Raw genomic sequence first — 115,343 nt, forward strand, 5'->3', positions numbered from 1 at the left:
GTTCGTCCTGAGCCAGGATCAAACTCTCCATAAAAGAAATTTGATTAGCTCAAATTGTTTTGCTGGCATCAATTTTGATGTCCAAAATTTTGTTTCTTTCACTAGCAAGGCTAGCTACTAAAAACTATATTGATTACGTTTTGCTTGTTCAGTTTTCAAGGTTCACACATTGTCCAATCAGACAACTATTTCATCTTATCAAACAACCAAATGGTTGTCAACACTTTTTTTGGAGCGGGTGATGAGAATCGAACTCACGACATCAGCTTGGAAGGCTGAGGTTTTACCATTAAACTACACCCGCATTTTATAAAATTTGGCGCGCCCGGCAGGAGTCGAACCCACAACCTTCTGATCCGTAGTCAGACGCTCTATCCAATTGAGCTACGGGCGCATATATATAATTGACTTTGGTGCGGCCGAGAGGACTTGAACCTCCACGGGGTTGCCCCCACTAGGCCCTCAACCTAGCGCGTCTGCCGTTCCGCCACGACCGCATTCGATTAGTAACTTTCTCATTATACTATAACGATATAGAAAGTCAACCTTTTTCCTTAAGAAAAGATGAGCCATGAAGGACTCGAACCTTCGACCCTCTGATTAAAAGTCAGATGCTCTACCAACTGAGCTAATGGCTCAAATTAAGAAATGAATGGCTGGGGTACTAGGATTCGAACCTAGGCATGACGGAATCAAAATCCGTTGCCTTACCGCTTGGCTATACCCCAATAAGTGGCGGTCCCGACCGGGATCGAACCGGCGATCTCCTGCGTGACAGGCAGGCATGTTAACCGCTACACCACGGGACCATTATTATTGTATTTAAAATTATGAAAATGACCCCTACGGGATTCGAACCCGTGTTACCGCCGTGAAAGGGCGGTGTCTTAACCGCTTGACCAAGGGGCCATGGCTCCGAAGGCAGGACTCGAACCTGCGACAACCTGATTAACAGTCAGGTGCTACTACCAACTGAGCTACTTCGGAATAATTAATGTTATGTTGTCGTTGTTATCTTGTCGACTTTTACTATTATAGGGATAACTCAACAATACGTCAATCTTTTTTTGTTTTTTTTTACTCCAATAATTTAAGCCCCCCTAAACACTTGCTACAACAATACTTTTCAACATTCATTTTTATTTTCCTTACATATAGTCGCTGGCAATTAACACAAGTATATGTGTAGCGTCGCTGTTTTTTAGTAGATGATTTAGAAGTATGTAATGTTGAACAAAAACGTGGTGCATTTACATTTCTTAATAGTTCCCTGAAATCTTTATCTCGATGCTGATATCCCTTACCTTCGATATGTAAATGGTAATGACACAATTCATGAAGTACAATGCCTTGGATTTCTTTAAGACCGTATAACTCATAGGCTTTGGGATTGATCTCGATATTGTGAGATTGTAAAAGATACCGACCGCCAGTTGAACGTAATCTCCCATTAAAATAAGCTTGATGCATAAATGGCTTTTGAAAACTTTCCAAAGAAATTTGACACACAAGCTGTTGTAGCTCCTCATTGTCCATCTTGATCACCTCCAACAACAAGAATACCACACTGTGTAGTATGCACAGTGTGGTAATTATTTATTACTCAATCTATTGTTTGATTTTTAGGCGGAAGCATTGTTAAAGAAATGCGTCCTTTATTTACATCAATCTGTTCTACCCAAACGGTTACAATATCACCTAATGCAACAACTTCTAATGGATGTTTAATACGTCTATTTTGAAGTTTTGATATATGCACAAGTCCATCTTGTTTAACGCCAATATCAACAAAAGCCCCGAAGTCTACTACATTTCGAACAGTTCCCTGTAGCTCCATACCCACTTTTAAATCTTCCATTTTTAATACATCGGTTTTAAGCAATGGCTGAGGAAAGGCATCACGCGGGTCACGACTTGGCTTCATTAAAGTATCTACAATATCTCGAATCGTTACAACACCGATTTCTAGCACATCACTTAATGTTTGGATATTTAAAGCTGCAATAGCTTCTTCTGCTTTCTGCGTCCCAAGCTCTTTTTTATCGATTTTCGCCTCTGCTAAAATTTGTTCAGCAAGATTATAGCTTTCCGGGTGGATACCCGTAGCGTCAAATGGATTTTTCGCCTCAGAGATACGTAAGAAACCAATTGCTTGTTCGTAGGTTTTCGCACCTAGCCTTGGGATTTTTTTTAACTGCACACGCGTAGTAAATTGACCATTTTCTTCGCGAACCTTTACGATATTCTCTGCAACAGTTTTTGATAAACCAGAAACATATTGTAAGAGTGATGAAGAGGCCGTGTTTACATCAACCCCCACTTGGTTAACAGCTGTTTCTACTATAAATGTTAGTGATTCATTTAATTTTTTTTGAGAAACATCATGCTGATACTGACCAACGCCAACAGCTTTTGGTTCAATTTTCACTAACTCTGATAATGGATCTTGTAAACGACGAGCAATGGACACCGCGCTTCGTTGCTCAACCTGTAAATCCGGGAATTCTGTACGGGCAATGTCAGATGCTGAGTAAACAGACGCCCCCGCTTCATTGACAATAACGTAGGCTACGTCAGTAGTTAGCTCGTTCAATACATCCACTATAAATTGTTCTGTTTCACGAGAAGCTGTACCGTTTCCGATTGCAATAATACTTATTGGATATTTAGCTAAAATTGCTTTTACAACAGCTTTTGATTTTGCCACATCTGGTTTAGGTGGATGTGGATAGATAGCAGTAACCTCTAGCATCTTCCCTGTTTCATCTACAATAGCTAATTTACAACCTGTACGATAAGCTGGGTCGACTCCCAAGACATATTTACCTTTCATAGGAGGCTGTAGTAATAGATTACGTAAATTCTCAGAGAAAATATGAATAGCTTGTGTTTCTGCTTTTTCTGTAAGCTCATTACGTATTTCTCTTTCAATAGATGGTTGAATTAAACGCTTGTACGAATCCTCTATAGCCAGCTTCACTTCAACAATAGCAGGAGACGATCCCGTTGCTGGTATCCATTCCTTCCACATGATCATCAATACTCGGTCCACTGGTACACGGATCGAAACTTTCAAAACGTCTTCCTTTTCTCCACGATTTATCGCTAAAATACGATGAGGAACAATACGATTAACAGGTTCCTCATAATCGTAATACATTTCAAATACATTTTTTTCGTCCGTTTCTGCATTTTTTACATTCGTTACAAGTACACCATCTTTCAACGAATAGGAACGAATTTTCTCACGGATAGCAGCATCATCAGCAAAGCGTTCTGCTAAAATATCTCTTGCTCCTGCAAGCGCGTCTTCAGCATTGGCTACCTGATCATTATCCACAAATTTAACAGCTAATTGTTCTAATGTGTCATTACTAAAACCTAATAAAAGTTCTGCAAGAGGTTCTAATCCCTTTTCTTTTGCAATAGTTGCCTTAGTACGTCGTTTTTGCTTATAGGGTCTATATAAATCCTCCACACGCTGTAAGACTGTTGCTGATAAAATGGATTTTTCTAATTCTGGTGTAAGCTTTTCTTGCTCTTGGATTAATCGGATAACCTCTTCTTTACGTTGTTCGAGCTGCTGTATGTAGTGATAACGATCCTCTACAGCTTTAATTTGCACCTCATCAAGGGATCCCGTTACTTCTTTTCGATAACGAGCAATAAATGGTACGGTATTTCCCTCTTCTAATAATTTAATTACAGCATCTACTTGCCCTGGTTTGACCGCTACATCTTTTGCAATGAGCTGTAACATTTGTTTTTGTTCCACATCATCACTACCTTTTTCTTTTCATTTTACCATTACACTTAACTAAAAATGCAAAAAAATAGTCTACCCAGACGAATATGAGTAGACTATTTTCAGTCATTTTAAGGGTGTTAAGTATGATTAACAACACACCATGGATGGATTAGAGCGAAACACCGCCACTTGCTAGAATAGCCTCTTGTAATTTCTTTATTGCTTTTCTTTGTATTCTAGATACATGCATTTGAGAAATTCCTAATCGTTCTCCAGCTTCTTTTTGACTAAGTTGCTCTAAATATGTAAGCTGAATAATTTGTCTTTCTCTTTCATTTAAAACAACCATTGCTTCTGAAACAATCATTCGTTTATCAGTTATTTCATAGCCATCGTCTTCCCTACCTAAAATATCGAACAGCGTAACTGTACTACCATCTGAATCTGACTCTATTGAATGATCCATAGAAAGAGCTTGATAACTACGGCTCATTTCCATAGCCTCTAATACCTCTTCCTCCGCTACCTCTAAACGCTCGGCAATTTCTTTAATGGATGGAGAACGCTGCAATTCAATTGTCAGCGCCTCCACTGTTGTTTTGATTCTCGGGCCTATTTCTTTTATTCGTCTAGGTACATGAACATCCCATGTTTTATCACGTAAAAAGCGTTTGATTTCCCCTACAATTGTTGGCACAGCAAATGCTTCAAAACTACGACCAAAATTTGGATCAAAACGTCTAATTGCACCTAGTAATCCCAGCATCCCTACTTGAACAATATCATCATAATAAGATTTACCATTCGAATATTTCCGTGCTATTGACTCAACTAGATATCGATAATGAATCACTAAGTTCGTTTGTGCTTCATCATCCTCCGTTGACTGGTACAATTCAATCCACTTTAATACATCTTCCTTGGATGAAGATTTATGTAGTGATTCTTTCGACATTTTTTTCCACCTGCTCCCTAGTGACATACTTTGTCATAAAGACAGTTACGCCACCATCGTTATTGATCATCACCTCATCCATCAAAGTTTCCATTAAATATAGTCCTAACCCACCTTCTCTTAGCCCTGCAATGTTTTCCTCAGGATGGTACGGTCCAATCTTAGACTTGATCTCTTCAAAATTAAAACTATTGCCATAATCAGCAATCATCATTTCCATTTTATGGTCATACAACGCACACCCGATGACGATTTCACCTTCTTCATCTTCTTTATAAGCATGGTGTACAACATTAGTCACAGCCTCACTTGCAGCAATTTTTAAGTCTTCGATATCATCATAATTAAAGCCAATCCTACTTGCTAAGCCCGAGACAGTTAACCGAATAACACTGACAAATTGCGGTTTAGCAGGAACTCTAATTTCAATATAGTCAAATTCCTTCATTATCTTAATTCCACCTTTTTATCAGTTTCAATATCCATCAAATCACTTAGACCAGTAATTTCAAACAATCTTTGTAATCTACTCGATAAACCAACGAGCTTCACTTTGCCATTTTCACGTAATGCTCTTTTGTAAAAAGCAACAAAAATCCCTAGTCCCGTACTATCCATGTAATTAACCTTTGATAAATCAAGTTCAACTTCTAATCCTTCTGTAATCTTTACAGCTTCTAATTCCTCTCGTAATCCAGATGCCGTAAACGTATCAATTTCACCCTCAACAAAGCCAAATAATTTATGATCAATTTCTTTAAAATGTATTGTAACGTCCATATAGCACACCTCCACCATATTTGTTAGACTATTTTCTGTTCCCTGTTTCATTAAAACGTAAACCTATTTTTTTAAAATAACTACAGTAAAATCATCAGAAAGTTTAAAATTCTGTACTTTCTCTATCTCTCTATAAAGAAGCTGACACAATTGCTGGGCTGTTAAATACTTATTTTCTTTTATGAGTGCTGTAATAATCTCTCGTGAATTTAAGTCATCCAGTGCTCTAAACTCTGTTACTCCATCGGTCATCATGATGATCAAATCATCTTCCTCTAAAACAATTTCATGAAACGTATATTTTGTTTCAGGCAATACACCTAATAATAAGCCTTTAGCTTCTAAAGAAACAAACTCATCATGCTTTGCCATATAATGTAAAGCCGGTTCATGCCCTGCCGAAGCATAGGAAAATATGTTTTGGCGAATATCTAAGCAACCATAGAACATAGAAACAAACATGCTATCATCAACACCTTTTTCAATTACCCTGTTGATGACTTCTAAAACATATGAAGGATCTTTATAGGCATAACCCAATGTCTCAAGTCCATATTTCACCATCGACATGCATAGGGCGGCAGGTACTCCCTTCCCCACTACATCTGTCACAGCCATACTTAAATACTCTTCTCGATCATGAAAAAAATGTACATAATCACCATTCATTTTACGAATAGGAACAGAGATCATTCCTATATCAATACTGTGCAGCTGGGGTACATGTGATTTTAATAAAGTCTTTTGAATATTAGTTGCGATTTTCATTTCCATCTCGTACTCCGCTTGTTTTTGAAGTAAGCTTTGATGCTCTCGATGTGCCATGCCATAATGTACCATTACTTCAATGAGAAAATCATATGCTGGCTGCGATTCACTCATTCGATCAGGAAATATTTGTTCAACAGCATTTTTATGAATACTCACGACATCCTCTGGAGCTATATTTTTTTGAATTAATTGACGTGTGAAATTTTGAGCAATATATAAGTTTCTTTCCGTTTGATTAACCATATAATCTGACAATATCTTTTTATACTGGGCTTCTAATTGTTTCAATTTCTTCACGTCCTAACGCAGCCATTTTTCTGTCCGTATTATTGTACCCTCTCCAACGACAGATTGAATGTCTAAGTTGTCCATCAATCGCTTAACACCCGGAAGGCCAGCACCTAGTCCCCCAGAAGTAGAATAACCATCCTCCATTACCTTGCGAACATCCTTAATTCCAGGTCCTCGATCAGTTGCAACAACTACGATTTTCTTTTCAGTTTCTGACTCGACCCTTTCAATTTCAATCACACCTATACTCGCATATAAATAGATATTCCTTGCTAATTCACTAATAGCAGTGGTTATACGAGCTTGATCAACAGTGCCAAATCCAAGTGCCTTTGCCTCATTGCGCCCCAGTTGTCTTGCTGCAACAATATCCCACTCTGTAATAATTTCAACCGAAGACTTACTTGTCACTGCTGTCCCTCCATTTCCTTACGGAGTATTACTCTTACACGTTAATTCGACATGCTAAACGTAATTTAAACTTTATAGAATTTATAAATGGAATATTCTATGTATATTTTCATATACCTTTTAGAATTTTTTTAATAATCTATTATTATTAAAAATCTTGTGTATATCTTAAATCTTTTTCTATTATTTATCAAATATGTCTTAACATAATTACGACTAGATTATTTTCCATCCATACAATATCTACCCTCGAAATTAAGCAAAATAAGTAAATGAATAGACGAGACAAAAAAAACATCGAGATATCAATTATCTCGATGCTTCTATACACATATGTATATCAAAATTTAACTAGACCTAAACTGATCATCAGCGCACCATCAACTTTTTCCATCACAGCATGATCAAGTTGCGTAATGCGATCTGTCAATCTTGACTTATCAATTGTCCGCACTTGTTCTAGCAAAATAACCGAATCACGTTCAAAACCATACTTTTCAGCATTGATTTCAACGTGTGTCGGTAACTTTGCCTTTTGAATCTGTGCAGTGATAGCCGCGATGATGACAGTCGGACTAAATCGATTGCCAATATCATTTTGAATAATCAGCACCGGCCTAGTACCCCCTTGTTCAGAGCCTACTACCGGTGATAAATCTGCAAAAAAAACGTCACCACGTTTTACATTCAAAGTGTCATCCCCCGCTAACGAGACGCTCCACCATATGTTGTGCTTCATATTCTGCATGCAAGCATTCACTCGCGATCATTAAATTAATATGAGACATTTCAACATATCCTTTAATCATAGCTTCCCGTATTTGATTTGGTTGCTCCTGCATTAAATTTTTGCGCGCCAAAATACGCACAAAAGATTCACCTTCAATTACTTCCTTTGTTTGTAGAAATAGTCTGTCTTGAACAGCAATTGTAGCTTCTCTTAACTTTTTCTCGTACACAGCAAGCACCTCCAACGGAACCATACACTTTTCATTACTTCCCATTCTATCATTGAAAGATATTGTTGAAAAGACATGAAATGACAAAATATCTGACAATTTGAAGTACAAATTGTAAAAATATGTTGGCTGTCGAAGGTATATGCCGAATAATTATTATTGCAATACATTACCAGTTATGAATCATCTAACATTTGGAAAAGAAATAAGATCTCCAGTGCTAATTAATTTACCAAATTCAACATTACACTCTGGCATGAATGCACATTACATTACACTAAATATTGAACGTTAAAATATATTGGCATAAGGGTGTACATTAAAAGTATATTCTAGGAACTCTTGCTGTTATAATGCATGGTATTTCATAATTAATGGTTTCAAGCCTTGCTGCCCATTCATCCATAGAGATCCTATTCTGTCCTTGATGGCCAATAAGTGTTACCTTCTCACCTATAGCATATGCTTTTGGTAGAGCAACCATACATTGGTCCATACAAATTCGTCCAACAATCGGCATTCTCTGTCCATCAATTAATACCTCTTGTCCACCTAACTTTCGAATAACACCATCTGCATAGCCTATTGGAATAGTTCCAATCCACATATCTGTAGGTGCAACATACGTAGCGCCATAGCCGACCGATTCGCCTGTTTTTATTTGCTTCACATGAACAAGTTCACTTTCAAGCGAAAACGCAGGTTTTAGGGCAAAGGGTAATATATTTTCCACATAGGTGGACGGTGACAAACCATACATTGAAATTCCATATCTAACAGCATCATATTGTAAGTAAGAATTCTTTACTAATGAAGCTGCAGTATTTGATGCATGCACAAGCGGTGGCTTCATAGGTATTACAGCTAAACAGTTCTCAAAAAATTGAACTTGTTGATCGAAATGAGTCGTATCTTTCTCATCTGCTGTTGCAAAGTGCGTAAATATTCCATTCAGCTCTACATTGTCAGTAGACTCTATTGTTTGATACAGCTCTAACAATTCTTGATCAGAACGGATGCCAATTCTACCCATACCACTATCTACTTTAATATGTAGTTGCAAAGATAGCGCTTCATTCGCTATAAGCGGAGCTGCTTGCTGTACCCAATCACTATCAAACACGGTAAGCATTATACGCTGTTGAGCTGCAAAAGGGGCAAAGGAAACTGGAGATGCACCTAATATTAGTATGTCTGGTTCTTTAAAATGTGCTCGAATATGTAATGCTTCATCGGGTGTTGCCACTGCTAGTATTGTGGCACCAGCCTCAAGAGCTGCCTGTGCTACGGCTACATCTCCATGACCATATGCATTCGCCTTTACTACAGCAATTATTTGAACATTAGGTCGTAAAAAACTTTTTAAATTTTTGACGTTTTGTTGGATTGCTTGTAAGTCTATCGTTGCTTTGGTTGGTCGAAAATACTGCTGTGTCTTCATAAGAATACCCTCTTTATTTTTAATTAAAACATTATGTATTATATACATATTTTTTATATAGCTTGTACAATTAAACGTTTTTTAGTCCTGAACTTTCACTTTAAAGGAAATCACTTAACATTTTCTAAACAGCAGGCTTTCTTTTAAATTGTCAATAAGCTACAGCTTTCGTAAACTAGAAAGCTGTAGCTAGATAAGTTACTTCATACTACTTATCGTCATAGATGTAGCAACTTCAATCATTTCATCTCGCGTTAGTTTACTTGAAGCTACAAAGAATTCAACACCATCTTTTTCCCAACTAATCGAAGTATCTGTAATAGCACCTATTGTAAAGCCTAAGTCTACTGGATCACCAGGTGATGATACTGGTAGCATAGAGTTTTCCTTTGACACTGGTTGCTGCATAACTGTAAATGCTTTATCTCCCTCAAATGTTAAGATAACGCGTTCCATTCCACTTTCTTGAACGACTTTTTCATTCGCCAATTGTGCCCAGTTCACTACAGGATAATGTGTTTGGAATTCCTGATACTCTACATCTGCGCCAACTGCTTCTTGGTCTTCTTTTTCTTCTTTACCATCTTTATCAGCAGGTGTAGCTTGTTCACCTTTAGTGTTATCTTTATCTGTAAATTGTTCAACTGCGTACTCTTTTGCAGCATGCTGTACGCCTAATTTAATTTTCTTAAATGTAATGCGAATTTGCTCTTCTTTCACATCATTCATAATGACAACAGAAGTTGGCAATAATGTTTTCTTATCTACCGTAATTACCTGATGAGGCATACTATTTTTATAGCTATTTCTAGTAGCCGCTTCAAATATATATGCTTTTTCTTCCTCTTTCATGACAAGATTTTTATCTTCAGCTAAATCTTCTGCTAGAGCGCCTATCAAATAGGCTTGACTATTTTTCTTAGGCCAATCACTTTGGAATTTATACATTTTGTTTAATGTTGGTGTGACAACAAAAACGCCATCCGCATTACGCACAATCATTTGTGAAACATCTTTTCCACTTTCCATTACTTCTACTCGATAGAAATCAGGCTTTGTATGCCATACTGTCACATTATAATTTCTAGGCTCCCCACCTGATTTAATCTCCATCGTTGCGTTTAACTCATAGCCATTTGTCTCTGCCCATTTCCCATTCACTTTCTTCAACACTTTTTCCTGTGAGGCTGTACCACATGCCGACAGAAGTAATATCGTACAAAGTAAGACGAGCCATTTAACTATTCGGTTGCCCACGTTTTCACCCTTTCTTCTTTCAAATCCACTACGACAATATATGAACCGTATTTGTCAGTTATGTCATTTGAAGAAAAGGCAATATAGTTAAATTTGCTGGCCAACCTTTTAGACAAGTTCATCCTTATTCTAATAAGATTACTTGAGCAGCTGCATATTGCTTGGAATGAGTAATACTAACAAAACCATTGACAAGCTCTTCCTTAAAATATAAAACAGGATTCCCAGCCTCTCCTCTTAATATTTCCATATCATGAAGTTTACATTGTTCCCCTATGCCAGTACCCATTGCTTTCGAAAATGCTTCTTTAGCAGCAAATCTTCCTGCTAAAAACTCTATTTTACGAGTTTCTGAATATCCATCAAATAAAATTTTTTCCCTTGCTGTTAAAATGCGTTCTTTAAATTTATCTGTACGCTTCATCGCTTTTTCAATACGGTCTATTTCTACAATATCAAGACCAATTCCCTTAATCATGTGACCTTCTCCTTTACCTATTTCCAACAAGGCATGTATAATAATTGTAAATTGAGGTGGAGCCATGTTTAGTAGAACAGAAAATTTTAAGCAATATACAAAGTATTACCCTATTGTATCAACGTTAATAGCAATCAATTTAATTCTTTATGTATTGTCTCTTTTACCCGGCGTAGGAACTCTTTTGTGGAATTACGGAATCCAGGCGAATTTCCTGATTCAAAATGGTGAGTGGTGGCGTGTATTCTCTGCTATGTTTTTACATGCTGGATTTATGCATATGTTTTTTAATATGTTTTCCTTATATCTTTTTGGACCAGAGCTTGAAAAAATCGCAGGCAAAGCACGTTTCATTACAATTTATTTAGTATCTGGTATTGTAGGCAACATGGCAACCTATATATTCTATAATAGTAATTATACGAGTCTTGGTGCAAGTGGGGCTATTTTTGGAATTTTTGGTGCTTTTGGGGCATTAGTTTATTATACTCGTAGAACAATGCCAATGCTTCGTAAGCTCATTTTACCAATCATCGTTATCAGTGTCATCATGACTTTTCTTCAACCCAATGTAAACGTCAATGCACATTTAGGTGGTTTAGTAACTGGATTTATACTCGGGCTTATCTATTTACATCCAAAAAGAATTTTAAGCTGGCGTAAACAAAAAATGGCGGGTAAATCGTAATGTAAGAGAGGAGCAGCTCCATGAGTCATAATTAGATCCCATGGCACTGCTCCCCTTTCTATTTATAGCCTTTTACAAAGCTACGGTAGCCTCATTGGCCATCTTAATTTTTTTCCATTCTGCTGCTGTTAATCCATAAACAACTTGGTCTACATGATGATCATACAGCCACTCAGCATCCCTTAACCGTCCTTCTTCATGAAAACCCAAAACTTTTGGAATCGTACGGCTGCGAATATTTCCAACCGCTACCCTCACTTCAATACGATTTAGCTTTAAATAATTAAAGGCGTAATCAATTAATGTTTTCATTGAATTTGTTACGAGTCCCTTACCAACAAACTCATTCCCTAACCAATAGCCAATGCTTGTCCATTTATGTTGCCAGTTGATTTGATGATACCCTATCACACCAGCGAGCTGTCCTTCATAGTAGATGCCGGCCTGTATGCCATTGTTATCTGCATATTGTTGCATGGCCTTTTTTACAAATACCTCTGTATCCTTAACTGTCTGAACACCATCTACAAAAGGCAGCCATTCACGTAATGTCCCCCTTGAACGATCCGTCAATGCAAATAATTCATGAACATCACTTAAATCCAATAACTTCAAATAAGCGCTTTCATTAATATCATATTTAAACAAAGTCCCCACCCCTTTTGTTCTATTTATTTTATTATAAACAGCATGACCCGATTTTTATAGATAAAAAAAGCTAATCCTTCCATAAAATTGAAAGGTTTAGCTTTATGTTTAATGTTCATACCAAGATAATATGGTTTCAGCATCATGTTGCTCCAGGCTTGAGACACTCCCCGTTGTACCAGATGCACCCGACATGACTGTCGCTTTTATAGACATAACATTCTTTCTTTTTTGAAAGTACGATTGTGTACTTCCCATAGATTGTATTCGTTTTTTCTCCATTATCAATGTTACTCGACTAAATACTCGATATTGCAAAGCCAGTTGCTTTCCATCGATTTGATAGCCTGCTGTTTTATGCTGCCAAATACCAAGTAGTATCGTTAATGGAATTAACAATAATGATAATAGACCATATGGGTAGAAGAAATAACTGCATGCGCCAATAATAGGGACAAGCCAGATAAAATCTATGCGATAGAAGAACGATCTTGCCTTTTTTGGTGAGCGAGTAAATGAAGGGTACCAATTCATTTCTGGGAAAAGATGCTCTAACGACTCCATACAATCTTGTTTCTTAATGAGTGGAAACAAGGTAATTTTTTTATCCATCCCGTCTTCACCGTTACCACCAGCACTTTCTACAACGACCGTAGCAAAGCCTGTTAATTGACGTAATGGATTTTCAACAATCCGAATCGCTTGAATTCGATTTAAAGGTAAAGTTATACGCTTTTTTTCTAAAAGTCCTTTAGTAAGAATAAGCTTATCTTCTTCAATACGGACTGTATAATCATAATAATTAATCAGGGTGATAAGGACGGAAACAACCCAGGCTACAATTAAAATGAACATTACGGTTAGCGCCACTAAAAATGCCCCGATTTTTACAAAATCAGCTAACTCATGAAAAACAGTCTCATAAGGAATAATATCTGAAAACTGAGAGGCAATAGCGGCAAGCCCCGATAGCACAACGCCAATCCCGCCCGAAGTTGTGGCTAATACAAGTAAATCACGCATGGACATATGGTAAATAGCTGGTGTGGAAACTGACTCTTCTACAACTTCCTCCTGCTCTGCATGCAGTGGATTCACACCTTCATTTTTTGCACGCCGCATTTCTAATTCGATAACATCTGCAGCTGCTTTTCGAATTGCGGTAAGCTCTACTTCAGGTTTACCTCCTTTACTGCCAGCTGTTTCTACCTGAACTTTGACTAATCCAAAAATACGATGAAAAATTCCCTCATTGTAGTTCAAGCTTTGAATACGTTCAAAAGGAATATAACGCTTCTTTTTAACAAACAATCCATACTTTATGCGTAGTTCCCCATCCTCAAACCAATAAACAAATGTCCGCCATTTTATAATGCCTCCCATCAATGCAAGGAGTGCGGCTACTCCCCATACACCGAAAAGTAAAATGGTATCAAAAAAATGATCACTACGAAAATTTAGTGAGAAATTAAAGCCGTTACTTATGATAATTATCGCAATTGGTAATATCATACTTTTCAATGCTTTAACGCTCGTAATCACTGCTGATATTGGATGTAAACGATTAATTTCCTTAGACATCATCTTCCGCCACCCTTGCTAATTCAGAGATACGAGCACGAAGTAAATCTGCTTCATCCATGACAAGTGCAGGAATTGTATGTACGGTTGCTGCTGTTGATATGGAAATGTTACCCAAGTCATGCTTTTTTAATATCGGTCCCTGTGTCGTATCAACATGTTGGACACGTACCATTGGTATGAGCGTACGTTTCACTACAAATAAGCCATGTTGAACTTCAATTTCATGTTCACGGACCTCATACCGCCATCGTTCCCATCTAATTTTCGGAAAAATAAAAACTGAAAGTACGGCACTTAGTACTACAATTGCCCCAGCTATGTAGTAAATAAATAAAGGCCATTCAAAATAATAAGTCCCATAGCTTACTAACACGGCTACAATTAATAGCACCAATGTTTGTATGACTCCATATAAGCGCCATACAGTTAACCCTTTACGGGAAATTTGATGAATTGGTTGAGCTCTCAATGTCATTCCCCCTCTTTTCTATATTATGTTATACGGAATCAGTTACCGTTTCGTTTCAACTATATACGAAAAAAAACCTTACAGCCAGTACGACTGCAAGGTTTAAATATCCACATATAAAATTAATCTTCGTGGCGTCGAGGAGAACGAGAACGACCTTGTCCACCTTCACGACGGCCTCCTTCACGGCGACCCCCGTCTCGACGGCTATTGCCATTGCTATTGCCATTGCCATTGCTATTACGGCGATCTCCACTGCGAGAGTCACGACGTCCGCCAAAGTTACGATTACCACCACGACCACGATCTCCGCCACGATTACTGCTAGAACGCTCACGACGCATTGGTAATGGACGTTCTTCTGAAATTGCAACCGGTGTATCGTCTGGCTCTTTCGTTAATGAGCGAAGAGCTGCTGCTACAACGTCAACGGCTTCATGATTATCAAGTATTTCTGCCGCAAGTATACGGTAATCACCTAAGTTGTTATTAGCAATAAGCCCTTCAAGTGTATCAACAGCTAATCGTTGTTGACCCACTAATGCTTCATCAGTTGTTGGTGGACGAAGAGGTGTCATGCGTTTCTTCGTAGTTTCTTCTACGATACGTAAGTAACCCATTTCGCGTGGTGTTACAAATGTTACAGCAAGACCTGATTTACCTGCACGACCTGTACGACCGATACGGTGAACATAAGATTCAGGATCTTGTGGAATATCGAAATTGTATACATGTGTGACACCAGAAATATCAAGACCACGTGCCGCTACATCTGTCGCAACAAGGATGTCAATTTTATTTTCTTTAAATTGACGCAATACAGAGATTCGCTTAGCTTGACTTAAATCACCATGAATACCTTCAGCTAGGTAACCACGAATTGATAAAGCTTGTGCTAGTTCATCTACACGACGTTTTGTACGACCAAAAATAATAGCAAGTTCTGGTTGATGCACATTTAATAAACGAGATAAAACATCGAATTTTTCACGTTCAGCAGACTTCACGAAATATTGTTCAATATTATCAACTGTTAATTCTTTCGCTTTAATTTTTACGATTTCTGGATCACGCATAAATGTTTCCGCAATTTTACGGATTGCTGGTGGCATTGTTGCTGAGAACAGTAATGTTTGACGCTCAGTTGGTACGTTTTCTAAAATGGCATTAATATCATCGATAAAGCCCATGTTTAACATTTCATCTGCTTCATCCAGTACTAATGTTTGCACATCTTCTAATTTTAACGTACGACGATTAATATGATCAATAATACGTCCTGGCGTACCAACAATGATTTGAGGTCTATTTTTCAGTGCACGGATTTGACGGCCAATTTCTTGCCCACCGTAAACTGATAATAATTTCACACGTTTATCATAACCAATCTTGTAAAGCTCTTCAGATACTTGAATGGCTAATTCACGAGTTGGAGCAATAACTAATGCTTGGATATTAGGGTTTTTTGGGTCAATTTTTTCAATTAGTGGAATCCCGAAAGCGGCAGTTTTACCAGTACCAGTTTGTGCTTGACCTAACACATCACGGCCTTCGATAGCAAAACGAATAGTACCTTCTTGGATTGGTGTTGCTTCTTCAAATCCCATACGCTTTACTGAGCGTAATGTAGATTCGCTAATATTTAATTCTGAAAAATTTGTCAAACTTCTCAATCTCCTTTTTTTCCTTTTAAGTTGACAAATGGTTACATTTTCAGATGAAGTTGTCGGCAAATTCGAGCCTGTGTAGTGGAACGTTTCCGTTACTTAAAAATTCTCTCTACATGATCGTAGAGCTCTCTTATATGAAAAGGAAAGCCCGGTCTTTACCGAGCGGTTCGATTCTGTCGTAATTATTCACTTTAGAATAAAACCGTTGTGTTCAAAAAAAAGTACTCTTCAACCAAATATGAAGAGTCTTCGCACAAAATGTATCCATTGCTTACACTAGTCTAACATGGCTTTAAAACGTATGCAACGATAACGCATGAGTCGTAATAATCTGACTACTTCATATCTCCTTCAAAAACAGCAAAACCTTTGGAAACCAATCGGAGCAATCTTCCTCAAGACATATATGATGCTTGCTATTATCAGAAAAATACAAAATTTTATTTCTTGAAGCCAATTCGTCAAAAAGAAATTGCGCTGTATGATAAGGTACTATTCCATCCAGTTTCCCCTGCACTATAAAAGCAGGAGTTTTGATATGTCGATAATATGGCTCCACTATTCTAACCAATTTCATAAATTCGATGGTTGAAGCTAATGGCACATTATTAAACTTATGTCGATAACGTAAAAACAGCTCATTACTTGGTAAATTATGATGATAAGCATCTGAAGCAAGCATTTTGAAATCTTTGATCAATTGTTTAGGACTTACATATTTGGCAGCGGCACTCAATAATACTAGCTTTTTTACTTTATAACGTTTTGCTAAATATAAGGCTATGATGCCTCCCATTGAAAATCCAACAACGATTACCTCATCTACTTTTTTAGCTAATGTCCGAAAGGCAAGCTCTGCATCCATTAACCAATGCTTTGCAGTAAATCCACTCATATGCAATGCATCACCATGCCCTGACAATGTTGGTTCTACAATGAGCCAATCTGTATGTGTCCGTAAGTATGCTGAAAACGGTTCGATCTCATAGGGACCACCCGAAAACCCATGAATGCATAGTACACCTATTGACAAATCCTTCACCTCGTTTAACAAAAAAAACCCTCTTAATTGAATGAATCGGTGAGCGTTTTGTCCCACCGATTCATTGTAAACTATGCTGTAAATGCTTTTAAAATTATCTCTAATTTCATACCACGCGAACCTTTAAGTAAAACAATAGATGACTTATTAGCAAGTTCTAGCTTTTCTATAATAGCTGTATAATCCTCTTCTTCATACAATAGCCGTCCTGCTTCAAAGCGCTCTTTTAATATTTCATTAAGGTAAGTCATTCGAGGACCAAATAGACAGATATAATCGATTTCATGCTCGTTTATATGCTCCGCCAGCTCTTCATGAAAACTTTGCTCATTCGGTCCAAGCTCCAGCATATCCCCTAATACAAGCCATTTTTCAGGCCGAATAGTTGAAGTAGCCATAAATTGAATGGCAGCTTTAACGGAGGTTGGAGCAGCATTATAGGCATCGTTAATAAATAATGCACCATTCGTACCTTGTACTTGTTGCATCCTCATATCTGTTAATACTACATGTTCTAAGGATGTACGAATTTGCTCATTATTTAAACCCAGCTTCTGGGAAATTAACATCGCAACTAGTGTATTCTTTACTTGATGCTTTCCAAGTACAGAAATCGAAAAGTCACCCTCTATAATACCGTGCGTAGTAAAGGTACTACCTTCAGCATTAGCGTAAATATTATCAGCATATAAAAGGTTATCTGACTCTAATCCAAACGCTACTGCATTAAGATGCTGTTCCTTTGCCACTAGTTCCTGTAGCAATGGTTCATCCCCATCATAGAATAATAGACCCTCTGGCTGCATTCCTCGAATAATTTCAAACTTTGCCTGTGCGATACCTGCACGGGACCCTAAGTCCTGCATATGGGCTTCCCCTATGTTTGTAATAACCGTCATGTGTGGACGTGCAAGCTTTGTTAAAAATTCAATTTCGCCAAATCCACTCATACCCATTTCAAGGACAGCAACATCGGTATCTTCATCAAGTTGTAAAAGGGTAATTGGTAAACCTAATTGATTATTAAAATTCCCAATTGTCTTTTGTACCTTAAAAAATGGTGCGAGTGTACCCGCTAAAATATCTTTTGTTGATGTTTTACCGTTAGAACCAGTAATGCCAATAAATTTAGCTTTATGTTCATTGCGATAAGCTCGTGCCATTTCCTGCAAAGCTGTTTCTGGATCATCTACAAACAATAAAGGTACACCTTCTGGAGGATTCGGTTCATCTTTTTGCCAGAGAGAAGCACCTGCACCTTTCTCGAACGCTTGAGCTACGAATCGATGTCCATTTGTATGTTCACCACGAAATGGCACAAATAAGTCACCGTGTTGAATGGATCTTGTATCAATGGAGATCCCTGATACAACCGTATCATCGTAAGCCGACATATCTTCATTTAACCATGCAGCTAATTGTTTTAATGTTTTTTTCACAATAATCCCACTCAGTCTTTTTTATAGTGAAGCTGTTGTTTTTCTTTATAACGTTCAATAGCTAACGTAATCAAACGATTAATCAGCTCTGGATAGCTTACATTTGTATGTTGCCACAGTAGTGGATACATACTTACTGGCGTGAAACCAGGCAGGGTATTCACTTCATTAATGTAAACGCTGTTATCAGCTGTTACAAAAAAGTCTGCACGCACTAAACCGCTACCATCAATCGCCTTAAATGCACGTTTTGCCAATTCTTTTAAGCTTGATTCTGTTTCCTCCGGTAGTTCAGCTGGAATGATAAGTGCTGTGGAACCGTCCTTATACTTAGAATCGTAATCATAAAAATCTGTAACAGGTTTAATTTCACCAGGTACCGAAACTTCAGGATAATCATTTCCTAACACGGCAAGTTCAATTTCTCGAGCGATAATGCCTTGCTCGACAACAATTTTGCGATCGTACTGTAAGGCAACCTCAATGGCTTTTATTAATTCATCTCGGTTTGTAGCTTTGCTAATCCCAACACTAGATCCTAAGTTTGCAGGTTTCACAAACATTGGCCACTTCAATCTTTCTTCACAGCGTTCAATGATTACCTGTTGTTCATTCTTCCACTCACTGCGAATAAAGTACGTATAGGGCACTTGTGGTAAGCCAGCAATCTCGAATAATTGCTTCATGACTACCTTATCCATTCCCGCAGAAGAAGCTAAAACCCCATTTCCTACATAGGGTAGATTTAAAACCTCTAGTAAACCTTGCACCGTTCCATCCTCACCATTGGTACCATGTAACAATGGAAAAATAACATCGAACTGCACCGAATTGCCATGATTATCGATTAAAAAATCAGTAATATTATTTTCTAAAATCGTAGTATTATCACCAAATTGCAGTTCTTCGATCGTGCTTACAGGCTTTTCCAAACGATCTCCGCGTCGCCATTCTCCTTCAGATGTTATGAAAATCGGATATACTTCATACTCCTCGAAATTCAAAGCACCAGTGACTGCACGAGCTGTTGATAATGACACCTCATGCTCCGCTGACTTTCCGCCGTATAATAAACCGATTCTTTTTTTCATTTTTGTGCCCTCCACATACTTCTTGAGTACTATTAGTTTATCACGAAACGTCTTGACAAATGACATAAAAATCCCACCGTAATTTTCGACGGTGAGATTTGAGTGTATATTTCGTTAAATAATATAAATCAATTCATCGTGCTCAGTTTTCAAAATGGTATTTAAATCATCCCAAACTTCATCGGGAAAAGAATATTCCGATAGGTTACGAACTTCTATTCCGTAAGCCACTTTTGGTTTTTCAATACGGTATAACGATAATAGCGCACCGTCTTTAGCAAAGGAGCGATAAGAACGCAAGAAATCAGGTGATATGGCAGGAATACTCGATTTTGCTTTCCGACGCCAAAAACCAGAGCTACGTTCCTTTTCACGAATTAAACTATTAAAAACATTTGCAACCAATAAATCCGAATCACTTAAATGACGGAAATAAATTTTTGTCATTTTCTCTAAATCTGAAGAATAATAGACGAATCTATTTTGCAATTTGTTAAAAAATGCAGATGTAATTGGTTCTTTTTTATGACTTATGTAGAGCAATTCTCCCTGTTCCATTGGTGTTAAATGGTCTAGCCTCTTCTCATCCATAAAATCAACCCAACATAATTCCTTTGTCTCCGCTGATTTTTTTACAAAATGAGGCACCTCTTCATCCAATACATATTCAAATTGTGTATGCATATTAAAAGAACCGTCTTCATAGGAATGTTTTAATAATAGTAAGTGATGCAGTGGTTCAAGTGCAGCCACAAATTGCGAGAATTTTAACCCGCTAAAAATGACAAATTTATCGACTTCATTCATATGAACATAAATATGATACATAAAATCATCAGCTGACTTTAATTTTTTAGCCACAACCATCACCCCATTCTTCACTACATTATAAGACTAAACTCGATTTTTTTGAAACATTTTATGTTAATTGTCGTCACAACTATATACGCAGGCATAAAAGTGTTTTTTGCGTTATAATAGGAATGTTAAACATGCATTTGCATATAGGTTTTTGATTACTCAATGAGTATAATTATTTGCTTAAAAGTTCCATTGACAATGATCATAGCAAGTTGCAAGCTTATCAGTAGATGTTAGTTCTTCTGATTATGAATTTGCTCTATTCTTTCAACATTATAAACGAAAATGGATGAAATGCATTACATTTACTCATATTGAGATACTATTTTAATTTAGGTGGATTTTATGGAAAATAAACGGAACTTTGCTAATCGTTTTGACTGGACCCTTGCTTTTATTCTTTTCACTTTTCTAGTCATTAGTTTGTTAGCTATTGCGTCTGCCCAAACATCAGGTCAATATGGCATCAATTACGTTCCAAAACAAATGCAATGGTATGTGATTGGTGCAGTTATAATTGGCATAGTGATGTTTTTCGAGCCAGATCAATATAAAAAAATGTCATGGTATATGTATGGAGCAGGGATTGCCTTATTGGTACTGCTTATTTTTATGCCTGAGGGAGAAGGACAAATTGGTGCACCAGTTAATGGTGCCAAAAGCTGGTATCATACACCGCTTGGAAATATTCAGCCTTCTGAGTTTATGAAAACTTTTTACATCTTAGCACTGGCACGATTAATTAGTAAGCATCATGAAGTCTATTCCTTAAGATCGTTAAAAACAGACTTTTTATTATTAGGAAAAATCGGTATAACCCTATTTGTTCCATTGGCAATTATTATGAAACAGCCCGACCTTGGTTCAGCACTTGTATTCTTCGCCATTACTGCTGCCCTGATCATTGTAGCGGGGATATCCTGGAAAATAATTTTACCAACATTTTTAGGTGGCGTAGTAGCAGGTGGCTCATTACTATGGATGGCTCTTTATATGCAAGATTTCTTAGAGAAAACATTCGGTTTTAAAACCTATCAGTTTGCTCGTATCTATTCTTGGCTAGATCCCTACTCCTATTCTTCTAGTGATGGTTATCATTTAATAACATCGTTAAACGCCATTGGCTCAGGTGAAATTTTCGGTAAGGGATTTCGAAATCGAGAAGTTTATGTAGCAGAGAACCATACCGATTTCATTTTTACTGTAATCGGTGAAGAATGGGGTTTTATTGGTGCCAGTATTGTTATTTGTATTTTCTTCTTACTAATTTATCATTTAACAAAAACAACACTCTTATTAAAGGATCCATTCTCGACATATGTCTGTGCTGGTATTATCGCCATGATTACCTTCCACGTCTTCGAAAATATAGGAATGACGATTCAACTATTACCGATCACAGGTATTCCACTTCCGTTCATCAGCTATGGAGGAAGTTCATTAATGGGAAATGCTTTAGCTATCGGTCTTGTCTTTAGTATGCGGTTCCACTATAGGACGTATATGTTTACAACACAAGATGAAGATGAATAAATATAGAAAAAGGGAAGCCTCTATTACTGAGACTTCCCTTTTTCTATTGTAAACGAGTTAAGCTTGAACTTGCGGTGTCTGCGTTGGTGGTGTTAGCACTTTTAAAAGTTCTAGTCGAGACTTTGTTACAGTGGCTGTTACACCCAACTTAGATAAATTCGAAACAATCTTTTTCAAATCTACTTCTTTCGTCATACATTCCACCTCAATCTTTCCTCGATTTTATATAACGTTTAATTGGCAAAAAAGTTTCATTTTTCTATGAGTATGATGTCTGACAAGTTTATCATACCACTTAACTTTGCTTTAAAATTTTTCATTTTTGTGACATTGTAAATTATTATACCCATCACTATTCACCACCAAACATTTATAAACTAACCTAAATCGCTACATTTTATTCATTTACTTTATCTCTCAACAAAAAATAAGTTGTCTATCCATGTTTCTCCTGCCGTATTCTTGTAATAGCAAGAACAACAAGGGTAGAATATACATATTGAAATATTGTATGAAAGCAGGGAACTGTATGAAAAAGGCAATTCTATTATTAATGTCTGTTCAATTCCTCGTTTACCTAGGTTTTGGCATTATTATTCCTGTCTTACCAGAGGTTATTGTGCAGCAAAACTGGGATGACCTCCATGTCGGTGGGTTACTAACAGTTTATTCACTAGCAAGCTTTTTCACTGCGCCACTTTGGGGCATGCTATCAGATAAGGTAGGACGTAAACAGCTCATCTTAACAGGACTAATCGGTTTTAGCCTGAGCTTTGTTATTTTTTCATTATTTATCGATAACCTAGCTATTTTGTATGTTTCCCGCATTGTTGGAGGATTATTTTCAGGAGCTCTATATACAGCTGTAACAGGATTTATTGCAGATATGTCTAGTGAGGAAACACGTAATAAATATATGGGCTTTATGGGCATGTCCATTGGTCTAGGATTTATTTTTGGTCCAGCAATCGGTGGGGTGTTAGGGCATTATAGCCTGCAATTACCGTTTATCGCCTCAGCTATATTAATTGCACTATTATTTATTTATGCAAGTTTCGTCTTAAAAGAACCTGAAAAACGAAAAGATTCAAATAAACGTGCTATTGTGCCAAAAGGTGCTGGGAAGATGCTACAATATCGTGTGCGTTACTTATTTATGTTTTCGTTTTTAGTAACTTTTATGTTGGCAGGTGTAGAAGCTACATTCCAATTGTTCCAAATCGAGAAAATTCAAATTACACCATTACAAATCGGTTATTTATTTATGTTTAGTGGCTTCGTTGATGCGGCAATTCAAGGTGGTGTCGTTCGACGTATTAAAAATGGCAGTGAGACAACTTGGTTAATCGGCGCTCAAATTGTAACTGCCATTGGGATGTTATTATTCACATTGACCGCTAATCTATTTATCGCAGGGCTAGCACTATGTGTCTTCACAGCCGGAAATGCACTTGCTAGAACATGTGTTGTTTCACTTTCCTCTAAAGAATCCGGTGGACAATATGGAACAGCTGCAGGACTTTCATATTCTATGGATAACTTAGGACGCATACTTGGACCGCTATTTTTCACATGGTTATTTACAATGCATGCAAGTCTCGGTTACTATACATCGGCAGTTATCGCCATTCTTTCTATCAGCTTCATTTTTATCTTTAAAGCCTCTAAAAAATCTTTACGTTTTGAATAAATATTTAAGAATCCCATGGGACAATGACTGACCAGCAATTCGGATTATCTCTGACAATTTTAAGAGGTAATCCTTTTCTATGCTAACTAGCTATTTCGTATCTTCTTTCCTCTTTTGAAGTAGGCTATACTAAGTATGTTATTATCAATAGTAAAGGCAGGTGTAGGAATGAGCATTTTTACAGATATAGAATATTTAGTTCCTTTAACTTTATTTTTTAATATTTTATTAGCCATGACTATCATTTTTTTAGAACGTAAAGATGCTACATCTACATGGGCATGGATTCTCGTACTATTTTTCATACCATTAGCTGGATTTATTTTGTATCTATTACTTGGAAGACAATTACGAAAAAAACATTTATTCCGTTGGGAAGGGCGTAAAGATATCGGTATTGATACGCTTATCAACTATCAAATGAATGCCATTCGTGATGAAACATTTGAGTTTCGTATTTCAAATGCAGAAAATTATCAAGAGATGATTTACATGCACCTAAGAACAAACAATGCAGTCTTAACACAGGACAACCATCTAGATATTTTTGATGATGGCGCCAATAAATTTGAAGAACTCCTTAAAGATATTGAAGCAGCTAAAGATCATATCCACATTCAATACTATATCTTCCGTCTTGATGATTTAGGAACACGTATCGTTCACGCCCTGATTAAAAAGGCACAACAAGGTGTCAAGGTTCGCCTCCTTTACGACGAGATGGGCTCACGCAATGTGAAGAAACGTCATTTTAAAGAGTTGCTTAATGTTGGGGGCGAAGTAGAAGTATTCTTCCCATCCATCTTCCCACTCCTTAATCCCCGGTTGAATTTTAGAAATCACCGAAAAATTGTAGTCATTGATGGCCGTATTGGCTATATCGGAGGTTTTAATGTTGGGGATGAATATTTAGGTTTACAAAAAAAGTTCGGTTATTGGCGAGATACACACTTACGTATTGAAGGCAGTGCCGTGCATCCACTACAAACACGCTTTCTATTAGATTGGAATCAAGCAAGTTCCCAGCAAAAAATGGGTTATTCTGACCGCTACTTCCCAGCTATACCGAAAAAAGGTGATGTTGGTTTACAAATTGTATCAAGCGGACCAGACTCAGATTGGGAACAAATTAAGATTGGTTACTTAAAGCTAATAAACATGGCCAAAAAGTATATTTACATTCAAACGCCTTATTTTATTCCAGATGTAAGTTTCTTAGATGCCATCAAAATTGCAACATTGTCTGGTATTGATGTACGAATTATGATACCTAACAAGCCTGATCACATGTTCGTTTATTGGGCTACTTATTCCTATGTTGGACAGTTACTTCGTGCAGGAGCGAAAGTATATATATATGAAAAGGGCTTCATTCATGCCAAGGCCATTATTATCGATGATGAAGCCTCCTCAGTTGGTACAGCTAATATCGATGTACGTAGCTTTAGCTTAAATTTCGAAGTCAATGCATTTATCTATGATGCCAACATTTCACATCAACTTGCAGAACTATTTGAAAAGGATATTTTTGATTGTACTGAATTAACGTGGGAGATGTACAAAAACCGTTCAACACTGATCAAATTTAAAGAATCCATTTCTCGTTTATTGACACCGATCTTATAAAACAAAAAAGGAAGAGAGCTTGTTCGTATAGAACTGCTTCTCTTCCTTTTTTTATTTCACGCCTAAATATTCTTCTAGCGTTATGCTTTGCTTAGCAATCTCATTGGCTATATCCTTACCAACATAACGATAATGCCAAGACTCATACATATAGCCTGTAATAGCTTCTTTGTTTTGAGGGAATCGTAGAATAAATCCATACTCTTGAGCGTGTGCAAATAACCACTGCCCTGCTGGTGTTTCTCCAAATTCTTCTGTCAGCCATACATCTTCTTTTCCGCGCTCTCCTATATCAAACGCTAAGCCCGTTTGGTGTTCTGAATAGCCTGGACGTGCACTGTATCGATCTGCTGCCGCTTGCCCATCACGTTTAACGTAATTATTATAAAGTGTTGTTTGATATTCAAAAGAACGGTAACCGCTAAATGCAACTAAATCAAATCCTTGTTGCTTGGCAGCCGTTAGCATTTGATTTAGCGCTTGTCGTGCTTCTGGATTTTCTTCAGGTGCAAAGGTAGAAGGAAGCGGATAAATTTTATTTGCTAGCAGAATGTCTTTTATATAAGTTGGTTCGGTAGGTAATGTTTGATTTGGTAGATAGCCATTTTCGTCCGGTTGCTGCTCTGGCTTTGCAGGTGTTTCAGGTGTAGTGTCTGGCTTCTCTATTGCAGAAGAATCCTTCTCGGTCGATTTGTTTGTTTCTGTAGTTTTTGGTTGCTCATCTGATGCATTATTTACTTGATTATTTTTATAGTTGTAGACTACAAATATAGATACGATTAACGCAATAGAAATCAAAGCACCAACGATGAGCAAAAGACGATTGTTTTTCACTATTTATGCCCCTTTTAAAAATATCAGGTACGAAAAGAGTAAGTTCCCCCTCTGTAGATACCCATCTATTTTATTACTTGATTAATATAATCTCATTTTAGCACTGTTCACATTTTCAGGTGTGAAATTTCCCTGTTATTCTTAAATTATTAGTCTATAAGAATAATGATGAACACGATGATCGAAGCAATTGCAAAAAAGATCGCCATATACTTCATCCATTTCGCTTCTTTTCCATAACCTTGTTCTTCAAAACTTTTTGCTCTAAAGCCATTCGACATGGCAAACATTATCGTCATAGCAAGTACGGCAAAATTAAATTTCCCCACAATAATAAATACAAGTGCTGCAATACTAAAAATAGCGACTAAAATAGATGATAGCCATTTCCTGTTCATCTTGCTGTCCTCCTAAAAAAATCGAGGCAACAGAGGCGCCTCGACATCAATGAATTATTTTGCTTTTTCTGGATGCTGCGAATAGTATTTACGTCCAATATATGTTTGAAGAATCAGCAATGCACCGCTGACAGACCAGTACAAAGGTAGCGCTGCCATAGAGGACATTGAGATAAAGACAATCATAATTGGTGAAATATAAATAAACATTTTCATTTGTGCTTTTTGCTGTTCAGGTACAGTCCATAATGATACACGTGCCTGAACAAGGTACACAATCCCTGCTACAATCGTCATAACGATATCAGGTGACCCCAAGCTAAACCATAAAAACTCATGTGATTTCACATCTGTTGAATATAAAATCGAGAAATAGAGACCCATAATAATAGGCATTTGGATTAACATTGGTAAGCAGCCCATATTTAGTGGATTTATACCATGCTTTTGATAGAGAGCCATCATTTCTTGTTGATGTTGTGTTTGCTCTTCTTTTGTCTTAGCTTCTTTCATTTTTTTCTGAACTGCTTCCATCTCAGGCTTAAACGCATCCATTTTCGTTTTCATCAATTGTTGCTGACGATAGTTTTTCAACATAATCGGCATTAAGACTAAACGAATAAGAACGGTAATCGCAATGATTGCTAAACCATAACTTCCCGAAAAGATATCGTTCCCGAAAAATTCCAGTAAAAATTCCATAGGTTTTACAAAGATACTATAGAAAAAACCTTCTTTGTTTTGCACTGCTTGACAGCCACTAAGTACAAAAACAGCCAGCCCAAGCATTGAAAATAGTTTCAAATTTTTCATTTTTCCACCTACTATAATTTATCAACTACAGTGAAGTATACCTTATAGGGTCTAACTTTATCAAATAGCAAGTGCTACTATTTATCAACGTTCTTTTCGCAAAAAAAGATGCGAGCTTTAGCAGCATTGCTAATACGTCCGCACCTCTTAATTTTCTATGCTCAAAATCTATGCATTTTGTAATTCTGTCTCAGCCATTTCAAATCGATAAAATTCATGGTGAAGCTCGTCTCTAAAATGCTTAGGCGTAACACTCGTATACTTTTTAAAAATACGGGTAAAATAACTTTGGTTACAGAAATGGAATTGATCAGAGATAGAAGTAATACTTTTGTTTGTATGTCGTAAGTAGTATTGTGATTCTTCTACACGTCGAACGTTTAAATATTCAACTAATGTAATACCCACATGTTCTCTAAAAATACGTGATAAGTGGCTAGTACTTATATGGAAGTTATTCGCAATACTTTCCACAGTTAAATCATTCTCTAATTCATCATTTATGTACATAATCACTTTGTTGACAGTCTGATGGCGGAAAGTCGGTTGTTTGCGATCTGCAATAAAATAGACAAAGAAATCAATTAAATCATCAGCAAATTGTAAAAATTCTGCGTCTTTCATTTGGTTTTCGATCATATCATTACAAGCAATATTAAAAGCAAATGCTTTTTTCGAAGGTACTTGATTGTCCAACAATTTTCGAGCAACAATTGACGATAAAACGGAAAAATAACCTCGAACAATTTTAATGACCTGCTTACCAAAACGAATTGAAAGAATATCAATTAATTCATGCAAAGATTTTTTCGCCTTGGCGGATTCTAAATGGTAAATTTCAAAAATTAACTTCGACTCAATATTAAAAAATTCTTCGACACCGATATATTGATTTATATTATCGATTTCTTGGAAGTATCTTTTGGAAATCGTTTCTGACATAGAATGTTGATGTAGTTGCATAATCTTCCCCATCTTTCCTCAGAGTGCACGAATTGCATTACAATATTTGACATCAATCCCAATGAATAAAAATAAGAAAATAGTATTTACTTATTTATCTTAAGAACTGAGTCCTATTACACATTTTTTTAAAAAATAACCTTAAAAATAACCCAACTTAAACACCAGAACACAAAAAAATAGACTATACAGTGAATTTTACCATATTCTGCGATTTCCTTTCAACCACATTTTGATTGCTACTCTAGTTCTAATTTATCACATACGCATAGTAGAAACCTCGTAAACTTAATCTTAACAATTAAATTTTACCATATACCTATCAAAATAAATTAGTCATTATATAAATTTACTTACAAATTATACAAAACAAATCACACCATTCTAATGAGTCAATCAACATTTTTCTATTTTATTCCTAAATCTTCTCTATATAATTTATATGAATATGTAGTAAAATAGATGATAATACTATTTTTAAAAGTTTAGACGAGGTGTTTATAGTGGATCCAAAACAAATAGAAGAAATTATGGAGATAATTAAGGAATTCTTCCCTGAGAATACTTCCATTGCTATCTCTGATACCAATGAGTATCTGTATTACCAGCCAAGCAAAAAAGTTGATTTAAAAATTAAACCTGGCGACCCTATTAAAGAAGGTTCAGCGGCTCACAAAGCCCTAAGCTACGGTCAAAAAATTAGCTCTTACATCGAACCGGATGTTTTCGGTGTAGCTTATTACGGTATGAGTATTCCTTTAATGGAGGAAGGCGAAACTAAAGGAGCTATTACTGCAATCTTCCCGCAAAAACCATCAGCATTCTTAACAAACTACATTACCATCAAAATCGATGACTGCTGGTACCCAATCAAACATGATCAAGTGATTTATTTAGAAACACAACTCCGTAAAACATTTGTTAAAACAATGTCTCGTGAAGGTTATCACCGTTTAAACCTAAGTGATCTAGAGTTATTTTTAGCACCAGATTCATTTATTCGTTGTCACCGCTCATATATCGTTAACATTGACTACATCGATGAAATTCAACCAGATTCACACTCAACGTTTTTATTAATTATGAAAGACGGTACTCGTATCCCTGTTAGCCAACGCTATGCAAGCTACTTCCGTCGCTCTTTAGGTTTCTAATTTTAAGTACAGCGAGCAATTAATGTAGATTGCTCGCTGTATTTTTTATTCTTAAAAAAACTTCCTTCTGTCCTCTATTAACAATTTTTACATAGTTTTTATGCAGAAATCACCTATATTTATACAGCTCTACAATAAAACGTTTTCTCTGTCGAAAAATCATCTTAATGCTCGGTTTTCCTTTTTTTACTCAATTTAATGCTATTCTTAAAGTAATTGTGACAATTTGGTGATAGTATTATTCAAATGGTTGGAGTCATACTACAACTGAATAAACAGAAAATTCTCAAATGTTTTTTCTAGTTTTGTAATCGGTTTCCATCAAAATTATTTAGGGGAGGATTTTTTTATGGATGCAAATGTTCAAAAACGCCTAGGTTTAAAAGAACTTGAAAGTAAAATAGTAACTGCTGAAGAAGCAGCAGCACTTATTTCTAACGGTGATGTAGTCGGGATGAGTGGTTTTACTCGTGCTGGGGACGCAAAAGTTGTGCCAATGGCATTAGTTGAGCGAGCAAAAAATGAAGAATTCAAAATTGATGTATATACAGGTGCATCATTAGGACCAGAAGTAGATAAGTACTTAGCAGAAGCTGGTGCAATTCGTAAACGTGGACCATTCCAAGGAGACGCAGGTATCCGTAATTTAATTAACTCTGGTGATGTTTTATATGTAGACGCTCATCTTTCTCATAATGCTGAGCTAGTACGCCAAGGAATTATTGGACCAATCAAGTATTTAATTCTTGAAGCGGTTGCTATTACTGAAGATGGATTAATCATTCCAACAAACTCTGTAGGTAACTCACCGATCTTTGCAGAATATGCAGAAAATATTATTATCGAGTTAAACATTTCTCATCCAGAAGCTTTAATCGGTATCCATGATATTTATGTACCTGGAGAACAAGGTAAACGTGAAGCCATTCCGATGACAGATGCTATGCAACGTCTTGGTGATATCGGTATCAAAGTGGACCCAGCTAAAATTAAAGCAATTGTTATTTCTGAAGAGCCTGATGCTCCTTCATTAATCGTACCTCCAGATGAAGAAACACAAACTATGGCAAACATTTTGTTAGACTTCTTCCGTGACGAAATTAAAGCGGGCCGTTTAACAAAACAATTAATGCCATTACAATCTGGTGTAGGTTCTGTAGCAAACGCTGTACTTGATGGCTTTGCGGACTCAGAATTTGAAGATTTAGTTGTTGCATCTGAGGTACTACAAGATGCAGTATTTAACTTAATCGATGCAGGTAAAGTTAAATTTGCCGCTGCGACTTCAATTACACTTACTGAAGAATTGCAGCAAAAAGTATACGGCAATTTAGAAAAGTATGCTGATAAAATTTGTTTACGTCCACAAGAAATTTCTAACCACCCAGAGATTATCCGTCGTTTGGGTCTAATCTCAATCAATACTGCTCTTGAGTTAGATATCTATGGTAACGTAAACTCAACACATGTCTCTGGTACTCGTATGATGAACGGTATCGGTGGTTCTGGAGACTTCGCACGTAACGCACGCCTTGGTATTTTTGTCACAAAATCATACGCAAAAGGTGGAGCAATTTCTTCTATCGTGCCTATGGTATCTCACGTTGATCATACTGAGCATGATGTAGATGTTATCATAACTGAGCAAGGTATCGCTGACTTACGAGGTCTTGCCCCACAAGAGCGCGTACCTTTAATTATTGAAAACTGTGCACACCCAGATTATAAAGAGCAATTATGGGACTATTACAACCGTGCTGTAGAAGCAACTGGTGGCCATCAAACACCTCATATTTTAGAGGAAGCACTTTCTTGGCACGTAAACCTTGCTAAAAACAAAACAATGAAAAAAGAAGTTGCGAAAGCTTAATAATCAATTTCCAGGACGCCTACTAAGTGAAAACTTATGAGGCGTTCTTTTTTATTGGAAATGTTATAATAGGAATATATGCAACTAACTTACTAAATTGTTTTAATTCTTTGGGAGGAGCCATGAAAAAATTTATTTATGTTATTATTTTCTTTTCATTTTTCGACCTTTTTACCCAGCTACCTGTTATGAGTACATATGCTGAATCTTTAGGCGCATCAGCGTTCCTAACTGGGCTTGCAGTAGGTATGTATTCGCTATCCAATACTTTTGGTAATATCATTTCAGGCTTTTTAACGGATCGTAAAGGACCTTTTATCATACTCATCATAGGTCTCTTGACAACAGGTTTATCGTTAACACTTTATAACTTAATAGAGGAGCCTATTGCACTTTTAGTCGTACGTTTTATTCACGGACTTGTAGCAGGCTTCATTGTCCCTGCTGCATTTACATTCTTAGCAAACGCTACTGAGCAAGAAAAAAGAGGTAAAGGTAGTGCTATTTCTGGCGCATTTGTGGGTATTGCGGCTATTATCGGTCCTGCCTTCAGTGGAATTCTAGCAAGCCGAACAAGTGTCCCATTTGTTTTCAATATCACTGCAAGCTTTATGCTGCTATTAGGGATTCTCTCCTACTTTGTACTAAAGGCAAACCAAGTAAAAAAAGAAAGAACGGCACCTAGTACATATATTCCGATAAGTGTATTCTTTAATAACACGGGAACATTAAAGGCATTTACAGGAGCCTTCTTCTTAATGTTTTCTCAAGGTGTAATCGCCTATCTCCTACCGCTCAAAGTTCAATCTTTAGGCTTTGATTCCCGTTTAAGTGGCACGTTGATGAGCACATTTGGTATTATTGCTGTACTTGTTTTTCTATTACCAACTAACCGTATTTTTGATAGGGTAAATCCCCTTAAAACATTGTCTCTTGGTATTGGTTTAATGGGACTAAGCCAATTATTAATTAGCCAAGCGGATTCTAGCTCCTTGCTATACCTAGCGATGGCTTGTTATGGTGTCGGTTTTGGATTTCTATTCCCTTCCGTGAACTCACTTCTAATAGATTCTACAACTGCTGAAGTACGAGGAAAAGCATATGGTTATTTCTATGCATTTTTCTCTCTTGGCGTAGTTTTAGGCTCTTCTTTGCTAGGCTGGCTATCCCTTGGTGTTATCAGCGGCTTTATCTTTACGGGAATTGTATTACTAATTTTTGCAGGAGTGATCCTACTCCCACACAAAAGACCTTCTCATGCATAGATGAGAAGGTTTTGTGATTATTTTTCTTTATCTTGAATCTCTTCATTATAGAAATGGACACCAGTATGTCCTCCACCTTCAGCTACCATTTCATTCGAGGCAATCTTGGTTGGAGAAGTACCAGCCTCTGTCGCTACCTCCGTTGATACGCGTTCAGCAATATTATCATGCATTTCAGGACCTGTTGTAAGATACGATTCTAATCTTGTTTTCATACTATTAAACATCGATAGTGCTTTATCACGGTTCTCTTTTTTACTGAAATAAGATGCTGCTAATCCTGCTAATCCTGCAATAACAACACCTGTTCCTTTTCGTTTTGCCATAATTTATTACCTCCTAAAAATATAGAAACTAGCTCTGTAGTATAGTTTTTCCCTATTCTTAGAAGAATAAACATTTATTTTTTTATCTCTAGCTGCATATATATAAGAGTAAGGTTTATATTTGCCTTTTTATCCATATCACTAAACATTCTTCTATTAAAATTCACCGTAATTTTCGTCATTTATCATAATTTTATAACTATTTATGATTATAAAAGGCAAGTAAAGGGAATTAATGAATTATTACTAAAAATAGGAGCGTGATTATGATGAAGGAATTCGATTTAGCTTATGATTGGATAGACATGGCTTCATTAATAGGTGGGGCAGGCTTTTTAACAGTACTAATTTATGGTGTCATTCTTCTGTAAGGAGCTACTTGAATGGTTTACTTTAGCAATTAAAAGGCAATCCGCTTACCACTTAAGCAGATTGCCTTTATTTTTAATGTTTTACATCATTATAAGCATCTGATTTGGCAAAGGCTGCAACTACATAGGAACAAACCGCCTCCATCTTATACCCATGTTCACGCGCATATTGTGCTGCTTGATCGAGTAGTTGTTTGGCTACACCTTGACCTCGGAGCTTATCTGATACATATGTGTGATCCATTACCATTACCTGTCCATTTTGTTGCCAAGTAATTTCTGCTAGTCTTTCACCTGCTTGTTCATTCAAAAATGCAAATTTATTTCCCGCTAGTTGTTGTAATTGGAATTCCATTTCTCACCACTCCTTTTATTCATAGTACCATAGCTTTCTGTATTTTCACAAAACTCGCGTACTCTTCTAAACAAAAAGAATCTGTACACTCATTCTAGTATATGAGTATGACAGATTCTTTTATTATTCATCGTTAGTTAAACCAAGAAGATATAGTATCTTTTAAATTTGTAAAGAAGCTTTTCACGCTTTCCCAGAATCCTTTATCTTCCATAAGAGAACCAAATTTTTCTTGGATCGTGTTACTAATATCATTTAATTGTTCAGACCATTTACTAAAATCAATATCTAGTTTACTGATTTTATCCATTAAGTCTACGAGCAATTGACGGTCTTTATCACTTAAATTAATTTCAAGCTTGTTTAATTGTTCTTGCACAATTTTTTCAACGTCTTCACGTGTTGCAGGCTTTAATTCAGCAATTTGCTTCTTAATTTCTGTTAGTAATTCGGCAACCTTTGCATCTTCAACACCTGCAGATTCAGCAATAGATGTTGCAACTGATAGCTCCTCATTTGCTACATCTGTTCGATTAATATCAAGCGTTTCGCCTGTAGTGACCTCATAAGCTTTGTAAATACCTACTAACGCAGAATGCCCTGTTACCGCTTTGGGTGCAGCCACCTGTACTGTGGCATCTTCAATCCCTGCCGTTAACATCGCATTCGCGTACATTTCTGATGTCACCTGTGTAATATTAGATGGCGTGACAATCTCAATCACTAGGCCTTCCCCTGCATCTCTACGTGTAATTTTAGCAGAAGAATACATACGGGAACTTGAATTACTATCTTTAATGTATTTAACTAGATCCTCACCTGATACTGTTATTTCTTCGATTTCAGGTTCTTCACTTACTTTTAATGATTTCTTTACAGACTCTTTTTCAGCTTCAGATAAATTTGCCCCATATACTACGATTGGTACGCCTAATTTCTCATCAATTGCTTTCGGTGGCGTATTATCAGAAGCAAACCCTGTTGCTGGTGCCATCACACCAAATACCAACATGGTAGCTGTTAGTATTTTAATCCAAGTTTTTTTCAAATCGTGTGACCCCTTTCGCTAAAACCTCATAATTAGCCTGTATAATGTAGACCATTATACAATTATTAGTACGTTAAAAAAAAGAGAAGGTTTCAAGGATGTCTTTTACCGCTTTTCTTTGGTCATTAATCGTCCACTAGACTTCTTCAGTCCAGCCGTCTTGTTGCTTCACTTTACCAGCTTTCATCAATGTTCCCAAAGCACGTTTAAATGCGCCCTTACTCATGTTGAACATTTCTTGAATTTCTTCTGGTGAAGACTTATCCCCAAATGGCATTTTGCCTCCTACATCTTGTAAATAGCTCAAGATTCGCTGTGCATCATCTGAGAGTCGCTCATGTTTTCGTGGTAAAAGAGAGCCATTCATGGAGCCATCTTCTTTTACATCGATAATTCGAACAACTACATCTTGTCCCAAGCGTGGCTCTGCACTGCGCTCTGATTCATGCACAAAAATACGGAAAGGGTTTTCTACGCCAAGTAAAAACGAGCCAACAGGTAACAAACGATATGGACGTGCTTGAATGTTTTTATTATGCAAATCTTCAAATGCACCTTCATATAGCTCCGAAATCTTTTCTTCCGTTGCTAATCGTCCAAATAAATCACCGTTACGATCTGTGCGTAGTGTCATAAATAAATGATCACCTGGAACTGGCCACACCTCTTTTAATGGCGGTAAATCCTCTGCTCTTACTAATACTTCACGGGAGGAGCCAATATCTACATAAGCTCCTTCATGTTCGACTACTTTTAGCACTCTTGCCCAACCATATTCACCTTGTGTAAAAGCTGGGATAGCAGTTGTAGCAGCTAGATCCCCGCGTCGATCTACAAATAAAAATACTTCAAGGCGATCACCTACTGTTAGCGGCTCTGTTACCTCTGAAGCATTTAAAGGTAGTTCTTCAACTCCATTTGTTAAAATCCATTTTGATGTTTGTTGCTCTAATACCGTTAATGTAACGACTTCACCTGATTTTAATGCGTCCATATTGTCTTCCTTTCCTTCACACCATCATTTTATAGATTGTGCTGTGTCTTTGATGCCTCTAATTTTTTCACGATGTCTGGATTCTCTTCCATTACTTGCACAAGATCTGCTATACGATCGATTGAATTCCAACTTAAATGATGTTCAATTCCTTCAACATCATCATATATACGCTCTTCATCCACACCAATCATTCGTAAAAACTGCTCGAGCAATTCATGGCGCTGCACAAGACGCTTTCCTAGCTTTTCACCTTTTGGCGTCAATGTCAGTCCACGGTATTTTTCATAAACTAAATAACCATCTTTATCTAATTTTTGAACCATCTTTGTAACAGAAGAAGGAAGAACAGATAATGCTTCAGCAATGTCAGACACTCGCGCATATCCTTTGTTAGCGATTAATAAATATATTTGTTCGATATGGTCCTCCATACTAGGTGTTGGCATATCTTTTTCCCTCTCTTTCCTTTTCTTACTCTCTAGTTTACTACAAGCTTGGCTTAAAAGTTAACTGAAAATACATATGCCAGAAAATCACTACCTGTACAACTTAAAAAGAGCCTCTTCAATTAAGAAGTAGGCTCCACTTTGTGTCGAGGATACTTATTTACCACATGTAACGCATGAATAATCTCTTTGTTAATGCGCTCAATACTTTCAGGAGTATTCATTTCTTTAAATGCCTCGTCTCTAGCTTCCATAGATGTAACATACTTACTCGGCAATGCATTTAGTGTAAGTGCCACCGTGTCGAGTTCACAGATTTCGCATTTACAAAATGTTTGATATTCCGGTCCTCGTAGTAAAAAGCTTACTAAACCACGCACAATCTCTTCTGTAACATTTACTAAAATAGGATCTGACATATTCAAACTTTCGCCTCATTTATATTGAATGGTTACATTACTCCTGAAACTATAATAGCCTTTAAAAAGTTCTTTTTCAAGAATCACTAGTAGCATCTATTCGCACAAAATTAGTAGTGTCAAAGTAAGATTAATCTCCTACTTTTCCTATCAAATCCCACCTTATATACTACTTTTTTGCTCTTATTAGTCTTAATGAATTAAAAACAACTAATATGGTTGCGCCCATATCTGCAAAAATTGCTATCCATAACGTTAGCCATCCTGGGATTACAAGCAGCAACGCAATTAATTTTAAGGCTAGGGCAAATATAATATTTTCTTTAATAATGCGTAATGTTTTTCTGCTTAAGCCAATTGTGTATGGGAGCTTTGTTAAATCGTCACCCATTAAGGCAATATCAGCTGTCTCAAGAGCTGCATCTGTGCCTGCTCCACCCATTGCAATTCCCACGTTTGCAGTGGCTAATGCTGGTGCATCGTTTACACCATCCCCAACCATTGCTACTGCACCAAACTGTGCACGTAAATCTTTAATCGCCATTAATTTTTCCTCTGGTAATAAACCAGCACGCACATCTGTTACCTGCAATGATGTAGCAATGGCCTTTGCAGTGGGCTCTGCATCACCTGTTAACATCACCATATGTTTTACTTTTAGGGCATTTAATTTATGCAATACATCCTTACTTTCATGACGCAATTGATCAGCAATCCCAATTAATCCAATAAGTTGGTTTTTCGAAACCGCTGCTACTACTGTCTTACCCTGTTCTTGCAGTTTTTTAACTTGATTTTCTATATTTTTATCGATTGAAGCTAAAGTCGCAACCCATTTCATGCTACCCACATAAATAATCTGATCATCAACCGTTGCATAGGCACCTTTGCCTGTGACTGATTGGAAATCTGTAGGCACTAGCTCTGATAAATTTTTATTGTGTAATCTATTTAAAATAGCTTTAGCTAAAGGATGTTGGGATTGCTTTTCTACTGCTGCCACTAGCTGTAACACATAGTCCTCTGACCAACCATCCGTTGTCAATATATCCGTTACTGCAGGCTGTCCTTCTGTTAATGTACCTGTTTTATCAAAGGCTACAGCTTCAATATGTCCTAATTGTTCTAAATGAATTCCGCCTTTAATAAGGACACCCTGTCTTGCAGCATTTCCAATCGCTGTCACAATTGCCACTGGTGTAGAAACAACGAGCGCACAAGGACATCCTACTACTAAAACAGCTAAGCCTTGGTAAATCCAGTGCTGCCAATCACCTACAAATAACGGCGGAATTACAGCTACTAGAAAAGCAACAATCATAATAGCCGGTGTGTAATACTTGGCAAAGCGATCAACAAATTGCTGAGAAGGTGCTTTTTCTGCCTGCGCCTCTTCTACAAGATGAATAATCTTAGCTATTGTTGTGTCTTCTACTCGCTTTGTCACGCGAACTTCCAGTGCGCCTTCTTCGTTTAAAGTACCTGCGAAGACTTCATCATTTACTGTTTTATTCACTGGAATGGACTCACCTGTTATAGCCGCCTGATTCACTGCAGAAAGCCCGCTAATGACAATACCATCCATCGCAATCTTTTGCCCAGGCTTAACAATTAGAATGTCACCTATCTCTATGTCTTCCGTCGGTAGTTCAAGCTCATGGAAATGTTCGCCGTGGGCTCTTTTGATAACGGCCGTTGGCGGAGCAATATCCATTAACCCTCGAATAGATTGTCTTGCCTTATCCATGGAGTAAGCTTCAAGTGCCTCACTTACGGCAAATAGAAATACTACAACTGCCGCTTCTTCCCACTCTCCAATAATCGCAGCTCCAATAATAGCGATTGTCATAAGGGTTTTCATATCAAATTCAAAGCGAGCTAAATTACGGAAGCCCGTTTTGAAAATACCAATCCCCCCAACAAGAATAGCTATGATAAACATGGCTATTGGTATCGGGTTCGTTTCTCCCTGCATTGAAACAAATAGATATCCTAGAATGACAAAGAACAAGGATATTCCCGCTAGAATATTTTCTTTTTTACGGTAGAAGGGTATGGATTTTTCAAGTGTTCTTGCTGCTGATTGGGACACTTTTATCCCATCAAAGGCACCTGCTTCTTCAATTTGATTCACACTAATGTTGCCGATTACTGTTATTTTAGAAGCACCAAAATTGACTTGCGCATTCTCTACCTCTGGTATGGCCTTAACATTTTTCTCAAATTTTGCTGCACAGCTGGCACAGGAAAGATTTTGCAATCTGTATTCTTGTTTAGTTGGCGTCGCTGCCATTCGCAATCCCCTCTTTCGCATGTTCATAGGCAATTGTTACAATTTGAAATACATGCTCATCCGCTAAAGAGTAGTACATTTGCTTTCCTTTGCGGTGTGATTTTGCTAAATTATTATCTTTTAAATAACGTAAATGATGTGATGCTGTTGCGACTGACGAACCAATTATAGATGCTACATCACAAACACATAATTCATCCTCTACCGTTAAGGAAAAAGCGATTTTAAGCCTTGTTTCATCAGATAATGCTTTTAAAAACTTTGCTACACCTGACAAATCAGGCATTTGTTGTTGTACCCTAGTTACTGCTTCTTCATGTACTTGTGTCACTTCACAAATTTCTTTTGGCACTGTCTCTCACCTCATTCAAATATTCGTTTGATTGTATTCAATGTAACATATTATTCCATCTTATTCAAATGAATGTTTGAATGTTAATGGTTTATATCATTGTATTTCTTTTATCAAAAAAAATTAGCGTACTTTGAGAGTACGCTAATCTTTTTTGTTACTGTGCTTTTAATTGTAATGTTTTACCTTTTATATCTTCCTGTTTCACAAAAGTTTGATGATAATCACCATTCGCCCAATCAAGTACCTGATCTTGGTACCAATCAGACTTAACATGACCGCTTTGGCCAGGACCAACGATATGGTAAGCTGAGCTTAAATCACCCGCATCCACAACAAAACGCCAAGATGCACCGTGATCTACATTACCAGAAAGGTCATTATCAGCGGCCTGTACTGTGACTTTCGAGCCTCCAATCGGAACCTTTTTAGCATTAAAATAGGCAGCTAGAATAGGAGACGCACTCCCTAACGTATGATCAAAAGTAAGCTGATGGAAATCACCCCATTGCCATTTCGATGCATTTTTGCCGAATTGATCTTCTAATTGTGTAATTGTGAGCTCTAGTGCCTTGTAAACGGTTGCATCAACACCACCTTGCTCCTCTATCCAAATACTTTTATCCCCTGCATAGGCTGTACGTAAAAGCTGGTCTGTAATATTAAATTTACCATGCATGATGTTGTACATATCTTCAGGCATTTGATCTTTAAACAATACTTCCTGTAATTTGATCATAAGTGTATGGAATACAAGAGGCGCTCCTGATTCCTTAGTATCAATCATATCCCAATTCTCTAGCATGGCTATAATCTCTACATACTTACCATCCTGATCTTGCGCTTTCATAGATGTTAATAAACTAGGGAGGAATTCTCTGGCATAAAGGTTATGCTGATCCATTTGTAATTTCATCATATCCTCTACTATTATTGAATCATTTGCCTCAAGTACTTCTTTAATTCGTTCAAAACGATAAGGTTGAGCCCAGAAGTCTGTAATGTGATATGGATATTCTTCACCTACTACTTGGTTATTGGCAGTAGCAATGAAGCCTTCTTTCGGATTCACTATAGTTGGTAGCTCATCCCATGGAATAAAACCTTCCCAACCATAGTTACTAGAATCACCTGGAACTGGCAATTGACCATCCCCTTGCTTTCGAATAGGAATTTGACCATTTGCTTTATAAGCAATTGTGCCATCCTTAGAAGCAAACACGAAGTTCTGAGCAGGTGCCTTAAAATCTTCTAAAGCTTTTTCAAAGTCATTCCAAGATTTCGACTTATTAAAACCAATTACTGCGCGTAATTCCGCGGTTGGCTGTAGTGCTGTCCACTGCATTGAAAATTGTGCGGTTGGCTCGGTATCTTTGAATGCTAAATCCGTCATAATTGGACCATGGCGTGTAACAACCACTTCAAAGTCTATAGTTTTTCCATCCTTCACCTTGATAGGTTCATCACGCACCTCTGCCTGCTCCCACTTCCCATCGTAACGGAATTGTGTTGGATTATCGGGATTTGGTATTTCAATATATAAATCCTGTACATCTGGGCCCACATTCGTCACGCCCCATGCAATATCATCGTTATGACCTAAAATAATCCCCGGAATCCCCGCAAAAATGACACCACTGACATTTTGTTGTGATGATTGCAGATGCATTTGATACCAAATAGAAGGAGTACTCAACCCTAGGTGCGGATCATCTGCCAAAATAGGTGTGCCAGATTTAGTTTTATCACCAGAAACAACCCAGTTATTACTACCATTAAATTCATTAGGTAATAAATCTGCATTAAATTGTCCTACCACCGCTACAGGGTTTTTTATATTAGCCTCAATAATAGACGACGCATTTTCAGGATATTTAATGAATAATTCTTTAGCTTTTTCCTCATCAAAATTTTGTAAAGCCCAGTGACGGAAGGCAAGTGTATTCCAATTCCCTCCCAAATCATAAGCCATATACTTACCAATCGTTAAAGAATCCACGACTGTCCATTCCTCTGGCTCATAGCCCAATAATGAAAATTCATAGCTTAAAGTATTATTTTCCTTAGCTTGTTCAATAAATGCATTTACCCCTTCTGCATACCACTCTAATACTTGCTTGCTTTCTACATCATAAGCTGCTAGTGATTTCTCAGCTGCATCGCGTAAGCTAAATGTACGAAAATGTTTATCCGTATCAATCGTGGCTTCCCCAATAATTTCTGACAATCGTCCACTCGCCTGTCTTCGTGCTAAATCCATTTGAAATAGTCGATCTTGTGCTTGGACATAACCTTGCGCACGATACAAATCGGCGTCTGTCTTTGCAAAAATATGAGGAACTCCTTTATCATCCCTTGTAACTGTCACATCCTGATCTAGAATATTGACCGTTAACTCACCGTCAATCACTGGCTTGGATTTATTCATAAACCATGTAAATCCGATAAAAGCTACGATAGCTAAAGCCGCTACGATTCCAGCAAAGACAATGAGCCACTTTCTCCATTTATACTTTCTCTTTTCCACCTAATAACCCCCTCTGTGCACTATATTCTTTTACTACCTCTCCAAAACATTAAAACACGGTTCGAAGGATAAAATTTTTAGCGAATTTCCGTTTGTTATGTAAAGAAAATCATCTTTAAACACAGAATTTTATAATCATTCGCTATTAGAATAGTATAAACAATAGGAAATATGAAGGCTACTGAGCAATGTTAAAAAAGTATTTTCATAGATAAATATGTATATTCGTATTGGGTTAGTGGTCTTGGTCATTGAGTGGTATATTCCTCAGATAGAACTCTTTCTCCAGATATTAAGTGAAATATTCTCCACATTGTTCAAATTCCGATTAAATTTCTAATAGGATTGCTCTCTCCCCCACGAAGAGCAATTCTAGAAAATGATACAACAAAAATTTGACACCCCCTTACCTTGAAAAAAAATCCAAATTTCTATAATGATTTCAAAGACATAAAAAATCGTATTTCCAAATAGAAAATACGATTTTTTATGCTAGAAATGTAGTTGTAATTCAATAGGGCAATGATCGCTGCCCATAATGTGTGGGTGAATGGTTGCACTATTAATTTGATCTTTTAGTTGATCAGAAACAATAAAATAATCAATACGCCAACCAATATTACGTTCACGTACTTTATTCATATAGGACCACCATGTATAATGGTCTGTTTCATTTGGATGCTTGTATCTGAAAGAATCAACAAAGCCGCTTGCTAAAAGCTCCGAAAGTTTCGCACGCTCTTCATATGTAAATCCAGAATTCCCTATATTAGATTTAGCATTTTTTAAATCTATTTCAGTGTGTGCGACATTTAAATCACCACAATAGACAACAGGCTTCTTGCTATTTAGTTCTTGTAAATAGCTTGCCAAACGGTCTTCCCAAGTTAGTCGAAGTGGTAATCTCGCTAAATCTCGCTGTGCATTGGGCGTATAAACATTCACCAAATAAAAATCTTGATATTCTAATGTAATAATTCTACCCTCATCCTGTGAATCTTCATCACCAACTCCATATCGAACAGACAGTGGTGTATGCTTTGTAAATATAGCCGTCCCAGAATAGCCTTTCTTCTGAGCATAGTTCCAATATTGCTCATAACCATCTAGAGTAAGCTCCACTTGTCCAGCCTGACATTTAGTTTCTTGAATACAAAAAAAATCTACTTCTACCTGATGAAAGAAATCTAGAAAGCCTTTCCCCAAGCAAGCTCGAATTCCATTGACATTCCATGATATAAATTTCATCTCATCTTCACTCCTTAAAAAAACGCCCTTCGACTCAAGCGAAGAGCGCCACATTATAGATCGTCACCAACAATTTTAACTTCAGTCTCTAATTCAATACCGAATTTTTCCTTCACAATGCGCTGTACCATTTGAATGGTTGCAATATAATCAGAAGCAGTAGCATTTCCTTTATTGACAATAAAACCTGCATGCTTCGTAGAGACTTCTGCACCGCCTACCCCTTTGCCTTGCAAGCCACTGTCTTGAATAAGTTTACCTGCAAAATGACCTGGTGGACGTTTAAAAACACTTCCCGCGGATGGATATTCTAATGGCTGCTTAGATTCTCGTTGGAATGTTAAATCGGCAATCTTCGCATCAATTTCCTTCTGTACGCCAGGTGCTAATTGGAACTCAGAGGACAACACGTAATAGCCTTTCTTCGCAATAACGCTTTTACGATAGCCAAGCTCAAGCTCTTCCTTTGATAGGGTTAAAATTTCTCCCTCTCTTGTTAACACCTTAGATGAAACAATAATATCTTTAATCTCACCGCCATAAGCTCCTGCGTTCATAGCCATTGCACCGCCAATTGACCCAGGGATACCGCAGGCAAATTCAAAACCTGTTAAAGATGATTTTGCTGAAAGTCTCGACACATCTTTAATTAGTGCCCCACTTTGAGCGTAAACGTGTTCACCATTAATACGAATCTCATCTAAACTTGAAAATGTTACAACGATTCCCCTATGACCACCATCACGAACAACCATATTAGAACCGTTCCCTAACATTAATAAAGGAATATTATTTATATATGCATAGCGAATTACAAATGCTGCGTCTTCTTCTGTATCAGGAAGAACAAAAACATCTGCTTTGCCACCTAATTTTGTCATTGTATATTGTTGTAATGATTCATCTAACCTAATATTGGCAGGATTAATGCTCTTCGCTAAATCCATTGCCCATTGTTGTTTTGTCATGAGAGCTATTTCCTTTCTAACGTCCTTCTTACTCTACAACAGTATGGATTTAGAACCCCAATTTGACAAGTAAAATGAAGGGTATTTTTATCTCACATTAAAAGACAGGTAAGTCCTGTGCAGAGATGATGAATATTATAAAGAAAATTGACAGTCATTCCAAGTGTCGTTTTTGGCACAATATTACCTATATGACAAGCCACTTACTTTAGAGCCAGCTACTTGCCCATGTTTCAATATTGCGGATAGCGCCTTCAAGTGCTCGCCCTTTATCTGTTAATGAATATTCAACTCGTACTGGAACCTCAGAATACACTTTTCGCTCAACAAGCCCTTCTTTTTCTAGTTCCTTTAAACGTTCTGATAATAAACGCCCACTAACAGGTAATGCAGACTCAATTTCATTAAAACGCTGTGGTCCATCTAATAATTGATATAATATTAAACCCGTCCATCGTTTCCCGATTAAATCCATTGCTTTAGCTAAACGAGGACATAAAGTTGTCTCATTCATATTTTTTCACCTCAATGTAACTATTGTAACGATTATTGCAGTAAATGTAAATTTGAAGTAACTTATTTACGTAAAATAATTAATTTACTTTTATATATCTAATTACAAAAAGTAACTTAATATTTTAATCTTTTTCAGTTATGGCGAAACTATCCATAGTTGAGCGATCCGTTCTCCTAATAATAAAATGCCCCTGGTTTCAGTAATATGATTAACTATGTATATTGTGTTTTATAAATGTTCACAGTTTACACTTTTATCTCAGGATATCCTTCCCTATTTATGAAAAATCCATTGAATATGCCATTTGTTTACTTTATTATTCGTTGTAGAATGCTGTTTAGGGGGTTTTTAAATGAAAAAATACACTATTGATGTCAGTCATTCAACACTGGGCTTTTCTGTACGACATATGATGATATCCAAAATTCATGGTACATTTGAATCGTACAACGCTGAAATTGTTACAGCCAATATTGAGCAAATGCAGGATGCAAACATCTCTTTTACCATTGCAGTGGCTAGTGTCTCCACAAAAAATCATGATCGTGATGTACACCTTGTGTCTCCTGATTTTTTTGATGCAGACGTCTATCCGAAAATAGTTTTTACTTCTACATATATTGATAAACAAAAAGATAAAACGTTTTTAATACATGGGGATTTAACCATTAAAAACATAACAAGGCCTATCGTATTTACCACAGTATATACAGGAAACGGGGTTAATCCTTGGGCACAAGAAGTATATGGCTTCCAGGCGAAAACACAAATTGATCGTCGTGATTTTAATTTAGTCTATAATACGATTTTAGAAACAGGCGGCGTATTAATTAGTGATGAGATTGACGTTGTGGTAGATGTCGAGTTAAACCCCCTTTAGTTATAGCTTTACCTAAGGGAAAGGAGGAATTTTAGATGCTATGGTTTAATGACGGGGTTACATTTGGATCAACCTTTATCACAATCATCTTTTTGATTGTTTTTGGTGGTATCGCCTTCAGCCTTATTAAAGGTATTGTCACTTGGTCTAACAACAACCATTCACCAATCCTAACTGTACCCGTTAAGGTTGTGACAAAACGTACGAATATACGTGGAGGTTCCAATAATTCTGGGGCATATACATCCTATTACATCACATTTGAAGTACAAAATGGGGAGCGTCAGGAATTAAAAGTGAATGGTCGTGATTTTGGACAGCTAGTAGAGGGTGACATCGGTATTTTAACCTATCAAGGCACAAGGTTTCATACATTCGAAAGATATAAAAAGGAGAGTAGCGATTAAATCGTACTCTCCTTTTTATGTCTTTATTTAATCAAATATTTTGCAAATCCTGCTTCCGTATCTTCTAAATATTCAATTCCACCATCTGCAGAGATAAATTTTTGTGCATCTTTCGCAGATAGATAAACAACTTTTGTATTAGCTGGGAACTGTACAAATGACCAGTTATTATCCGCAGCAGGGTTAATTGTTTTATTCGCCATAATATAATCCACTACAGCTTGACGATTTTCATAAGCATAGTTTGTTATATTAGAGCCATCAGTATTTTTAAATGTCGCTCCATATGATCCACCAACACGATAATTATTTGTAATGATGATGAATTCTTGTTTTAAATCAATCGGTTTACCATCATACTGTACATTCTTAATACGGTTCGCCTTTTCATCAACAAGATTACCGCGACGATCATACTTAGATGGCGATGTCACATCAATTTGATAAGTTAAGCCATCTAACACGTCAAAATTATAAGAACGTGCTTCTGAATCAATGATATTTTGCTCTTCTGTTTTATTCGAATCAATCGTTGCAAAAATACCTGCAGCCATCTCTAACCACTCTATAGCTTGAGCACCTGTTACTTTAATTGTTGCTACAGTATTATCATAATGATAAATGTCCGCCATATTTTTAATGGCAAGTGGACCAACTGGAATGTTTGTATAATCTAGTGGATTATTTCTAGAACCCGCTTTGAAAGGTGCCCCAGCAGAAAGAAGCGGCGTTTTTTCATCAGCAGTTCCCTTTAACTCCTGTTCAATAAACCATTTTTGCGCTTGTGTTACAATTTGAATAGAAGGATCATCTTGCACCATTGAGAAATAACTATGGATTGGTGCAGTTGTTTCACCAACAGGCTGGCGAATATACGTTAAAGTGCCCTCATGTGCTTCTTTAATTGCCTCTAACACCGTAGTGGATGGTTGTAAACCTTCTTGCTTGATCGATTGCAATGAGCCACTTCCATCTACCACAATCCACTCTGATCCTTGCTGTTCCAGTTTTAGATCAATGACACCAAGATGGCTACCATAGCTACCTGCCATAACAGTAGGAACACCATGAATAGTCCCCTTCTCTTGATCTACATCTTTCAAATCCTTGTAGTCACCTGGGAATGTTAAGTGAGAATGCCCTGTGATTAAAGCATCAATGCCTTCGATCTCAGCTAATTGATAGCCAACATTTTCAGTTCCTTTCACGTAAGTGTCCTCCCCAATACCTGAATGGGAAAGAACAACAATTACGTCTGCTCCAGCCTTTTGCATTTCTGGTACTACTTCTTTTACTGCTTCAACTGGTTCTTGCATGTCAACTTTACCAGCTAAATGAATGGCATCCCATTCAACAATTTTCGTTGGTACAATCCCAGTCACACCAACTTTTAGTGTATGTTTCTTACCTGTCTTGTCTACTACTTCTTTTTCAATAATGACATAAGGTGTATACATATGCTCTTTTGTTTTTGCATCGTAAGTATTGGCATTTACAACTGGATATTTTGCATCATTTAATACTTCATCTAAGAAGTCTAGGCCATAGTTGAATTCATGGTTTCCTAAAGTTCCACCATCGTATTTTAACGTGTTAAGTGCTGCAACAGCAGGATGAACTTCCCCTGGCTTTAGTACACTTTCTAATGCTTTGTAAGAACCAAGTGGCGTACCTTGAATTAGGTCTCCATTATCGAATAGTAATGTGTTTGGATTTTTAGCACGCGCTTGTTCAATTAATGTAGCTGTATTGGCTAAACCAACCTCAGATGATTGCGCATCTAAATAGTAATTATAATTTGCTAAATTTGTATGAATATCTGTCGTTCCTAAAATTTGAAGGTCTACTGATACCCCATTTGAAGGTGCTTTGTATTCTGCTACAAAACGCTCCACTATACTTTCCATTTGCTCCTTCGTTACATAGTCACGAGGGCGAATAGTATTATCCTCAAAAGCTTGAAGAATATTTGCTGCAACAGCATTCGCTAAATCTTGTTTATATGCCTCAGCAATTTGATCTGCATCCTTAAATTCGTCTAAAACCGAGAGGGAAGCGTTTTCACTAACTAGTCCACGAGCAGATATTACAAATGCTTGTTGGCGTGTTAATTTATCATTTGGACCAAATGTGTTTGCTGTTTTCCCTTTAATAAGTTTTAATTGTACAGCCTTTTCTACATAAGGTGCTAAATCCTTAGAGACGTCGGTAAAAGTAAGCGAAGAACCATCACCTAATTCTACATCTAAGCTTTCTACTAATTCTTTTACATAATCTGCGCGTGTAACTTCATTGGAAGCAGCATTAGCAGTGAATCCGAATGGTATCAACGCGAATAAAACTAGTAACACAGCTAAGAATTTAGTTATTAATTTCTTGTTCATACAACAACCTCCTTATTCATCTAGTATTTTCCTACAAATACTATTATATTAAACTAACTCTATTTTTTACTGAATAATTAGCCCTAATTATATGTATTTTTAAAAGAATGAATAATTACTTTCCTATAAAATCACATATTTCTATCATTTTTATCTTTCCTCTCCCAATAAGATGTTAGGAAATGTAAATTCCGAATATATAATTAATATCAATATGTCCCGCCTCCATACCACCCCATACCTCTGTTCATAAAATAAAAAAAGCTCTCTCAAATTTGAGAGAACTTTTAGTAAAAAATATTTTTTATGCGTTTACAGCTTGAAGTGATTGAGCTACTTTTTTCACTTCTTCTAGGCCATTTGCAATAATTTCTTGTGCTTTATCAGGTGATGCATTGTGACCTTCAATAATTACTTCTTCGATAATTTCTATACCGAAAACGCCACCTACTACATTTTTAATATAGTTTACTGACATTTCCATTGGCTGTGTTTCTGGTAGTGAGTAATAACCACCACGTGCATTTAAAATAATTGCTTTTTTGTCAGTCATTAAGCTAATTAATTGACCATTTTCACCGTATTTAAACGTGAAACCTGCTTGGTATACGTAGTCAATAAATGTTTGTAATGGTGCTGGAATTGTTAAGTTCCAAAGTGGGAAAGCAAATACTACTAAATCAGCTGCTGTTAAAGCATCCATTGCTTTTTGTTTAGCCGCTAAAATACGTGATTCGATGTCTGTTAACTCGCCACCATTTTGTACTTTACCAAATGCGTTGAAAAGGTCTTGCCCAAAGTATGGCATATCTTCTGCAAATACGTCAAAAGTTGTAACGTTTACACCTTGTACATTTTCCATAAATGTATCGTACATTTTTGTTGAAATACCATCTGGGCGGTTGTTAGCTTTTACTACTAAAACGTTCATTATATAAAATCTCCCTTAAATTTCATAATTTATTATCTCGAATTCAAGATATAAACTTATCTTAAAAAAGTTCTTCTAAAAAGTCAACGTTACTTTTCTAAGACTTTTGACTGAAATATTAAAAAGTTTTTATACTAAAACGAACAGAGGGGCTGAATACTTCAAGCCCCTCTGTAGTTAGAGTAATTATTTCGCTATAATTTACAGTTATCATCCGTACAAACACCAGCATCCCCTGTGCCAGCCATTTTTAGGCCAGGTTGTAAGCCCTCTTCCTCAGCCACCTTACGTAGTGTATCTTCGAATACTTCTTGCGGTTGGGCACCTGAAATACCGTATTTGCGGTTTAAAACAAAGAATGGGACCCCACGAACGCCAAGCTGCAACCCTTCTTGAATATCTGTTTCTACCTCAGTTTTAAATTCATCCGTAGCAAGAATCTTTGCCACTTCTTCGCGTTGTAATCCTACTTGTTCGGCGATTTCTAATAATACATCCTCTTGTCCAATACGTTTTCCTTCAATAAAATGACTGTGCAATAAAGATTCAACCAATGTTGTAACATCTCCCTGTTGTTCAGCCCATTTTACAAGTCGATGTGCTTTTAACGTATTCTCTTCCATTAGATTGATAAAGTCGTAGTTTAAGCCAACTTCTTTCGCACGTGCAGTGACACCCAGTGTCATTTCTTTAGCCTTCTCTAAAGACATTCCATATTTCTTCGCTAACGATTCATACACAGTAATATTCGAATCTACTGGGGTATTAGGATCTAGTTGATAGCTTTTATAAACAAGCTCCACTTGCCCACCAAGGCCAGTATCTTCAATCGCTTGTTCTAATTGTTTTTTTCCAATATAACAAAATGGACACACATAGTCAGACCAAATTTCAATTTTCATTACTCACACTCTCCTTTTGCTACATTGTAGCGATAGATCAAATCGCAAGGCAATTTTTATGCTTCATTGCATAAATTTTCAAGTACATCTACATACTGAACATAAAAACATTGTGAGGTTACCTATGACACAATCTCTTTGGCTCGCTACTTCCGAATCAGTCTCACTATCGTCACTTACTTCATCAACAACTTGTGATGTATGTATAGTCGGTGGGGGCTTAACTGGTCTTTATACAGCCTATACTTTGGCAAAAGCAGGTGTTGATGTACTTTTACTTGAAGCGAACACCCATTTTGGTCATGGTACAACTGGCCACTCCACAGGTAAACTAACTGCTCAGCACAGTATCGTCTATGCAAATCTTTTAGAAAAATTATCTGTTGATGAGGCACAGCTATACTACCAGCTCAATCAACAAGCCATCGAAAGGGCAACACAATTACTTCCGCAAAGCAGTGTAAAACAAGTAGATTCGCTGCTATACTGTCAAACAAAAGAAGGTTATGCACAATTATTAAAAGAATGGAATGCTTATAAGGTCTTAAATATTAAGTCAAAAATCACCACAGAAACAGAGCTTCCTTTTCCTATCACAAAAGCATTATGCATGCCCCAACAAGCTCAAATAAATCCTGTGGAGGTAAGTAATTTCCTTGCCAAAGAAGCACAGGCGATGGGTGTAAAACTTTATACAAATACCCGCGTTCAGCAATTAAACATAGCACAAAATAGCTTACATACCGAAAAGAATATGTCGGTTCAATACAACAAGCTTATTTTGTGCTCACATTATCCAATTGAGGCATTTAAAGGGCTAAAGCTATTTAAACTGTCAAATAGTCGCTCTTATATGGTGGCTAGTAAAATTTCTGAAACGATGCAGGGTCAATACCTGTCAGTTGATTTTCCTTCTCGATCCATTCGAACAGCCACGATTAACAACGAACATTTTTTAGTACTTGGTGGAGCGAATCACATTGCCGGGGAAACAGTCCATACCGAACCGTACTATGAGGCCATTTCAAATGAAATGAAAGAACATTTTGAGCAAGAACCCCTTTATCGATGGTCTGCTCAGGATATTGAAACACCCGATATTGTTCCTTATGTAGGTAGAATTACAAACTCATTACCAAACGTATTCATTGCTACTGGCTACAGAAAATGGGGGATTTCTAATTCCTTTGTTGCTGGTGACATTTTATCCTCTCTGATTACTGGATCAAGAAGTGAGGATGGTGCCATGGCACTCTATTCACCATCACGTACAAAATTCGGTGCGCAATTTATGCAAATGCTTAAAGTTGGTGGCTTTGTTGCAAAAGAATATATAGCTGGTTATATGAGGCATGCTAATACTCCAACCTGTACTCACCTGGGCTGTAAGACGAAATGGAATGAAGCTGATGAAACATGGGATTGTCCTTGCCATGGCTCCCGCTTCAATGCTAAGGGAGAAGTACTTGAAGGACCCGCAGTACAACCATTAAAACTAGATTAAAAAAAGAGGTTGTCTAAATGACAACCTCTTTCAAATTATTTTAGCACTTCTGTTAAAACTGGTACAATTTGTTTTTTACGAGAAACAACGCCTGGTAACACAACTCGGTTGTTAATAAGCTCAGCACCGAATCCTTTTGCCGCCGCTTTTGCTACTTGTCCAATTGCTACAGCTGTAGAATCGTTGTTTAAAATATCTGTCACAACGAAAAAGAATAAATCTAAACCGTTTTCAGCAACATTTTTGTTTAATAAGATCTCTAATTCCTCTTGTCGATTTAGTACATCATTAATATCCACAGCATTTACTTGTGCAACAACAGATTTGTACTCACCGAATTGGAATTCCTTCGCATCTAACGATAATAGATCTTCTAAAGATTTATCAGATAGATCAGCACCTGCTTTTAGCATTGCTAATCCATATTCTTCAGCATTTACATCAGCAATTTTCGCTAGCTCTTCGCCTGCTTTTACATCTTGTTCCGTGCAAGTTGGTGATTTGAATAGTAATGTATCAGAAACGATTGCGGATAACATTAAGCCAGCAATGTTTGCTGGTATTTCCACACCGTTTTCGTTAAAAATTTTCTTTAGAATAGTAGCTGTACAGCCTACTGGTTCTGCACGATAATAGAGTGGATCAGCTGTTTGGAAGTTGGCAATGCGGTGGTGATCAATTACCTCTGCAATTTGCACTTCCTCAATACCATCAGCTGATTGTTGGAATTCATTGTGGTCTACTAGAATAACTTTGTCCGCTTCCCCAACTACAGATGAGATCAAACGTGGCGCTTCAAAGCTAAATTTATCTAAAGCAAATTGTGTTTCGTTATTAACATCTCCAAGACGTACAGCCTCTGCTTCTTCCCCAATTTGTTGCTTTAAATAGGCATATACAATTGCAGACGTGATTGTGTCTGTATCTGGATTTTTATGTCCAAAGACTAATACTTTACTCATTGAATTTATTCCTCCTAAAATGACCTTACATTTATCTTTTATTTTATCATACCTTATGGACTAACAAATGATAATTTGAAACATTAAGTAAACCATCCTATTTCATATAATATACAATAATAACTTCACACTACCAATAACCAACTTTACAAATATAAATTACACATTACAAATCCCTCAAATTGTCATTTATGTATACTTAGTGCATCCAACCCCTCTTTATAATTATCTATTCTTACCATCCTATTTTTAACATTAGATAGTAAAAATGCATCTTTTTTTATTATTATTTAGTTTATATAGATAATTAGTTGGGTTTTCATATTTAAGTAAGCATAATTTTATGCTATTATCAGATAGTCTATATTTTTGGATATTCAGGAAATGAGGATTACGATGACAAAGAAGATGGAAAAAAAGTACATTCCTTTAGCGAATTATTTTGAAGTAGCTTTACAACAAGAAATTACTTTATCCTTTAGTGAATTAGAAAACATTATGGGACAAGCGTTACCGAACGCCGCCTACTTAAATAAGAGCTGGTGGAAAAAAACAAAGCCCCCTCTATCACACTATTTGTCATGGACAAATGCAGATTATTATGTCATTGATGTTAAACTAGGTACTAGTGTAACGTTCTCACGCACGCAAACAAAGTCTATTGAAAACAGTCCTTCAAAAAATGAAGAGAACCCATCTGCATACATAATTCGGGGGATTGAAGCGTCTGATGCTAGATCATTCATTCTTTTACAGGAAGAAATTTTTCAACAAACAGACTTCATGTACAATGTTCAAAATGAATTAGATCTAACCGTCCAACAACTTCGTAAAAATTTAACCTATTGGAAACAGCTAAAAAACCGTACAGTATTACTTTGTGTATTAAATGGTATTTTCGCAGGTTATGCAGTTGTACATGGATATAAGCAATTGAAAGCTAGACATGTTGCCTCTGTTCATTTAGCTGTGAAGGAAGAATACCAACAAAAAGGCATTGGCTCTGCACTGATGAAGGCTGTGGAAAGTTGGTCTAAACAACATGACATATCTCGTTTAGAATTATCTGTTATGGAGCATAACAATGTTGCTTTACATCTATTTTCGAAAATAGGCTTTAAACAAGAAGGCATTCGACAAAATGCTATTAAATTAAATGATACTTACGTTAATGAGTATAGCTTCAGTAAAATTCTATAATTCACTTTTCCTAGATGTCTAAATCGTATTTGGACATCTTTTTATATACATTGACTACCAAAAAACGCATAGAAAAGTGTTGTTCCACTTCTCTATGCGTTGACACTAAAATACCTGTTTCATTCTAGCTGTATCTAGGAATAATACATTACTATCTACTTGTTCATAAGATTGTTGATATTTTTCATATTGCTCCTTGTTTTGACTGATCATTTCCTCCAATAAAGCATGCAAGAAAGAAAACAAAACTGGCACAATATCTAGCGAAGACTGATTTTTTGTTCCAAGAACAAACAATGTACTAGCATATTCTCGAATTGGTGAAAATGCAGTTCCTGTGATAGCAATAATCTTTACCTTCTTCATCTTGGCAATTTCAACAATCGTTTGAATTTCCATCAACTGTTGATCAAAGGATAAAACAATTAAAGTCGTATGCTCACCCATGCTATTAATTTGATTCAGTACTTCATCTGAATCTAAACGAAGCTGCTTAATATTAGAACGTAGTGTCTTTAATGTGTTGGATAACCAATTCGCTACAGATGCAGCCTGACGAGTACCTAGAATATAGATACTATCTGCCTCATGCATCCATGTTGAACTTTTTTGAATTTGTTGATCATTAATTAATTGAATTGTTTCCTGGATATTTTGGCTATCTCGTTGCATAACCCTGCTAAAGCTGGAATTAGTCAGCTTTTTTACAGTATAGGTAGATTGTAGATTTGCTCCTGCATCTTGAGAGATTATATACCCTCTTATTTCTTCTTGCAGTTCAACATATCCCGATAAATCCATGGCATAACAAAAGCGAATAACTGTTGATTCGCTTACATTAGCCAGTCTGCCTACTTCTGCTGCTCCATTAGCAATTACCGTAGTAGGATTATCCATTACAAATTGTGCTACTTTCCGCTGCCCCTTCGACAGCCTTACAAACCTTTTCTTTATATCCTCATGAATGCTCATTCCTAACAACCTTTCTTTCAATGACCTTATCACGAATGGGAGATTGTTTCCTACTTACTCAAAATTCGATTAAAAATACATTATCATGATTGCAATTTGAATACAATGACTTTTCTGAAAAATCTTCAGCGCATTAACCTGCTAATATATCAATTTGATTGACCTTTTACTTTTTTTATGTTGAATTGTCATTTTACCAAATCCACCAGTCTAATTGAATAAAAATACATAAATACTAATTTTTATGTATTTTACTAGCTACTAAAGACAAAAAATGTCCCGGATCGATGACGCTTATCCAGGACATTTTTTTATTTTTATTCTAATTCTAGCTGCTTCGTTTCCTTCCCAAGGAAGATGACGCCCACAACACCAATAATAATGGCTCCACAGAAAATGGAAAAGATAAAGCCTATATCATAACCAGCTGTTAATAAAAAGCCAACTAGCAGCGGTCCGAAAATGCCACCGATTCGTCCAGCAGCTGCTGCCATCCCTGCACCAGTACCACGAATAATGGAAGGATATTGCTCAGGTGTATAAGCATATAATGCTCCCCATGCACCTAAGTTAAAGAAAGATAAAAACATGCCTGACAACAATAGAATTACAAGTGTTTCAGCATTCCCGAAAATGAAAGCACTCACTGCTGTACCAATTAGATAGGAAACTAGCACAAATTTCCGTCCAAATCTTTCAATAAACCATGCAGCAGTAAAATAGCCTGGCAATTGTGCTAATGTCATGATCAGAACATATTTAAAGCTGGTAATCATATCAAAACCCTTACCTACCATGACACTCGGAAGCCACAAAAACATACCGTAATACGAAAATACAACTGTAAACCACAACACCCAAAGCATAAATGTGGAACGAGCATATTTTTTTGACCAAACTTCTTTCATATTTTGAATGATACTACGTGTTTTAGCTTCTTCCTTCACCGAAAACTGTGGTGAATCTGGCAGATGCCAGCGAAGATAAATCGCATAAAATGCTGGTAGTGCTGTTAAAATTAACGCTACTCGCCAACCCCACGTTGGAATAACAAAATAGGAAATCAATGCAGCAATTAACCATCCAGCTGCCCAAAAGCTTTCCAATAAAACAACGACACGTCCTCTTTCCTTTGCTGCCACACTTTCAGACACTAGCGTTGATGCAACAGGTAATTCACCACCCAGACCCATTCCTACTAAAAAACGTAGCATTAAAAATGCTGTTAATGTAGTCGTAAAAGCGGATAAACCACTAGCAATGGAAAACAGGACAAGTGTCCACATAAAAATTTGCTTTCGCCCCACTTTATCGGCAAAAACACCGAATACAAGCGCTCCTACAGCCATTCCGATTGAGTTAATACTACCAATCCAGCCTGATTGACCTGGTGTTAGTCCCCAATCTGCTGCCAATGCTGCAATGACAAACGATAATATACCAACATCCATTGCATCGAAGAGCCACCCAACCCCTGCTACACCCAATAGTCTATTTCTAGAAATGGTTTGCTGAGATTTATTTGTTCCTACAGTATTTGTCGTCATTTCAACCACCTGTCTTTACACTTGACTTTACATTACAAGATTACTATACAGTTGTTTCAAGAAAGTGACAAGTAAAAATCAAATTACCGAATTGTTTCGACAATTTATGAAATGCTATTGAAATAATAGTGTGATTTGCGTTAAAATGTCTTTTATACAAAAACAAATGTTCTTTCTATGAGAACAAAAGGAGATCGTAACGTTATGTGGAAAGGCCTTATTGAAGAATATAAACAATTTTTACCTGTAACAGAAAATACACCCGCATTAACTTTAAACGAAGGCAATACGCCTCTTATACATTTAGTGAATTTATCTAAAAAACTAGGAATTGAGCTTTACGGTAAAATCGAGGGTGCAAACCCAACTGGCTCCTTTAAAGACCGAGGTATGGTGTTCGCTGTTGCTAAAGCTATTGAAGATGGTAGTAAGTGCGTAATTTGCGCCTCAACAGGAAATACTTCTGCTGCTGCAGCCGCTTATGCTACACGAGCTGGTATTCAATCAATCGTTGTTATCCCTAAAGGAAAAGTTGCTCTTGGTAAGCTTGCACAAGCAACTATGTATGGTGCAAAAATCATTGAAATTGACGGTAACTTTGATGATGCTTTAAGTATTGTTCGCCAAGTAAGCGAAACAACGCCTGTCGCACTTGTAAACTCAGTAAACCCATACCGCATTGAGGGTCAAAAAACTGCATCATTTGAAATTGTAGATGCCCTTGGTTCAGCTCCTGATTATCTATGCATCCCAGTTGGTAATGCAGGGAATATTACTGCTTACTGGAAGGGCTTTAAGGAGTACCACGCAGCCAAAGATTCTGGTCTACCAAAGATGTATGGCTTTGAAGCAGAAGGAGCAGCAGCGATTGTCAAGGGTGAGCCTATTGCAAATCCAGAGACGGTTGCCACTGCTATTAGAATAGGTAATCCAGCTAGTTGGAAGTTGGCAGAAGCAGCTCGAGATGAATCTGGGGGCATTATCGACTCCGTGACAGATGATGAAATCATAGCTGCCTATAAATTAATTGCAAATACAGAAGGTATTTTCGTAGAACCAGGGTCTGCTGCTTCATTAGCAGGTGTTATTAAATCTGTGGCAAACGGAAAAATTCACAAGGGTTCAAAAGTAGTTACCATCTTTACAGGTAATGGACTAAAAGATCCTGATACAGCCATGGATGTATCCACAGTAGAAGTAGTTTCTCTTAAAAATGACGAAAATGAAATTCGTGAATATATCGAGGGCGTACTATGAGTAAAATGTGGCAAATCTCAGTTCCTGGAAGCACAGCCAATCTAGGACCCGGCTTTGATTCCATAGGACTCGGCTTGTCTCTATACTTAAAGTTAACAGTTACTTTACAAGATACATGGGATATTATCCATCTCGATGATAACGGTCCTAAAGAGTTTGAGCTTGAAGATCATTTACTATACGTAATTGCGAAAAAAATTGCTGATCAATATGGCCAACAATTGCCCGCTTGTCGTGTGGAGATGGCTAGTGAATTACCATTAGCAAGGGGTCTCGGAAGCAGTGCTGCTGTGATAGTTGCTGGTATTGAACTTGCCAATCAAGTATGCGAGCTTGGCTTAACGGTCCAAGACAAACTCAATTTATCTTCGCAAATTGAAGGACACCCAGATAACGCAACCGCTTCTGTCTTAGGGGGCTTAACCATTTCATCGATGGATGATAATGGTATAGTTGATACTTTTCATATTAATGAAATTGATGCATCCTTTGTTGTGTATGTACCAGACGTCGAATTAAAAACGAGTGAATCCCGTTCTGTATTACCAGAGCAATTTAACCGAGCCTATGCTGTTCATGCTTCTGCAAATGCTAATATGTTAGCTGCTTCATTAATGGCACGTGATTTTCAGCGTGCTGGTCGTTATATGGAGGTAGATTTATTCCATGAACCGTTTCGTGCAAAGCTAATTCCCAAGTATACCGAAATTCGTACAGTTGCAAAGGCGAATGGAGCATATGGTACGGCTTTAAGTGGAGCTGGCCCTACATTGATTTCTATCATCCCTTCTGCTATTGCTGCTGATTTCGTTAAGTCCATGAAAAATCAGTTCCCTAAGCATCAAGTGATTTTAACAAAAGCCGATGAACACGGTGTACAAGTGCATGACTATATGAAACGTCTACTATAATAGTAGGCGTTTTTTCTTGAAAGCAAGTAAGGATAAAACTAATATTATAGAAGTATAGGATTTAACATTTAAAACACCTAGCATAGACAACTAGAATACGCGCTTTTCTAAGGAGGAACTATCTTGAAACCAATTATATTCTGTGATTTCGATGGCACGATAACAGAAACTGATAATATCTTTTCACTGATGACGGAATTTGTACCTGAAGAATCTGAGAAAATTGCCCAAGCCATGATGGAGCAAACAATTTCATTTAAAGATGGGCTCTCTGCTATGTTCCATCTACTTTCTACTCAACAAAAAGATGAAGTCATTCAATATCTTATGGATACAGCTGTAATCCGTGAAGGATTTGGAGATTTTGTTCGATATGCTCAAGATAACGACATTCCATTTTATATTGTAAGTGGAGGGGTCGATTTTTTTATTGAGCCTTTAGTAGAAAAATACGGTCCATTATCAGGTATTTACTGTAATAAAGCTGATTTTTCCGGCGAACAAATTAAACTAATCTATCCAAATAGCTGTGATGAGGAATGCACAAAATATAGCACTCAAGGCTGTGGCTGCTGCAAGCCTAGCGTGATGCGAAAAGTGGCAAAAGAAGATCATTTTAAAATTGTTATCGGTGATTCTCTTTCAGATTTTGAAGCTGCTAAACAAGCTGATATTGTTCTTGCTAGAGATCACCTTATTCAGCGCTGTGAAGAACTTCAAGTTTCATATAAACCATTTGCCACATTCCATGACTGCCTAAAGATTGTGCAAGAACTGATGAAATCTAAAAGTGCAGTACCTACAATTTAATGTAGAGCACAAAAAAGGGAACCACTTTTCGAAATGGCTCCCTTTCTTATATTACTTACATTAATAATACTAGGCTGATGGCCATGACAGCCATTCCCCCTACCAAACCATACATCGATAAATGGGTTTCATCATACCTCTGTGCCGCTGGTAATAATTCGTCCAATGAAATAAAGACCATTATTCCTGCTACTCCGGCAAAAATAATTCCAAACATAACATCAGTTAAAAATGGCATAAGGAGTAAATATGCTACTAATGCTCCGACGGGCTCTGCTAACCCCGATAAAAATGATAGTTTAAAAGCCTTTTTACGATTGCCCGTTGCAAAGAAAATTGGGACAGACACTGCTATCCCCTCTGGAATATTATGAATTGCTACTGCTATGGCAATGGCAATACCTACATTTGGGTCATTAATAGCTGACATAAACGTAGCAATACCCTCAGGGAAATTGTGGATTCCAATAGCGAGAGCCGTAAAAACACCCATCTTCATCAAATGTTCTTCATTAACCTGGGGCTTTACAGCATTCACATCTTCCACTAGCTTTACTTCATGTGGATTTGTTGATTTTGGGATGAATTTATCGATTAAAGCAATAAATAGCATACCCCCAAAGAATCCGACAATTGTCATCCAATAACCATTCGTAGTGCCTAGTGCATTGGTTAAAGCATCTTTAGCCTTAACGAAAATTTCAACAAGAGAGACATAAATCATAACGCCTGCCGAAAAACCCAATGCAATCGATAAAAATTTTGTATTTGTTCGTGAAGTAAAAAATGCTATTAAACTACCTACTCCCGTTGCAAGCCCTGCAAAAAGAGTCAACCCAAATGCCAGTAAAACGTTTCCGTCCATACCCTTCTTCCTTTTCCCTTTTTTTTATTGTACTCATCTTAACGTAGAAGTTTCCTAAGAGCAATTCTTTTTTACAAGGTAAATATCACACTTTATTTACTTAATCAATGGCACACAAAAAAGCAGTATCAATTCACATGATTTTTGATACTGCTCCCATTAACTATTTATAATTCGAGTGGAATGATTTTTTGCGTCGTTCATACCAGATGGCACAAATGATGAACCAGGTATATCCCATGCTCCAACCTGCGAGTACATCCGTAGCAAAGTGTCTAGCGCCAGCAATACGTGATAACCCTATAAGCACCATTAGTATCGTTGCACCAAGCCACAATAGGATTTTACGGCCTTTACTATTATTTTCAGCTAATATATACGCAGTTGCGAACAAGTACAAAATACCAGTCATAGCATGTCCAGATGGAAAGCTATAAGATGTTAATTGATCCTCGATTTCGGGTCGTGCTCGTTGAACCCATTTCTTTAGTACTTGATTTAACACATTCCCTGCTGCAAAAGTTAAAACAATAAATAACATACCTCGATAGTTTTTTATCTTCCACGCTAAATACACGATTAAAATTACCGCTACAATAACAACAAATATAGGTTCACCTATATAATGAAAGATTTCAATAAATTGATTCCCCAAAAAGGCTTCTGCCATTTTTGCATCAAACTTATTCATCCAATCACTTTGATAAGTAAACCTTAAAACAATAAATATAATTAGTGTAATGATTGCCAATGGATATGCCCATTTTTTCATTCTTTCACCTCAAAAACATACTGCCATGATCTTCACATCATAACATAATTATGTCCGAACTAGAGGAAGAGAAGCTTTAATTTTCATAAATACATCCTTACATTCTCGAATGGCAATCACGGATTCTTCATTAGGCTTGTAATAATAAATTAGAGACAACTAATGCAACGCTGAATAAAATGGCCACTATAGGTAGTATTTTTCTAAATATCATAAACACTCCCTTATCCTTTTAATATCAATGCCCCACATTTATTATTTAATGAGCACCGGATCAAATAACCAATCCTTCGGACCAAAGTTTTGGTCCTTTTCTCCCCTTACTTCACGGGAGATACCATGTTTTATGATGACCTCTCTAAATCTTTTACTAAACAAAGTTTTTCTATAAAGATATCTTCCATCATGACTATATTCTGCGGAGTAAAAGACATCCCCTTTTAACCTTGCTAAATCTCCTTGGTGATAAATATCTGGCCCCTTGATAACTCCATTTAAACCACAGCTGCATGGAGGTTGTTCAGTTGCAAAGTATAATTTCACTCTATCCTGACTACATGTAGGTAGGACTTGTGTAGGGATAATTTGATAAGCTGGTTGTTTACCTTGTTCAGGTCCATGGTGAATCACCTCTAGAAATTCAAAACCTTCTAGGTTCTCATTTTTCATTAATGCAACCAGTTCCTCAGAGGCTACCCAATACCCACTTACATGAACTAAATGACGTCCATTCATTTCAGAAGTATCTATAACTATAGGGGATAATTGCTCTTTATCCATAAGCCCACAATTCTTACAATGCGTACTTAATGTAAATAATGTACCTTTATCCTCTAAAAACATTTCTGGTGAATTTCCTGTTGAATTTAAAGTAAATAATGGTGCCCGTTCATATTCTAAATCAGAAAATTCAAAATAGAAACGTTCTCCTATTGAAACAATGCCAAATTCACGTTCTAATGATTCATACAAGGCCGTTACTTGCTCATATGTTACATCTTCATTTAATGTAAAAATAGGATTAAATTTTGTTTTTAAATTTCTCTTTCTAATTTCAGGCGCACCAATAGCAATACCATGACGATTATACATGTTAATCACTTGATCTTGACTAGATTCATCTATAGAAAACAAATTTTCAAGTTCTACTTTCACAATACACGCCTACCTTTATAAAGTTTTATGGTGAAGTATATTGACTGCTAGTAACCATTCTAAAATCTACTTTATTTTTAGATAGTCAGGCCACTTATTTTGATGAAATCTTTTGTATTATTACACACTATAGCAAATCTACTTAACCACGATTAATTTAAGCGTACCAGTACTTATACCGATATTTCAACTTCGGGTTTACGCCAATTTTTTGGCGTGATTCACGCGAAATTATGGCGTGATTTGGCGGTCACAAAAAAACACCGCCATTTTTTTGGCGGTGTCTAAACTTTTTTGTAGTATTTTTAGCATAGGAATAAGGTACCTTTTTACATAGTATTATAATAGAAGTAAAAATCCCATATAGAACCCTTTTAATTGAAAAATATACCAACAGTATAGCATAGAATTTTCTTAGAGTAAATTCATTCTTTCAGCTAGATTCACAGCCTCTGTTCGTGAATCTACATTTAGCAAAGAAAAGAGTTGTGTTAAATATCTCTCGGTAGTGCGCTGAGGAATATTCAGTTCAATCGCGATTGCTTTATTCGTATGACCGTCTGCAATAAGTCTTAAAATTTTCTTTTCTTTTTCATTTAAATGAATATCTTTAGCATTTTGCAGTTTAAATTTATCATCCAGAAAATCTAAGAAATTTTTCGGTAAAACAAATTCACCATTTGCAATCGCCCTAACTGTCCGTATGATTTGCCCTTTAGAGGCTGTTTTAGCTAGAATACCTTCTATTTTCCTCTCTAAAATAAGAGGGTAATAGTCCGTTATATCGTCACCTGTATAAAGGATAACCGAAGCATTTGATTGAATGGCTTTAATATTACGGGCTAAATTAATGCCATTCTCCAATGGCATATTGATATCTATCAGGTAAATATCGTATGGCTTATTTTTTATTCTTTGAATGACACAAGTGGCATCACTTTCTGTATCAATAATGATATCTTCATTTTCTTGAAATAAATTTTTAGTTCCCTCTAAAACTATAGGGTGATCATCCACTATGAGCATCGTAATCATGTGTTTCACTCCCTTCTTTAATCGTTATTCTGATAGACATCCCTTGATTTACATGTGAGTCAATATAAAAATGACCATTAAATGCTTTTACACGCTCCTGCATACCTCGGATGCCCATTGATTCTGCTACGATAATATCCTCTACATCACACCCTACACCATCGTCACTATAAATGATTTCAAAGCCATCATTCTTTTCCTTTAGATGGATTTCAACGGCTGTTGCATAGGAATGTTTTAAAGCATTATTTAGTAGCTCCTGAAATAATCGATAAATCATTAAATTCATGCGCTCATCTTCTAGATACAGACGATCTATTGAATAAATTAAAAAAAAGTTAGCTCTTTCTTGCACCTTTCGAATTAACTTTTCTAATGCAGCATTTAAACCTAATGTATCTAGTAATGGAGGTTTTAGATTCTCACAGTATGATCGTAATTCATGTAAAGAAGCAACCATTTGTTTATGAATTTTTGCAAGCTTCTCCTGAGTTTCTGTCGTATCCTTTGCATTAACGAGAACATCCACCTCTCTTGCAATATGAAGTTGTTCCTGCAAATTGGTGTCGTGTAACTCTTGAGCTAACTGGTATTTTTCTTCTTCAAACCTCAACCATAATAGCTTGTTTAGCCACGGCAATTGACCGTCATCAGCTTGCTTCATATGTTTTAGTTCCTCTAGCAGCTCTTCCACCATCTTTGTATTTTCAATAAAATTATTTACATACAATAGGAGCAACTCGAGCCATAGGAGCTCCTCATCTTTTAAATGAATAGTATTGTTATGTCCAAGCACTAATGCTCTTTTATAATGTGCATCCTGATGGAGAAATGCTAAATAAACTTTGTCAATCTTTCGTATTTCTCCTAATCTTATATCATCCATTGTTTCGGGATGTATCATGATTTTCTCCCCACTATTTGTAAGGAATTCATTCGTATCATAATTATAAGTTAACACAAAAACATCCTCTAACTCCAGATGGACAGAAACCTCATAAGCAAATTTCTCTAAAAGCTCATTAATTTTAATGGTTTTCCCAATTTTATCTACAGCCGTATAGAGCTGATGAATATAATCACCTTTTGTTGAAAATAGTATTTTCCTCTTTCGATAATCAACCTTTTCTTTTATATAAAAGAGTATCACTAATGAAGAAAATGTAAAAAAGGACAAGCCTGACATAACAGTTATTTTTAAGTAATGACCTGCAATGAAGTACAGTCCAACTGTAAACCATAAGGTAAATATCAATGAAAAAATAACATAATAGCGCAATCTTGTAATATGATACTCGATATCAAATAACCGTTCTGCTAATTGTGTAAAAATAAAGCTAAAAGGTATAAGTAATAAAAATAAGGAGCTAATCTCAGCTGAAAGGATATACGTATGAAAAAGGATTTTTGGAAGTACATATAAAAAAAGAAATGGTAAAAACGGAATCATTATACTATTCAATAAAATTTTCAACTGAGGTGAGCTATATTTGAAATAGCTTATTAATAAAATACCTAGGATTATGATCAGAAGAAAAAAGAAAAATATTAACACAAAATTTGAAAGTATATCATTAGATGCAGGATAAATTATGCCAATACAACCTAGTATAAAAGCAAGTAAGGGAAGTAGATAAAAAAGTTTGATGTTATTCGTAAATACCCAATTTGTTTTCACAAATGAATAATAGTTTCTTAAAAAGTGTAATAATAAGACTAAACATAAGACCATACTGCTACGATTTATGATAATACCAATCGCATCCATCCTACCAGAGACACCACTGCTTACATAAGCCAATGAAACAGTTAACATAAAAAGAATAAGAAGGTCCGCTAACTTCGTATTTCTTGGTTTGAAATGTAAATAAAACGCAATAAATAACGTTAATAAATAATAACTAGCTGGAATAATTAATATATAAATAAGTTGCTGAGGGATGTCTAAATGCTTAATATGTATATGAATTAGATTTCCATCGGATTTCATAATGGTTAATGCATTAGCTGATAAAATTATAGATTTATACTTCAGCTGATTGAATTCATTAAGTGGTCCATTATTTACGGATAGAATGGTATCACCAATAGCTATATTTTGCTCCTCTGCCCAGTCTTTATAATAAAGTTGAGAAATAACCCAGCTATCATTCTCTTCCTCTACCCCTATTTGTATATAAGGCGCGCTATAATTCACATAATTAAGATAAACACCAATAATTAAATAAAGAATTATAGCGGGCCAAAATATCTTACTACGCAATGTTTTTAGTTCCAAATATCACTTTCTACATTCATTTCACCGCTAAATGCTTCTAAGATCGCATTTTGTTCTACAGATGAGACTCCAATTAATGAGGCTTTTTGTTCCTTTAACAGTGCTACTAGGCTAGGGTTTTGTTCTAAATACTGGATTACATTAATCATTCTAATCTCTCCTCATCATCTTATTAGTTTTTGCAGGTATTCTTTACCTAACTCACTTATAGCTACATTTTCAAGATAATTCAATGCTTTAAACTTATAGACATTTTTTACAGTAACTGCATAGCGTATTGCCCCGCCATTTGTCAACTCGTTTTCGGTTTCATTATTATCCAAAACTGTAACTATATCATCATTATAATAGTTCGCTACAGATTTTGAAATATCATTTTGCTGTGATAAAAGATAAATGATTGGCAAGGAAAACCTTTTATTTAATAGGTCATTTTTTGGACCCCATGCTTTCAAACTTTGGATATCGTTTTTAATTTGCTGGATAATGCCTATGTACTTCCCATATGCCTCTACTTCTTTGGTTACTTCCCCTTTGGCAAGCATCTCTCCAATTAAACAACTCATCGCTGTTAAGGAACCTGATTTAAGCGTAATCATTTGTACATAGGAATCTTCATCACGGCAATTATTTAGCAAGTCTAATTGTTGACCACTTATACTTTTTAATGCATATTCCTCAAGTAGTGTTATAGCAGCTCTTTTATGTTCAAAGGAAGATTCATCAATTGTTTTTGAAGCCATGATCAGCATAGCTAGGGCAACATTTAAAGATAGTTCTGGTGTTCTGCTCCAACTATTGTCTGAATCCTTATCCTGTAGATCATCGATAATATCAAATGACAATATTAAGAGTTCAACTGCCGCAGCTACTTTGTAAATGTCATCATTTATGCTATCTGAAAACGCTTCATAATGCCAATAGCATAACTTTCCAAAGGAAAAACCTACGGATGCTTTTTCTTCTTTGAAGCTTTTTAACAGGTATTTTAACTCTTGACCAAGAAATGTTTCATTTTCTATAAGAATGTCCAATGATTCATTAATACGCTCATCCAAACCATTCAATAGTCCTCTTTCCCTTCTAATATGTTACTAGATATTATATAGATTAGTGGGAAATAATACTAGTAATACCATTATAAAATACATTTAATACCATTAATTCCTGTATAATGATGTCGCCCGCCAAAAAGTGGCGTTATTTATTCAAATCACGCCATTTTTTTGTTAAAAAATACTAAAAAAATGGCGGTAGAGAACCAGGTACCGCCATAAAAGTGGCGTAAACTCACCATTGAAATGGTGTCCTGAGAGATGTTACGCTTATGAAAATGATCTATTCATTGTCAGATAGATTGATGAACATGAATTCTTTTGTACTGGGAGTGTTTTAAAAATGAAAAATGGATTAAACGAAACTGTTTTCATACTTACGGCTACTTTTTCATGTAATATCTCTGTCTCAGCTGAAGAAATTACAATTAAAAGGCCCACAAAGGAGCAACTACAAATTGAACAAATTATTATTCAATCTGAGTTAAAAGCTTATCAAGAAACATTAACCGTCTATAAAAACCTTGCAACCTTTTCAAATTTAATCAGTGATATTCCTGGATTTGAAGATACATTCCAACAAAAAAGAGATCAATATATTGAGCAATATGGTATTATAAAAATTTCAAACGACAACTTATCAAGCATGACAGCCATCAATCCATTAACCTTTGGATTAAATATAGAGTCGCCCACAATTTACATGATGGCTCATCACACTATTATTAATGCAAGAGGGCTAGCAATGGCGACAAACTCATCTATCACACATAAACTAGATGAGAATACGAGCATCACAGGACTGTCTATTAATGAAAGCACCATATCTTTTAATATGGATGCTACATTTAGTGGATCGATAAAAACACCGATTAAACATTAATTTGAATAAGCAGATTAACGATGGTATCCCTTCTTCAATCCATCGTTATCTGCTTTTATGTATAACAAAAAGGTGCCTCAAGTGATTGAGGCACCTTTTTGTTATTAACCTTTTACATAATAAACTTCTTGTCCGCTTTCAATGATATGATCAGGCTTTGGCTTACCTGCGCTTGCCTTATGGCCGGCAATATGCTCAGGACTCTTCTCCCAATTTTTCCATGCTTCTTCTGATTCCCAACGAACCATCACTAGCACTTCTTCATCACCGCGTCGAACTTTTTTTACAAGTACCTGTTTATCAATATAACCAGGTTGTTGTTCAAGTAATGATGGGCCGTCTGGCTTAGCACCAAAACGTTCCACAACCTTATCCGAATTACCTTCCGTCACAACGATACGTTTAATTTGTACAAACATATTAGTTAAACGCCTTTAATACATCTTCAACTTTTAATGTTTCAGATTGTAAACCGCCACCTGAAAGGTACCAAACTTCTGGATCTAGGTAGAATACTTTACCGTTTTTCACAGCATTTGTTGCACTTACGATTTCGTTTTCAATCGCACCTTTAGTACCTGACTCGCCGTTTTCATTTACTACTGCATCACGGTCAACTACAAATAAAATATCAGGATTTGTATCACGTACATATTCAAAACTTACATTATCACCATGTGTTCCAACTTTAACCTTTTCATCAGCAGCTTTCACACCAAACACATCATGAATTACACCGAAACGTGAACCAGAACCATAAGCTGATAATGCACCTTCACTACCTAATACGATTAAAGCTTTTTCATCTGATGCAGTTGCTTTACCTTTTACTTCTTCTACTTTTGCTTCATATGCAGCGATTGCATCTGCAGCTTCTTTTTCTTTACCAAAAATTTTACCCGCTAATTCTGTATTAACTTTGAAAGATTCTAAGAAGTTTTTGTTATCTACTCCAATGTAAACTGTTGGTGCAATTTTAGATAATTCAGCATAGGCAGCTGATGCACGACCAGAGATGAAAATAATATCTGGGTTGATTTCAGATAACTTTTCATAAGCAGGCTCGAATAATGTACCAGCATTTACATAAGTGCTATCTTTAAATTTGCTTAAGTAAGATGGTAATGAATCTTGTACTACCGCAGTAGGATTAACACCAAGAGCATCTAAAGTATCTAAGAAACCATTATCAAAAACAACAACTTTTTCTGGGATCTTGTCAAGCTTTACTTCTTCAAACGTAGTGTTACCATCACGACCTTCAATTGTGCTACCTGGGATAGTTAGTGGGTATGCTGAAGACTCCCCTTTTTGTTCTTCAGCTGGTTTGTCAGTTGAAGTCCCTTTATCTTCTTCTTTTGCTTCGTCTTTTGAACCGCAAGCAGCTAATACTAATAGCATCATTGCCATTAATACCGTAAGTAATTTCCATTTCTTCATTGTGAAATCTCCTTTAAATAATTTATTTGATAGTCAATTGATGGTTGATCCAACGGTGACTATTTTTACGAATTAAAATAAACACAAATTCGACAGCCATCCTGTTCTTGAACAGGGATATCCATATCATAGATTTCCTTCAATGCATCTGAGTTAATAATGTCATTTGTAGGACCGTTTTTAACTACACGCCCATCTTTCAATGCCACAATATTATCTGAGTATACAGAAGCAAAATTAATATCATGCAATACAATTACTACTGTTTTCCCTAACTCATCCACTAGCTTACGTAATATCTTCATAATCTGAACGGAATGTTTCATATCTAAATTATTCAACGGCTCGTCCAGTAAGATATATTCTGTATCCTGTGCAATCACCATTGCGATAAAAGCACGCTGACGTTGACCGCCTGATAGTTCATCTAAGTAATTATGTTGAAGATCTTCTAAATTCATATATTGAATAGCTTCGTCAACTTTTACTTCATCTTCAGGTTTTAGATTCCCTTTTGAATAAGGAAATCGACCAAAGGATACGAGCTCACGAATCGTTAGACGGACATTCATAAAGTTAGATTGCTTTAATATCGATACTCGCTTAGCAAAATCATCTGATTTCCAGCTTCTTACATCCGCTTTATCGAGTAGCACTTCGCCAGTATCAGCATTTAGCAAACGGCTCACCATTGAAAGTAGTGTGGACTTCCCTGCACCATTTGGTCCAATGAAAGAAGTAATTTTCCCTGAAACAATGTCAACACTTACATCTTGAACGACAGGCTTTTTCCCAAAAAACTTCGTTATTTCTTTGACTTGTATCATCCTGCTGACCTACTTTCTCTTAATAATAAGTAGATGAAGTATACCCCACCCACAAAATTAATGATGACGCTAAGTGTAGTACTGAAAGTGAATACTCGTTCAACCATCCACTGCCCACCGATTAAAGCAATAATACTCATTACACAAGAACCGGCAATCAAGATGGAATGCTTGTATGTTTTAAAATACTGATACGATAAATTTGCAACGATTAAACCAAAGAATGTAATAGGCCCAACGAGCGCCGTCGAAACAGAAATCAAGATGGAAGCTAAAATTAACATGCGCTGTACCAGCTTATCGTAAGGCACACCTAAATTAATCGCTGTATCTCGTCCTAAAGACATTACGTCTAGTTGATTCATGTGACGAGTACCATATATAAACGTTAGTAGAATGATAACGCCAGCTAGCCAAACTAAGTCTGAGTTGACATTATTAAAACTTGCAAACATTTTACTTTGTAAACCTAGAAACTCATTAGGATCTATTAATACTTGGAAGAATGTTGTGATACTCCCTAAAAACGTACCGACAATCATACCGACAAGTAGTAAAAAATAAATTGGTCGCTTTCCTTCTTTAAACAAAACTCGATAAAAAATTAAAGCGAATACAATCATTGATACAATAGCAAGCGTAAAATTATAGTAAATATTAATAACTAAAATAGACGTAGAGCCAAAGAAAAAGTAGATGCACGTTTGAATCAACATGTACAAAGCATCTAGCCCCATGACACTTGGCGTTAAAATCCGATTATGAGTAATTGTTTGGAAAACCACTGTTGAATAGGCAATAGCTATACCCGTTAGCGCCATTGCTACAACTTTTATGACACGGCGAGGAAAAGCATAGTGATAATTTCCATTTAACCCCCAAAACAGATACAGTAAGATAGCTATCACGGCAAGACCTAGTAAAATGAACATTCTTGTACGATTACGCATATGCTCTCCCCCTAAACAACATAACTAGGAAGATGGCACTTCCAATTACACCAACAGTCATACTAATTGGTATCTCATAAGGGAATATCAGTACACGTCCTAAAATATCGCAGAATAATAAGAATGACATACCAAGTAATGCTGTATGCGGCAATGTTTTTGCCAAATTATCACCTTTAAACAGTGAAATAATATTCGGTATGATTAAACCTAGGAATGGAATGACACCGACTGTTAGCACCACTGTTGTGGAGATAAGGGCTACCAATACTAAGCCTAAATTCACCACAAATTTATAGGATAGGCCAAGATTTTTAGCAAAGTCCTCACCCATACCGGCTACTGTAAAGCGATTGGCATAAATATAGGCTAAAATAAGTACTGGTACACTTATGTATAACAGTTCATAACGGCCTTTCATGATTAATGAGAAATCTCCTTGTAACCATGCAGAAATGTTTTGAATAATATTTGCCTTATACGCAAAGAACGTTGTTACGGAAGACAGGATATTACCATACATTAAGCCAATAAGCGGTATAAAAATCGCATCTTTAAACTTAATTCGGTTTAATATTTGCATAAATAGTAATGTGCCGGCTAAAGCAAATATGAAAGCGAAGGAAATTTTTTGAAAATACGTGACATTTGTGAAAAACATCATGGAAATCAATACACCCAGTCGAGTGGCATCTAAAGTACCAGCAGTCGTTGGTGATACGAATTTATTCCTACTTAAGCTTTGCATAATTAAACCAGCAATACTCATACCTGCGCCTGCTAGCAAGATGGCAACAAGTCTAGGTACACGACTAATTAAAAATAGCCTAGTTTCTTCTGATTGGAAGTCTAAAAGATCACTTGGTTTAATATCTACTACTCCGATAAATAGCGACACTATAGACAACACAACAGTTGCTGTTAAAAGATATCTTATTTTCATAGTAATCCCCGGTAGATTTCATTTTTGTGTGTAACGCATTCTCTAGTGAAAATGATTATCATTACTCACGATTTCCATTATAAGCATGTTTTGATTCTCAGTCAACCTGCAAATGAGAATTATTCTCGCTTTATTTAAAAAGATCTAAAAAACGTGTCTAATTAACGAAATATTAGTAATTTCAGCAAATTTTCAACTTTAAATAATTCACTATTTCTACAATTTTTTTATCCAAACAAAATGGTAATTGAGAACACTTCTTCGTCTCAATTACCATTTTTTATTAATTATATAATTCGTTTCACTCTTCTTAACCACGCTGAAATAATGAATATTATTAATACCAGTCCTACATAACCCATCACCGCATACAGCTTGGCCACAAGTGTCGTAAATCCAGCGAGACTGGCTAAAAAGCCTAAACTCCCTATAAAAATAACCGCTACTTTAAAGCTTGGTCTATCAGGCTTAAAGAACCTTACCATGAATGAATAGAGCATTCCCACTGCAGTATTGTAAATCATCCCTAGTAGAGAAAATGTCATTAATAGCCCAACAAATGGATGAATTTCATTAGCTAATGCTAGCATAGGAATATCTAGTCCAATAACAACATTCATTTTTGCAAGAAGGGAAAAATTAATTAACAGAATTAAAGCACCTAATAGAACTCCGCCAATGATGCCCCCCATTCCAGCTACCTTATCATTGCGTACCGAGCCACACATAACTGTTAATAATGAGAAACTGACCCCAATATTGAATGACATATATAACAGGGCAGTCACCCACCAGCTTTTTGAACTTACTTGTGCCTGTTGAGCAATAACAGCCTGTTCGACAAAGGTAAGATCCATCGTTGCAATGGCATAGATAGCAATGATAGATACGATCGCTAATAAGTAAGGGGTCGCAAGTGCAATAATATTAATAATACTTTTAACATCCATCATAACTGTGGCTATTGTTAGCAAGATCATACATATACTTCCAAGCCAAATAGGGAGTCCAAACATTTGCTGCAATGTTGCCCCCGCACCAGCAAACATAATAACGGCTACACCAAATAAAAACAGCGATAATACATAATCTAATACAAGTCCAACAGCATTTCCAGAAATTTGATAAATCAAATCCTTATGGGATACAGTGCGTAATCTCGAGCTAACTTGAGCTACACACATACCAACAATAGAGAAACCAACCATAGCTAATAGGGCACCATAGACTCCTTTGAAGCCATAGCTTGTAAAATAAAGAACAATTTCCTGTCCAGATGCAAATCCTGCACCAACGATAATTCCTACATAGGCACCGCCGATTTGCAAGCTTTTTTTCAATCAGTTCTCTCCCCGTTTTTTCCTTTATAGCAAATGATTTATACCCACTATTTATTGATAGACTTCTTTGCTAATTGTTAGCTTTTCAATAACAGCCATATTAGGTGTATAGCCAATGCCAATTTCTTGAGGCACATCGATATATCCATCTTTTACAATGACTTCTGGAACAATAATATCTTCATACCAATAATGACTAGACCCTGCCGTATCTCCAGGCAATATAAAATTACTTAGTGAGGTTAATGCAATATTATGAGCTCGTCCGATTCCTGCCTCTAACATACCTCCACACCAAACGGGAATATGATTCTCCTTACAGAGGTCATGAATCCGTTTCGCTTCTGTTAAACCGCCAACTCGACCAATTTTAATATTGATCACACCGCAGCTCCCAAGCTCAATTGCCTTTCGAGCATCTTCAAAGGACGTGATACTTTCATCTAGGCAAATAGGAGTTTTTATTTTTTTTTGTAGGGTTGCATGATCGACAATATCATCAGTAGCTAATGGTTGCTCAACCATTAATAATTTGTAATCATCAAGCTGCTGTAATATTGCTATATCATTTAATGTATAGGCAGAGTTAGCATCTACCATTAAAGGTAAATCTGGTAGTACTGAGCGGATGGCTCGTACCACCTCTACATCATAACCAGGCTTTATTTTCACTTTCACCCTTTTGTAGCCCTTCTCAATATGGCTTTGTATCACTTCTATTAATTGAGCTGTTGATGCTTGGATACCTACACTGACTCCAACTTCAATCCGTTGTCTTTGTCCACCTAACGACCGTGCGAGTGATTGCTTTGTTTGCTGGGCATAAATATCCCATACAGCTCCTTCTATTGAAGCTTTCGCCATGCAATTTCTTCGAATAGGAGCAAACAATGAAGTCACCTCATCTGGATGCCCAATCTCTTTATGTAACAAGATGGGTATTAAAAAATCCTTCAGCATATGCCATGTCGTCTTTAAAGTCTCTTCTGTATACCAGGGCGCTACAAAAGCAACTGTCTCTCCCCAACCAATAACCCCTGATTCATCTTTTGCTTCTATCAGTAATAGCTCTTTTTCATCGATTGTACCAAAGCTCGTTGTAAATGGTGCTTTCATCGGCATTTTAATATGTCTTAACGTTATCTTATCTAATCTCACAATTTTCACTCCCTATAATTATTATATGGCTAATAAGGAGCGTCTGACTAACAGATAGCTATGAACATATTCTGGATGCTTCTTGACGCGTACAATCGCATAATCTTGATTGAATAATGTTGTTAAGATCGTCCTAATTTTATAACGCCAGTCCTCTGCAAGCTTTGGACTCTCGACTTTCACTTTTTGCAAATATTGAGGAATCGGTAATAGATAGGCATCCTCGTGAAAGGATTGTTCCATCTGAAATACATTATCAACATCCAAGACAGGTAATCCATCAACAGTCAGAGTCCATGGTACAATTTCCTGTGCAATCTCCTCTAGTTCATCAATGCTATCTGCCATTTGTTCACGCTCTATCCACCACTCAACAACCATCCGATCCGAAGGTAGTCCTTCATTAAAGTCGTCTTGGAGAGCGCCATAATAATCATTTTCATATTGATAACTGATTGCATTTAGCTTTAAAAATGCCAGATTAGCTAAACTCGCCTCCAACGGTTCAAATAACCAGCGAACCAGCTGAAATCCGTGTTCTTTTGCATATTCTTGTTGAGCGTGCTTTAATAACTCACCTACACCTTGTTCACGATATGCTTTATTTACACCAATCATGTGTGAATGTAAGTATATTTCTCTAGCATGATAGCCCACAAAGCAATAGTTAAAGCCAATTAACTTTTTTTCTAAATAAGCGCCTAAAACTAATCCGCCATTTTGTACAGCTGCTAGTAATTGGTGGGAGGGGATTGCTTGGCTTCCCCATATTTCAGCATTCAACTTTTGGACTTCCGCAATTTCTATAGGTGTCATTACTTTGTGAATATGCACTTTCTCTAACATTATGCTGACGCCTCCTTCGTATGTGCTGACTCCAATGCTAACAAGACTGCTCTTGTAAGAATCTCTACTCCAGTAACAAGTCTTGCTTGTTTAAACTTCATTTTGGGATGATGTAATCCTGGTGTTAACCCACAGCCTAAACCTAACATAGTTGTTTTTAAATGTGGCCGTTTTACAGCATAGTGATGAAAATCCTCACCACCAGGTGTGTGAACTGGCTTCCTTAAATTAGATAATCCTGCAGCCTGTATAATTGCCTGCTCCATAATATATTGTGCACTCGTATCTACTTCAGCAGCTACGATATTAGCAACAGTTCGTAATTCAATCTGTACCTTATGCAACATCTTAGAAGAATCAATAACACGTTTGACCCCTTGCGCTAAATCATCCATAACATTATTTTGTTGCGCACGAATATCAATCGTAAACGAGGCATTACCAGGTATGATATTGCCTGATTCTCCTCCTGCATGAAACTTTGTCATCTTAACAGATACAGGTACCATAGGATCTGTATGAATGGTTCGTAAATCTTCAATAATGGTAGCTCCTACTTCGATTGCATTGGTGCCAAGATGTGGCCTTGCAGCATGAGCATCCTCTCCAATGATCTCCCCTTCAAGCAAACGGGAAGCACCGTGATATAAGGCAGCACAATATGTACCATCCTCTAGCTCATGTACAGGCCTTAAATGAACACCAAATAAATAGTCGAGTTCATCAATTACGCCTTCTTCTAAGACCGCTAATGCCCCTGTCCCCTTTTCTTCAGCAGGTTGGAAAATGACACGGATTGTACCGTTAAATGATCGCTGTTGTTCTTTTAATAATAAGAGTGCCCCAATAGCCATTGTCATATGTCCGTCATGTCCACACGAATGGTTTGCACGAAAATGGCCATCAACCTCCTGCCATAGGGCGTCTATATCTGTTCGTAAGCCCACTTTGGGACTACCATGACCCACATCAACATAAAGACCTGTGGAATTTTTAAAGCGAATAGGTGAAAACCCTTCCTGTGTTAATAAATCGACTATATAATTGGTTGTTTCTACCTCATGCCAGCTTATTTCCGGATTGGCGTGTAAATACGTAAAAATCTCCATTAATCTTGACCTCAAACGGTCTAATTCTTCTTTCATAACATCCAACCCCTTTAAATTTTCATATAATTAAGATTATTATAGCGAAAATAATGATCTTCTACATAGAAACTTATACCCTTGTCAGTAAATATTACTACTTAAGATAATATATTTCGCGCTGAATTTCATATATAGACATTTATTTAGATAACAAAAAAAGATGTAAATACAGTCATTAATCCGACTGTATTTACATCTTTCCTTTAGTTAATACCTTTCATCGCCTTTGAAATAATCGGTGATAGAATTAACAATAAAATACCAATAACAATTGACAGCGAGCCTAAGAAGCCGAAGTATGTGAATTCGCTTACAACTTCATAAACTTTTACTAATTGCGCATTAATTGCTTGTGCTGCCGCACTTGTTAAAAACCATAAAGACATTGTTTGTGCAGCAAATGCTTGAGGTGCCAATTTCGTAGTAGCCGATAAACCAACAGGTGATAATAATAATTCCCCGACAACTACTAAGAAGAATGACAGTACTAACCACCAAGGGCTAACTAACGATGCTCCACCAGATAAGTGTGCTGGAATCATCATGACAAGGAATGATAAGCCTGCAAAGAATAAAGCATACGAAAACTTACGTGGTGTAGTTGGTTGCTTGTCTCCCCATTTAAGCCATAGCATCGCAAACAATGGCGCCATTGTTATAACAAATAACGGGTTTAATGACTGGAACCAAGAAGATTGGAGCTGAATGCTACCAATACTTAATTGTGTACGCTCATCCGCATACGTAGCCAGAATTGTTGCCCCTTGTTCTTGAATTGCCCAAAACATAACTGCTGACAAGAATAATGGAATATACGCAAGAAGTCGAGATTTTTCATCTTTTGTTGTCTTTTTACTACGATACATATAGATAAAGAAGACTGTTGGAATGATCACACCTAGAGCTGTGATGATTAAACTGAATACATTCATCGTTAAAGTACCCGTTTTAATTCCAATAGCACCTAGAATAATGATAAGTAAAGCTACAATACCAAATTGTGCAAAGACTTTTTTACGCTCTTCAGGCTTTAATGGGTTATTAACTTGTAAACCCGCTAAGCCTAAATATTTTTTCTCTGTAAATTTATAAACAATTAACCCAATTAGCATCCCGAAACCGGCTAAACCAAAGCCTAGGTGGAAGCTATACTTTTGTCCAATTGTTCCGACAATAAATGGTGCAATGAATGCCCCCATATTAATACCCATGTAGAAAATAGAGAAACCAGCATCACGGCGGCTATCTGTTTCAGCATAAATATCCCCAACAATACTTGAAACGTTTGGCTTTAATAACCCAGTCCCCATCACGATAAATGCCATTGAAGCAAATAGCATAGTTACACCGCCAGGCAGTGCTAGCAATAAGTGACCAATCATAATTAACACGCCACCATAAAAAATAGTTCTACGTGTTCCTAAAACTCGGTCAGCAATCCATCCACCTATAATACCTGACATATAAACCAGGGAACCATAAATGGCCATAATAGAGTTCGCTGTTCCGCGGTCTAGACCTAAACCACCCTGATTCAATTCGTAATACATAAAGAAAATGAGAATTGCTCGCATACCATAATACGAGAAACGTTCCCAAAATTCTGTGAAAAACAAAGTAAAGAGCCCTTTAGGGTGTCCAACAAAGCCATCTTGAGGGACAGATTTTACAACTTCATCTTTACTAGACATACATTACCCTCTCCCAATTAAAAAATTCTCTTGAAAAAACATTATTACCCTAAAATAAGGATAAAAAAACTTTGTTTCATCATACTAAAGCGTTTTTTTAACTTTAGCAAGAGTTTTAAAAAATGTTGAAAATTTATCATTTTTCTATAAATTCCGAATAATCATTTGAATAATTACTAAATCCTTTGATATATCTAAGTTTTCTCACACTTTAGTAGCGCACACATGTTTTCTGAACATTAAATTATTCTAAAATATTTAAAATTCAGATTCATAACTATTTATCCAAATTTACACTATTTTATCTAAAAAAATTGAAATACATGGTGTTGTTGTTCTAGATTCTACTATTCCCCCTAATCACAAAAAGCATGCCAAAATCTTTTGGCATGCTTCAGGTTGTTTTTTAAATTTCTTAATTTACGACGTATCGTTGATATTTTGCATAATCCGCTTCTCTAACTTCAAGCGTTAATAATGTGCCGTCCTCTTCGTATGCTGTATTTGAAACAGACGCATGCTCATTTAAATAAGAAACAACATTCCCTTGATCATAAGGTATTAACATATCACATGTCACATAATTGGAGAAGATATGTAGACGAATTAATTGTATTAATTCGTCTAACCCCACCCCTTGTTTTGCTGACACCCAAATATTATCACCGCTTACAACAGGGTAAGGTACTTGAGCAAGGTCAGCTTTATTGTAAACATAGATGGTTGGGATATCTTCAACACCAACCGCTTTTAGCGTTTCATTTGTAACGTCCATCATAAATCCATGCTCTGAATTCGAAACATCTACTACATGTAATAAGAGGTCTGCATCTCGCGCCTCTTCTAATGTGGAACGGAATGCTTTCACTAAATGGTGGGGCAATTTGCTCACAAACCCAACTGTATCTGTTAGTAAAAATGTCTTTTTATCAGGCAGCTCGATCTGTCGAACTGAGGTTTCAAGCGTAGCGAAAAGCATATCTTTCTCAAAGACTTGTTTATGCTCTTCTTGTCCTATTCCTGCAAGCAACTGATTCATAATCGTTGATTTACCAGCATTGGTATAGCCGACAATAGACACAACCGGGAGGGCATTTTTTCGACGCTGTTTACGCTGCGTTTCTCGTTGATCCTTGACCTGCTCTAAATCCTTTTTGATTTTCGCTATCTGATCTTCAATCTTTCGACGATCCAATTCAAGCTTTGTTTCCCCAGCACCACGGTTTTTAAAACCACCACCCGTACCTCCACCTTGACGGCTTAGAGAGGCATGTAAGCCCACTAATCGTGGGAGCATATATTGTAACTGTGCTAATTCTACCTGCATTTGTGCTTCACGTGTTTTCGCACGTCGACCAAAAATATCTAAAATAAGCATTGTTCGATCAATTACCTTCGTTGCTAAATCACGCTCTAAATTACGGATTTGTGAAGGAGATAGTTCATCATTAAAAATGACAAGATTTGCTTGTGCTTCTTCATAGAAATTTTTGATTTCTTCTATTTTACCCGTACCAACATAATGGGAGGGCGTCACGCGCTCTAAATTTTGCGTGACTATCCCCACTACCTCTACATGCAGAGCCTCTGCTAAATTCCGAAGCTCTTCCATTGAATAATCAAAGTGCTCCTCATTACGTAAATTTACGCCAACGAGTATGGCCTTTTCAATTAATACATCAACTTCCTTAATTCTATCCATTAGAAACCTCCCACCAAAGCCTCGGTATCCCTACGACAAATTTTCTCCATCTTACCATAAATTGCACCTTTCGGTATCCTTAGACCGTTACTAAAAATGTTTCTAAAAAATGCGCCTCTCAGAAAAGGCGCATTTCTTTTACTTTCTTTCTTCTTTTAATATTACTTCTGACCGATTAAACTCTTCTTCAATTTCTTCATTATGTCTATACGTCAACATACTTACCACAACCGCGACGATTAAACAAACAAAGAAGCCTGGCACAATTTCGTAAAGGGCACTTGATAATGATTCAACTTTCCCCCAAATAAACGCAGTAACAGCACCAGTTATCATTCCACTTAAAGCCCCGTAATTCGTTAGCTTTCTCCAATATAAAGAAAGTAAAATGACTGGCCCAAAAGCGGCACCAAATCCTGCCCACGCAAAACCAACTAAACTTAAGATTGAACTATCTGGATTCCAAGCTAGAATTGCTGCAATAATCGCTACAACTAATACAGCTACACGGCCTACAAAAACATAGTGTTTATCGGTTGCAGTTTTGTTAAATAATGCTTTATAAATATCCTCAACAAGTGCTGAAGAAGTTACGATTAATTGCGATGAAATGGTACTCATTACAGCAGCTAAGATCGCCGCTAGCATAATACCGGCTATAAATGGATGGAATAAAATTTGGCCGAGTACAATAAATACCGTTTCAGCGTCTTTTAGCTCACCCGCATTTTGTTCATAATAAGCTACACCTACTAACGCTGTCCCAATGGCACCAAATAAACTTAACATCATCCAACCAATACCGATACGGCGAGCCTGTTTCGTCTCCTTTACAGAACTGATTGCCATAAAGCGCACAATAATATGTGGCTGTCCAAAATAACCTAATCCCCAAGCAAGTGAGGAAATAATTCTAGCTGCTGTCGCTGTGGCAGGTAATAAATTTAGAAGATCTGGGCTAACCGCTTTAATAGATGTAATCGTATCCCCTATTCCTCCGGTTACAAATAAGCCAAATAGTGGTACAGCAATAAGTGCAAAAAACATGATAAGTCCTTGTAAAAAGTCAGTATAACTTACAGCTAAAAATCCACCAAATAGTGTATAGGCTACTACTACCCCCGAAACAATTAACAATCCTGTGTGATATTCATAACCAAAAGAACTATCGAAAAATTTGCCTCCTGCTACCATCCCTGACGATACGTAAAATGTAAAAAATACTAAGATAATGATACCTGAAGCAATCCTGATCAGCTTCGTTTTGTCACGTAATCGATTATCTAAATAACTCGGTATGGTAATGGAGTCATTGGTAACCTGTGTATAAACACGTAACCGCGGTGCCACTAATAACCAGTTTAAATAGGCCCCTACTGTTAACCCAATGGCAATCCAAGCCTCTACAAGACCTGATAAAAAAATAGCACCTGGTAAGCCCATTAAAAGCCATCCAGACATATCCGCAGCACCAGCACTGAGGGCTGTTACAGCTGGACCTAATGAACGACCGCCAAGCATATAATCTGTTAAATTGGATGTTTTAACAAATGCATACCAGCCTATCGCTAGCATGGCTACCATATAAATAATAATAGCTAATAATTGATACATATTATCGGACATACTTTTCCCTCCTACTCATTCATTAGTATCACCAATTTAAAAAGATATACTTACACAAATAAACCATTAATATACAAATCCACCTGTAATTACTCAGAATTTTCGTAAAAATATTTCCGAATGCCAAAGAAAACATGGTTCGTTATAAAATGTGTTAAACTAGTGCCATCTATTACACAAAAAAGTAGGCGAAAATGTATGACATTTGAAGAAATGAAAGATCTTCTCATAGAAAAAATGTTGCAGCAACAACTTATTACTGCGACAATCAGTCAACCCCGCATGAAATCCAATGAAATAAAACGCATTAAATTAAAACCTTTAATGCTAAAGAACATTTATCATATACAGATTGAATACCAATATGAACGGATTTTAAAACATGATAATATCCAAATGGCCGATTTCCCCTCTAAACTTGAGGCTATTTTTGAAGATTATCGTCAAGCCCATATTGATTTTGTTGAGGAGAAAGTACAGGTGCAATTATCGAAAAAGAATAAAGTACTTTGGAAATCCGAACAATCAACAGCACCAAAGCAAGTTAATTTAACACATAACCGCAAAAAAAATTACTTACTCTCGGACGACCAACCCTATCCGTTTTTAATTCGACTTGGCGTGCAAACAGAGGATGGAAAAGTCAAAAAACAAAAATACGATAAATTTAAACAAATTAACCGCTTTATTGAATTTATTGACGATGCTTTAACTTACTTACCTCAAAATCGGCAAGTTCGTATTTTAGATTTCGGATCAGGCAAATCTTATTTAACGTTTGCTTTGTATCATTATTTAAAAATCGAAAAAGGCTTAGACATTCGTGTAACAGGCTTAGATTTAAAAAAGGAAGTTATTGAAGAATGTTCAAGAATAGCTCAAGATCTTGGCTATGATCAGCTTGAGTTTCTAGTAGGAGACATTAATGATTATAATGATGAATCCGCTGTAGATATGGTAGTAACGCTGCATGCGTGCGATGTTGCCACAGATATGGCTTTAGCTCGTGCCGTGAAATGGGGAGCAAGCGTCATATTAAGTGTTCCTTGTTGCCAACACGAGTTAAATCGTCAACTAAATACACCTCCATTGGACATTATGTTACAACATGGTCTTATCCGAGAGCGTTTTGCCGCCCTTGCTACAGATGCCATTCGAGCTGAAATCTTGTCCCTTGTTGGCTATGAAGCACAGATTCTTGAGTTTATTGATATGGAAAATACACCTAAAAACATTTTAATTCGAGCATATCGAACAGGAAAAAAAGCAAGTGTAGAACAACGTGCCAACTACGATACTTTCTTAAATTTATTAAATGCAACACCATTTTTAGCAAATGAGTTAAAAGAGTACTTATAACTTACTGATGTACTTCTTCTCAAAAGAAAGGCGATCCAATCAATGTTGGACCGCCTTTTACTGTGTTAAAGAAATAAATTAATAAAGAAATTGCCTACGATTTCTTGGATTTCGTCATAAAAAAACGTTCCAATCAACATTAGGCTCCTTTCATTATAGCTCTTGACGTAAAGCTTGAATGACATCGATTTTTGTCGCTTTGCGAGCTGGACGATAACCAGAGATCATCGCAACCCCAACACTAATTGCTGCTGCAATTACAACAAGTTGCCATGGAATAAGAGAGAATGTGATATCATTTGTTGCAAATGCTTCTTCTCCCGTCGCCGCCTTTAGAATCAAAGGCAACGCTGCATTGGCCGCAAAACTAATGGCATATGAGATGATAACCGCAATCAGGGTACCAAAAAATCCAATAAATGTACTTTCCATTAAAAATAGACGTTGGATTAACTTCGGACTTGCACCAATAGCTTTTAACACACCAATTTCACGAGTACGCTCAGTTACAGCCATTGTCATAGTATTGAAAATACCGATGGAGGCAATTAATACAGCAATCGTACCAACAAAAATTAAGCCAATTTTTAATACTAAGAAAAATACATTCATTTGATCTAATTGCTCAGTCACCGAATATACACTATAACCACCATCTTTTAGTTTCTCTAAAATCGGCTTTACATTTTCCATCGTATCAGCAAAAATATTAAATTCTGAGTAAAACAGCTCTTCTCCTGTTGCTTCACCTAGAGTGGATAAATTTTCAACTAATGCTGGCTTTTGTGCTGTATCCATATGAATAGTATTATCAACCATCCAATCATATGAAGGTTTCTCCATCACTCCAACAATTGTATAGCTCATTTTTTCCGTTTCTTCATTGGTGCTTGTGTTAGGCACTAATGACAAGTTAATTGTTTGTCCAACTAACGATTCTTTATAGCCTTCCTCACTTCCATCATAATACGTACCTTCTGCCTCAGCCTTTTTACTCTTTTCTGCTATCGCATTGCGATCAGCCTCATTCAATAATGTTTGCGCGAAATGATAGCCTACCACTATTTCATTTGGCTTTGATGGATAGGTACCTTCCGAAAGTTTGCCATTCACCTGTTCAAAATCCGTCATATCTGTCAAAACTATAGTAGAAGTTGTATCGCGATCATCTATAAACGAATGCGCGGAGGCATTCACGCTAATCGTTTCAAGTACTGTTTCCACATGTTCTATTTTCTTAATTTCCTGTACTTGATCATCTGTAAATTGTTTATCCCCATACACTTGAATTTTCGTAACTGTTTCATTCGAAAGAATTTCATTACGTAAAGATTCTTGTAATCCAAAACCAATGGATGCTAACACAATGAGAAAGGCACAACCCATTGTCGCAGCTAAAATCGTCATGAAAACACGCAATTTATTTTTCTTTATATGCTGCGTGACAAAATCTAATTGATCCTTAAATAACATATTAAGCTTCCTCCTTTACAAGTTCCCCATCATACATACGGAAGCGTCTATGTGCTATTGTGGCAACCTCTTCATCATGGGTAATAATGACAAAGGTTAACCCAAGTTCACGGTTTAAACTTTGAATAAGCATTAAAATATCTTGCTCCGTTTCTGAATCTAAACTTCCCGTTGGCTCATCTGCCAGCAATATGGGAGGATTGGTAATAAGAGCACGTGCAATACTGACACGCTGTTGCTGCCCACCCGATAATTCATTAGGATAATGGTCAGCAACTTCTGTTAGACCAACCTTGTCCATTAATTTCTTTACTTTTTCTTTTCTCATTGCTTTACGTAAACCCTGTAGCTTCAAGGGTAATTCAATATTTTCGAAAGCCGTCAAGCCCGGCATTAGTTGGAAGTTTTGAAAGATAAAACCGAATTGTCGCAAACGAAATGCAGCACTTTCCGCTTCATTCAGTTGTGCCGTTTCTTTACCATTCACTTTAATAGACCCCTGTTCAGCTTTCATAAATCCTGCTAAAACTTGTAATAAAGTCGACTTTCCAGAGCCACTTTTTCCGACAATAGCAACAATCTCTCCTTTATTGACCTTAAAGTTCACGCCTTTTAAAACGGGAACTTGCTTTTCCTTCCCTCTTTTTCCGATTAAAAATGTATGTTGTAAGTTTTCAACTTGAATCATTTGTCAATAAACGCTCCTTTCTCATTCATTTCCCATTGTAGAAAACAATTCTTAATAAAGAGGAAGGATAAAAATGAAGATATTCTTAAGAATAAGAAGAGCCTCCTGCTAAAACTAAAGGCATTTACATTCCCTTTACAATTCAAATGGCAACATCGATTATTTTCACTGTAAATCACATGCATATCTGTGCTAAACAGAAATAAATACATTGAAAAAACCATTCATAAAAGGAATTAATCTGTACTATCAGAAATAAATACAGTTTCAACTCTTTTTATTTTGTGAACGAATTGTATATTACAGCAATGTAAATTTTTATGTCGAATATAAAGTTTTTATGTAGATAAATTAAAGATTTTGTTATGATAGTAAAGTTTAGAGGTCGATTAATTTATTTATATCCAGGAGGATTCGATTTACATGCTTAACTCAAAAAAACAAGACCCTTTCTTTATTGCATTGCATAAAATTGCTGAAAATATGAGAGAGGCTGTACATTACGCAAATGATTTTCGTATTAACAGTGTAGCTGACCTAAAAGAGATTAGCATTACAATGAAAAATTACGAAACTGCTGGCGATAAGCTCATTCACGAACTGATCGTAATGCTAAACAAATCATTTATGACACCTATTGAACGTGAGGATATTTTAGAGTTTGCCATTCGTATGGATGATATTTTAGATGGCACAGAACATTGTATTGCACATTTTGAAATGTTTTCTCTCACAGAGATTGATGAATCCATGCGCACTTTCTTAGGCTATATTTCTAAAAGTGTTGATGAAATTGTCAAAGCGACTGAAGAGTTAAAGAAAAAGAATCTAATTGGTATGCGTCCACACGCAATTCTTATTAAAGACTATGAACGTGAATGTGATGAAGTACAACGTTCTTCCATTAAACAACTATTTTTAAACGAAAAAGATCCGATTCGCCTCATTAAATTTAAAGATATATATGAACAACTTGAAGATATCGCTGATCATTGTCAAAACGTAGCTAATACTATGGAAACAATTATCATGCGTAACGCATAATTAGGAGATGGGCACTTTACAATGGATACAATCATTATACTAACCATACTGGTCGTCATTTTTGCCCTAACATTTGACTTTATCAACGGCTTCCATGATACTGCAAATGCTATTGCAACTTCGGTTTCCACTCGAGCATTGCCACCTCGTGTAGCGATCATCATGGCTGCAACCATGAACTTTATCGGCGCTATCACTTTTGTAGGGGTTGCTAAAGCTTTGACAAAAGACATTGTAGATCCGTTTTCTTTAAATGCCTTTGATGGAGACACAACTGGCTCAATCGTTATTTTAGCCGCATTAATTTCTGCTATTATTTGGAATTTACTTACATGGTATTTCGGTATTCCATCAAGTTCTTCCCACACGTTGATTGGCTCTATTGCAGGTGCTGCTGTCGCATCTGCTGGCTTTAGTGTGTTAAACTATGGCGGCTTTACTAAAATCATTATGGCGTTAGTGCTTTCACCATTACTTGCTATTTGTGCCGGTTTTATTATGATGACACTTTTTAAATTATGGTTTAAAAATCTAAATTTATATCGCACAAATAAAGGTTTCCGCACGATGCAAATTTTTACCGCAGCCATTCAATCGTTCACACATGGTACAAACGATGCGCAAAAAGCAATGGGGATCATGACAATGGCATTAATTGCTGGAGGATTGCACAGCGGTGATGAGATACCTTTCTGGATACGTGCTGCAGCTGCTACAGCTATGGGTCTAGGTACATCTATAGGTGGTTACAAAATTATTAAAACTGTTGGCGGTAAGATCATGAAAATCCGTCCCGTTAATGGGGTAGCAGCAGACTTAGCGTCAGCAACTGTTATTTTTGGTGCTACGTTAATCCACCTACCTGTATCTACAACACATGTTATTTCTTCATCTATTATGGGTGTTGGTTCTGCACAGCGTGTACGTGGCGTAAACTGGGGAATGGCTCGCAAGATTGTTACTACTTGGGTTATTACAATGCCAATTTCAGCCGTAATGGCATCCGTTATTTATTTCGTCCTATCATTATTCTTTTAATTACAAAGGCTCCTGTCTCATAAATGGACAGGAGTCTTTAGTTTGTCACACGACAAAATGTGACACATCCTTTAAACTAATTGAAAAGGGGGATACATAAACAACTATGAAAACTTTTTCAACTTTTATTACCGCACATGCAAAAGCAATCGTAGCACTGTGGCTTATTATTTTTCTAGCAATGGCTTATTTTGCTTTACAGCTTCCAGGTAAACTTCAAGGGGATGGCTTTTTTGTTGAAGCCGATCATACCTATGTCACAAATGAGCTAGCTAAAACATTTGATTTACCATCCAATACAATCTTGGTAGTTTTCGATCCAGCACAAGATAAGAAAATTGAAGATACTTTAAATAAACTCGATAACATAGAAGAGATACATTCCATCCAATCACCTTTAGAAGATTCTTCTTTACGTAAAGATGGCATTGCCTATGCAATGGTTCATCTAAAAAATGATCTTGATAATCTTTCTGGCATTGTTGAGGACATCCGTTCTTTAATTGAAGAAGATGGTGTTAATATTACTGGAGGGCCGGTTATTTCTGCCGACATTAATACAGCCAGTCAAAAGGATTTGGCATCAGCTGAGGCCATAGGGTTACCAATCGCCATCATCGTCCTATTATTAGCTTTCGGTACGGTTATAGCTTCTATTTTGCCAATTATCATTGGGGTTGTTACAGTTGTAACCGCCTTTGGGATTATGACACTGTTCAGCGGTAGTGTGAATCTATCCATTTTCGTTTTAAATATTGTCCCAATGCTTGGGCTTGCCTTAAGTATTGATTTTGCACTATTGTTCATTAATCGTTACCGCGAAGAACGCGCTCAAACCTCCATTGCACAAGCTATTCAAACTGCCATCCAAACCGCAGGACGTTCCATTATTTTTTCTGCAGTATGTGTCATGATTGGCTTAGGTGCCATGATCGTAATTGACGTTGAAATATTCCACAATATTGCCCTTGGAGGCACAATAGTAGTCTTGTTAGCTGTTCTCTCAGGCTTAACATTACTCCCTGCTACGATGATGCTTTTAGGAGATAGACTCAATAAATGGCGTCTAATACGTGTTAAACCAGGAGGAACAAATCGTTGGCGTGGCTTTGCAGGTTTTGTCATGAAACATCCAGTAGCTATCGTATTCGCTGCATTATTATTACTGGGTGTCGGTATGCTCCCTTTAAAGGACATCCAATTAGTGATTCCACAGGTTGACTCCTTACCAACAAAATATGATGCACGTACAGCGTACGATAAATTAGATGAAACATTTGGACTCGGTGAATCATCTACTTTATATTTGTTAGCTGAACGAAAAGAAGGCTGGGAGGATGCCGAAGCAAGAGAGCTGATTTACAATATTCAAGAAAAGCTCTTAAAGGATCCGCTTGTTACTAGTGTTTCAACTATATATACAGCTGCAAACATCAAAACACCTTCGGAACTCTCTGCTTCTTTAGCAATTCCACAAGTGGCAGAACAATTAAAACCAGTTGTTCAAACCTTTTCGAAGGATACAAAGCTTTTCATCCCAATTACCATTGATGCAGCAGGTTCTTCCACTACTGCTCAAAAATTTGCACGAACTTGGATGGACAAGGATTTAGATGTTAAATTTGCACTCGGGGGACCCGCAAAATTTAACCAAGAGATATTTGATGAAATAGCTAATAAAATTGTTTTGGCTATAGCCATTATCATCGTATCCACATTCTTTATTTTAATGCTAGCATTCCGTTCGGTTTTAATTCCGTTAAAGGCCATTATTATGAACATTATTGGGCTTTCATCTGCCTTCGGAATACTCGTTTATATTTTCCAATATGGACATTTTGGCATTGAAGCAGGATCGATTGTACTGATTATCCCAGTTATTGTTTTCTGTCTTGTTTTTGGGCTAAGTATGGACTACGAAGTCTTTTTAATTTCTCGTATCCAAGAAGAATATTTAAAAGGTGCCAATAATACACACGCTACAATAGAGGGACTTACATCCACAAGTCGTATTATTACATCGGCAGCACTAATTATGATTGTTATTACAGGGGCTTTTGCTTTCACAGATGTGATGCCCGTTAAACAAATTGGTGTTGGTATAGCCATTGCTGTTGCTATTGATGCCACGATCATTCGCCTTATGCTTGTACCAAGTCTCATGAAACTATTTGGTGATTGGAATTGGTGGCTTCCTTTTGCGAAGAAAAATAAATAATAAAAGAATCCGCCTCCTTTGTTTTAGGAAGCGGATTTTTCAATTATGCATACATGCTGTTATACCACTCTTTTGCAGCGTGTACTTCAGGGATTGTTAGCTGATGTCCAAAATCAAACCATTTCGTCGTCACAGTCGCACCCGCCGAAGTTAATAGGGCTCCTAACTCCTCTGATTCTTGTGCTGCACACATCGGATCATTCGTACCCGCACCAATAAAAACAGGGGTAGCAGACATTTTAGGTAAGTCGATCCCACGTCTTGGCACCATTGGATGGTGTAAAATAGCCCCTGCTAGTGCTTCCTCGTAATGGAATAATAAACTAGCCGCAATATTAGCACCATTTGAATAACCGATTGCTACAATTCGTTGACGATCAAAGCCATATTGCTGTGCTGCCTCTTGTAAAAAGTCGTTCAGTTCTTTTGTACGAATGATTAAATCCTCCATATCAAAGACACCTTCAGCTAATCGGCGGAAAAATCTTGGCATTCCATGTTCAAGTACATTTCCTCGAACACTTAATATATTGGCTGTATCATCTATTTCCTTTGCAAGGCCAATTAAGCTTTCTTCATTACCGCCCGTGCCGTGTAACAACAATAAAGTTGGTTTTGTTTCATCTGTACCTTTATAAAAAATATGCTTCATTGACAGTTCACCTCTCGATTATCTCGAATTCGAGATAATTGTAGCCTGTGGCAAAATTAAATTCAAGCTCTTTGACTTATTAATTTCACGATTTTCACGATTTGGTTGTTCTTCATGATTTTTATAAAAATTAGTTATGGTAAAAACTGAAAGTAAACATGCCACAATAACAACAACAATAACAATTCCCACTAATTTTTTCCCATTCATTTTATTACTATCCCCCGTATTTATTATTTCTTTTTACGAAAGCCTTCTTCAAGTAAATATTCTTTTGCAGAATCGTACGTACCAAATGCCTCTTCAAGATTTTCCCCATGGTAGACATTCCAAGAACGTTGCTCAAACGCTAGCTGTAATTGAACACCCTCTCGGCTATGCCAAATCTCGATAATTGGCTCTTGCGTTTCTGCCTCTTCGGATAGATATTGAATGGCATCCTCAATAATTTCACGAAGTTGTTGCTCATCGTAATCACGGATATTCACTAATCCCTTATCATCAGCCTCTTGCTCATAGCGCAATAAATCTCCAATAAAGATAAAGCCATTGCCATTGGGATGTAGCTTTTCAACTACAATCGTCTTTTCATAAAGACTGTCCATATAGTGATAATTTAAGCGTTTTAATGAAATCTCCTTTTTTGTTAGTTCAGAAAATGATTCAATAATTGCCTGTTTTTGTTCAAATGTTAGCATATAAAAAATGCTCCTTTTCTTTACAATCTATCTAACAGTATAACTTATTTTTTCCCGTTAATTGTGTAGATTCTCGTCATTTTTCCAAAGAAAATAGGACAAGCTATTTTCTAGCTTATCCTACCCAAATTAGGATGTTTGATTAAATATTTTCTCACGTGCAAATTTGATCACTTGAGCAACATACAATTCTCGATAAGGAACAAATTGTGCAAATCCAACGGGTCTGACAATTTTCCCACGTTGACCATCCGGGAAATACTCGTACCCTTCAATATTGAGCATCGTTGTCTCACCTAAGAAAAAGGCCTCTGCCTCCTTTAGCTTGGCTCTCACTACACCCGATACTTCCTCATACTGTAAAGCAAACGAATCCCAATCGTGCTCGAAGGGATATATGTAGACATGGCAAAATTCATTGTCAATCATATTTTCGGAAACAATACTACAAGAGGTCATACCCATTTTGATAACCTCACTTACGTCTATATGGAGCCCCAATTCCTCTTTTACTTCACGAATCCCTGACTCCACTGTTTCTATAGCTAAAAGATGTCCTGCTGCCGTAATATCCAATAACCCAGGATAATCCTTCTTCTGAGAGCTACGTACTTGAAAATAAATATATTCTTCATTCACTAGCCAGCAATGGAATGTCTCATGCCAAAGCCCTTTTTCGTGTACCTCTGCTCTCGTAGCTGTACCAATTTGCTCATGTTGTTCATTAAATACCTTTACAATTTCTTGTTCCATTTTTTCGACTCCTATACTGACTTCGTCGCTTTTTTCTTAATCGCATTACGTTGATCATAAATATTGGAAACGATAACTTTTAATACTGCATAAAATGGCACAGCGATAATAATTCCAATAAAACCTGCAATATTACCTGCTGCTAGAATAATTGTAATTACGGTTAGTGGGTGGATATCGAGCGATTTCCCCATAACATTAGGTGTGATAAAGTTGCTATCAATTTGCTGAGCAACAAGCGTCACAACGGATACCCAAACAACTAAAATAGGATCTTGAATAACTGCTACGATCAGCGCTGGCAAAAATGCGATCCAAGGTCCTATAAACGGAATCATGTTCATAAAGAACGCAAAGATCACTAATAGTAACGAATATTCTAATCCAATAATTAAGTAGCCCACATACATAATAAGCGCTAATAAAAAACTAATTTGCAATTGTCCCTGAATATAACTGCGTAATACATCATCAATTTCACTTAATGTTTTCTTTACCCATTGCTGACGTTCGCCACTGAAATATTTATAAATAGATGGCGCAAATTTCTCATGATCCTTCAACATAAAAATAAAGAAGAATGGAATTAACACGGCTAATAATGATACTGACACAATAGATTGTAAAAAGGAAATAAACCCTTTACTCGCCACCATTGCGACATCTTGCACAGAATTCGCCATTTTTTCAATAACATCATTTACCTGTTGTGGGAAGTTATCTTTATTTAGCAGAACATAGTCTGTTAATTGCTGAATGCTCGTACTAATGCTTGAACTAATCATAGGGGCATTCTTCACTAATTTATTGACCTGTTCGGCAATCGGGTTACCAATTATCCAGCCAAAAACCCCTGCAATTCCTATTAACCCGAACACAATCGTCAATATACTAGCCCATCTAGGAAATCTACGCTTTTCTAAAAATCTCTGAATCGGTTCAGTCACATAATATAAGACCCCACCAAGTAATAAAGGCACAAAAATTGCTTTTAATATAATGACTAATGGTGAAAAAATCCATTGAATCTCTATAAAATATTTAATGATTAGTATTGTAAGTAGTATCCCTACACCTACTTGAAACCAAACTTTCCTCGTCACTTTCATTCACTTCCTTTTATCACAGTTACTGAAAATACTACTGATATATTAACCATTTCGCAAGTATCCTAGTATTTTTTAACAAAATCAATTGCTACTAAGTCTATTTGTCTCCAAACTTTTTCGTGTTTATTCGAAAAACTCTTTCTGCCAGGGCTCAGACAAACTAAAAAAATCCGTTACACTTCCACTTTACTAAACATGGAAGTGTAGCGAATTTAAGTATCTGTTATAGCGACGAATCATCTACAGAATTTAAGTATGCCTCAATTTCCCCAATAACGGATTCAACACAGCCATTTTCAAATGGTGAAATTAAGCCAGCCTCTTTTACAAGCTTGGTAAAGGACATAGAGCCACCTAAACCGCATAAATGAATATAGTCTTTCCAAGCTGTTTCAAATTCTTCACGTGAGCGTTTCCAGAACTGGAAGGCACAAATTTGTGCTAGCGTATAATCAATATAGTAGAACGGACTAGCATAAATGTGACCTTGACGCTGCCAAATCCCTCCTGCTTCGAGGTAGTTATTATGATCATAGTCACGATGTGGCAGATATATTTCCTCAATTTTCTTCCATGCTGCTTTACGTTCAGCAGGTGTCATTGTAGGATTTTCATAAATAACATGTTGGAACTCATCAACCGCAACACCATATGGTAAGAACAAAAGGCCACTGCTTAAATGTGTAAATTTATATTTTTCTGTGTCCTCTTTAAAGAATAGCTCCATCCATGGCCATGTGAAAAATTCCATACTCATAGAGTGAATTTCACAAGATTCGTAAGTTGGCCATAAATACTCTGGAATACCAATGTTACGGCTTGAATATACCTGGAAGGCATGTCCTGCTTCATGTGTTAATACATCGATGTCACCTGAAGTACCGTTAAAGTTCGAGAAAATGTACGGAGAATGATAGTTTTCGATAAATGTACAATAACCACCACTCTCTTTACCTTTCTTCGCCACTAGGTCCATGAGGTCATGATCAATCATGAAATTGAAGAATTCTCCCGTTTCAGGTGATAGCTCCTCATACATCTTTTTACCGTTCGCAACGATCCATTCTGGGTCCCCTTTTGGTGTTGCATTACCTGATAAGAAGTTAAGTGCTTCATCATAGAATTTTAAATCTTCAATGCCAATACGCTTCGCCTGACGCTCATATAACTTTGTCGCCACAGGTACAATTAAATCGCGAACTTGATCACGGAATTTTTTCACCATCTCTGCGTTATAATCGATACGATTCATTCGAATATAACCAAGTTCAACATAGCTGTTATAGCCAAGTTTAACCGCAATTTCATGGCGTACTTTTACAAGTTCATCGTATAAGCGATCAAATTCACCTTCATGTTCGGCAAAGAAACCAAAACGTGCATTTGTTGCTTCCTTACGTATAGCTCGATCAGTGGATTCCGCAAATGGTCCTAGCTGAGCAAGTGTTAATGTCTCTCCATTAAATTCGATTTGGGCAGATGCTACAAGCTTATTATACTCAGAAACAAGCTTATTTTCTTTTTGCATTAAATCGATTACTTCTGGTGAGAAGCCTTTAATTTGATAGTTTGCTAGGTCGAATAATTGTTGACCCCATTTTTCTTCTAGGTGCTCACGGAATGGTGAGGCAATCAATGCTTTATAGTATTCTGTTGTTACTTCTTCTAGCTCAGGACCAACTTCATCGAAATAGTCGCGCTCTGCTTGATAAAATTCATCGTTTGTATCGATAGATGCGCGAATATACACTAAGTTAGCCATTGTGGCAAAGTCATTACTGATTGCATTTAATTTTTCAATGATGCTACTTTGTTCGTCCATTGATTGCGCTTTTTTAAATTGGTCGATGAGCGCTAATTGTTGCTCTTTCATCTCAGCAACATTTGGACGGTTGTATTCATAGTCTTTAAACGTTTTCATTGAAATCCCCTCTTTCTGTCATATACCCCGTGATATTTCTATTATATGTCAAATCTTAGCTATTAAGAAACAATTATTTAATAACCAACAATATATGTTTTTAATAAGGCTGCTCTTTCTCTTATTTTTAGTCTTGCTTCTACCGACTTAGGTGTTTTGGCTGGCACAACATCCACCTCAAAATCTAAAGATTCTGCCAGATATTTTGCACGCTTTAAATGGAAGTCATTAGAAACAATCGTAATTTTCTTTGTCTCTTTTGGTAAAAGTACTTTAGAGAATACTAAATTTTCATAAGTGGAAGTAGATTTATCTTCTACGATAATTCTCGTAGCTTCAATGCCGTTTTGCTCTAGGTAATCTTGCATAACGGATGCCTCTGTTCGATCTTCATCTGATCCTTGTCCCCCTGACACAATGACCTTAACATGAGGGTACGTTGCTAAATATTGAGCGGCCACCTCTAATCTACTTTTTAATGAAAGTGATGGTACACCTCCTGGCTTTACTTTAGCCCCTAGTATAATCATATAGTCAGCCGAGCCATCTGCACTTGCTTCAACCCCCTGGTCTATTTCTTTTCCCAACCAAATATATAGGACAATAGCTATCCCTACTAAAAGAACTCCCACACTAATCACCCATTTTTTCACAAATCAACCCTCCTTTACCTTTTATTAACGTGAATAAAGAAAAAAGGATGCTTGATTACCAAGCATCCTCAACGATTATCTTAATATAAAGCGTTTAATGGACTCCTGTAACGCTGTAATTTCATCTGTTAAATCATTAGAAGATTCGCTAACAAGCTGAATCGCCCGTTGTTGCTCATCTACAGACGCTGTCACCTCTTCAGAAGCAGCAGCATTTTTTTCACTTATCATAGCAATGCTTTCGATGGACTTCATAATATCATTCTTGGAGCTATTTACATATTCTACGCCACCTGTCATGTCTCCAATAATTGAAATGATTTTTTCAACAGCAGATTTGATTTCTTTAAATGAAGACTCTGTTACCATGACGGAATCATTTTGTTGACTTACAATGACGTGAGTTTTCTGCATTTCATCATTGACTAAGTTCGTCTCACTCTCGATTCCCTTTAAGGTAGTGCGAACTAGTTCTGTTGCTACAGATGTTTGATCAGCTAGCTTCCTTACTTCCTCTGCGACAACAGCAAATCCTTTGCCATGTTCTCCTGCACGCGCTGCCTCAATGGAGGCGTTGAGTGCTAGAAGATTAGTTTGATCAGAAATCTCTGTAATCGTACCCACAATGCCTTCAATTTCACGTACCTTCACAATTAAACTACCAAAAACGGACTGAATATTCTGAATTAGAATTGAGGATTCCTGCGACTTTTCTTTTAAGCTAGTTATATTAACGATGCCTTCTTCATTAGATTTTTTCATATGTTGCGAAGCATCTAGCATTAATTCATTTTTATCATGCAATCCTTCAATTTGCTGAGCAAACTCATTAGCTGTTCGATTTGTATCCTCCGCCTCTGATGCTTGCTGTACTGCGCCTTTCGATACTTCATTAATAGCTTTGACGATTTCATCACCATAAGCATTTGTTTCTTCAGCAACCGCGGTTAAGTTCGCCGATGTCGATTGTATTTCTACAATTGCTTCCTCTACGTCTGAAATGAGTGTTTTCAGTTGATTAACCATTTCATTGAAGCCCTCATTTAACTGGCCAATTTCATCTGTCCGCTGTAAATGTTCGATATCTACAGTTAAATTCCCCTTCGCTACTTCGCGCACAAGCTTCGATAATTTTTTTACTGGTAAAGCTAAATGCCTAGATACTAAAATGACAACAATAACACCTATAATAATAGCACCTGCTAGTGTCAAACCAATTACTAATAGTAAAGAGTTCGCCTCTGCATTAAAATCCTGCATATATGTACCTGATGCAATAATCCATCCCCAATGCGGGTCTTTTGCTGAATAAATAATTTTATCTGCCAATACATCCTGCCCTGGTAGCTCAAATTCATATTTAGTAAAACCACCACCATCCAACGCTCTATCGGTTACTTCTCGAATAAAGTAATTACCACTGCTATCTTGATCGTTCCAAAGATTATCACCTTCTCGAGTAGGATGCGTTGTTAATGTTCCCTTATCATCTAATACATATATATAACCGTATTCTCCCAAATCACCTGGATAATTAATCGGGCGCTTCCCTTCACTATCTTTAGGGCCTAAGAAAGCTTCACGCACTCGCTCCTGTGCCACATCTAGAGGAATATCCCCCTTTTCAACACTTTCATTTGCGAGTTCGATTATTTGCAAAGCGGATTGGACACTATTGTAAATAACCTGTTCCCCAATTTCCTCCATACCATTCTTAGCCTTACTATAGCTAACTATACCAATAATTAAACTTGGAATAATTAGTAGTGCCAATGAAATAATAACTAGTTTCCCCTGTATTGAACGTAAAAACCTCATACTTTAGCCCCCTATTTCATTCGTTCAAAAAAAGTATATTAACTTATATTATGTTATGGTTTAGGAGTTTCTGCAATGGATAAAACACAAATTATTTTCTATTTTCCCTTTATTTGGTTTATTTCGACAAATCCATGCTCGTTTCGGATTACACCTTACTTCTCTACATCTAACATAAAAAACTATTTTTCTACAAGACTTCATCTCATAGAAAAATAGTTTAAAAATCATCATATTTGAATGTATTGATTGTTTCAGTTACCACTTTAGATATTTAAGCGAACATTGCTACAACCTCAATTAATTCTGAAACCATTGTTACTTGTAAATCAGCAGCCGTCGCTACTTCTTTTGTTCCTTGTACACTATGCTAGCGGTATACAGCTGAATCAGCCTGAATTTTATTGTTCCCCTCAACAAATTGTAAGTTTTGTTCAAGGCTTTCACAGATCCGTTGTACGCCTCTATTGCCTGCTTGTACATCTACCGAACTGTCAGACATTTCATGTAATGCTCGGTCTGTCTGTAATCACCTTATAGCTTTCCAGATGCATATGTATTTCAATCCACTGATGCGTTAGACATTTCTGCAAGCTTGCCCATTATTTTATTAAGTATGATTTCGCTATGTAGATCGTTGTCACAATAAAAAATGCTAACATAGCAAATGACATGAACACAATTCTATTACTTAATTTACTGTCATTCGTACCTCCCTCCATTTCTACTACTAAACTAATATCTTAACATTACCCATCGAACTATTTTTTAACGAATTCGACAATAAAATTATGATAATAAGGATATCCAGGTAACTAAAGCAATTAAAGTAACGAACAATGTCGGAATGGTAAGAATGACACCAAATTTAAAATACTGCCCCCAGCTAATTTTAATGCCTCTTTGAGCCAAAATATGAAGCCATATTAATGTCGCAAGTGAGCCAATCGGTGTCATTTTTGGACCTAAATTGGTGCCAATTACATTTGCATAAATTAATCCATCTTTCATCATGCCTGTTGCGCTCGTTTCAGAAATGGCTAATGCATCAATCATGACCGTTGGTAGATTGTTCATGACAGCTGACAAAACTGCTGCTACAAACCCCATAGTGATGGTTGCTACCACGAAGCCTTGCTGTACAGCCTGCTCTAGTAAATTCGCTAGCAAACCTGTCATCCCTACATTTTTCAAGCCGTAGACAACCACATACATACCAATGGAAAAGAACACAATGTTCCATGGGGCTCCTTTTACAACCCTCTTTGTATCTACAAAAGAACTACGCTTTGCAAGCCACAAAAAAATAGCTGCTACACTACATAAAATAAATGACACTGGAATGAGGAACATTTCGCCGATTACAAATCCTACTAACAGAATGGCTATCACATACCAAGATATCGCAAATAACTTTGGGTCTCTAATAGCTTGCTTTGGTTGTTCAACTGCCTCGAGGGAATAGCGTTGTGGTATGGAACGACGAAAAACAATATAAAGTACGGCTATACTAGCTACTAAAGAAAAGAAGTTCGGTACAACCATATGAATCGCATAATCCATAAAACCTATCTCAAAAAAGTCAGCTGATACAATATTTGTTAAATTACTAATAATAAAAGGTAAGGATGTTGTATCTGCTATAAAGCCACTAGCAATAATAAATGGGAAGATCATCTTTTCCGTCAAATTCAGTTTTCTTACCATTGCCAAAACAATTGGTGTTAATATTAATGCGGCTCCATCATTAGCAAATAGCGCCGATACTATTGCTCCTAAACATGCAATATAAACAAATAAACGTATACCATTTCCTTTAGCTAGTCGTGCCATATGGAGAGCAGCCCATTCAAAAAAGCCAATTTCGTCTAAAATAAGTGAAATTAAAATAATACCAATAAAAGATAGTGTAGCATTCCAAACAATTCCTGTTACCTCAAGTACATCCTGCCATGTAACAACCCCAATTATTAGCGCTAAGGCAGCTCCTATACAGGATGACCAACCAATCGATAATTTACGTGGCTGCACAATAACAAAAAATAAAGTCACTAAAAACAAAATAATCGCTAAAGCAGTCTGCATGTCATGTCTTTTCTCCCTAATTAAAAACCAGTAGCTTTATGTGCTACTGGTTTCCTAAATGAAATTATTCTCCTAAATCTGCATTATGGAAGACATTTTGTACATCTTCTAAATCTTCCAATGCATCAATTAATTTTTCAAATTTCGCTGCATCGTCGCCAGTTAATGCTACTTCAGTTTGTGGTAACATAGTAAGCTCTGCAACTGTGAACTCTTGTATGCCAGCAGCCTTTAATGCCTCTTGTGTAGCAAAGAATTGATCCGGTTCAGCATAAATAATGACTGCTTCCTCTTCTTCCAAAATATCACGAGCATCTACATCTGCTTCCATTAAAATTTCTAGCACTTCATCAGCTGTTTTACCTTCTAAACCAATAACTGCAGTAGAATCGAACATATAAGCTACAGAACCACTGACACCCATATTTCCATTATTCTTACCAAATGCTGCGCGAACATCGGATGCTGTACGATTCACATTGTTTGTTAAAGCATCTACAATAATCATTGTCCCGGCTGGACCAAAGCCTTCATAACGTAATTCATCAAAGCTTTCGTCACCGCCACCTTTTGCTTTATCGATGGCTTTTTCTATAATATGTTTAGGAACACTGTATGTTTTTGCACGTTCAAGCACCACTTTAAGTGCACGGTTTGACTCTGGATCTGGTTCGCCTGATTTAGCTGCCACATAAATTTCTCGTCCGAATTTAGCATTGATACGGCTAGTGCTTTGATCTTTAGACGCTTTCTTTTCTTTAATGTTATTCCACTTACGACCCATTGTTTCCACTCTCTTTCAAAGGATAGATTTATAAAAAATGATAGATATGCAGTTGCACATCTTAAAATGGTAATTAAATACTTATCGTATCTTTACTCTGCAAATAATAACATAATGATGCTTACAAAGCTAGATATACCAATGTTTAAGCATATTTTTTCTGTAGAAATAGCTGTAAAAATTTACGTTATTTAGTATCTATTTATAACAGTTCACGTTTAATTTTATCTATTATTGCCTGGCAGCCTTCTAGCACTAAATCGTAGGTTTCTTGAAAGTCCCCTGTGTAATAAGGATCCGGAACGTCTTGACGATGTTCTGTTAAATCTAAAAAACGAAAAATCTTTGGTGAAGAAGGGTTACCCAATATCGTTCGAATGTTGCGAATATTACTTTCATCCATCCCGATAATGTAAGTGAATTCTTCTAAATCAGCCTTTTGTAATTGTCGACCTAGCATTCCAGTTGTAGAAATACCATATTCTCTAAGCTTATCCTGTGTACCTCGGTGAGGAGGTTCACCGATATGCCATGAGCTTGTGGCAGCAGAATCCACATCGATTTTATCGTCTAAACACTCTTTCTTCACCAACTCACGCATGACTGCCTCTGCCATTGGAGAGCGACAGATATTGCCTAAGCAAACGAAAAGTACTCGAATCATCTCTATTATCCTCCTACAACAAAGCACTCAAAATCTAATTGATTCTGAGTGCCATTTCATATTATTTTACTGCAATACGTTTTTGTAATTCTTCTGTTAAAGCAACTAGTTCATGTTCAAGGTGTTGAGTAAATTGCTCACGACCTTCTTTTCCTTTACCCGTTACATAAAACGGCTCGCCATAGATTAAATAACCTTTACCACGTTTCATTACATCTCCAGCATTACGTGCACCTACGTAAGCAGCTGGAACAATTTGCGCTTTTGCCAATTGTGCAATTGTAATGGCGCCTTGCTTTAAATCCGATCCTTCTGCGTTTCGTGTACCAGATGGGAAAATCCCAACTACTTTACCCTCCTTCAATAACTGTGAAGGAATTTTTATAACACTTGGGCCAGGATTATCACGGTCCACCGGGAAGGCATTTAAACGCTCAATAAGCCAACCAAGACCTTTCATTTCAAATAACTGCTTCTTCGCCATAAAGTGGATTTCTTGAGGGTACATGGCAACGCCTAGATTTAAAATATCTACATACCCTGTGTGCGTACAAGCTATAATATACCCACCTTCTTTTGGCAAATTCTCTTCTCCATATACGTGAGCTTTTGAACCCATTAGTTTTAATATTACTTTTACAATATTTGCTACTAATTTATACACTGTTACATTCCTACCTTATTCAATAGTTATTTCCATTGTAATCGAAAAGACCAGTATACTGCAATTGTAGGTGACCATCTTAAACCTTTCCTAGCAATAGATCCACATCGATTGTAATTTCATTTAATACAATGTCTGTATCTTCTTTTTTATGCCAGCCCATCGGTGTCATCTCCAGTAGTGCAGGTACAAGCTCCTCAGCAAGTGGTAAAGTATAGGTTACACGCTCAATGCTAACTTCACCAAAACTATCTTGGAAACGAGCGACAATTTGTTCATTGGAATACGTTTCCTTGCTCGAATCCGCATATAATTGGGCACGTAGCTCCTGTAAATAGCCGCTTTGCGGAACAACCTTTACAATACAGCCATTGGGCGCAAGAAGCCGTTTAAATTCCTCATAATTTGCTGGTGATAAAATATTTAAAATAGCATCAAAACTTCCTTGCGCAAAAGGACTCTTAGCTAAATCACCAACACACCAAATTTGCTGTGGAAAATGACGAGTTGCTGCCAAAATGCCCTCTTTTGCTATATCAATACCGATGCCTATACCTTTCTTTTTCTCACTCATAATACGAGCTAAATGTGATCCCTCTCCACAACCAGTATCAAGGACCGTATTCGCAGGGGCAATGAGCTCCACAATCTTTGCTTCTAAAACATCATAAATTCCACTATCAATAACAGCTTTGCGAGATTCAAAAAGATCCTTACTATATTTAGAAGTAGAACCATGTGTCAGCATGTTGACATAGCCCTGTTTGGCAATATCAAAAGAGTGATTGGAAGAACAAACGAGTCTCCCCTGCTCATAGACGTGCATGGTTTGCTGACATAATGGACAAGCGAAAAGCCTGATATGTTGATCCATCAGTGTTGCTCCCATTGCACGTTTAGATAGTGCTCCCATTGCTACTCCTCCTTCTGTTCATTAGGTGAAACGAGAGCAAAACGCTCCCATTTGCGGCTTTTCCATCTAAAGTATACGATAATTGCCCTTACCCATTCATCTGCTGAGATGGCTAGCCAAATACCTACCAAGCCCCAATCTAGGACGAATACAAAAAAATAACCAAGTGGTAGACTCATACAAACCATCGACAGAAAACCAATTTTCACAGGAAACCTTGCGTCTCCTGAGGCACGTAAAGAGTTAATGACTACGATATTCATCGTCCTACCCGTCTCTAACAATATACTTAACGCCAATACAGATGCTCCAATAGCCATAACCTCAGGGTTATCTGTAAAAACATGCATAAGTTGCTTGCGGAAAATCGTGACAACACCAACCATGATGATGGTGAAAATAAATGCTGCTCGAACACTTGTCCAAAGCTGATGATATGCCTCATCTTTTTCCCCTGCACCTACATGTCTGCCTATAATAATGGCAGTTCCTGTACCAATGGCAATAGCAAATAAATAGGTAAACATAGATATATTCATGGCATATTGTCGTGCTGCCAAAGTTTCTGCCCCTAAATACGTGGCATAATATAAAAATATGATTTGACAAAACTGATAAAGAACCTGCTCAAAGGCAGATGGTAAACCAATGTTTAAAATTTTCCTTACATATTCCTTAGAATATTCGAAGTAATAATGTAGCTTTACCCGCACTTCCATCACTTGATACAGCAACCAGAAAAACACCAGCATGGCTAATCCTCTACTGATCACTGAGGAAATGGCTGCACCTTTTACACCGAGCTCTGGTAAACCAAAATTCCCAAAGATTAAACCGTAATTTAGCACAACATGCAGTACATTCATGCCAAGTGATACATACATCGTCTGTTTAGTCCAACCATGAACGCGAATAATTGCAGCAAGAGCATTAATGATTGCTTGAAGGAAAATAAAACTCCCAATAATAACTAAATAACTTTGAGCATAGTGAAGTACCTCTCCTTGCAAGTTCATCATCGTCATTAATTGACTAGCGAAGAAGAAAAATAGAATACTCATTAAAAGCCCAACGGCCAAATTCATTGTGACTGCTAAAGCCGATATTCTCGCTGCTTCAAATAAACGCTTGGAACCTAAATATTGTGACACAACAATGGATGCTCCATTGCCGACCACCTCAAGAATTAAGATAGCAATATGAATATATTGATTGGCTGCACCTACACCCGACACAGCATTATCTGATAAAGCACTAAGCATAAAAGTATCGGCTAATCCCATTAACATAAATAAAAATACTTCTAAAAAAATAGGCCACGTTAAATGGAATAGACTTAACTTATTGGTTTCTTTCATTGTGTCTGCCAATACCCTCACTTCTCCAATATTTTTCTTAAAAATCTATTGTATCTTATCATAAATTTTCAGACTGTAAAGAGATTTATAGGAAGACAGCGCTTCCACATAAAAAATCCCTCTCACATAATTTGTGAAAGGGTTCTTATTTAGATTAAACAATAGGACTGTAATTGTTCACGCCTTTCGGTTGTTAGACCAAACTCCTGCTCCAAAAAAGCGGTCTTTGAACCATAGCGATGATCCATAGCATCTAATGCTGCTTGTAAATAGTCCTCACGAGCAGACATTAAAGCATAAAATTGCTGTAATTCTTGCTCATTATATTGGTTCTGAATAGCTTGAGCCATTCTTTCTACCATGGGTCGTAAATGGTTATTCGTATCTAAGTAATCTTCCATGATTGTCTCCTCAGGTACATCTAAAGCCATTAAAATAAGGGCTCCTCCAATACCTGTTCGGTCTTTTCCTACTGCGCAATGATGGACAAGCCCTAAATTTTCAGGGTTTTGAATGGTTATCATTAATTCCTTAAAAGAGGAATTATGAAAAGGCATTTGTGCATAAAAGTCTCGGAACATGTCAGGGCTTACCACTTTATAAAAATCTTTACCACCAGCATTTGTTGGCATTTCAAAGGCATGTTTCCCCTTTGCTGGTATTTGAATATATTGAGTTTGTGGGAACACAGGATTAGGATTATGTTGTACTTCATTGGTGTCACGATAATCAAAAATGGTTTTAATACCCAATTTTTCAAATAACTCTTTATCTGTCGATGTCATTTTACCAAGTGCGGCGGAGCGATAAAATAAGCCATTTCTTACAACACGCCCATCCCTTGTCTTATATCCCCCCATATCTCGGAAATTATAAACTGCCTCAAATGAAATCTTTTGCGTTTGTAATTGTTTCACTTAACTACACCTCCCTATTTTTTTAAATATTCTTACCTTTATTCTATAGAACAAACTAAATTAATACCAATTTTCACACTAGGAAATAAAATAAAAAAATGCTAGCTGTAATAAACAACTAGCATTTTTCCTTATTCTTATTTAAATAATTCTGGGTAAACAGCTTTTGCTACTAGCTCGACTGCTTCTCCGATACGAGGACCAGGGCGATTAGAGATATCTGTGTCCAGAGACTGAACTGCTTTGTTTTGAATAGCTGTTACAGTATTCCAACCATCACGAGCAAGGATTTCTCCTATTGGATTTTCTGTATAGTTGTCTGTTGTTAAAATTACGTCTGGGTTTTTCGTAATGACATCTTCCTCGGATACTTGCTCCCACCCGTCTAGGTCATCAAAGACATTCTTAACATTTGCCGCATTTAATATTTCTTGCTGGAAAGTGCCAGAACCTGCTGTAAATATTTGTGGCTTAGGAGCGATCTCTAAATAAACATTTTTCGGAGCTTTTACTTCCTTAACCTTTGTTTGCACATCAGCGATTTTCTCTTTAATCTCTTCGTTTAAAGCATTTCCTTTATCCTTAACATCCATAACTGCTGCAATTTGTTCGATATCTCCATATACATCATCGAATGTAGCAGCTGATTGAATAACAAACACTTTAATTCCAGCGTCTTCAAGTGGTTTTAGTGCATCCTTATCACCAATAGTATAAGCAATAACAACATCTGGCTTTAACGCTAAAATTCGTTCACTGTTAAAATTCATAGTATCTGAGACACGTTCGATTTTTTTCGCAGCTTCTGGATACGTATCGTATTCTGTTGCTCCTACAATTTTATCACCAACACCTAATGCAAATAGAATTTCTGTATTACTTGGTTGCAAGGACACAACCGTTTTAGGCACTTCATTAAACTCTATTTCTACACCACGATCATCTGTTACTTTGTAGCTTGTTTGCTCAGTCTGTTGCTTATCTTGGGAAACTTCTTTATTTTTTGTATCTTCAGCGGTACCACAACCTGCTAAAACCAGTGCTAGTAATAATACCGACAGCCATTGAAAATTAAATATTTTCTTCATTGTCATTTCTCCTTTTTCTTTTTCATTGGATATGATTTACTAATAAACGGAATTTCAGCTAGCCCAGCTTGCTGATTCATATAGACAGCCATAACAAAACATACATTGGCTAATAAGCCTAAATAGTCGAAAAGGATTGTCGGTACCTCTCGTTCTTCAGAAACTTTGTGTAATGTACGATATGATTTTTTCGCTTCACTGCGGCAAAGATGTAGAGCAGCAGCAGCCTCTGTACCTTGTGGTAAAACAAAATTTTGAATCTCATTCTTCACATGACTAACATAAAAATCATAGCGCTCACTTAACCAAGATAGATCCTCATCTGTTACTGCTAATTTTCCACGAACTGAGCCATTGACATGGTAAGCCATAGGTAAAATTTGCATTAAATCATCTGCTACAACTTGGATATCCTCTTTTTTTACTGCAGCTAGCGCAACCCCTATATGCGTTGTTAAACTATCTGTTCGAATCTCAAAATCGACAGTTGAAGCCCTCTCTCGCATAAAAGGATAACAAGAATAACGTGCATCTTTTTTCAACTTGCTGTCCCCCTATTTTCTATAATGAAAATTCTTGCTTTCAGTGCATAAAAAAACGTCGCTCCTTTACGGAAAGGAACGACGAAAATAACATAATGATTGTCATACAAACACGACACTACCTATGTATTTGCCGTATATTCTCCTAGCTTCCGAAGAGTTTTTATACGTTCAAATAAAGGTCGGTCTCCTGGCTTGTACGACGCTCCCAAAAGAAAAAAGAAGAGCTATAAAGAACCTCCAATGAAACAGTGGTCATTCTTTATAATGGCTGTACTTACAGTTGCGGAAACAGCTTCGGCTTTTACCGAATTCCCGATTATGCTAACTAGCACCTTTATTCTGCAAGAATATTTCACTTGTAATGCAGTTTATCATAGATTGATAGGAAAAAATAGTTGTGTAAAAAAATGAAAGTCGATTTATAAGCTTTCCATTTCTATGAAATGACACAGCTATAATATTTTTTCAATGGCTTGCTCAATGTCTAGCTGTGAATCTGTTGGCTCAAAACGTGCTACGGTTTTTCCAGTTAGATCAACTAAGAATTTGGTAAAATTCCAACGAATATTACGACCATCCAAATAGCTTGGAGCAAGTTGAATGATTGCCTCAGCAAGCATTTTCTCCTGCATGCTAGCCTTCCCGAATTCACGAAAATCGACTTCATGTTTTAAATAATTAAATAATGGATGTGTGGTCTCTCCATTTACTTGTACAAGTTCAAAAATCGGGAACGTAACTCCATAGTTTACTTTACAAAGATGTGTGGTTTCCTCACCATCTTCAGGATTTTGATGGCCAAACTGATCACAGGGGAAACCTAAAACGACAAAATTATTTTTTCCATATTTATCGTACATTTTTTGCAAGTCTTCAAATTGGTATGTAAATCGGCATTGATTGGCCGTGTTGACAATTAGTAACGTTTTCCCCCGAAATGTTTCCATTGATAAGATTTCACCATTCGGCTTTCGTACTAAATAATTATAAATGCTCATTCCCAAACCCCTTTTGTTTTTATATATAGTATAGTTGACTCTTCTACTATAACCAAAGAGTTTGCACAAAAAACACCATCTCGTTACTATGAACGGATGGCAGACTTATACTTCTTTTTATATTTAACATTTTGTTCTTCACTAATCAAACGATGTGCTATGTCTAATAATTTAGAATCATTCGTTTGATCATATAGTTTTTTTAAAGATACAATAATATCATAGCGAATGAGCGTAGGATGTTTCTCGTCTAAACAAGTTTGAAATCTCTTCGCTAAATAAGACACAACTAAATCGCTTTGTACTTGGCCTGCTAAACCTATTTTCCAAATAGCCTGTAATGTATGTCTTGCCGTAACAGGTTTATCATCATAGGTCACAGCCCAAATCTTTAAAAAATCTTCTAAAACTCTTTCTTCCGGATCACTGTTTGCAGCTAAAGCACATAAAATCTGTGCGGCAAGTGCACGAGCATGTCCATTTTTATATGTAAGTGCTTGTACAAGCTGTTCCCAGACTGCATATGTCCAATCTACGGGTTCCTGCATAATTTTCATTAGTTCCTCGTAAGATTCATATTGAATATCTCGATCACGCTCTGTTAGATTATTAAAAAGTTGCAAAATCTCTTTTTCCATAATTTATCCCTACCTTTATTGTTTCAGAACGTCATAAAACTTGATTTATGGTACACTTAACTTAATTTTTTTCGCAAAGAAGGTGAGTTTATGAATAAATTTAATGCTAGGAAATTGATTTTTCGATTGCTAGTGATTATGTCCCTCATTGTAGCTGCTTATTTTATTATTCCTGTATCCATGCCATTAATATTAGCAGCTATCAGCGCATTTTTCCTTGAACCAATCGTGATGTTCTTTAAAAGACGCTGGAAAATGTCTCGAAAAATTGCAGTTGCCTTTATTTACATAGTGAGCGTTATTATTATTTCAATTATTTGCTATCTTTCAATTACACAGATCATGACGCAAATAATTTTATTGTCTAAGCAAGCTCCCTATTATATTTCCAAGCTATCAGATATGTGGCTTCATATGCAAGAAAATATTTCTAAATACACTGAAGACTTTCCACCTGAAGTAAGTACTTCGCTTCAAAAAACCACAATGGATTTCATAAAGAAAATTGAAGAATCTTTTTTAAGTTTCTTTAATTATAGCAAAGTTTCAGCCTTCTTTTCAGAGATTCCAAGTCTATTTATCAGTCTTCTCGTTTATATGATTGCCCTATTCCTATTTATGCTTGATCTACCTAAATTGAAGCGAATTACTTATAAATATTTAAAGCCTAATACGGCAAAGAAAATAAAAATCATCTTAAACCGTTTAAAAGATGCAACCTTCGGCTATATGAAAGCACATTTATTTGTAAGCTTCATTATTGGAGGCGTTACACTTGTGGGACTTTTTTTAATCCAGCCGAAATATGCCATAACGATGACCATTATTATATGGCTAATTGATATTGTCCCTTTCTTAGGCTCCATCATTATTTTAGCACCATGGGGACTTTACCACCTATTAATGGGAAACACATCTATAGCTGTAAAATTATTCATCTTAGCTGCTATTTTACTCATTATTCGTCGTGTAGTCGAGCCTAAACTAATGGGAGACCATATTGGTTTATCAACTTTACCAACATTAATCGCAATGTTTATCGGTCTGCAGTTATTTGGTATTATCGGTTTACTGGTTGGACCCTTTGTGATTATCTTCTTTATTGCCTTAAAAGAAACAGGCGTCATTAAATTAAACTTCAAAATTTAATATCTATAGAAAAAGGTCATCTTTGTATTTTTTCACTACAAAGATGACCTTTTTATCATGTCAATCGTCTATATGATATTAAGGCTTATTGAATTCGACCAAAGCCTACTAAATATTGATTCCACCAATCAAGTGATTCAATGACAACTCCATTATTTTGAGCATCAATCATTGTGTTGTTACCTAAGTAAATACCTACGTGCGCTACACCAGAACCATAGCTAAAGAATACTAAGTCACCAACACGTGCTTCACCCGCAGAAATACGTTGTGTTGCTAAATATTGTTGTGATGCAGTACGTGGTAAAGAAACGCCTGCTTGTTTGTAAGACCATTGAACAAGACCTGAACAGTCAAAACCTGAAGTTGGGTTACTACCACCCCATACGTATGGACGACCAAGGAATTGTTTCGCTGTAGAAATGGCATCACCTGAAGAGGCAGTCCCAGTTCCTGAACCAACGATAATTTTTTGTGGTTGTTGACCACCATCATTATTTTGAATAGTTTGTACCACTGGTGTTGCTGCTTGAAGAGCACGTAAACGGGCCGCTTCTTCTTCAGCTGCCTTACGCTCTGCTTCTAAACGTTCTTCTTCCTGTTTTGTAGCAATTTGAGCTTTTAGAGCAAGTGATTTCGCTTCATTTTCAGCCTTTTTCACTTCCATTTCGCTTTCTTTTTGTTGAAGCTCTTGGAATTGTTTTTGAAGCTCTTTTTGTTTTTCGTCAAGTGTAGCTTTTTGTTGCTCTAAGCTCACTTTATCGGCTTCTTGTTGATCCACTAATTCTTGGTCAGCATCCATTAATGTTTTAACCGCTACGACACGATCCATTAAATCAGCAAAGCTTTTTGATTCAAGAACTACATTTAAATAAACGCCAACTGTGTTATCTTGTGCTTGGTATGCAGCCATTCGTTCGCTTAAAATTTTAGAACGTTGCTCAATACGTTTTTTTGTTTCAACAATGCTAGCATCAACTTCTTTAATTTCCGCTTGCACTTGTTTAAATACTTTTACTTTTTCGTCGATCTCTTTTTGTAATTTTGTTAATTCTTCTTGTAATTTTTTAACTTGTGTATCTATTTCAGCCTTTTTCTCAATCATTTGTTGAGAAGTTTCTTCAGCATGTACTTCTGTTGGTTGAACTGTATTAAATAATAAGCCGCCTGCTAGTGCTAAAGCTAGCACCATCGACTTACGCCATTTATTGCGCTTACCCACGTACCTTCATTTCCCTTCGTTTATCAATTTCGCTCTCGATACTCTATGTAATCTGTTGAACGATTTCTATTTTATTTTAATTAATTGTTCTTATATATTTGTTTTAGCCTTTTAAAGTTTAGCATTTTCAGCATAACTTTTATACTATTTCCTATCTATTTAATACATTAGTAAAACTCGAAACATTTCTGTAACATTCGCGAAGAAGCATGGTAATTCTACAAAACGCTTATATATTCTACACACATCCACTATTAGCTAATTCGACATTAGACCCACGGGCAACTTTGTAATGTTTTTGTAATATTCCTTAGAAATGTTTCAAAAAAAATAGGTAGGGGAATAACCCCCTACCTATTGCCGCATGGATCGCAATGCTTGTATTGATAATCTTACTAACAAAATAGCACATAAAAATAAACCTAAATAAGCGGCAGTGTTTAAATATACTGCATAAGAATCATGAATAAATTGTGAGATTGCTAAAAGGGCAACAGATATAATACCAAATGTGATCCCTACTAAAAGTAATACGAATCGAGAAAACAAATGTGTAATAAAACGGGCGTTATGTTCATCAGAGAAAACGTCATGATGCAAAATAATTTTTCCACTCTCAACGCGCTGAATTAGTTGATCCACCCTTCTTGGCATTTTACGCAAAGTTGGTATTAGCATGGATAATTCCTCTTGCAGGCGTTCTTTTGTAGCCATCGGTTCTCTAAATGGCTTTAGGAAAGAAGCACGCATATATGTAGCAGAAAAATCCTTAGCCTCCGTAAAAATATCAAAACGTGGATCAATTACCCGTAATGTTCCATCTAACGTCACCAGTGAACGGAGTGCTAATCCTACCGCAGGGTAAAAGGCTAGTCCAAAATCCCGTACCACTGTAAATAACGCATGAATTAATTCCTCTGTTGGTATGCGGTCAACATAAGAGATTTTAAGTAAAATTTGATCAATTGCTTGCTCCATTCTTGCGCGCTCCGCATGATCGGCATTTTCCACAAGTAGGGTTAAGCCATCGTACAAAACACTGGAATCATTTAGCTGAATACCCATCAAAAATAGCTTCAAACCCTCTTGTTGTGTGGCTCCCAATCTTCCTACCGCTCCAAAATCTAGCAATACTGGTATACCATCCTTCTCATCAATGTGAATATTTCCTGGATGAGGGTCAGCATGAAAAATACCTGAAAAAAGCATCTGTTCAAAAAAGGAATATAATACCGTTCTTGCAAATTGTCTGCGATCAATGGACAAGCGATTGAATTCAGATACCCCATCTGCCACACTATGTCCACGAATATACTCCATTACAATTATATTTTCATTACTGTAAGCTGTATAAATTTTTGGAATTCGGACCTTATAATCACTTTTTGCTAATGCGTTCTTCACCTGTAACGTGTTACGTACCTCAATATCTAAATGAATCTCCTCACGTAGCCCGTCTGCGAATCCACCAGCCAATTCCCGAAATCCTAGTGATTCTGCCCAAGTAGATTTAGATGAAAGCCAATTAGCGAATTCCTCTAAAATTTCAAGATCATCACGCATAATTCCTTTTACTTCTGGACGCAAGAGCTTGACCACAACATCTTCATAATTTTTGAGTCGGGCCTTGTGCACTTGGCCGATGGAGGCCGCTGCGATGGGCTCCATTTGAAAATGGCTAAATACTTCATCCATTGATTGAGGAAGTGAGCCTTCTAAAATTTGTGTAACTTGCTCTGCTGGCAAAGGCTTCACACGATGTTGTAGCCTTTCTAGCTCATCTATAAAGATTGGTGAAAATAATTCTTTACGTGTAGACAGTACTTGCCCAAATTTAATGAATATCCCACCACATTGCTCTAATGTTGACCGCAATGCAATCGCAAGCTCTTTTTCATTTTCACGTTGCCTCGCATATTTAATCGTTTGGACGACACCATTTGTAACAGCAATTTTTAATACTTGTCGCAATCGTTTCTGCTGTCGCCAATAGCTTCGCAGCCGTAATAGCAATGATTTTTGACCATTTCGGCGATCGCCAGTTGTTATGCCACTCGGATCAAATAGCTCAAAAACCAAATACAGCAACATAGAAATGAGTAGCATACTTCCAATCCAAATCAGCGTGCTGACCTCTGTCACCGTTTGCATCATTGTTTCTGACAAAAAATCTGTATGACGCAAATAAGAGTACCAGTAAACAAAAGATGTTAATGTCACACTTATAATGACAGATAGCACTCTACGAACAAAATTAATATTTGAACCAATTAGGCGTCCGCTCACAATATAAATCAAACCTGATACTACAATGATTTGGATCAAAAATTTTAAAAAAATCAACAGCTTCACCTCCAAAGTCATTTCCATTTCCTACTACCGCTAGTATAGCAAATTTATACATTAACTTTCTTTTATATGAACCATCGGAAAAATGACGTATATAAATTTAGGTAATCAAAAAGGGATGCTGTTTGTCAGCATCCCTTTTCTTAATTAGTAGACAGTACTTTTTCCCAATCAATGGTACCATTTTTGATTTGTTCACGTTTTTCTTTAATCATAATATCATTTGGTTTACCGCCTTTTGGCCAGTCTTTATCATGATTTGGCCATTCAGGACGATCTTGCGCTAAAATAAACGCTGCTAAATCAGCGGCTTCCTGATCTGTTAAAGAATTTGTTGCACCTACCGGCATATTATTTTGAATATAGCCTGCCATTTTAGATAGGCGTGCCATCCCTGCCCCATCATTAAAGGAATTATCACCCCATAATGCTGGACCAGTATTGGCACCAGTACCTGAGCCATCAGCAGCATGACAAGCTATACAGGACTGACCATAAAGCTCCTCACCATTCGCAACATCTGGAATCGGAACATTCTTCATGTCGCTAGATCCAGCCCAATCACGTTTTGCCCCAATTGGAACACCTTCAGAAATATATGCAAAATAAGCGACCATAGCCTCCAGCTCATCACTATTCATATCAAATTTTTTCCCATTCATACTACGGACCATACAACCATTTATACGCTCTTCTATCGTGACAACACCACCTGAGCGTGCAATATATTGTGGATAATTGGCCATTACACCTACCAACGAAGATACTTGCTCATCGTACCCAGCACCAGCATGACAGCTTGTGCAAGATAATTGGTTCCCTACATATTCATCTGCCGCAACATGTGTGTTATTGACAAGCTCATAGCCGTTTAATATGGCCTCTTTCATAGGTCCATCCGGCACTTCATCAATACTTGGTGGAGCATAGACAACTGACTGAGCAGCTGCTGTCGTTGGTAATTGCGTCTGCACTGTCGTTTCGTTCTCGTCCACAATCGAATCAACTGTAATTTTGTCACTAATAATTGTTGCTACAAAAATTGTGCCTACTAACAGTACTGTCCCTGCTACTCCTGCTACTATAGGTTTCATCTATAATACCCCCCTTTGTATACTCACTTATATTTTAGCAACATAACATTTTATTGGATGTGATTTTCCTCACACTACACTAAAATAGAACCATTAAGATGATAAAAATGGATAAATTATACATTAATTATTGTTCTATAACAATAAAATCAAGACTTAATACCTCTTGCAGTATCCATTTTAATCAAAAAATGTCGGGTACCTTAAGTACCCGACACCTATCTATTTCGGTTTAAAGATTACATGCACCATCAGTACACGTTGCCTCTCCACTTCCCATCAACTTTATGGTTGGCTGAATACCCGCAATTTCTGCTGCCTGATGTAAAGTTCGCACAAAGACTTCGTTTGGCTCTGCCCCTTTAATGCCATAACGATTTTCAAACACAAAAAATGGCACACTTTGTATACCGAGTTGCTGTGCATCATAGCGATCCTTATCTAATGCGTCACTAAAAGCATTAGATGCTAAAATGTTCTTCGCCTCTTCTATATCTAGATCTAATTGTGCAATCACCTTTAATAAAAAAGAATGCTCATTCAAATCTTCCCCAGTTGTAAAATAACCAGCCATCAGCGCTTCAGTGTAAGCAGATGCTTTGCCAAATTGCTGTGTCCACTTTGCTAAACGATGTGCTTTTTCTGTGTGCGCTGTTGTCATCTTTTCAAAATGATAATACAATCCAACTTCTGCAGCCCTTGATGCCATGCTCTCCGTCATGTCACGCACTTCTTCACCTGTTCCATTGTACTTCAGAGCCAATGCGTCTAAATAAGTTGGTGCATTTACTTTAGGCGTATCCGGGCCTATTTGATAGGTCTTGTATTCGATTTCCACTTGTCCTTCATAGCCAGCAGTATCAACCGCTAGTTCCAGTTCTCGCTTGGCAATATAACAAAACGGACAAGTAAAGTCCGTGAAAACTTCAATTTTCATGGTTATATCCCTCCAATAATATCTACCCAAATTTTAATGGCAGTTGCTAATATGAGCATAGCTAAAATGCCTTGTAAGACTTTTGTATTTATTTTTTTTCCGGCTTTTGCACCAAGAGGAGCCGCTATTAGGCTGGCTATAATCATGATGAGCGCGGGATAATATTCAACTTGTCCAGTCATTAATTTCCCCATCATCCCCCCTATTGAGGAGATAAATGTAATGGCTAAGCTAGTTGCAATGGTCATACGCGTAGGAATCCCTAAAACCACTAACATGATCGGGACTAATAAGAAGCCCCCACCTGCCCCCACAATTCCTGATCCGATACCAACAACTAAAGCCAATATGATTGCAAGTGATTTATTAAACGTAACCTCCTGCAACGGTTTATCATCGATTTGTTTTTTGGGAATAAACATCATGACTGCAGCTATTAATGCAAGGACACCATAAACAATATTAATGCCCGACTCTGATAAAAACTTGGAACCAAAACTACCAACAAAACTTCCCGTTAATATAGCGCCACCCATATAGATAATAAGTGATTTATTTAAATATCCACCTTTGCGATATACCCAAACACCAGCAATGGATGCAAAAAATACTTGTACGGCAATAATTCCAGAAACCGCATGCGCCGAAAAGGCCACAAGTCCTAATAATGGTGGAATATAAAGTAACATCGGATAATTAATAATAGCACCGCCGATACCTAACATCCCTGATACAAATGAACCGATAAAACCAATAAAGAAGATCGTTAATATCCATGTAATATCCATTTATTCTTCCTTCTTTCGAAAAAGCGAAAGAAGGGTTGTTCTACTTTAATAGACAACCCTCCAATAGCTTTAAGCTTTCTGAATTAAAAATGTAATGACACCAGCTTCTTCGGATTGATCTACTATATTATGACCTCCAGCTTTTGCCCAAGCAGGAATATCCGCTAAAGCTCCTTTATCTGTCACCTGAACTTCTAAAATTTCTCCAGTATTTAATGTGTCTATCGCCTTTTTTGTTTTCACAATAGGCATTGGACACGAAAGACCTTTTGCATCTAATTGTAAATTTGACTTCATATTGATCCCCTTCAACACGGCAAAGATTGTAAGCGATTTTGCCAGTTCTTCTTGTTTTTTAAATTCATGAAGGATGAGCGCCTTCAATTTCTGGAATATACACATTTATAGTACATAGACGTATTCATTGCACTTTTAGTATATTTTATCGAACAGCACAGCGATTTGGACCGATTTCCATTTCAGTTTGTTCCTCTGGTGCAGGTGTTATTTTCCCCATATTTACCTGACGAATTTCTTGATAGGCATTGGGTTGTGGGGGCAATTGATCTGTCACGACACGTTTAAATTCTACTTCATCATGAATATTCAAACCATGATTTTGTACAAATAAATCCCCTAGTCGTTTCGCTACTGTCCCATCTTCGTTAAGTTCATCAATTATCATAAAGTGAGCTGGTAACACGATAAGCTCACCCGACAATTCTCGATAACGCTTGTAAAGTGTATCT

General features: G+C 36.7%; 109 protein-coding genes, 8 tRNA genes and 1 riboswitch (1 of these 118 running past the window's edge). Of the genes, 20 read left to right on the forward strand and 97 right to left on the reverse strand.

The window, feature by feature from the left end:
- Positions 1–230 precede the first annotated feature (230 nt).
- The 20 genes from AO843_RS01505 to acpS all read right to left on the reverse strand — a co-directional run bounded on the left by AO843_RS01505 (position 231) and on the right by acpS (position 11,091).
- A tRNA-Gly gene (locus AO843_RS01505) sits at positions 231–304 on the reverse strand.
- Between the two features lie 13 nt (positions 305–317).
- Positions 318–394, reverse strand: a tRNA-Arg gene (locus AO843_RS01510).
- Positions 395–411: 17 nt separating this feature from the next.
- Positions 412–497: transfer RNA gene (locus AO843_RS01515), tRNA-Leu, on the reverse strand.
- Between the two features lie 68 nt (positions 498–565).
- Positions 566–638 (reverse strand) — tRNA-Lys (locus AO843_RS01520).
- Between the two features lie 15 nt (positions 639–653).
- Positions 654–728 (reverse strand) — tRNA-Gln (locus tag AO843_RS01525).
- A 5-nt stretch (positions 729–733) separates the two neighbouring features.
- A tRNA-Asp gene (locus AO843_RS01530) sits at positions 734–809 on the reverse strand.
- Positions 810–837: 28 nt separating this feature from the next.
- A tRNA-Glu gene (locus AO843_RS01535) sits at positions 838–909 on the reverse strand.
- Between the two features lies 1 nt (position 910).
- Positions 911–987, reverse strand: a tRNA-Asn gene (locus AO843_RS01540).
- A gap of 90 nt (positions 988–1,077) precedes the next feature.
- Entirely contained in the window at positions 1,078–1,536 is a 459-nt protein-coding gene (locus tag AO843_RS01545; protein ID WP_054609401.1) for a SprT family protein, read from the reverse strand.
- 67 nt (positions 1,537–1,603) lie between these two features.
- Complete coding sequence (locus AO843_RS01550) at positions 1,604–3,775, reverse strand: Tex family protein (RefSeq protein WP_054609402.1); 2,172 nt, start codon at positions 3,773–3,775, stop codon at positions 1,604–1,606.
- A 142-nt stretch (positions 3,776–3,917) separates the two neighbouring features.
- Positions 3,918–4,703 (reverse strand): RNA polymerase sigma factor SigB, encoded by a 786-nt coding sequence (gene sigB, locus AO843_RS01555; protein ID WP_054609403.1) that lies wholly within the window; start codon positions 4,701–4,703, stop codon positions 3,918–3,920.
- Positions 4,681–5,151, reverse strand: a complete 471-nt coding sequence (rsbW, locus tag AO843_RS01560; RefSeq protein ID WP_054609404.1) for an anti-sigma B factor RsbW — start codon at positions 5,149–5,151, stop codon at positions 4,681–4,683. Before rsbW ends, sigB begins: the two co-directional genes overlap by 23 nt.
- Complete coding sequence (locus tag AO843_RS01565; protein WP_054609405.1) at positions 5,151–5,483, reverse strand: STAS domain-containing protein; 333 nt, start codon at positions 5,481–5,483, stop codon at positions 5,151–5,153. The genes rsbW and AO843_RS01565 overlap by 1 nt, the downstream gene beginning before the upstream one ends.
- 63 nt (positions 5,484–5,546) lie before the next feature.
- Positions 5,547–6,497, reverse strand: a complete 951-nt coding sequence (locus tag AO843_RS01570; RefSeq protein ID WP_054609644.1) for a PP2C family protein-serine/threonine phosphatase — start codon at positions 6,495–6,497, stop codon at positions 5,547–5,549.
- Positions 6,498–6,554: 57 nt separating this feature from the next.
- Positions 6,555–6,956, reverse strand: a complete 402-nt coding sequence (locus AO843_RS01575) for an anti-sigma regulatory factor (RefSeq protein WP_054609406.1) — start codon at positions 6,954–6,956, stop codon at positions 6,555–6,557.
- A gap of 340 nt (positions 6,957–7,296) precedes the next feature.
- Positions 7,297–7,647 (reverse strand): type II toxin-antitoxin system PemK/MazF family toxin, encoded by a 351-nt coding sequence (locus AO843_RS01580; protein ID WP_008177055.1) that lies wholly within the window; start codon positions 7,645–7,647, stop codon positions 7,297–7,299.
- 4 nt (positions 7,648–7,651) lie between these two features.
- Positions 7,652–7,915: a hypothetical protein gene (locus tag AO843_RS01585; protein WP_004232053.1), complete on the reverse strand. Its 264-nt coding sequence runs from the start codon at positions 7,913–7,915 to the stop codon at positions 7,652–7,654.
- Between the two features lie 319 nt (positions 7,916–8,234).
- Complete coding sequence (gene alr, locus AO843_RS01590; RefSeq protein WP_054609407.1) at positions 8,235–9,356, reverse strand: alanine racemase; 1,122 nt, start codon at positions 9,354–9,356, stop codon at positions 8,235–8,237.
- A 198-nt stretch (positions 9,357–9,554) separates the two neighbouring features.
- Entirely contained in the window at positions 9,555–10,613 is a 1,059-nt protein-coding gene (locus AO843_RS01595; protein ID WP_054609408.1) for a LolA family protein, read from the reverse strand.
- 124 nt (positions 10,614–10,737) lie between these two features.
- On the reverse strand, positions 10,738–11,091 hold the full coding sequence (acpS, locus tag AO843_RS01600; RefSeq protein ID WP_054609409.1) for a holo-ACP synthase: 354 nt from the start codon (positions 11,089–11,091) through the stop codon (positions 10,738–10,740).
- 64 nt (positions 11,092–11,155) lie between these two features.
- On the opposite strand from acpS, the gene AO843_RS01605 reads away from it, so the two are divergent.
- A complete protein-coding gene (locus AO843_RS01605; RefSeq protein WP_054609410.1) occupies positions 11,156–11,779 on the forward strand; it encodes a rhomboid family intramembrane serine protease in 624 nt (207 codons plus the stop codon).
- Positions 11,780–11,851: 72 nt separating this feature from the next.
- Here AO843_RS01605 and AO843_RS01610 read toward each other — a convergent pair whose 3' ends face one another.
- The 8 genes from AO843_RS01610 to AO843_RS01645 form a co-directional block, all read right to left on the reverse strand.
- The gene (locus AO843_RS01610) at positions 11,852–12,427 is read right to left on the reverse strand and encodes a GNAT family N-acetyltransferase (protein ID WP_054609411.1); all 576 of its coding nucleotides are present in this window, start codon (positions 12,425–12,427) and stop codon (positions 11,852–11,854) included.
- Between the two features lie 108 nt (positions 12,428–12,535).
- Entirely contained in the window at positions 12,536–14,008 is a 1,473-nt protein-coding gene (locus AO843_RS01615; RefSeq protein WP_054609412.1) for a PH domain-containing protein, read from the reverse strand.
- Positions 14,001–14,480 carry a PH domain-containing protein gene (locus AO843_RS01620; RefSeq protein ID WP_082389364.1) on the reverse strand — a complete coding sequence of 160 codons (480 nt, stop codon included), beginning with the start codon at positions 14,478–14,480 and terminating at the stop codon, positions 14,001–14,003. Before AO843_RS01620 ends, AO843_RS01615 begins: the two co-directional genes overlap by 8 nt.
- 122 nt (positions 14,481–14,602) lie before the next feature.
- Complete coding sequence (locus AO843_RS01625; RefSeq protein WP_054609414.1) at positions 14,603–16,144, reverse strand: degradosome RNA helicase CshA; 1,542 nt, start codon at positions 16,142–16,144, stop codon at positions 14,603–14,605.
- Positions 16,145–16,490: 346 nt separating this feature from the next.
- Positions 16,491–17,183 (reverse strand): alpha/beta hydrolase, encoded by a 693-nt coding sequence (locus AO843_RS01630; protein WP_054609645.1) that lies wholly within the window; start codon positions 17,181–17,183, stop codon positions 16,491–16,493.
- An 80-nt stretch (positions 17,184–17,263) separates the two neighbouring features.
- Positions 17,264–18,631 (reverse strand): UDP-N-acetylmuramoyl-tripeptide--D-alanyl-D-alanine ligase, encoded by a 1,368-nt coding sequence (gene murF / locus AO843_RS01635; RefSeq protein WP_054609415.1) that lies wholly within the window; start codon positions 18,629–18,631, stop codon positions 17,264–17,266.
- Between the two features lie 11 nt (positions 18,632–18,642).
- The gene (locus AO843_RS01640) at positions 18,643–19,722 is read right to left on the reverse strand and encodes a D-alanine--D-alanine ligase (RefSeq protein WP_054609416.1); all 1,080 of its coding nucleotides are present in this window, start codon (positions 19,720–19,722) and stop codon (positions 18,643–18,645) included.
- Between the two features lie 114 nt (positions 19,723–19,836).
- Complete coding sequence (locus AO843_RS01645; RefSeq protein WP_054609417.1) at positions 19,837–20,589, reverse strand: hypothetical protein; 753 nt, start codon at positions 20,587–20,589, stop codon at positions 19,837–19,839.
- 339 nt (positions 20,590–20,928) lie between these two features.
- On the opposite strand from AO843_RS01645, the gene AO843_RS01650 reads away from it, so the two are divergent.
- Positions 20,929–22,116, forward strand: a complete 1,188-nt coding sequence (locus AO843_RS01650; RefSeq protein ID WP_054609418.1) for an FtsW/RodA/SpoVE family cell cycle protein — start codon at positions 20,929–20,931, stop codon at positions 22,114–22,116.
- Positions 22,117–22,173: 57 nt separating this feature from the next.
- Here the strand turns inward: AO843_RS01650 and AO843_RS24790 are convergent, their stop codons facing one another.
- On the reverse strand, positions 22,174–22,311 hold the full coding sequence (locus tag AO843_RS24790) for an Lmo0850 family protein (protein ID WP_004232019.1): 138 nt from the start codon (positions 22,309–22,311) through the stop codon (positions 22,174–22,176).
- A 334-nt stretch (positions 22,312–22,645) separates the two neighbouring features.
- On the opposite strand from AO843_RS24790, the gene AO843_RS01655 reads away from it, so the two are divergent.
- Complete coding sequence (locus tag AO843_RS01655; RefSeq protein WP_054609419.1) at positions 22,646–23,806, forward strand: MFS transporter; 1,161 nt, start codon at positions 22,646–22,648, stop codon at positions 23,804–23,806.
- A 168-nt stretch (positions 23,807–23,974) separates the two neighbouring features.
- Positions 23,975–25,432, forward strand: coding sequence for a cardiolipin synthase (gene cls, locus AO843_RS01660; RefSeq protein WP_054609646.1), 1,458 nt, complete (start codon positions 23,975–23,977; stop codon positions 25,430–25,432).
- Positions 25,433–25,483: 51 nt separating this feature from the next.
- Here cls and AO843_RS01665 read toward each other — a convergent pair whose 3' ends face one another.
- The 4 genes from AO843_RS01665 to AO843_RS01680 all read right to left on the reverse strand — a co-directional run bounded on the left by AO843_RS01665 (position 25,484) and on the right by AO843_RS01680 (position 28,440).
- Entirely contained in the window at positions 25,484–26,266 is a 783-nt protein-coding gene (locus tag AO843_RS01665) for a M15 family metallopeptidase (RefSeq protein ID WP_054609420.1), read from the reverse strand.
- A gap of 149 nt (positions 26,267–26,415) precedes the next feature.
- Entirely contained in the window at positions 26,416–26,664 is a 249-nt protein-coding gene (locus AO843_RS01670; RefSeq protein WP_054609421.1) for a hypothetical protein, read from the reverse strand.
- A gap of 54 nt (positions 26,665–26,718) precedes the next feature.
- Positions 26,719–27,477 (reverse strand): membrane protein insertase YidC, encoded by a 759-nt coding sequence (gene yidC, locus AO843_RS01675; RefSeq protein WP_054609422.1) that lies wholly within the window; start codon positions 27,475–27,477, stop codon positions 26,719–26,721.
- 168 nt (positions 27,478–27,645) lie between these two features.
- Complete coding sequence (locus AO843_RS01680; RefSeq protein ID WP_054609423.1) at positions 27,646–28,440, reverse strand: helix-turn-helix transcriptional regulator; 795 nt, start codon at positions 28,438–28,440, stop codon at positions 27,646–27,648.
- Positions 28,441–28,943: 503 nt separating this feature from the next.
- On the opposite strand from AO843_RS01680, the gene AO843_RS01685 reads away from it, so the two are divergent.
- The 3 genes from AO843_RS01685 to AO843_RS01695 all read left to right on the forward strand — a co-directional run bounded on the left by AO843_RS01685 (position 28,944) and on the right by AO843_RS01695 (position 32,729).
- Positions 28,944–29,594, forward strand: coding sequence for a LytTR family DNA-binding domain-containing protein (locus AO843_RS01685; RefSeq protein ID WP_054609424.1), 651 nt, complete (start codon positions 28,944–28,946; stop codon positions 29,592–29,594).
- A gap of 349 nt (positions 29,595–29,943) precedes the next feature.
- Positions 29,944–31,464: a succinate CoA transferase gene (locus AO843_RS01690; RefSeq protein ID WP_054609425.1), complete on the forward strand. Its 1,521-nt coding sequence runs from the start codon at positions 29,944–29,946 to the stop codon at positions 31,462–31,464.
- A gap of 122 nt (positions 31,465–31,586) precedes the next feature.
- On the forward strand, positions 31,587–32,729 hold the full coding sequence (locus AO843_RS01695; protein ID WP_054609426.1) for an MFS transporter: 1,143 nt from the start codon (positions 31,587–31,589) through the stop codon (positions 32,727–32,729).
- A 17-nt stretch (positions 32,730–32,746) separates the two neighbouring features.
- On the opposite strand, the gene AO843_RS01700 is transcribed toward AO843_RS01695, so the two are convergent.
- From AO843_RS01700 to AO843_RS01755, 12 genes are all read right to left on the reverse strand, one after another.
- Positions 32,747–33,055: a hypothetical protein gene (locus tag AO843_RS01700; protein ID WP_054609427.1), complete on the reverse strand. Its 309-nt coding sequence runs from the start codon at positions 33,053–33,055 to the stop codon at positions 32,747–32,749.
- A 444-nt stretch (positions 33,056–33,499) separates the two neighbouring features.
- On the reverse strand, positions 33,500–33,781 hold the full coding sequence (locus tag AO843_RS01705) for a GNAT family N-acetyltransferase (RefSeq protein ID WP_054609428.1): 282 nt from the start codon (positions 33,779–33,781) through the stop codon (positions 33,500–33,502).
- A gap of 133 nt (positions 33,782–33,914) precedes the next feature.
- Positions 33,915–34,829 (reverse strand): DUF1002 domain-containing protein, encoded by a 915-nt coding sequence (locus AO843_RS01710; protein WP_054609429.1) that lies wholly within the window; start codon positions 34,827–34,829, stop codon positions 33,915–33,917.
- Positions 34,830–34,965: 136 nt separating this feature from the next.
- On the reverse strand, positions 34,966–35,823 hold the full coding sequence (locus tag AO843_RS01715) for a CvfB family protein (protein WP_054609430.1): 858 nt from the start codon (positions 35,821–35,823) through the stop codon (positions 34,966–34,968).
- A 29-nt stretch (positions 35,824–35,852) separates the two neighbouring features.
- Positions 35,853–36,272, reverse strand: a complete 420-nt coding sequence (gene mntR / locus AO843_RS01720) for a transcriptional regulator MntR (RefSeq protein WP_036119205.1) — start codon at positions 36,270–36,272, stop codon at positions 35,853–35,855.
- A 122-nt stretch (positions 36,273–36,394) separates the two neighbouring features.
- The gene (locus tag AO843_RS01725; protein WP_369814393.1) at positions 36,395–36,691 is read right to left on the reverse strand and encodes a late competence development ComFB family protein; all 297 of its coding nucleotides are present in this window, start codon (positions 36,689–36,691) and stop codon (positions 36,395–36,397) included.
- A gap of 169 nt (positions 36,692–36,860) precedes the next feature.
- On the reverse strand, positions 36,861–38,984 hold the full coding sequence (locus tag AO843_RS01730; protein ID WP_054609432.1) for a heavy metal translocating P-type ATPase: 2,124 nt from the start codon (positions 38,982–38,984) through the stop codon (positions 36,861–36,863).
- The gene (locus tag AO843_RS01735; protein ID WP_054609433.1) at positions 38,965–39,336 is read right to left on the reverse strand and encodes an ArsR/SmtB family transcription factor; all 372 of its coding nucleotides are present in this window, start codon (positions 39,334–39,336) and stop codon (positions 38,965–38,967) included. Before AO843_RS01735 ends, AO843_RS01730 begins: the two co-directional genes overlap by 20 nt.
- A gap of 157 nt (positions 39,337–39,493) precedes the next feature.
- Positions 39,494–41,863, reverse strand: a complete 2,370-nt coding sequence (locus AO843_RS01740; RefSeq protein WP_054609434.1) for a penicillin acylase family protein — start codon at positions 41,861–41,863, stop codon at positions 39,494–39,496.
- Between the two features lie 492 nt (positions 41,864–42,355).
- The gene (locus AO843_RS01745) at positions 42,356–43,111 is read right to left on the reverse strand and encodes an exodeoxyribonuclease III (RefSeq protein ID WP_054609435.1); all 756 of its coding nucleotides are present in this window, start codon (positions 43,109–43,111) and stop codon (positions 42,356–42,358) included.
- A 53-nt stretch (positions 43,112–43,164) separates the two neighbouring features.
- Positions 43,165–44,079, reverse strand: coding sequence for a UDP-N-acetylmuramate dehydrogenase (gene murB / locus AO843_RS01750; protein ID WP_054609436.1), 915 nt, complete (start codon positions 44,077–44,079; stop codon positions 43,165–43,167).
- A gap of 208 nt (positions 44,080–44,287) precedes the next feature.
- Positions 44,288–44,593 (reverse strand): winged helix-turn-helix transcriptional regulator, encoded by a 306-nt coding sequence (locus AO843_RS01755; protein ID WP_036119224.1) that lies wholly within the window; start codon positions 44,591–44,593, stop codon positions 44,288–44,290.
- A gap of 355 nt (positions 44,594–44,948) precedes the next feature.
- Between AO843_RS01755 and AO843_RS01760 the strand changes: the two genes are divergently transcribed.
- Positions 44,949–45,476 carry a YceI family protein gene (locus AO843_RS01760; RefSeq protein ID WP_054609437.1) on the forward strand — a complete coding sequence of 176 codons (528 nt, stop codon included), beginning with the start codon at positions 44,949–44,951 and terminating at the stop codon, positions 45,474–45,476.
- Between the two features lie 35 nt (positions 45,477–45,511).
- Positions 45,512–45,883 carry a DUF2500 domain-containing protein gene (locus AO843_RS01765; RefSeq protein WP_054609438.1) on the forward strand — a complete coding sequence of 124 codons (372 nt, stop codon included), beginning with the start codon at positions 45,512–45,514 and terminating at the stop codon, positions 45,881–45,883.
- Positions 45,884–45,906: 23 nt separating this feature from the next.
- On the opposite strand, the gene AO843_RS01770 is transcribed toward AO843_RS01765, so the two are convergent.
- The 3 genes from AO843_RS01770 to AO843_RS01780 form a co-directional block, all read right to left on the reverse strand.
- Positions 45,907–48,267, reverse strand: a complete 2,361-nt coding sequence (locus tag AO843_RS01770; protein ID WP_054609439.1) for a bifunctional 2',3'-cyclic-nucleotide 2'-phosphodiesterase/3'-nucleotidase — start codon at positions 48,265–48,267, stop codon at positions 45,907–45,909.
- A gap of 304 nt (positions 48,268–48,571) precedes the next feature.
- Positions 48,572–49,198, reverse strand: a complete 627-nt coding sequence (locus AO843_RS01775; RefSeq protein WP_054609440.1) for an FMN-dependent NADH-azoreductase — start codon at positions 49,196–49,198, stop codon at positions 48,572–48,574.
- Positions 49,199–49,392: 194 nt separating this feature from the next.
- Entirely contained in the window at positions 49,393–50,100 is a 708-nt protein-coding gene (locus tag AO843_RS01780; RefSeq protein ID WP_054609441.1) for a DsbA family oxidoreductase, read from the reverse strand.
- Between the two features lie 124 nt (positions 50,101–50,224).
- Between AO843_RS01780 and AO843_RS01785 the strand changes: the two genes are divergently transcribed.
- Positions 50,225–51,604 (forward strand): FAD-dependent oxidoreductase, encoded by a 1,380-nt coding sequence (locus tag AO843_RS01785; RefSeq protein ID WP_054609442.1) that lies wholly within the window; start codon positions 50,225–50,227, stop codon positions 51,602–51,604.
- Between the two features lie 35 nt (positions 51,605–51,639).
- Here the strand turns inward: AO843_RS01785 and AO843_RS01790 are convergent, their stop codons facing one another.
- Positions 51,640–52,566, reverse strand: a complete 927-nt coding sequence (locus AO843_RS01790; RefSeq protein ID WP_054609443.1) for a manganese-dependent inorganic pyrophosphatase — start codon at positions 52,564–52,566, stop codon at positions 51,640–51,642.
- Positions 52,567–52,962: 396 nt separating this feature from the next.
- Between AO843_RS01790 and AO843_RS01795 the strand changes: the two genes are divergently transcribed.
- Positions 52,963–53,766 (forward strand): GNAT family N-acetyltransferase, encoded by an 804-nt coding sequence (locus AO843_RS01795; RefSeq protein WP_231630047.1) that lies wholly within the window; start codon positions 52,963–52,965, stop codon positions 53,764–53,766.
- Between the two features lie 105 nt (positions 53,767–53,871).
- Here the strand turns inward: AO843_RS01795 and AO843_RS01800 are convergent, their stop codons facing one another.
- Complete coding sequence (locus AO843_RS01800) at positions 53,872–54,738, reverse strand: MurR/RpiR family transcriptional regulator (protein ID WP_054609445.1); 867 nt, start codon at positions 54,736–54,738, stop codon at positions 53,872–53,874.
- 317 nt (positions 54,739–55,055) lie between these two features.
- A complete protein-coding gene (locus AO843_RS01805) occupies positions 55,056–56,285 on the reverse strand; it encodes an MFS transporter (RefSeq protein ID WP_054609446.1) in 1,230 nt (409 codons plus the stop codon).
- 204 nt (positions 56,286–56,489) lie between these two features.
- Here AO843_RS01805 and thrC point away from each other — a divergent pair, with 204 nt between their 5' ends.
- The 3 genes from thrC to AO843_RS01820 all read left to right on the forward strand — a co-directional run bounded on the left by thrC (position 56,490) and on the right by AO843_RS01820 (position 59,263).
- A complete protein-coding gene (gene thrC, locus AO843_RS01810) occupies positions 56,490–57,542 on the forward strand; it encodes a threonine synthase (protein WP_054609447.1) in 1,053 nt (350 codons plus the stop codon).
- Positions 57,539–58,453 (forward strand): homoserine kinase, encoded by a 915-nt coding sequence (gene thrB / locus AO843_RS01815; RefSeq protein WP_054609448.1) that lies wholly within the window; start codon positions 57,539–57,541, stop codon positions 58,451–58,453. Before thrC ends, thrB begins: the two co-directional genes overlap by 4 nt.
- A 123-nt stretch (positions 58,454–58,576) precedes the next feature.
- Positions 58,577–59,263: a 2-hydroxy-3-keto-5-methylthiopentenyl-1-phosphate phosphatase gene (locus AO843_RS01820; protein WP_054609449.1), complete on the forward strand. Its 687-nt coding sequence runs from the start codon at positions 58,577–58,579 to the stop codon at positions 59,261–59,263.
- A gap of 55 nt (positions 59,264–59,318) precedes the next feature.
- Here the strand turns inward: AO843_RS01820 and zupT are convergent, their stop codons facing one another.
- The 7 genes from zupT to AO843_RS01855 all read right to left on the reverse strand — a co-directional run bounded on the left by zupT (position 59,319) and on the right by AO843_RS01855 (position 66,435).
- Complete coding sequence (gene zupT / locus AO843_RS01825) at positions 59,319–60,128, reverse strand: zinc transporter ZupT (RefSeq protein ID WP_054609450.1); 810 nt, start codon at positions 60,126–60,128, stop codon at positions 59,319–59,321.
- A 163-nt stretch (positions 60,129–60,291) separates the two neighbouring features.
- The gene (locus AO843_RS01830) at positions 60,292–60,900 is read right to left on the reverse strand and encodes a phosphatase PAP2 family protein (RefSeq protein ID WP_054609451.1); all 609 of its coding nucleotides are present in this window, start codon (positions 60,898–60,900) and stop codon (positions 60,292–60,294) included.
- 255 nt (positions 60,901–61,155) lie between these two features.
- The gene (locus AO843_RS01835; RefSeq protein ID WP_054609452.1) at positions 61,156–62,055 is read right to left on the reverse strand and encodes a hypothetical protein; all 900 of its coding nucleotides are present in this window, start codon (positions 62,053–62,055) and stop codon (positions 61,156–61,158) included.
- A gap of 414 nt (positions 62,056–62,469) precedes the next feature.
- Positions 62,470–63,090, reverse strand: a complete 621-nt coding sequence (locus AO843_RS01840) for a response regulator transcription factor (RefSeq protein WP_054609453.1) — start codon at positions 63,088–63,090, stop codon at positions 62,470–62,472.
- The gene (locus AO843_RS01845) at positions 63,065–65,287 is read right to left on the reverse strand and encodes a sensor histidine kinase (RefSeq protein WP_231630048.1); all 2,223 of its coding nucleotides are present in this window, start codon (positions 65,285–65,287) and stop codon (positions 63,065–63,067) included. The genes AO843_RS01840 and AO843_RS01845 overlap by 26 nt, the downstream gene beginning before the upstream one ends.
- Before the next feature lie 71 nt (positions 65,288–65,358).
- Entirely contained in the window at positions 65,359–65,517 is a 159-nt protein-coding gene (gene comX / locus AO843_RS01850) for a competence pheromone ComX (RefSeq protein WP_054609454.1), read from the reverse strand.
- Positions 65,518–65,532: 15 nt separating this feature from the next.
- A complete protein-coding gene (locus AO843_RS01855; RefSeq protein WP_156313924.1) occupies positions 65,533–66,435 on the reverse strand; it encodes a polyprenyl synthetase family protein in 903 nt (300 codons plus the stop codon).
- Positions 66,436–66,766: 331 nt separating this feature from the next.
- Between AO843_RS01855 and AO843_RS01860 the strand changes: the two genes are divergently transcribed.
- Positions 66,767–67,306, forward strand: a complete 540-nt coding sequence (locus tag AO843_RS01860; protein WP_054609455.1) for a hypothetical protein — start codon at positions 66,767–66,769, stop codon at positions 67,304–67,306.
- 104 nt (positions 67,307–67,410) lie between these two features.
- Here AO843_RS01860 and AO843_RS01865 read toward each other — a convergent pair whose 3' ends face one another.
- From AO843_RS01865 to putP, 12 genes are all read right to left on the reverse strand, one after another.
- Positions 67,411–67,725 carry an antibiotic biosynthesis monooxygenase family protein gene (locus tag AO843_RS01865; protein WP_054609456.1) on the reverse strand — a complete coding sequence of 105 codons (315 nt, stop codon included), beginning with the start codon at positions 67,723–67,725 and terminating at the stop codon, positions 67,411–67,413.
- Position 67,726: 1 nt separating this feature from the next.
- Positions 67,727–68,746: a siderophore ABC transporter substrate-binding protein gene (locus tag AO843_RS01870; protein ID WP_054609457.1), complete on the reverse strand. Its 1,020-nt coding sequence runs from the start codon at positions 68,744–68,746 to the stop codon at positions 67,727–67,729.
- A gap of 65 nt (positions 68,747–68,811) precedes the next feature.
- Complete coding sequence (locus AO843_RS01875) at positions 68,812–69,573, reverse strand: iron ABC transporter ATP-binding protein (RefSeq protein WP_054609458.1); 762 nt, start codon at positions 69,571–69,573, stop codon at positions 68,812–68,814.
- Positions 69,570–70,523: an iron chelate uptake ABC transporter family permease subunit gene (locus AO843_RS01880; RefSeq protein WP_054609459.1), complete on the reverse strand. Its 954-nt coding sequence runs from the start codon at positions 70,521–70,523 to the stop codon at positions 69,570–69,572. The genes AO843_RS01875 and AO843_RS01880 overlap by 4 nt, the downstream gene beginning before the upstream one ends.
- Positions 70,516–71,466 (reverse strand): ABC transporter permease, encoded by a 951-nt coding sequence (locus tag AO843_RS01885; RefSeq protein WP_025117536.1) that lies wholly within the window; start codon positions 71,464–71,466, stop codon positions 70,516–70,518. The genes AO843_RS01880 and AO843_RS01885 overlap by 8 nt, the downstream gene beginning before the upstream one ends.
- A gap of 287 nt (positions 71,467–71,753) precedes the next feature.
- Positions 71,754–72,806, reverse strand: coding sequence for a YkvI family membrane protein (locus AO843_RS01890; protein ID WP_054609460.1), 1,053 nt, complete (start codon positions 72,804–72,806; stop codon positions 71,754–71,756).
- 51 nt (positions 72,807–72,857) lie between these two features.
- A complete protein-coding gene (gene menC, locus AO843_RS01895; protein WP_054609461.1) occupies positions 72,858–73,964 on the reverse strand; it encodes an o-succinylbenzoate synthase in 1,107 nt (368 codons plus the stop codon).
- A 21-nt stretch (positions 73,965–73,985) separates the two neighbouring features.
- Entirely contained in the window at positions 73,986–74,810 is an 825-nt protein-coding gene (locus AO843_RS01900) for a GNAT family N-acetyltransferase (protein WP_054609462.1), read from the reverse strand.
- Positions 74,810–75,955 (reverse strand): M20 peptidase aminoacylase family protein, encoded by a 1,146-nt coding sequence (locus AO843_RS01905; protein ID WP_054609463.1) that lies wholly within the window; start codon positions 75,953–75,955, stop codon positions 74,810–74,812. The genes AO843_RS01900 and AO843_RS01905 overlap by 1 nt, the downstream gene beginning before the upstream one ends.
- A 206-nt stretch (positions 75,956–76,161) precedes the next feature.
- Positions 76,162–77,649: a peptide MFS transporter gene (locus AO843_RS01910; RefSeq protein WP_054609464.1), complete on the reverse strand. Its 1,488-nt coding sequence runs from the start codon at positions 77,647–77,649 to the stop codon at positions 76,162–76,164.
- A 415-nt stretch (positions 77,650–78,064) separates the two neighbouring features.
- Complete coding sequence (gene hflX, locus AO843_RS01915; RefSeq protein ID WP_054609465.1) at positions 78,065–79,351, reverse strand: GTPase HflX; 1,287 nt, start codon at positions 79,349–79,351, stop codon at positions 78,065–78,067.
- A gap of 138 nt (positions 79,352–79,489) precedes the next feature.
- Positions 79,490–80,977 carry a sodium/proline symporter PutP gene (putP, locus tag AO843_RS01920; RefSeq protein ID WP_054609466.1) on the reverse strand — a complete coding sequence of 496 codons (1,488 nt, stop codon included), beginning with the start codon at positions 80,975–80,977 and terminating at the stop codon, positions 79,490–79,492.
- Between the two features lie 198 nt (positions 80,978–81,175).
- On the opposite strand from putP, the gene AO843_RS01925 reads away from it, so the two are divergent.
- Entirely contained in the window at positions 81,176–82,336 is a 1,161-nt protein-coding gene (locus AO843_RS01925; protein WP_054609467.1) for a class I SAM-dependent methyltransferase, read from the forward strand.
- 153 nt (positions 82,337–82,489) lie between these two features.
- Here the strand turns inward: AO843_RS01925 and AO843_RS01930 are convergent, their stop codons facing one another.
- Both AO843_RS01930 and AO843_RS01935 read right to left on the reverse strand, forming a co-directional pair.
- Complete coding sequence (locus AO843_RS01930) at positions 82,490–83,809, reverse strand: ABC transporter permease (protein WP_054609468.1); 1,320 nt, start codon at positions 83,807–83,809, stop codon at positions 82,490–82,492.
- 1 nt (position 83,810) lies between these two features.
- Entirely contained in the window at positions 83,811–84,497 is a 687-nt protein-coding gene (locus tag AO843_RS01935) for an ABC transporter ATP-binding protein (protein WP_054609469.1), read from the reverse strand.
- A gap of 423 nt (positions 84,498–84,920) precedes the next feature.
- Here AO843_RS01935 and AO843_RS01940 point away from each other — a divergent pair, with 423 nt between their 5' ends.
- The 3 genes from AO843_RS01940 to AO843_RS01950 all read left to right on the forward strand — a co-directional run bounded on the left by AO843_RS01940 (position 84,921) and on the right by AO843_RS01950 (position 88,797).
- Positions 84,921–85,541: a DUF47 domain-containing protein gene (locus tag AO843_RS01940; RefSeq protein ID WP_008175190.1), complete on the forward strand. Its 621-nt coding sequence runs from the start codon at positions 84,921–84,923 to the stop codon at positions 85,539–85,541.
- A gap of 21 nt (positions 85,542–85,562) precedes the next feature.
- The gene (locus AO843_RS01945; RefSeq protein WP_054609470.1) at positions 85,563–86,579 is read left to right on the forward strand and encodes an inorganic phosphate transporter; all 1,017 of its coding nucleotides are present in this window, start codon (positions 85,563–85,565) and stop codon (positions 86,577–86,579) included.
- 106 nt (positions 86,580–86,685) lie between these two features.
- Positions 86,686–88,797 (forward strand): MMPL family transporter, encoded by a 2,112-nt coding sequence (locus AO843_RS01950; RefSeq protein WP_054609471.1) that lies wholly within the window; start codon positions 86,686–86,688, stop codon positions 88,795–88,797.
- A gap of 43 nt (positions 88,798–88,840) precedes the next feature.
- On the opposite strand, the gene AO843_RS01955 is transcribed toward AO843_RS01950, so the two are convergent.
- The 18 genes from AO843_RS01955 to AO843_RS02050 all read right to left on the reverse strand — a co-directional run bounded on the left by AO843_RS01955 (position 88,841) and on the right by AO843_RS02050 (position 107,055).
- Entirely contained in the window at positions 88,841–89,449 is a 609-nt protein-coding gene (locus AO843_RS01955) for an alpha/beta hydrolase (protein ID WP_054609472.1), read from the reverse strand.
- Positions 89,450–89,682: 233 nt separating this feature from the next.
- Positions 89,683–90,147: a hypothetical protein gene (locus AO843_RS01965; RefSeq protein WP_054609473.1), complete on the reverse strand. Its 465-nt coding sequence runs from the start codon at positions 90,145–90,147 to the stop codon at positions 89,683–89,685.
- Positions 90,148–90,276: 129 nt separating this feature from the next.
- On the reverse strand, positions 90,277–90,900 hold the full coding sequence (locus tag AO843_RS01970; protein WP_054609474.1) for an NUDIX hydrolase: 624 nt from the start codon (positions 90,898–90,900) through the stop codon (positions 90,277–90,279).
- An 11-nt stretch (positions 90,901–90,911) separates the two neighbouring features.
- The gene (locus AO843_RS01975) at positions 90,912–92,009 is read right to left on the reverse strand and encodes an AI-2E family transporter (RefSeq protein WP_082389365.1); all 1,098 of its coding nucleotides are present in this window, start codon (positions 92,007–92,009) and stop codon (positions 90,912–90,914) included.
- Between the two features lie 223 nt (positions 92,010–92,232).
- On the reverse strand, positions 92,233–93,930 hold the full coding sequence (locus tag AO843_RS01980) for a M3 family oligoendopeptidase (protein ID WP_054609476.1): 1,698 nt from the start codon (positions 93,928–93,930) through the stop codon (positions 92,233–92,235).
- A 77-nt stretch (positions 93,931–94,007) separates the two neighbouring features.
- Complete coding sequence (locus AO843_RS01985; RefSeq protein WP_054609477.1) at positions 94,008–94,583, reverse strand: YdcF family protein; 576 nt, start codon at positions 94,581–94,583, stop codon at positions 94,008–94,010.
- Positions 94,584–94,658: 75 nt separating this feature from the next.
- Positions 94,659–96,401, reverse strand: a complete 1,743-nt coding sequence (locus AO843_RS01990; protein WP_054609478.1) for a methyl-accepting chemotaxis protein — start codon at positions 96,399–96,401, stop codon at positions 94,659–94,661.
- 789 nt (positions 96,402–97,190) lie between these two features.
- Entirely contained in the window at positions 97,191–98,486 is a 1,296-nt protein-coding gene (locus tag AO843_RS01995; protein ID WP_054609479.1) for an arsenic transporter, read from the reverse strand.
- A gap of 64 nt (positions 98,487–98,550) precedes the next feature.
- On the reverse strand, positions 98,551–99,270 hold the full coding sequence (locus tag AO843_RS02000) for a YebC/PmpR family DNA-binding transcriptional regulator (protein ID WP_054609480.1): 720 nt from the start codon (positions 99,268–99,270) through the stop codon (positions 98,551–98,553).
- 202 nt (positions 99,271–99,472) lie between these two features.
- Complete coding sequence (locus AO843_RS02005; RefSeq protein ID WP_054609481.1) at positions 99,473–99,934, reverse strand: low molecular weight protein-tyrosine-phosphatase; 462 nt, start codon at positions 99,932–99,934, stop codon at positions 99,473–99,475.
- 61 nt (positions 99,935–99,995) lie between these two features.
- Positions 99,996–100,598, reverse strand: coding sequence for a lysophospholipid acyltransferase family protein (locus AO843_RS02010; RefSeq protein ID WP_054609482.1), 603 nt, complete (start codon positions 100,596–100,598; stop codon positions 99,996–99,998).
- 79 nt (positions 100,599–100,677) lie between these two features.
- Positions 100,678–101,511 (reverse strand): putative RNA methyltransferase, encoded by an 834-nt coding sequence (locus tag AO843_RS02015; RefSeq protein WP_054609483.1) that lies wholly within the window; start codon positions 101,509–101,511, stop codon positions 100,678–100,680.
- Between the two features lie 2 nt (positions 101,512–101,513).
- The gene (locus AO843_RS02020) at positions 101,514–102,869 is read right to left on the reverse strand and encodes an MATE family efflux transporter (protein WP_197278857.1); all 1,356 of its coding nucleotides are present in this window, start codon (positions 102,867–102,869) and stop codon (positions 101,514–101,516) included.
- Between the two features lie 149 nt (positions 102,870–103,018).
- Entirely contained in the window at positions 103,019–103,786 is a 768-nt protein-coding gene (locus tag AO843_RS02025) for a tyrosine-protein phosphatase (RefSeq protein WP_054609485.1), read from the reverse strand.
- Between the two features lie 137 nt (positions 103,787–103,923).
- On the reverse strand, positions 103,924–104,874 hold the full coding sequence (locus tag AO843_RS02030) for an ABC transporter substrate-binding protein (protein ID WP_054609486.1): 951 nt from the start codon (positions 104,872–104,874) through the stop codon (positions 103,924–103,926).
- Between the two features lie 2 nt (positions 104,875–104,876).
- Positions 104,877–105,416: a hypothetical protein gene (locus AO843_RS02035; protein ID WP_054609487.1), complete on the reverse strand. Its 540-nt coding sequence runs from the start codon at positions 105,414–105,416 to the stop codon at positions 104,877–104,879.
- A gap of 162 nt (positions 105,417–105,578) precedes the next feature.
- A riboswitch (cobalamin riboswitch) is annotated at positions 105,579–105,770 on the reverse strand.
- A 101-nt stretch (positions 105,771–105,871) separates the two neighbouring features.
- Positions 105,872–106,417: a glutathione peroxidase gene (locus tag AO843_RS02045; RefSeq protein ID WP_054609489.1), complete on the reverse strand. Its 546-nt coding sequence runs from the start codon at positions 106,415–106,417 to the stop codon at positions 105,872–105,874.
- Between the two features lie 86 nt (positions 106,418–106,503).
- Complete coding sequence (locus AO843_RS02050) at positions 106,504–107,055, reverse strand: hypothetical protein (protein WP_054609490.1); 552 nt, start codon at positions 107,053–107,055, stop codon at positions 106,504–106,506.
- Positions 107,056–107,145: 90 nt separating this feature from the next.
- Between AO843_RS02050 and ytvI the strand changes: the two genes are divergently transcribed.
- Entirely contained in the window at positions 107,146–108,204 is a 1,059-nt protein-coding gene (gene ytvI, locus AO843_RS02055; RefSeq protein WP_054609491.1) for a sporulation integral membrane protein YtvI, read from the forward strand.
- Between the two features lie 85 nt (positions 108,205–108,289).
- On the opposite strand, the gene AO843_RS02060 is transcribed toward ytvI, so the two are convergent.
- From AO843_RS02060 to AO843_RS02090, 7 genes are all read right to left on the reverse strand, one after another.
- On the reverse strand, positions 108,290–109,426 hold the full coding sequence (locus AO843_RS02060) for a C40 family peptidase (RefSeq protein ID WP_304438282.1): 1,137 nt from the start codon (positions 109,424–109,426) through the stop codon (positions 108,290–108,292).
- A 354-nt stretch (positions 109,427–109,780) separates the two neighbouring features.
- Positions 109,781–111,769 carry an ABC1 kinase family protein gene (locus AO843_RS02065; RefSeq protein WP_054609492.1) on the reverse strand — a complete coding sequence of 663 codons (1,989 nt, stop codon included), beginning with the start codon at positions 111,767–111,769 and terminating at the stop codon, positions 109,781–109,783.
- Between the two features lie 149 nt (positions 111,770–111,918).
- On the reverse strand, positions 111,919–112,869 hold the full coding sequence (locus AO843_RS02070; RefSeq protein ID WP_054609493.1) for a c-type cytochrome: 951 nt from the start codon (positions 112,867–112,869) through the stop codon (positions 111,919–111,921).
- Positions 112,870–113,101: 232 nt separating this feature from the next.
- A complete protein-coding gene (locus tag AO843_RS02075) occupies positions 113,102–113,806 on the reverse strand; it encodes a DsbA family oxidoreductase (RefSeq protein ID WP_054609494.1) in 705 nt (234 codons plus the stop codon).
- Positions 113,807–113,808: 2 nt separating this feature from the next.
- The gene (locus AO843_RS02080; RefSeq protein ID WP_054609495.1) at positions 113,809–114,594 is read right to left on the reverse strand and encodes a sulfite exporter TauE/SafE family protein; all 786 of its coding nucleotides are present in this window, start codon (positions 114,592–114,594) and stop codon (positions 113,809–113,811) included.
- 69 nt (positions 114,595–114,663) lie between these two features.
- Complete coding sequence (locus AO843_RS02085; protein ID WP_054609496.1) at positions 114,664–114,891, reverse strand: sulfurtransferase TusA family protein; 228 nt, start codon at positions 114,889–114,891, stop codon at positions 114,664–114,666.
- 145 nt (positions 114,892–115,036) lie between these two features.
- Positions 115,037–115,343, reverse strand: the 3' portion of a protein-coding gene (locus tag AO843_RS02090; RefSeq protein ID WP_054609497.1) for an MBL fold metallo-hydrolase. Its footprint extends 821 nt past the window's final position; only the last 307 of its 1,128 coding nucleotides appear in the window; the start codon falls outside the window, past its right edge; the stop codon is at positions 115,037–115,039.

It is taken from the genome of Lysinibacillus sp. ZYM-1 (assembly GCF_001308875.1).
In the GTDB taxonomy this organism is placed as follows: domain Bacteria; phylum Bacillota; class Bacilli; order Bacillales_A; family Planococcaceae; genus Lysinibacillus.

What these genes read in the sequence shown, in the direction of transcription:
- AO843_RS01785 (WP_054609442.1), top strand. Translation starts at nt 50,225, where the DNA reads ATGACACAATCTCTTTGGCTCGCTACTTCCGAATCAGTCTCACTATCG.
- thrC (WP_054609447.1), top strand. Translation starts at nt 56,490, where the DNA reads ATGTGGAAAGGCCTTATTGAAGAATATAAACAATTTTTACCTGTAACA.
- AO843_RS02050 (WP_054609490.1), bottom strand. Translation starts at nt 107,055, where the DNA reads ATGGAAAAAGAGATTTTGCAACTTTTTAATAATCTAACAGAGCGTGAT.
- AO843_RS01925 (WP_054609467.1), top strand. Translation starts at nt 81,176, where the DNA reads ATGACATTTGAAGAAATGAAAGATCTTCTCATAGAAAAAATGTTGCAG.
- AO843_RS01950 (WP_054609471.1), top strand. Translation starts at nt 86,686, where the DNA reads ATGAAAACTTTTTCAACTTTTATTACCGCACATGCAAAAGCAATCGTA.
- AO843_RS01790 (WP_054609443.1), bottom strand. Translation starts at nt 52,566, where the DNA reads ATGAGTAAAGTATTAGTCTTTGGACATAAAAATCCAGATACAGACACA.
- zupT (WP_054609450.1), bottom strand. Translation starts at nt 60,128, where the DNA reads ATGGACGGAAACGTTTTACTGGCATTTGGGTTGACTCTTTTTGCAGGG.
- acpS (WP_054609409.1), bottom strand. Translation starts at nt 11,091, where the DNA reads ATGATTAAGGGAATTGGTCTTGATATTGTAGAAATAGACCGTATTGAA.
- AO843_RS01945 (WP_054609470.1), top strand. Translation starts at nt 85,563, where the DNA reads ATGGATACAATCATTATACTAACCATACTGGTCGTCATTTTTGCCCTA.
- AO843_RS01640 (WP_054609416.1), bottom strand. Translation starts at nt 19,722, where the DNA reads ATGAAAAAAAGAATCGGTTTATTATACGGCGGAAAGTCAGCGGAGCAT.
- AO843_RS01860 (WP_054609455.1), top strand. Translation starts at nt 66,767, where the DNA reads ATGAAAAATGGATTAAACGAAACTGTTTTCATACTTACGGCTACTTTT.
- AO843_RS01725 (WP_369814393.1), bottom strand. Translation starts at nt 36,691, where the DNA reads ATGTCAGATCCTATTTTAGTAAATGTTACAGAAGAGATTGTGCGTGGT.
- AO843_RS01780 (WP_054609441.1), bottom strand. Translation starts at nt 50,100, where the DNA reads ATGAAAATTGAAATTTGGTCTGACTATGTGTGTCCATTTTGTTATATT.
- AO843_RS24790 (WP_004232019.1), bottom strand. Translation starts at nt 22,311, where the DNA reads ATGACGAAAGAAGTAGATTTGAAAAAGATTGTTTCGAATTTATCTAAG.
- alr (WP_054609407.1), bottom strand. Translation starts at nt 9,356, where the DNA reads ATGAAGACACAGCAGTATTTTCGACCAACCAAAGCAACGATAGACTTA.
- comX (WP_054609454.1), bottom strand. Translation starts at nt 65,517, where the DNA reads ATGATTAATGTAATCCAGTATTTAGAACAAAACCCTAGCCTAGTAGCA.
- AO843_RS01705 (WP_054609428.1), bottom strand. Translation starts at nt 33,781, where the DNA reads ATGGAATTCCAATTACAACAACTAGCGGGAAATAAATTTGCATTTTTG.
- AO843_RS01650 (WP_054609418.1), top strand. Translation starts at nt 20,929, where the DNA reads ATGGAAAATAAACGGAACTTTGCTAATCGTTTTGACTGGACCCTTGCT.
- AO843_RS01970 (WP_054609474.1), bottom strand. Translation starts at nt 90,900, where the DNA reads ATGGAACAAGAAATTGTAAAGGTATTTAATGAACAACATGAGCAAATT.
- thrB (WP_054609448.1), top strand. Translation starts at nt 57,539, where the DNA reads ATGAGTAAAATGTGGCAAATCTCAGTTCCTGGAAGCACAGCCAATCTA.
- AO843_RS01865 (WP_054609456.1), bottom strand. Translation starts at nt 67,725, where the DNA reads ATGTTTGTACAAATTAAACGTATCGTTGTGACGGAAGGTAATTCGGAT.
- AO843_RS02045 (WP_054609489.1), bottom strand. Translation starts at nt 106,417, where the DNA reads ATGAGCATTTATAATTATTTAGTACGAAAGCCGAATGGTGAAATCTTA.
- AO843_RS01615 (WP_054609412.1), bottom strand. Translation starts at nt 14,008, where the DNA reads ATGTCTAAGGAAATTAATCGTTTACATCCAATATCAGCAGTGATTACG.
- AO843_RS01680 (WP_054609423.1), bottom strand. Translation starts at nt 28,440, where the DNA reads ATGCAACTACATCAACATTCTATGTCAGAAACGATTTCCAAAAGATAC.
- sigB (WP_054609403.1), bottom strand. Translation starts at nt 4,703, where the DNA reads ATGTCGAAAGAATCACTACATAAATCTTCATCCAAGGAAGATGTATTA.
- AO843_RS01930 (WP_054609468.1), bottom strand. Translation starts at nt 83,809, where the DNA reads ATGTTATTTAAGGATCAATTAGATTTTGTCACGCAGCATATAAAGAAA.
- AO843_RS01755 (WP_036119224.1), bottom strand. Translation starts at nt 44,593, where the DNA reads ATGAATGAGACAACTTTATGTCCTCGTTTAGCTAAAGCAATGGATTTA.
- AO843_RS01760 (WP_054609437.1), top strand. Translation starts at nt 44,949, where the DNA reads ATGAAAAAATACACTATTGATGTCAGTCATTCAACACTGGGCTTTTCT.
- AO843_RS02030 (WP_054609486.1), bottom strand. Translation starts at nt 104,874, where the DNA reads ATGAAGAAAATATTTAATTTTCAATGGCTGTCGGTATTATTACTAGCA.
- AO843_RS01795 (WP_231630047.1), top strand. Translation starts at nt 52,963, where the DNA reads ATGACAAAGAAGATGGAAAAAAAGTACATTCCTTTAGCGAATTATTTT.
- AO843_RS02020 (WP_197278857.1), bottom strand. Translation starts at nt 102,869, where the DNA reads ATGAAAGAAACCAATAAGTTAAGTCTATTCCATTTAACGTGGCCTATT.
- AO843_RS02075 (WP_054609494.1), bottom strand. Translation starts at nt 113,806, where the DNA reads ATGAAAATTGAAGTTTTCACGGACTTTACTTGTCCGTTTTGTTATATT.
- hflX (WP_054609465.1), bottom strand. Translation starts at nt 79,351, where the DNA reads ATGGATAGAATTAAGGAAGTTGATGTATTAATTGAAAAGGCCATACTC.
- AO843_RS01645 (WP_054609417.1), bottom strand. Translation starts at nt 20,589, where the DNA reads ATGGTTGTGGCTAAAAAATTAAAGTCAGCTGATGATTTTATGTATCAT.
- rsbW (WP_054609404.1), bottom strand. Translation starts at nt 5,151, where the DNA reads ATGAAGGAATTTGACTATATTGAAATTAGAGTTCCTGCTAAACCGCAA.
- cls (WP_054609646.1), top strand. Translation starts at nt 23,975, where the DNA reads ATGAGCATTTTTACAGATATAGAATATTTAGTTCCTTTAACTTTATTT.
- putP (WP_054609466.1), bottom strand. Translation starts at nt 80,977, where the DNA reads ATGTCCGATAATATGTATCAATTATTAGCTATTATTATTTATATGGTA.
- AO843_RS02085 (WP_054609496.1), bottom strand. Translation starts at nt 114,891, where the DNA reads ATGAAGTCAAATTTACAATTAGATGCAAAAGGTCTTTCGTGTCCAATG.
- AO843_RS02080 (WP_054609495.1), bottom strand. Translation starts at nt 114,594, where the DNA reads ATGGATATTACATGGATATTAACGATCTTCTTTATTGGTTTTATCGGT.
- AO843_RS01935 (WP_054609469.1), bottom strand. Translation starts at nt 84,497, where the DNA reads ATGATTCAAGTTGAAAACTTACAACATACATTTTTAATCGGAAAAAGA.
- AO843_RS01995 (WP_054609479.1), bottom strand. Translation starts at nt 98,486, where the DNA reads ATGCAGACTGCTTTAGCGATTATTTTGTTTTTAGTGACTTTATTTTTT.
- AO843_RS01975 (WP_082389365.1), bottom strand. Translation starts at nt 92,009, where the DNA reads ATGAAAGTGACGAGGAAAGTTTGGTTTCAAGTAGGTGTAGGGATACTA.
- AO843_RS01605 (WP_054609410.1), top strand. Translation starts at nt 11,156, where the DNA reads ATGTTTAGTAGAACAGAAAATTTTAAGCAATATACAAAGTATTACCCT.
- AO843_RS01900 (WP_054609462.1), bottom strand. Translation starts at nt 74,810, where the DNA reads ATGTTAGAGAAAGTGCATATTCACAAAGTAATGACACCTATAGAAATT.
- ytvI (WP_054609491.1), top strand. Translation starts at nt 107,146, where the DNA reads ATGAATAAATTTAATGCTAGGAAATTGATTTTTCGATTGCTAGTGATT.
- AO843_RS01775 (WP_054609440.1), bottom strand. Translation starts at nt 49,198, where the DNA reads ATGAACGTTTTAGTAGTAAAAGCTAACAACCGCCCAGATGGTATTTCA.
- AO843_RS01940 (WP_008175190.1), top strand. Translation starts at nt 84,921, where the DNA reads ATGCTTAACTCAAAAAAACAAGACCCTTTCTTTATTGCATTGCATAAA.
- AO843_RS01700 (WP_054609427.1), bottom strand. Translation starts at nt 33,055, where the DNA reads ATGGCAAAACGAAAAGGAACAGGTGTTGTTATTGCAGGATTAGCAGGA.
- AO843_RS01765 (WP_054609438.1), top strand. Translation starts at nt 45,512, where the DNA reads ATGCTATGGTTTAATGACGGGGTTACATTTGGATCAACCTTTATCACA.
- AO843_RS01905 (WP_054609463.1), bottom strand. Translation starts at nt 75,955, where the DNA reads ATGAAAGAAGAATTAGACCGTTTGAGGTCAAGATTAATGGAGATTTTT.
- AO843_RS01695 (WP_054609426.1), top strand. Translation starts at nt 31,587, where the DNA reads ATGAAAAAATTTATTTATGTTATTATTTTCTTTTCATTTTTCGACCTT.
- murB (WP_054609436.1), bottom strand. Translation starts at nt 44,079, where the DNA reads ATGACAAAACAACAATGGGCAATGGATTTAGCGAAGAGCATTAATCCT.
- AO843_RS01730 (WP_054609432.1), bottom strand. Translation starts at nt 38,984, where the DNA reads ATGGCAGCGACGCCAACTAAACAAGAATACAGATTGCAAAATCTTTCC.
- AO843_RS01715 (WP_054609430.1), bottom strand. Translation starts at nt 35,823, where the DNA reads ATGGACGCATTAAAATCAGGTGAAGTCGTTACATTAACGGTATTAGAG.
- AO843_RS01885 (WP_025117536.1), bottom strand. Translation starts at nt 71,466, where the DNA reads ATGAAAATAAGATATCTTTTAACAGCAACTGTTGTGTTGTCTATAGTG.
- AO843_RS01770 (WP_054609439.1), bottom strand. Translation starts at nt 48,267, where the DNA reads ATGAACAAGAAATTAATAACTAAATTCTTAGCTGTGTTACTAGTTTTA.
- AO843_RS01670 (WP_054609421.1), bottom strand. Translation starts at nt 26,664, where the DNA reads ATGAACAGGAAATGGCTATCATCTATTTTAGTCGCTATTTTTAGTATT.
- AO843_RS01805 (WP_054609446.1), bottom strand. Translation starts at nt 56,285, where the DNA reads ATGACGACAAATACTGTAGGAACAAATAAATCTCAGCAAACCATTTCT.
- AO843_RS01980 (WP_054609476.1), bottom strand. Translation starts at nt 93,930, where the DNA reads ATGAAAACGTTTAAAGACTATGAATACAACCGTCCAAATGTTGCTGAG.
- AO843_RS02015 (WP_054609483.1), bottom strand. Translation starts at nt 101,511, where the DNA reads ATGGGAGCACTATCTAAACGTGCAATGGGAGCAACACTGATGGATCAA.
- AO843_RS01565 (WP_054609405.1), bottom strand. Translation starts at nt 5,483, where the DNA reads ATGGACGTTACAATACATTTTAAAGAAATTGATCATAAATTATTTGGC.
- AO843_RS02070 (WP_054609493.1), bottom strand. Translation starts at nt 112,869, where the DNA reads ATGAAACCTATAGTAGCAGGAGTAGCAGGGACAGTACTGTTAGTAGGC.
- AO843_RS02000 (WP_054609480.1), bottom strand. Translation starts at nt 99,270, where the DNA reads ATGGGTCGTAAGTGGAATAACATTAAAGAAAAGAAAGCGTCTAAAGAT.
- AO843_RS01840 (WP_054609453.1), bottom strand. Translation starts at nt 63,090, where the DNA reads ATGATTACGATGCTCATAGTGGATGATCACCCTATAGTTTTAGAGGGA.
- AO843_RS01990 (WP_054609478.1), bottom strand. Translation starts at nt 96,401, where the DNA reads ATGAGGTTTTTACGTTCAATACAGGGGAAACTAGTTATTATTTCATTG.
- AO843_RS01830 (WP_054609451.1), bottom strand. Translation starts at nt 60,900, where the DNA reads ATGAAAAAATGGGCATATCCATTGGCAATCATTACACTAATTATATTT.
- AO843_RS01965 (WP_054609473.1), bottom strand. Translation starts at nt 90,147, where the DNA reads ATGCTAACATTTGAACAAAAACAGGCAATTATTGAATCATTTTCTGAA.
- AO843_RS01880 (WP_054609459.1), bottom strand. Translation starts at nt 70,523, where the DNA reads ATGCGTAATCGTACAAGAATGTTCATTTTACTAGGTCTTGCCGTGATA.
- mntR (WP_036119205.1), bottom strand. Translation starts at nt 36,272, where the DNA reads ATGCCAACACCTAGTATGGAGGACCATATCGAACAAATATATTTATTA.
- AO843_RS01745 (WP_054609435.1), bottom strand. Translation starts at nt 43,111, where the DNA reads ATGAAATTTATATCATGGAATGTCAATGGAATTCGAGCTTGCTTGGGG.
- AO843_RS01875 (WP_054609458.1), bottom strand. Translation starts at nt 69,573, where the DNA reads ATGATACAAGTCAAAGAAATAACGAAGTTTTTTGGGAAAAAGCCTGTC.
- AO843_RS02005 (WP_054609481.1), bottom strand. Translation starts at nt 99,934, where the DNA reads ATGATTCGAGTACTTTTCGTTTGCTTAGGCAATATCTGTCGCTCTCCA.
- AO843_RS01910 (WP_054609464.1), bottom strand. Translation starts at nt 77,649, where the DNA reads ATGTCTAGTAAAGATGAAGTTGTAAAATCTGTCCCTCAAGATGGCTTT.
- AO843_RS01655 (WP_054609419.1), top strand. Translation starts at nt 22,646, where the DNA reads ATGAAAAAGGCAATTCTATTATTAATGTCTGTTCAATTCCTCGTTTAC.
- yidC (WP_054609422.1), bottom strand. Translation starts at nt 27,477, where the DNA reads ATGAAAAATTTGAAACTATTTTCAATGCTTGGGCTGGCTGTTTTTGTA.
- AO843_RS01545 (WP_054609401.1), bottom strand. Translation starts at nt 1,536, where the DNA reads ATGGACAATGAGGAGCTACAACAGCTTGTGTGTCAAATTTCTTTGGAA.
- AO843_RS01870 (WP_054609457.1), bottom strand. Translation starts at nt 68,746, where the DNA reads ATGAAGAAATGGAAATTACTTACGGTATTAATGGCAATGATGCTATTA.
- AO843_RS01800 (WP_054609445.1), bottom strand. Translation starts at nt 54,738, where the DNA reads ATGAGCATTCATGAGGATATAAAGAAAAGGTTTGTAAGGCTGTCGAAG.
- AO843_RS01690 (WP_054609425.1), top strand. Translation starts at nt 29,944, where the DNA reads ATGGATGCAAATGTTCAAAAACGCCTAGGTTTAAAAGAACTTGAAAGT.
- AO843_RS01955 (WP_054609472.1), bottom strand. Translation starts at nt 89,449, where the DNA reads ATGAAGCATATTTTTTATAAAGGTACAGATGAAACAAAACCAACTTTA.
- AO843_RS01570 (WP_054609644.1), bottom strand. Translation starts at nt 6,497, where the DNA reads ATGGTTAATCAAACGGAAAGAAACTTATATATTGCTCAAAATTTCACA.